Genomic DNA, 115,343 nt, shown 5'->3' with positions numbered 1-115,343 from the left:
GCCATCATCGCAGTGGAATTGTCGTCGGTAATGAAGAATGACGCGACCACGACCAGAAATCCGGCGAGAGGACCGACCGAAAGATCGATCCCGCCCATCAGCAGCGCCACTGTCTGGCCCATGGCAATAAAGCCGAGCGCGGTCGCCAGAAGCAAGATGTTGTAGATGTTGTAGACGGAGAAGAAGTTCTCGTTCTGGCCATAGACATAGAGCCCAAGGAGCACGGTCACGATGGCAAGCGGGACCGCCGGAGCATTGTCCGACCGCAGCAGGTCGCGCCATCGGCTGCCGGTACTCGGCTGTGCCACCGTCGAACTGCTGTCGCCATGCGTCTCCGCTCCAACGGCCGCAGCGACTATGCGTTCTTCGGTGACGTCGTCACCTTCGAGGATCTCGACCACATGCCCGCGCGACAGCACGACGACCTTGTCGCACAGCCCTTCGAGCTCCACGGCATCGGAGGAGTTCACCACAACCGGCGTCCCCGCCTCCGAGACTTCGCGCAGAATTCGGTAGATTTCAAACCGGGCTCCGACATCCACACCTTGCGTCGGTTCGTCGGCAATGATCAGCCCCGGCTCGGACAAAAGTGCGCGGGCCATGACCACTTTTTGCTGGTTGCCGCCCGACAGCGCAAAAATCGGCGCTTCGATCCCCGGCGTCTTGACCGCCAGCTCACTGAAGATCGCACCGACCTGCGCCAGTTCCTTCTTGCGGCTCATCACGCCACCGACCGCGAACTTCTCAAGCGCGGAATAAGTTGCGTTTTCCCGAACGGTCAAACTGCCGGCGACACCTTCGACGTGGCGATCCGACGGCATGAAGGCCGCCTCATGGAGGAGTTCCGGTTGGGCGAGTGCGCGCCCGCGTAAGACGATCTGCCCCTCGGCAGGCCTCAGCCCTGCAAGAACCCGCATCAGTTCCGGCTGACCGTTGCCGGCGACACCGGCGATCCCAACGATCTGCCCGCGCGGCACGTCGAAGCTGATGTTCTTCAGGTCCCTGTTGGTGATGCCCACCACGGACAGACCGGTCTCCGTATCGGCCGATGACGCTTTCGGCGGGAATGCCGATTCCAGAGTACGCCCGACGATCAACCCGACCAGGTCGGAATCGCTGATCTCGCCGATGACGGCGGAGCCGCGCACGCGACCATCCCGAAGCACGGTGACCCGATCGGCGATCTGGCGAAGTTCGGCTAGTCGATGGGTGATGTAGATGACGGATGTGCCAGCGGCCGCCACCTCGCGGATGCGGGCAAACAGCATGTCGGTCGAATCCTGGTCGAGCGAGGCGGTGGGTTCGTCCAGGATCAGCACCTTCGGCTCGAGCGCCAGCGCCTTGGCGATCTCAAGCAAATGCTTCTGCGCAACCGTCAGACCGTCGGCGCGCATGCCAAGAGGGAGATGCAGGCCGACCTTGGCAAGCACGCGCCGGCCCACATCGTCGGGCTTTGCGCCCGCAAACAACGAGGCTGGCAAGGCCACGCGCAGGTTTTCCAGGATCGACAGATCGTCCAGAATGGCAGGATGCTGGAAGCAGATGCCAATCCCGTGGGACTTGGCGATTTCCGGGGTCATTTGCTGTACGGCGCGGCCTTCGAAGTGAATCTCTCCCTCGGTCGGCTGCAGCGTTCCGGAAATGATGTTCATCAGGGTCGATTTGCCGGCGCCGTTCTCGCCGAGAAGGGCATGCACTTCGCCGGCGCGGAATTCCACACTGACATCGGCCAGTGCCGCGACAACCGAGAAATATTTCGAGATGCCCGAAAGGCGGATCACCACATCCCGAGCGTCCAGCGCCACGTCTTGACTGTTTCTTGCCAACATTATTTGCAATCCGTCCTGGTGACAGAGCCCCGGAAGGTAAACCCTCCGGGGTCAGCGATGCCTAAGTTTCAGTTACTGGCCGACGGCCTTTGCCTGGTCTTCCGGCTTCAGCGCCGAGGACATATAGATGGCGCCCGGCAGATCCTTGCGGCACTGAACGGCATTGGGCTTGCCCGATACGGAATCCTCGTAGGCAGGCGCCTCGAAGATCTGCTCCTTCGGCTTTTCGCCGCCGGTTGCAAGCGCGACGGCCCACTGCACGGCCAGCCGGACATTGTCGTTACCGGTGGCGACGGTGAACAGCTTGAAGTCCGGGTTGCTGGCATGATTGTCCTGCCAGAAGCAGCCGAGCGAGTTGCCGTCCGACGTGGCAAGCGCCGGGATGGACTTGCCCTGCTTGGTGAAGGCCGGCAGAGCACCGACCAGCGACGGGCCGAAATCGGACACGATGACGTCGATCTTGGCGTTCTTGGCGATTTCGGCGGTCAGCACCTTTTGCGTCAGCGCCGGATCCCAGTTGGTGACGGCAAAGGGCGCCTGATTGACGAAGACATACTCAGGCCCGAGCACGCTCTTCAGGCCTTTCAGCTCATCCAGGCCCTGGCTGTTGCCGGCAGGTCCGCTGAGGAACAGGACATTGCCACCCTTGGGAAGCACACCCTTGATCCACTTGCCCCAAGTGACGCCGTCGTTTTCGAAGGACGAGCCGATGAACTTCGAATAATTCATGCCTTCCTTGCCGCCAACAGCGACGCGGTAGGGCACAATGATCTTTCCGGCCTTGAAGACGCTGGTGATGGCCGGCAGCATGGCCGGGCCGGCGTCGCCAAAGACGACCAGCGCATCGACGCCCTTGGCGGCCATACCCTTGATGTCGGAGATTGCCTTCTGGGTGTCGCCCTGGCCGTCGGCATACTCATACTTGGTGATACTGGGGCACAGTTCGACGGTCTGCTTGCCGGATGCCGTCGTCACCTGACGCCAGCTGTTGCCGCCGTAGCCGTCGAGAAGGGCGAGCGTCGCCTTCTTGGGCCCGCACCAGGACGGTGTCTCCGCCTTTGCCAGACCCGCACCTCCCAGTGCGATGACCGCAGTCGCAACCGAGACTGCCAGGCCCTTCTTCAAATTTGCGTAGTTCATGTCTGCTCCTCCACTTGTTATTGTTAGGTTGTTTTTCTGACTTTCCCGCTCCACCGGAGCGAGTAGACGCCGATGCCGAAACCGAGGGCCAGGGCCTGGATGATGGTTTGCGCCGAATAGGGCACACCGACCGACAGCGCGAACTGGCTCAGCTGGTTGAGGAAGAAGGCCGCCAGCACCGTCGAGATGGGAAAACCGCGCCCGCCGAGCAGCGACGTGCCTCCCAGCACGACGACGGCAACCGACGGCAGCAGCAAGCTATCGCCTTGGAAGGCCGTGGGTTCGCGGGTGATGCCGGCAATCAGGACGCCGGCCAGGCAATAGAACAGCTGGGCATAGACATAGGCCATCATCTGATAGGAGCGCACGCGCAGGCCTGCGGCCTCTCCGGCAGCAGGGCTTGCGCCGATCGCCTCGAACCGGCGGCCGCCCACGGTCTTTTTCAGCATGAAGGAGACCAGCGCGGTGGCGCCTAACGCGAAGTAGACGGCATTGGGCAGGCCGAAGGTTTCACCGCCGGCAATATTGGCGAGCAGGCCCGTCGTAACAGACGGCACCCCGCCCGACATGGCAAAGACGGTCGCATATAAAAGTGCGTTGGTGCCGATCGTCGCGATGATCGAGTTCAAACGGAAGATGCTGACCAGGATGCCATTGAGAAAGCCGATCGACAGGTTAAAGACCAGCGCCAGCAGCACCGCCTGATACAGCAATCCGTCATTTTGCTGCGGGTAATGGGTCGAGACCACGACGGCGAGAGAGACGGCACCGGGAAGCGAAAGGTCGAAACCACCCTGCTGAACCACCATCAACTGGCCAAGGCCGACAATGGCAATGATCGCCGCAAACGGAAGACTGCCTGACAGGGCACCCCAGGATACGCTTGAGGGCGCAAAGACCAGGCAGGCGACCAGAAGAATAATTGTCGAGAAGATCACGGTTACGAAACTGCGCGTCAGCTGCATCCGGCCTGGGGCATAGCTGTCCGCCCGTGTGGGGATTGTTGAGACTGCACTCACCGGTCGGCTCCTTTTGATGATCGCACCTCACCCGAGGCGATGGCCGGGCGGCGCAAGCCGATCTCTTCGGCGGCGTTGGACGCCGCCTTGAAGTCTGCAAAGAGACACGTCGGTTTGTCAGCAAAATCAGGCATCGCGTCCTCCTCCCAGAGCCGGTTATGGTTCATACCTGGAGGAAGCAATCTGCTGGACAGATCCTTGGCATCGTCGGCCTCAGCCTCAAGCTTCGGCAAGCCTGTAGCTGGCTCCGAACCGCTGCGCGGTCAGAACTTCACAAGGCACGATGATTTGCGGATTGCCCAAATTCTTGCTCCTCCAAGAATTTGTCACTCTGACCGGTCAGCATCTCTTGCTAGAACAAGTACGCAATCCGGCGCTTCAAATACGTCAGGAAATTCTCTCCTCCGAACTCCTTCCGATCAACTGTATGTATTTTGAAGACTACGAAAACCATGAAAATATCCGCTTTGGATAAGTGTATTCGAGACGGGAAACATATCAGTGCACCTTCAGCCCGCCGGGATGCTGGCCGCATAGGTTTCGATCAGCAAAGCGGCGTTTTCTGGTTTCGCCTCAAGCGTGTTCGCCTCGATCTCATAGGCGAGGTCTACGACCCGCTGATTGATCGGGGCCGTCCGACCATGCGCTTTCAGCGTGTCGATGACCCAGCCGTTGACCTCCTGGATCTCGGCCCGCCGGCCCTTCCGCCAGTCCTGCAGCGAGGTCGTGAGCGTATCGGCTTGCGAGAAGACGGTGAGCACCTCCTCGAAGATCTGGTCGACGTAGCGCTCCGGATGGTTTGTGGTGACCGGTGGCATGCCGATGATCGGGACGATCTTTGCGCCATCGGCAATCGCCGCCTGCATGGCCTCATAGCCGGCCGCCCGCATCACCTCTAGCATTCCCGTGCTGCGGGCTGCATCGCCGAGCGGCAGGTTGACGATGGCAGACGGAATAAGTTCGGCGGCGTTGACGACGAGCTTCATCCATTTGGCGGAGCGGATATCATCCGTCACCTCGACGGTCCCTGTGCAGCGCAGAAGTTCGGCGACCGACTCCACCCTCTCCTGGGTCTGGGGATCGAGGGCGCCGAGCGCAAACCAGGATGTGTCGTGATCGTTCTGCCGGTTGGTGACGCCGGGTACGAACATGTTGGAAGCGATCTCTATGACGGCGCCGATAGTCCGCTCCCGCCCGACGATGGCCGCGATGTCCTCGTGCGTCATGCCGTTCTGGAGGCCGATGACCAAGCCGTCCGTGGCCAGCACCGGCTCGATCAGTTGGGTCGCCCATTTCGTGTCGTAGGCTTTGACCACCAGGAAGACGAGATCGAACGGCTCCTTGATCTCCGCGACTTCGCAGAGATGCAAGGCCTTGACCCTGGCGTTGATCGTCCGGGTCGGTAGATTGACGGTGATCCCATTTTCCCGGATCGCGTTCACATGGTCGGGCCATTGCTCGATGAAGGTCACGTCATGACCGGCGAGCACGAAGTCCGCTCCGATCGATGCACCCTGTGCGCCGGTTCCGAGAAAAGCAATTTTCGGCGTCTTGCTGAAATGGGAGGTCATGCGATGGTCTCCTAGAAGGGCATGAAGGCGGGGCCGCGCCGCGCTTATCGCGCGGTCAGGCGACACGTGTGGTCAGCAGATATAATCGACCTGATGGCGGGCGATCCGGATGCCCTCGAGCTCTGCCCGCACCTTCGCGTGCGCCGGATGGTCCGCGTAAAGCTTGAGAGCGGCTTCGTCGTCGAACTCGGAGTAGAGAACTACGTCGCAGGCATAGGAAATGCGGCTGATGTCCAACCCCACCTCAATTGTAATCAAACCAGGGATCTGTCCTTTGAGGCCTTCGAATTTGGTCTTGATCAGACGCGCAGAGGCGAGTTTTTCCTCGGGCGTCTCGCCGCGCACGTTCCACATGACGATGTGCCTGATCATGGCTTGTCTTTTCGCTCGGATGAGCCGTCGTCCACGACGTGGGCCGCGCCCAGTTCACGAAGCCAATCCGAAATCACCTGCCAGTATTCACTAAGCCACTTGCTCATCGCTACCCCCTCCCAAGGGCCGTTCATTATAGGACGTTATTCTGGTCGCTGGCCCTCGTAAGCCCCGGCTAGGAGCTGGTGCAAACCATCCTTTTCCAGCACTCGCGGGTTCCAGTAGGCATTGGCCATGGCCTGCTCGACGGCAGGATCGATGCCGTCGTCCGGCATGCCCATAGTTTTAAGAGCCATCGAAGCCCCCAGTCCTTGAGCCAGATCAAACAGCCCCGTTGCCGCATCCTTTGCACCGAGCGCCTGCGCAATACGCGCCATGGCTTCCGGCGCGGCCGGTGCGTTATAAGCGACCGCATGCGGCAGAAGGGCCGTATGCATGGGTGCGTGCGGCAGGTTGAACATGCCGCCGAGCGTGTGGCAAAGCTTGTGGTGCAGCGCCATGCCGACGGATCCAAGGCACACGCCACAGAGCCAGGCCCCATAGAGCGCGTCCGCCCTGGCGTCCGGATCATTCGGTCGACGGGCAATGATGGGAAGCGCGCGGGCAATCGCGGCAATCCCCTGCTCCGCCATCAGCGAAACAATCGGGTTGGCCTCGCGGGCATAAAGCGCTTCCACCGCGTGGGCGATCGCGTTGATGCCGCTCGTGACCGACATGGCAACCGGAAGGGTCAGAGTGAGGTCGACGTCGTAGACGATCACCTCGGGCAGGATGCGCGGATCGGATTTCGTGACCTTTCGTCCGTTCTCGGTCTCACCCAGAATGGGCGTCGCCTCCGAGCCCGCATAGGTCGTTGGCACCACGATCTGCGGCAGGTCGGTGCGAAATGCGATGGCTTTGCCAAGGCCTGTCGTCGAGCCGCCACCGATCGACAGCACGGCATCGGCGGAGAGGCTCTCGACCGTTCGCATCGCATCCTGCGTCACCTCGACGGGCGTGTGCATCTGCGCGTTCGAATACAGCCCGGCAAAGCGCGATCCCAGAACCTCTGCAATCCCTTGCGCCTGGTCTTCCTGTTCGGGCGTTGAAAGCACCAGCACCCGGTCGGCCGACAATCGCTCGGCCTCTTCCGCCAGGCGAGAGATCGTTCCACGCCCGAAAATCACGCGGGCCGGATTTCCATTATAGATGAAATTGTCCAAGCCTGGCTCCTATCTTGACTGGTCAGGTCGCACGAGGGTGAAATCGAACTCCGAACGCCACAGCGTGTCGCCGTCTTCAAGGCGGTCGAACGGTGCGACGAGGGTCGATTTGACGCCAAACACCGCGTCGGATTCGAGATACGCATCACCACCGACAAACGTATGCGTCACCAGCTTCTGATAGCCTTCGGCTCGCACCATGTAGTGCATGTGAGCCGGGCGATATGGGTGCCGTCCCAGATGCGCGAGCATGTCGCCCACAGGACCGTCGTCGGGAATGGGGTAGGACACCGGCTTGATGCCGATGAAGCTGTAATGTCCGTCGGCCCCGGTGACGAATACGCCGCGATTGTTCCATTTCGGCTGAATGTCGGGCTGCTGGACGTCATAGTAGCCGTCGGCATTGTCGGACCACACGTCGATCCGCGCCCCCTCGATCGGCTTGCCCTCGAGATCGAGCACACGGCCGAGGAACAGGCAGCTCTCGCCCTTCCCGTCCAGACAGATCTGCGCGCCCATCTCCCTCACCGGGGCGCCTTCGACATGGAACGGCCCAAACACGGTGTTTTCCGTTGCACCCTCGGGCCGACGGTTGTTAATCGCATCCACCAGCATCGACAGACCGAGCGTATCGGACAAAAGAATGAACTCCTGCCGCTCCTGCGTGCAGATCTGGCCGGTGCGGGTGAGAAACCCGATCGCCGTCTCCCACTCGTCCTGCGTCAGTTGGACCTCCCGGGCGAAGTCATGCAAATGCTTCACAAGGCTCGCCATCACTTGCGAAAGACGCGGATCAACGTCAGCGCCCATGCGCGCATTGACGGTGTCGACCGAGTTCGTCTCCGTAAAGTAACCGATGTCAGCCATGGCCTGTCGATCTCCTTGCTGGTCGCGTGGTCCTGTCATCACGGAATGATCCGGTCGGCGCGCAGGCGATCGAAGGCGTCCGTGAAGGATTCCGTCGTGTCCTGGTAGGCAAGGAAACCGGCCTTGCGGCTGCGGGCCATGTCGTTGAAAGTCTCCACCTGCCGGCCAAGGTCGGCGTCCGTGTGCCAGAAAGAGGCGACGCGCGCGAGCGCATTTTCCTTGAGGCCGTGCTTCTTCACGAGCGCATCCCAGATCGGCGCTGCATCGGCCATCTTCGTCTCGAGCGGCTGCGGAGAGCCCGGATAGTCCGCGGCTTCGATGCCGAAATAGGCGGCGATGCGCGGCCACAGCCACTTCCAGCGAAACACGTCACCATTGACCACATTGAACGCTGTGTCGGCAGCTGCTGGCGTCGTTGCGGCCCAGGCGAGTTGATTGGCAAGGATGCGGGCATCCGTCACGTCGGTTGCCGCCTGCCACTGCTCGGCAGACCCGGGAAAGACGAAGGACATGCCGGTTTCCTTGCAGATAGAGGCATAAACGCCGAGCGTGGCCGCCATGTTCATCGCGTTGCCGACCGCATAGCCGATCAGCGTGTGAGGCCGATGCACCGACCACGTGAACCCTTCCCGCGCTGCTGCCGCAAAGACCTCGTCTTCCTGCACGTAGTAGAAGTTCTGGTTGGGAAGGCGCTCTTGATCCTCGCGGAACGGCGTCTGCGGCGCGACCTTCGCATAGTTCTCGAAGGGGCCAAGGTAGTGCTTCGTGCCGGTAACGAGCGCGACGTGGTTCACACCTCGGCCACGCAGGGCATCGAGAACGTTGCGGACGATCGCACCATTCACCTTGCAGTTCTCGTCTTCCGTCTCCTGCCGCGACCAGGCGGTGATGAACACATGGGTCGGCCGCACGCCATCCAGTGCCGCGGCGACCGAGGCAGCGTCGGTCAGGTCGCAGGATAGGGTCCGGACGGCAGCAATCGGGCTCTGCGACCGGGACAGACCGGAAATCTCCCAGCCGCCTTGGGCCAGCAGGTAGTCGGCAAGATTGCTGCCGGCAATGCCGGTCGCACCGACAATGAGAGCGTGATGTGTCATGTTCTCATCCATTCAAAAGAGTGATCTTGATGCTCTTGGTCGCGTCCTTGCCAAAGGCAAAGGCTTGCACCGCATCGGTCAGAGCATAGTCATGGGTCTGGATCGGCGAGAGGTCGATTCCCGTTCGCTCCAGGAAGCGGATTGCGGCCGGCCAGACGCCGGGGGAGCCGATGCAGCCTCGGACCGTCAGATTCTTCATCTGGATCTGGCCGATGACAACAGGGACTTTGCGGCCAATGTTGATGCCGACCATCGACATGCGCCCGTCTTCTCTTGCGTAGTCGAACGCCGCCGCAAGCGAGGCATCATGTCCGGAGGCTTCGACCACCAGATCAGCGCCATGACCACCGGTCATCTCGCGGATCAGATCTGCGGCGCCGCCATCGGATGGATCGATCGCAGCATCTGCGCCGAGTTTCAGTGCCACATCGCGACGGGTTGCGAGCGGATCGACCACGATGACGCGCGCACCCATGCCAATCGCAGCAGCCGCCGAGACCAAACCGATCGTTCCGCCACCGGAGACGACGACCGTCTCGCTGGCATTGGTGCCGCCGGACCGCAGCACCGCATAGAAGCCGCAGGTAAACGGCTCGATCAGCGCCGCCTTCTTGTCATCAACCGCGTCCGGCAGCTTATGCAGCCATTCCGAATTGACGGCGAAGAACTCCCGGTCGGCGCCGCTTATCGAAAAACCGAAATGATGAAGCCGCTCGGGCGTGCGCACCACGCATTCGCCGACGACACGGTCTCCCGCCTTGAAGCCCGTGACGTTGCGACCGACCTCGACGATCTCGCCGCTCCACTCGTGGCCGGGCGTCACCGGATAGGAGATCGGAATGATGTAGCGACCGGCCAGAAGTTCGTAATCCGAATGACAGATGCCGACGGCACGGGTGCGGACGAGGACCTCGTTGGCAGAGATTTCCGGCATGGCCAGATCGGCAATGACAGGCTTGTCCGGTGCTTCGAATACCAAGGCTTTCATGATGCTCCTCCCAAAGCCAATCTCAAAGTTGCTCGACTGCGCCCGAGCGGGCCGACCGAATGATCGCTTCGAGCAGCGCAATATTGTCGATCATTTCTTCGCCGCTGATCGGATAGGTCTCTCTGCCGCGGACAGCGCGCGCAAAAGCCCGCAGGTTGTCCCGGACCGGCTCGGCCGGTGACACTTCGCGGGTCGTGATCGGCTGGTCCTTCCAGCCCTCGGTGACGATCCACCCATCCGGCGATTCCACATGCGCTTTGTCCCGCACCTCGATCCAGCCGAGCGTGCCGAACACCGCAAAGCGCGAGATGAACGGCGTTGCAAGTGTGGCGGACACATAGGCCGACCCGCCGGACTTGAAGCGGATATGCGCACTCATGGTGTCGCCCTGCGGGATTTCCGACGCGAGGTTTTCGCAGATGACGCGGACATCCTTCGCCGGCCCCATCAGCTTGACGGAGAGGTCCGTCAGATGGATGCCGGTGGCGGTCATGCCGCCCGCCGGCGCCTGTTCGGCATTGAGCCGCCAGTTGGACGGATCGAGCCCCAGGAACTTGTCATGGCTGAAATTGGCTTCGATCTGCAGCAGGCGGCCAAGGCGGCCCGTGGCCGCGGCATCAAGGATCTCGGCAATCGGCGGTTCAAAGCGGCGCTCGTGGCCCATGCCAAGCACCAGACCGGCCTTCTCGCACAGCGCGACAGAGGCTTCGGCGTCCTTCCTGGTCATCGCAAGCGGCTTTTCGCAAAAGACATGCTTGCCGGCGGCAACCGCCTGCGCGATCTGGCTCTGGTGCAGCGAATGTGGCGTTGCCAAAATCACGGCCTCGACCTCGGGATCGGCAAGCGCCTCGCCGAGTTCGGAGGAGAAACGCATGCCCCGTTCCGCGGCAAAGCCCTGCTCTGCCGGGTTGGGGTCGACGCCATGCACGAAGTGCATTTCAGCACCTCCGGCATTGACCAGCGTCGCCATTTTCTTGCCCCACCAGCCAAGGCCGACAATGGCCGCCTGGACGGGTTTTCCCTCGTAGCCGCTCATCGGTTGTCCACCCGCTTGGCAAAGGGATGGATGTTTACCGACGCCCAGACGCCGGCAGCATTGAACGGGTCTGCCTGATTGAAGGCCACCACCTCGTCCTTCGTGTCGGCCTCGAGCAGGAACAGCGAGCCGATCATCGTCTCGTTATCGTCGGCAAGAAGAGGACCGGAGATTACGGTCTTTGTCTTGGCAGATGCCAGATAGGCCTTATGGGCATCGTAATGGGCGAGGCGCTTGTCAACGGCGCCGGGATGATCGAGGCAATGAACGATGTAATGCATGATAACCCTCTTGGATCAGGCTGTTTCAAGTGCTGCAGACCGCCCGCAAATCACCTTTGGTCGGACGGATCTGCGTGGCGGCCGCGCTTGTCACGGTCCGCGGCAAGCGCAGGGTGTCAGCCCTGCATGTTGACCAAAATCTTCATGTGTGACGCATTGGGATCGAGCAGAGCCTCGAAACCCTTCTCGACCACATCCTCCGGCGAGATCTGCGCGGTCACAATCTGCTCAACCGGAAAGATGCCGGCGCCGATCATCTGGGCGATGCGTGGCCAGATCGTCACCGGATAGCACCACGTCGCCTCCACTGTGATATCCTTCAAGGCCCAGAGCATGGCGTCGATCGAGGCAGGTTTGACATGCAGGCCGACCTGGACGACCGTGCCTCGGCGCTTGACGGCCTTGACGCAGAGATTGAGAGAGGCTTCCGCGCCGACGCATTCGAGCGCCACATCGACGCCGACGCCGTCTTCGGTATGCTGCCGGAAAAGGCTTTCCGTATCCGTTTCGCGCGGGTCGAAGACGATCGCCTCCGGGACCAGCTTCTGAGCCAGCGCGCGGCGGTTTGGATTGAGTTCGGAAACGAAGATCGTCGTCGCACCGGCTGCGCGGGTCGCCAGAAGGACCAGCGCTCCGATCGGCCCGACACCGGACACGAGGACCGTGCTTCCGGCCTCGACACCGCCGCGATCGACGCCATAGAGCGCGACCGCCGCCGGTTCGATCATCGCCGCCTGAACGTCGCTGACGCTGTCAGGGACCGGAAAGACGTTGTAGCTGTTGACGACAGCGCGCTCTCCCATGCCGCCCCAGTCCCAGGACAGGCCGACGCAGGCCATTTTCTCGCTGAGATGATACTGACCGCGGCGCCCGTAGTAGTCGTCGCGTGGGGAGATGAGCGGCTGCACCGACACGCGGGTTCCGGGCGAAACATGCGTGACGTTGCGCCCGACTTCGAGGACGCGCGCCGAGAATTCGTGGCCGAGAATCTGTGGCAGTGTTGCGCCCGAATAGACATGAGGCGTGCTCGGCGTGACGATCGGTCCGGCAATGTATTCATGCAGGTCGGTCCCGCAAATGCCACAGACCAGCGGCTCGATCAGCACCATGTCGTCCCCGAGCGGACCCGAAGGCGCCGGGACATCCTCCACCCGGATGTCTTTCTGTGTGTAGTAGCGAACGGCTTTCATCTGACTGTCCTTCCCGAAATAACTGCATCTGCCTGCGCTGCCAGCCGCGCCCCGCCAATCTCCGATGTCACGAGGCGACATGGCGGCAGTGGCCTCACCAACGCATTGCCGAGGTTTGCTAGCGGCGAATATCCAAATTTCTGAAATGATCGTCTTGCATGGCGGATCCTCCTCCGATCCTCGACATATCCTGCGAAACACACGGCACAGGGGAACGACGCTCGACAGCGCGCACACCATGATCCTTGCTGTCAGCTAAGTTCCTCCCACGGAACGCTGAACGGTCCGACTTCAGGCTAGTAGATAACGGAACCTGTCACAGCCCCCCTTTTGTCCAGAATGGATATTTTGCAGAGAGCATTCGGTAGGCTGTCGCCCTAGTGTTTTGGAGGGAGGAAATGTCTGGTCCGCGCTGATCGATGCGCGCGCTGGGCGTATGGATCCCCAGGCGATGGCCAGATCGGTGGTCCGTCACAGCCTGTTGTCGATTGGGACGGGAGGACGCAATGAACGAAGAAATTTCAGTCGGCTGGGCTGGCATAGGCAAGATGGGCGCTCCAATGAGCCGCCGGGTGCTGGAAGCCGGTTACCGGCTTCACGTCTATGAACCCTTGCCCGAAAATCGGGCGACGATCGTTGCGGAAGGCGCCAATGTCGCCCACACGCTTGAGGATCTGGCCGCAAAATCCGACGTCGTGATCCTGACTATTCCCAACGACGCCGTTTTGCGGGACCTCATCTTCGGCAAGGGCGGCCTTGCGAGCGTCATGACATCAGGCCAGACGCTGGTGGAAATGAGCACTGTGTCGCCCGCGATCTCCGCCGAAGTGAATGAAGCCATGAGCGCATGCGGCGTCCATTACCTGCGCGCACCGGTCTCGGGCAGCACGGCGACCGCGTCTGCGGGAACCCTTTCGGTTATGGCGTCAGGTCCGGAAGACGCCTACAAACGCCTCGATCCTATCTTCGGTTGCTTTGCCTCGCGTCGCTTCTATGTCGGCCAGGCGGAGGAGGCCCGCTATCTGAAGCTCGTCCTCAACGCCCTGGTGGGCGCCACATCGGCTCTGCTGGGCGAAGCGCTGACGCTCGGCCTCAAGGGAAACCTCTCGGTTGAGACCATGCTCAATGTCATTTGCGAAAGTGCAGTCGCGTCGCCTTTGATCGCCTATAAGCGTGACCTTCTGGTCCAGCGCAATTTCGATCCGGCTTTTTCGGTGTCGCAGATGATGAAGGACTTCGACCTGATCCTCGACGCGGCCCGGGCAGACCATATCCCGATGTACATGGCATCGATGATCCGTCAGCAATACGAGACCGCCTTTACGGAAGGGCTGGCTGAAAAGGACTTCTTTGTGCTGTTCGAGCAGTCCGAACGCCGCGCGGGTCTGCTGCCGCCGGCGGAAAAATAATCACCACATTCGCGTCAGCACCTGGAGCGCCTAGCCAAGAGGCGCTGCAATGGCTACGAACATCGTCTAGTGACGCGACGGACGGGGGGCCGACGTGAACGACTACGAAATGCTGCGGGTGATTGAGTTCCTGGACAAGACCCGGCGGCCCTTCGGCGACGTGATCGGCGGATTCGACGAAGACCCCGGCTGGAAAATCGTGGTCTTTCTGATCAAGGCCCATATCCACAGCCAGACTGTCGCCATCTCAACGCTCGGCCAGGAATCCGGTCTGCCCTACGCAACCTCCATGCGGCTGATCAATCGCATGGTGGACAGCGGCTACATTTTGAAAGTCCCCAAAGGGCCCGGCGCCAAGACCTTTTCCCTGCAACCGAGCGAAAAGCTCCTGCAGTCCTTCCAGGCTTATGCCGGAAAGACGAAGTCCCTGCTTGCCCAGACGCTCGGCCTGCGCGGCGGCGAGCAGGAGGAAGACTATTACTTTGGCGGGACCCCGTTGGGCTCGCAGATCATCCCGCCCATGCGACTGGTGCAGAAGCGGGTCGAGTCGCATATCGAACTGCGCTTCCTCCTCAACCACGACAACTACTTTTCGTCCATGCGCAACATGTGGGCCGACTTCCGCAACAACCTCGCATCGAAGAAGAACTTCGATCTTCTGCCCCTGCCGGATCTCTATCGCCGCATCCTGGACAATCGGAACAAACCGGTCTCCGACTACGATGTTCTCGCCATCAACATGCCCTGGCTTGGCGAGTTTGCCGAAAAGGACATCATCCGCCCCTTTGATGCCCTGATTCAGAAAACCGGTATTAACCCGCTCGACTTCCATCCTTCCATCTGGTCGACGGCCCGTTGGGATGGCCAGGACTATGGCGTTCCGGGCTACTGCACGATTGAGATCCTCGCCGCCCGGCGGGACCTGTTTGCCGATGCCGGGCTGGATTTCCCGCGAAAGTTCGAGGACGTGCTTGCCGCAGGCCGGCATTTCCACGCCCCGCAGCACGGCATGTATGGCGCAGTCTGGGACGGTGCCCGCGGCATGCCGATAGCGTCGAGCTTCATGTTCTTTCTCGGCGCTTGCGGCCAGCCGACCATTTCACTGCGCAAGTCCCGGGCGGGCTTTACGCTGGAGGGTGTGAACCTCGAAGAACTGCACTGTACCATCCAGTCGGATGCCGCCCTATCCGCGCTGGACTTCATGCGCCGCCTAATCGAGATCTCGCCGCCCGGAATTCTCAACATGGCGTGGGACAAGACGCTTGACGTGTTCATGAAGGGAAAGGCCAGTCTCGGCTATTTCTGGACGATGCGCGCGGCAAGGTTCGAGTACGACGTCCAGTCCGTGGTCAAGCGGCGGGTCGAGTACCTGCCACAGCCCTCCGGGCCTGGCGGCACCCGCGCCTCGCCGATCGGCGGTTTCCTTTTCTGCATTCCGTCCAATCTGCCCGAAGCCCGGGTGGAACTCGCCGCAGACGCAATCGCCTGGATGGCGTCGCGCGAGGCCATGAAGGCCCATGTCAAGAACGGCTTTCCGATCGCCCCGCGCTTCTCGGTGAGTGCGGACCCGGAAGCTGCGGCGAGTTCGCCGATCGTGCGTTTTGTCGATCAGCTCGCGAAGAAGAACCTGCTGCACACCTGGCAGCGCCCCAATATTCCGCAATATTCAGCGATCGAAAGGATCCTTGGCGAGGAAGTGCATGACGCAATGTCGGGGGCAAAGTCAGACAGGACAGCATTGGCGGATGCGGCCGATCGGATCAACCGGGAGCTTAAAACCTCAGGGAAATGACGCACCGGGCCTGCGAGCTAGAAAAGGACGGAAGCCGTCTTGAGACGGCCACCGGCAGTGTGCCATCGAGATACCTGCGGCTTCGCCAACCTATCGAGTTGATGACGCTTGAGAGCGCAGTTTCTGCCACCCGTTCAAAAGGCGTAGCGGAAAAGCATGAAGCCATAGGCAAGCGCGACAAGCGCAGTGATCCGGATCCGCAGTTTCCAATACCACTGCCGTGAAGGATCCGTAGAAAGGGTCCTGTGGTCGGCGATCAGCAGAAGCGCAAACAGCAACACCTGTACCAGCAGGGCTATCGGCAAAGGACTGGCAACCAGTGTCGCAAAGGCAATGAGAGCCAGCACGTTACTGGCGACAATGATCACCAGGTCGCCCCTGCCGGTTTGAGCGCTTCCCCAGAGGGCTCCGGCCATAAAGGATGCGATGACTGCCCCGTAGGACAGGAATGCGGGTGCCGTTTCAAAACCGAGAACGGTCGAGGGGGCAATTGCCAGCAGCCAGAACGGCAGGGCCCCGCAATAGGTCAGAAGCGTGGAGATGGTCCGCGGGGTCATTGTCATGGCGCTACCTTTACGATCTGTTTGAGCGCATCGCCAAGGGCCGCGGCGCTGAGGAACGCTGCCTCGACCCGCCCTGCGATGCACCAGTCTCCGCAAGCCGCCAATTGGGACACATCATCGAGAAGGAAAGCCTGTCCGGCCGGCTGATCGACATTGGCATAGCGCCAACGATGGATGGTTGCAGCCTCAGCCTCACTTGGGGAGATCGGAATATAGCGCTGGAGCGCCTCCAGCATCGTCCGACGAACGTCTTCCAGTGGCTCCTCCAAATGATCGTCCGACCACTTGGCCGTCGCGTTCACCACTAGACAGGGCTCGTCAGGCCGTTCCGGCTTGGAATTGTTGCGGGAGATCCAGCCGATGACCGAATCATCGACACGGGCGGCAGCAAAGGGAAGCTTTGCATCCTCGGTCTGGCGGATCATCAGCGTGAAGCAGGCATTCATCCGGGTTTTTGCCAGCGCCCCGTGATGCGTAAACTCGTCAGGAAGAAGCAATGCCGACTGCGGGGCTGGCGCCGCTAAAACCAGCCAGTCGAACGGGCCCTCGCGGCGATCGCCGATTTTCAAGAACCACTTACCCGCCGTGCCGCTGATCGCCTCCACAGGCGCGTCGGTCTGGATATCAAGGCCTGCCGCCATCGCTTTCGCAAGCGCGTTCATCGAAGGGCTCCCGACATAACGCGTGGTGTCGCCCCCCGACAAAGCCGCGAGATTGCCGTCGGGCAGCGTTGCAAGCGCACCGGTCCAGGGCTGAACCACTCCGTCGGCCTGCGCCGTCTCCAGCGCTGCACGGAAACGTCCGTCCCTGATGGTGAAATACTGCGCTCCATGATCAAAAGTCACGGCATCGGTTCGCCGTGTCGCCATCCGTCCGCCGACGCCTCTGCTTTTCTCGAAAATCCTGACATCGGCACAGTCGGCCATGGCTCTGGCCAGAGTCAGGCCGGCGATCCCTGCACCGACAATGCCCAGTCGTATTCGTCTTGCCATGTCTGTCGATCTCCGGCGGTGGCTGAGGCCATCAATGCCCCATAGGTTCCGCCGCCGCAAGCCGATCAGGCTGCGTCTCTGGTTTCCATCTTGGATGCGGCCTTGGTTGAATACGTGGGCGCTCGTGGGCGCAAGGTGCCCTATATCGGGGATAGAGGGCACCGATCCAGCAGGTAGGCTGTGATGTAACCTATGCTTGCGGAACATCTGTGCAGATGGGATGGTTTGGCATTCTTCGCACTCGAGGTATTAGCCATGCTCATCAACACTACGAAGCACACGTCATGATGGAGCAAGTCACCGTCTGGTTTGACAGCGGCTGCCCGCTTTGCCGGCGCGAGATCGCGATCATCCGGAGGCTGGACCGCCGCAATGCAATCCGCTTCATCGACGCCTGCGATCCCATGGCATCGTGTCCTGTCGATCGTGTGGAGATCCTGTCGCGGTTTCATGCCGAAGAAGGAGGCAAGCTTTTGTCGGGGGCGGCAGCCTTTGCCGCCATGTGGCGTGCGATACCCCTTTTGCGCCCGCTCGGTCTCATCGCAGGCTGGCCTCCCGTCACGCCATTCTTCGAGATGGCCTATCGGGGGTTCCTGCGACTGAGGCCGTCTCTGCAGAAGTTTTTCCGGTGAGAGATACCGTGGTCACGGCGCTGTTTGAACGCGGCTCGCTGCCGACCGTCCCGAAATTTGCCGATTAGCGCGGGGGAAGCCAGGCACGCCTTCATCAAGAGCGTGCCTGGCTATGAAACCGGGTTGTTAGGCCAGCCAGAAGATGATCCCGGAAAGCGCAAAGCCAACGAGGCCCACCAACGTCTGCATCGCGGTCCAGGTCTTGAACGTGGTCTTGATGTCCATGTTGAAGAAGCGACCGACCAGCCAAAAGCCGGAATCATTGACATGCGACAGCATGACAGAACCGGATGCGACCGCGATGACGATCGCTGACAGCTGAATACCCTGATAACCGGCAGCCTGCACCGCAGGCTGCACCAAGCCAGCAGCCGTGATGAGTGCAACCGTCGCGGAGCCCTGTGCAACGCGCAGCGCGGTCGAGATCAGGAAGCCTGCCACCAGTATGGGCATACCGATATCGGCAAGCACATCCGACAAAGCATTGCCGATCCCCGAAGCACGCAGAACGCCGCCAAACATGCCGCCCGCGCCGGTGATCAGGATAACAGAGCAGACAGGTCCAAGAGCAGAGTCAACGATGCGCTCCACCTTGATCGGATCGCGACCGCGCATTGGCCCAAGAACGTAGCCGGCGACGAGAACCGAAATCAGAAGTGCGATTGGAGTAGAGCCTACGGTGCGGGCAAGCTGGAACCAGCTGGCATCCTTGCTGACCCATTCCTGTGCGCGCGCGAAATCGAGGCCGGTATTCATGAAGATGAGAACGAGCGGCAAAAGAAGAAGTGCAACGACGAGGCCAGGGCTCGGCAGGGAGATTCTCTCGTCGTCGGAGGATTGCTCATCAGTGACGTTGTCGGGCACCGGCAGGTAGATGCGTTTGCCGATCCAGCTTCCGAAAAAATGGCCCGCAACGACCCAGGTCGGGATGGCGACCAACAGACCGACGATGATCAGGAGTCCGACGTCAGCGCCCAGCAGTTCGGCTGCGGCGACGGGCCCGGGATGCGGCGGCACGAAAACGTGCATGCACGAGAAGGCGGTCGCGACCGGGATGCCGTAGAGAAGAAGGCTTCCGCCAAGGCGACGCCCTACCGTGAACATCACCGGAAGCATGACGACGAGGCCTGCATCGAAGAAGATCGGGAAGCCGAAGAACAGCGACGCGATGCCCAACGCCAGCGGTGCACGTTTTTCGCCAAATCGGCGGACGAGGTCATCCGCAAGAGCCTGCGCACCACCCGATACTTCCAGCAAGCGACCCAGCATGGCGCCAAGGCCGACAAGCAGAGCAACGCCCCCGAGGGTCGAGCCAAACGCGGACGTGAGGGTGGTAAGGATATTCCCCGCCGGAATTCCCGTCACGAGCGCGGTCAGGAAACTGACGAGAATGAGCGAGACAAAAGCGTGGATGCGAAACTGGATGATAAGAACCAGCAGCAGCGCAACGGCGCCAGCCGCAATGGATATGAGCGTACCCGCTCCCAGGGTCTGTTCGAACTCCGGCAAAATTATACTCCTACAGGGCTTAGCGGTTGTGTCTGCGCGATGTACGGAGGTATCGCCCAGAATGCAAACTCAACCTCAATCGACGTGCACGACCACGTTAGGGCCGCTGCTCAGCGCGGCTTGCAGGAATTGCCTGCGAAGGCTCTATTCAACTTGAAATCGGACGTTCAACCAGAACGGCTGGTCATCACGCAGTGTCAGTCGCGTCGCGCATTTGCCTGCATCCTGCGGCGAAACGCGGATGGCCGGTCGGCGAAGCGGTCGGTGAAAGCTTCGTAGAAGCGCGAGACCGAGCCGAAGCCGGATTCGAAGGCGACATTCGTGATCGACATGTCTGTCGAGATCAAAAGCGAGCGAGCCGTGTCCAGCCGGTGGCGGGCAATCGCCTGGTTCATCGTCTGGCCGACCGCCCGCTTGAACAGGCTCATGGCATAATTTGGATGAAGTCCCACATCCCGCGCCACGTGATCGACGGAAATATCGCCGAGGGCGTGTTCGGCAATGAAGCGCAACATCTGCTCCACATGACCGGCGCGCCCGCTGTCACTGGATGAGAGGCCGGCAATGGCAGGGGCGTGTTCGCGCAGATCCCGCCAACCTTCCCGTTCGATCCTCAAAACCCGGGCCGTGAGCTCGGTTCGGACGATCTCTGCCAGTCCCTCGTCACCCTGCAAGAGTTCCTCGCGCCATCTGAGAAAGACGTCCTCATCGAAAGGCCTGATAACGGTCGCTTCGATGACCGCACCACGGAAGACGGCATCCCGGAACCGGCTGAGAGTGGCAAGACCAAGAAAAACGGACATGGGAACATAGAGACAGACAAACCGCGTACCTTTTTCGATCTCCGTCACCTGATGCGGTACCATGCCCCAGAAAAGGCAGAGACGACCCGCGCCGATCGTCAGTTCCCGCCCGTCGAACCAGTAGGTCATCTGGCCCTGGGTAAGAAAATTCAGTTCGATCTGACTGTGCATATGCGGGCCAGCCATCCGCTGCACGACAAGAGTTTCGCCCGCGCAGAACCGATGGTCGCCGAACACGACAAGCGGGTGCCGCGGATCGAGATCGGGATGTGCCGGAACCGATCCGTCCTTTAAAATGGTTGATGCGGCCTTATCCATCTTAGGATCCCGGAAAACATTCCCTGAAATACAGTGGAACTCTACGGGTTTGTGGCGGAACATCAAGACGGGCTGGAGGAGCTCGATCGGTAAGGCTGAAATCTAGGACTTCATCCGGTTACCGATGGTCACAAGGGAGGAACACATGACCGTTCTAAGAAAGAGGCTGCTTGGCCTCGTATTGTCGACTTTTCTAATTGCGCCATCGGTTTTCGCGGGCGAAATCACAGTCAATTCAGACCATTCGGATCCCGTCCCGAAAAAGGCGATGGGCGATCTGATTGCGGCCTTCGAGAAGGCCAACCCCGACATCAAGGTCAAGTGGAACAACTTTGACCACGAAGGCTACAAGGCCGCGATCCGCAACTTCCTGACCGCCGACGCGCCTGATGTCGTCGCCTGGTATGCCGGCAATCGCATGGAGCCCTTCGTCAAGGCGGGACTGTTTGCCGATGTGAGCGATGTCTGGGCGGCCAATGGCTACGATCAGCAGATGAAGGCTGCCGTACCGTCAATGACGATCGACGGCAAGAAGTGGGGCATGCCCTATACCTATTACCAGTGGGGCATCTACTACCGTAAGGACATCTTCGCCGAAAAGGGGATCACCCCGCCAAAGAACTGGGCCGAGCTGATCGCCGCGAGCGCCAAGCTCAAGGCTGCAGGGATCACGCCCTTCACGATCGGCACCAAGGCACTCTGGCCGACCGGCGGCTGGTTCGACTATCTCAATCTTCGCGTCAACGGCTACCAGTTCCACATGGATCTGACGGCCGGCAAGGTTCCTTACACCGATCCCAAGGTAAAGGCCGTGTTCGAGAAATGGGCCGAGCTCGTCAAGCCCGGCTACTTCATCGATAACCATGCGGCGATCGACTGGCAGGACGCAGTCCCGCAGCTCGTCCAGGGCAAGGCCGCCATGTATCTGATGGGCAATTTCGCCGTCGCCACCATGAAGGACGGCGGTTTGAAGGAGGAGCAGATCGGCTTCCTTCCCTTCCCTGAAATCACCCCCGGCCTGCCGAGGGCTGAAGAAGCGCCGACGGATACGTTCCACATTCCGGCCAAGGCGAAGAACAAGGAAGACGCCAAAAAATTTCTCGCTTACGTCGGCTCGGCCCAGGCACAGTCGACGATGAACGCCACGCTTGGCCAGCTGCCCGTCAACAATCAGGCCGAAAAGCCGAAGGACGTCTTCCTCGAGGCCGGCTTCACGATGCTATCGGGCGCCCAGGGCCTCGCGCAGTTCTACGACCGCGATGCCAATGCCGAAATGGCAAAGGCCGGCATGGAAGGCTTCCAGGAATTCATGGTCAAGCCGGACAAGATCGACGCCATCCTGGCACGGCTCGAGAAGGTCCGCACCCGCGTCTACAAGTAGCGCTTCCTCCCAGGAGACCGGGCGCAGCGACCGAGAGGTCCTGCGTCCGGGCGCAACTCTTACAATCTGCAGGGGTATCGTCGTGAGCTATTCCGCAACGCCGCAGTCGCGCCGCTCGAAGAACAACAGGGAATGGCTCACGCCATGGCTGTTTCTCGCCCCCGGCCTTTTCATGTTCATCGTCTATGTTCTTTTGCCGATCTTCCAGTCGATCTGGATCAGCTTTCATGACTGGGACGGGCTTGGCGAAAAGGTCTGGATCGGGCTTGGCAATTACCGCGAACTTCTGGATGACGATTCCTTCTACGTTTCCCTGAAGAACAACGTCATCTGGCTTCTGCTCTATCTTCTGGCGATCCCTGCAGGCCTTGCCGTAGCACTTTTCCTCAACCAGTCGGTCACCGGGATCCGGCTCTACAAGTCGCTGTTCTTTTTCCCGTTCGTCATAAGCCAGGTCGTGGTCGGCCTGATCTTTACCTGGTTCTACGCGCCGGATTTCGGGCCGTTTTCGAAACTGCTGGAGTGGCTGACGGGAGAGCAGCTGGCGGTTCTGGCGGATGAGCGCTACGTCACCTACGGCATCATCATCGCCGGCCTGTGGCCGCAGACGGCCTATTGCATGATCCTCTACCTGACAGGTCTCAACAACATCAATCCGGAACAGGTCGAGGCCGCGCGGATGGATGGCGCCAAGCGGTTCAAACTTCTCTGGTACGTTGTCCTGCCGCAGCTTGCGCCGGCCACATTCATCGCCATGGTCGTCACGGTCATCGGCTCGCTGCGCTCCTTCGACCTTGTCTCGATCATGACCGCCGGTGGTCCCTACGGATCAAGCCAGGTTCTCTCCTATTTCATGTTCGAACAGGCATTGTCGGAATACGGTTTCCGCATGGGCTATGGCGCCGCGATCGCAGTCGTACTGTTCCTGATCATGATGGTGTTCATCTCGCTCTTCATCGTGCGGATGCTTGTCCAGGAAAGGAACGCCTGATGTTCCCCTCCCCCATTCAGAACGCATCGCCTTGGATGCGGACCAGCTACAAGGTGCTCTTGCCTGTGTCGCTCGTCCTCTGGCTGCTGCCGCTGATCGGCGTCGCCATCACCTCGGTGCGGCCGGCGGGCGATCTGGCAGCCGGCAACTACTTCGGCATGCCCTCCGGTTTCGCCGGTGTCGAGAACTACACGGCCGTCTTCCAGGATTCTCCGATCGGTCTCTACATCCTGAATTCGTTCAAGGTGACGATCCCGACGGTCATCGGCGCGGTCGGTATTTCATGCCTGACCGGCTTTGCGCTGGCGGTCTATCGCTTCAAGGGCAATCTCGTCCTGTTCTTCATGTTCGTCGCGGGCAATTTCATTCCCTTCCAGATCCTGATGGTTCCGGTTCGCGACCTGACGCTGAAACTCGGTCTCTACGACACCGTGACGGGACTGGTGCTTTTCCATGCGGCCTTCCAGACCGGTTTCTGCACGCTCTTCATGCGCAACTTCATCAAGGGCCTGCCCTTTGCCCTGATCGAATCCGCGCGCGTCGAAGGCGTGTCCGAATGGAAGATCTTCCGCCATATCGTGCTGCCGCTGATGCGGCCGGCGATTGCGGCGCTGTCCGTCCTGATCTTCACTTTCGTCTGGAACGACTACTTCTGGGCAACAGTCCTCGTGCAGGGCCAGCACGCCATGCCTGTCACCGCCGGCCTCTATTCGCTGAACGGCCAATGGGTTGCCGCCTGGCATCTGGTGTCCGCCGGATCGATCATCGCGGCTCTGCCGCCGGTCGCCATGTTTTTCCTGATGCAACGGCATTTCATTGCCGGCCTGACACTTGGAGCCACTAAGGGATGAGTGACATCGTAACTGTCGAATCCGGCGATTTCGCGCTGAGCCTCCGCCTGCCCGAAACGGGGATGCCCGAAATCCTGGCCTTCGGCCGCCCGCCGGTTGCCGCCGATCCGCTGTTTGAGATCGAACGATCGAGCCGAATCAACGGCATGGACGTCGCCGTCCCCTCCGCCGTCCTGCTGCCATCTGGCGGAATGGGCTTTTTCGGCTGGCCGGCGATTGCAGGCCACCGCGCCGGCCGCGATTTCATTCTCGCGTTCAGCGGCTGGTCGGCAGCACGGGACGGAGCACAGACCGTGCTTTCGGCGAACGACCCGGTCGCACGGATCGGGATCTCCATCACGCTTACGGACCATGCGTCCGGCGTGCTCTCGATCGCAACCCGGCTCTCCAATGCGGGCGATAGCGACTACCAACTCGATCGCTGCATGGCCGCGAGCTTCCTCGCGCCCTCAGGTGAGACAACCATCACCAGTTTTACCGGCTCGTGGGGCCGTGAATTCCAGACGCGTCGCGAGACGCTCGGCAATGGCCTATGGATGCAGGAAAACCGCCGCGGCCGCACCTCGCACGACCGTCTTCCAATGCTGTTCGTCGAGACCGGTGACCAGCGTTTCGGCGTCACGCTCGGCTGGAGCGGCAATCACCAGATCGCCATCGACCGTACCGATGACGGCCAGCGCCTCGTCCATCTTGGCGAACTTTTCGAGCCCGGCGAGATCATTCTCGCGCCCGGCGAGAGTTACCAGAGCCCGGTCGCCTATGCCGGGCCGCACAGCGAGGCATTTCATGCCTTCGTCCGCACCGAGCTTGTCCAGTGGCCGGGCGGTTCCATGAGCCCAAGGCCGGTGACGCTCAACACCTGGGAAGGCAACTATTTCGACCACCAGCTCGACTCGCTTCAGGCGCAGGCTTCTGCGGCTGAAGCACTCGGCATCGAGCGTTTCGTTCTGGACGACGGATGGTTCGGCAAACGCGACGACGACACGACGAGCCTTGGCGACTGGGATATCGACCCGCGCAAATATCCGGACGGACTGAAACAGCTCGTCGATCACGTGACAAGCCTTGGCATGCAGTTCGGCATCTGGTTCGAACCGGAAATGGTCAATCCCTTGTCCGATCTGTTTACCGCCCACCCGGACTGGGCGCTGCAGGTCGAAGGGCGGCCTCTGCTCGCGTCCCGCAACCAGCTTGTGCTCGATCTTACCCGGCGGGACGTCTCCGACTATCTGTTTTCGAAGATTGATGCGGTGCTTGGCGGCCACGCGGTTTCTTATGTCAAATGGGACATGAACCGCGACCTGACCCATAGCGGCGGTCGCGACGGCAAGGCAAAGACCGCCGCCCAGACACGCGCCGTCTACGCCCTGATGGATCGCGTTCGCGCCGCTCACCCCGATGTCGAGATCGAAAGCTGCGCGTCGGGCGGTGGCCGGATCGATTATGGCGCTCTCGCCCGCACCCATCGCGTCTGGACATCGGACTGCACCGATGCGCTGGAGCGGCTGGAAATCCAGCGCGGCGCCTCGCTTTTCGTGCCGCCGGAAATTCTCGGCAGTCACATTTCCGCAGACCCCAACCACCAGACCAACCGTCGCCATTCCCTGAGCTTCCGGGCGCTGGTGGCGATGGCCTACCATTTCGGCGTCGAACTCAACCCGCTGGAACTCTCAGTCAAAGAGCGCGGCGAGCTGGCGCTCTATATCGAAACCCACAAGCGGCTTCGCCCGCTTCTGCATGCGCCCGGCGCCAACTTCCGGCTTGAGCCAATCGATGGCCGTTATGTCTGGGGTGCCGCAAGCGCTGAAAAGATCGTCGTCATCGTTGCGCAGGGACCGCAGATGGTGGGCGAACAACCCGCAACCCTGCGGTTGCCTGAACAGATCATACGCTTCGGGGGAACCTGGCGCATCGAAACTGTTCTTCCCACAGAGCCTGATTTCATCCGCATATCGGACGGTCAGAAGCGACTGCTTTCCGGCGAGATCGCTTTCGATCTGGCAAATTCCGGGCTTGCAGGCCTGCCCTTGCCGATGCTTCGGCCCGAAAGTGCCCTGCTTCTCGAACTAACACCTCACAATGGGAGACAGACGCGATGAGCGACGTCAGCCTGCGCGCCGTCAAGAAAAGCTTTGGCGCCGTCAATGTCATCAAGGGTGTCGATCTCGATATTGCCGATGGCGAGTTCTGCGTTTTCGTCGGCCCGTCCGGCTGCGGCAAGTCCACGCTGTTGCGGATGATCGCCGGCCTTGAGAGGATTTCCGAGGGCACGCTGTCGATCGGCGGCCAGGAGATGACCGATGTCGGCCCGTCGGAGCGCGGCGTCGCCATGGTCTTCCAGTCCTATGCGCTCTATCCGCACATGACTGTTGCGGAGAATATCGGTTTTGGCCTGAAGATGACGGGCCATCCGAAAGCACTAGTCGCGGAGCGGACGGCCTATGCGGCCAAGATGCTGCAACTGGAGCCGCTGCTGCAGCGCAAGCCGGGGCAATTGTCGGGCGGCCAGCGCCAGCGCGTCGCGATCGGCCGCGCGATCGTCCGCAATCCGGATGTCTTTCTATTCGACGAGCCGCTCTCCAATCTGGATGCGGCGCTGCGCGTGCAGATGCGCTCGGAGCTGTCGAACCTGCATCAGGATCTGAAGGCGACGATGATCTACGTCACCCACGATCAGGTCGAGGCGATGACCATGGCCGATAAGATCGTCGTGCTGTCGGCAGGTCGCATTGAGCAGGTCGGTGCGCCGCTCGAGCTCTATCACCGGCCGAAAAACCTGTTCGTCGCCGGTTTCATCGGTTCGCCGAAGATGAATTTCCTCACCGTTCCCGTGACATCAGGGGAGAACGGCCGCGTCACCGCAAGCCTTCCCGGCGGCGCGTCGCTTTCGCTCGACACGCATGGCGCCTCTGTGAAAGGCGCAACGATGACGCTTGGCATTCGCCCCGAACATCTGGATGCGACCGGCGCGGGCGACGTCGTTCTGGACGGCCGCGTGAAACTTGCCGAACATCTCGGCTCCGAGACCCTGTTCTTCGTTTCGCTCGCCGATGGTGCAGAAATTTCGGTAAAGGCCGACGGCCTTGCAAGCCAGCGGGCGGGCGACCCTATCCGCATCGGCATTCCGGCCAGGGCCTGCCATCTGTTCGATACCGACGGCCATGCCGTCGTCAATGGAGATCTCACACGATAATGCTTGGCGTCTGCTACTATCCGGAACACTGGAACGAAGACCGCTGGGAAACCGATGCGCGGCGCATGCGCGAACTCGGCATTTCCTTCGTGCGCATCGGCGAATTCGCCTGGTCACGGCTTCAGCCGAGCCGCGGCAATTTTGACTTCGCATGGCTCGACCGGGCGATGGACGTTCTGACGAAGGCTGGCCTCAAGATCGTGCTGGGTACGCCGACGGCGACACCGCCGAAATGGCTGATCGACGAATATCCCGAGATTCTCCCCTATGACGAACAGGGGCGTCCGCGTGGTTTCGGCTCGCGGCGTCACTACACCTTCTCCTCGGAAACCTGGTGGCGGGAGAGCGCCCGCATCGTCGAGGCGCTCGCGAAACGGTATGGCGACCATCCGGGCCTTGCCGGCTGGCAGACTGACAACGAATACGGCTGCCACGACACGACGCTGTCCTTTGGACCTGAAGACCTGAAGGCATTCCGCCGCTGGCTGCGGTTGCGCTACCAGTCTACCGAGCAGCTCAACGAAGCCTGGGGCTCGGTGTTCTGGTCGATGGAAGTCGCGAGCTTCGACGACGTCGCGCTGCCGAACCTGACCGTGACCGAAAGCAATCCGGCGACGCGGCTCGATTTCTGGCGTTTTCACTCGGAGCAGGTCGCAGCCTATGACGCAATGCAGTGCGAGATCATCCGCCGGCATTCGCCGGATCGCTGGATCACCCATAACTTCATGGGCTTCGTTCTCGATTTCGACCATTTCCAGGTGGCTGACAATCTCGACCTCGCCTCCTGGGACAGCTACCCGATCGGCTTCGTCGAAAAGTTTCCGTTCTCGGAGGCGGAGCGCAATCGCTGGGCCGAGACGTCGCATCCGGATATCGCGCCGTTTCACCACGATCTCTATCGCGCGGTGGGCCGTGGCCGGTTCTGGGTGATGGAACAGCAACCCGGCCCGGTAAACTGGGCGCCCTGGAACCCGATCCCGAAGCCCGGCATGGTGCGCCTCTGGACCTGGGAAGCGCTGGCCCATGGCGCAGAAGTCGTCAGCTATTTCCGCTGGCGGCAGGCACCCTTCGCTCAGGAGCAGATGCACGCGGGTCTGAACCTTCCCGGCCTAGACGAACTTTCGCCCGGCGGCCGCGAAGCTGGACAGGTAGCGAGCGAGCTCGCCACTTTCGGAACTCTGCCGGAAACACAGACGGCTAAAGTTGCTGTTGTCTTCGATTACCAGAGCTACTGGACGACGGTGATCCAGCCGCAGGGCAAGGACTTCCGTTACGAAGAACTGACCTTCCGCTGGTATGAAAGCCTTCGGCGCCTCGGCGTCGATATCGACTTCGTGCGCCCCGGCGCGCCGCTGGATGGCTACGCGCTGGTTATTTTGCCCTGCGTCACGGAAATATCCGCGGATCTGGAGAGGGAACTCCGCCAATTCGACGGTGTAGTCCTGATCGGCCCCCGGACCGGATCGCGCACGCGCAATTTCACCATTCCCGACAATCTGCCGCCCGGTCCGCTCTCCGATCTCACCGGCCACCGCGTGTTGCAGGTCGCCACGCTGCGGCCGGGCCTTGCCCACCCGGTGACCGGCCAGGTCTCGGGAGAGGCGATCCGCTGGCGCGAAGATATAGAAGCGACCGGCGATGTTCTTGCCCGCTTCGGCGATGGCATGCCGGCCCTCACCCGCAAGGAGAAGATCCATTACCTGGCCTGCTGGCCGGATGAGTCACTCCTTGCCGCAACGATGAGCCTGGTTCTGGACGCTGCGGACATCCCCACGTTCGAGCTGCCGGAACATGTTCGTATGCGGCGACGCGGCGAGCTCGTCTTCGCGTTTAACTACGGTGCGGAGGACTGGACGGTTCCAACCGGGATCCGCATCGTGCTCGGCGAGCGCACTCTTCGCCCGTATGAGGTTGCTGTCTGGCGGGCGTGAGCGAGCCAGACAGCAACCAAACACGCGCCTGCCAAACGGTTGCTCGGGAGCTGAACGGGCCCTATGGAACGGTGCGGAACTGACCGAAATGATGCGAGCGGATCTCCACTACGACAGTCGCTGAGCTGTATCAGGATTCCGGCTTAGGCCGGTTCGCGGCAGGGTGTCGACCCGACATCCTGTTTCGATCTTCAGGAATGCCAGATGGCCCGCATCAACGGATGCTGAAGGGGAAATATTTCGCGTTGATGCTGTCATAGACTTCGCCAGCCTGAAGCTCCGCCAGGGCCGCATTGATCTTTGCCGTCAACGCAGCATCGTCCTTGCGGAAAGCGATGCCCGCACCTTCGCCGAAGATCGATGTGTCCTTGACGTCGGTGCCAACGAACTTGCAGCAACGTCCTTCATTCGTGTTCGTGAGCCAGTCGTACACGGCAAGCTTGTCTTCAAGCATGACGTCAACGTCCTCGTTTGCCAGCGCCTTGTAAAGCTCCGGCGAGGAGCGAAACACCGTTGTCTCGGCGCTTGGGAAAAACTTCTTGATGTATGCCTGCTGTGAGGTCTCCGCCGCGATGCCGACGCGCAGGCCCTTGAGGCTTTCGTCCGATATGGTGGTCAAGACCGAGTCCTTGCGTGCGATAAAGACGGAGGGACTGTCGTAGTATTTGTCCGAGAATGTCACGAGTTTGCGTCTCTCTGCACTCATCGACATGGACGATACGATCATGTCGTATTTGTTCGAAAGCAGATTGGGGATCATGTCGGTCCATTCCTGGACGACCAGTTCGCAGGAAAGCCGTGCCGTCTCACAAAGGGCCTTGGCGATGTCGACGTCGAAACCCTGCAGTTGACCGCTGGAGTCCACGTAGTTGAAGGGAGGAAAGCCTCCCTCAAACGCAACCTTGATCTTCTGATCTCCTGCCCGGTGGGCAGCGACTGCCTCTCTAAGGTTATGTGTGGGCAAAAGGAGCAACGAAGCAGCTATACACAGTGTGATCAGCGCTCTGGGGTTCATTTTCGGCATCTGGCTCTCTTCTTGTCGTCCGGGCTCGATTCCCGTATCGGGAATATTAGAACATACAAGGATTAAGAGCTTCTCTCGCATGCTTGTCAGCAGCCGACCAGAAGCTCATCTTGACCCCGGCCGTCTCCGGCATTGCGTGTTTTCGTCATCAATCGCGAATGCTTCAATTTTGAGACATGCTTTAAAAGCATTTCGTAATTAATCCCCTCTACACTTCCCTGGGCGAGGGGAGATTCCGTGTCTTCAAACTGGGTGTTTTCATTGTTGACGCGACTGTCGGCTCGTTCGTCGTCGCAGTCGGTTTTGATCCTGCTGACCGGAACCGGTCTTGCAATATTAGGGCTCGTTGTTCTCGCAGCCATTTGGGCCGGAAGTGAAAGCGACTCTGCGGCGCGCGACAGGCAACGAGAGCTGGTTGACGGCAGGCTGCAAAATCAGGTCGACCGCGTTGCACAGGATATGCAACTGCTGGCGGAAGGCTATGCTTCATTCTTATCGCCCGGCTCTTCGGACAGCGGCACGGAGATATCCAGAAGCGCGTCGATCCAGACGTTTGGTCGGATCGCCACATCCGTCTTTGGCTACAGCGCCGTTTTTCTGATTTCGCCCGACGGAGAACTCGCACTCCAGCCTGACCCCGATAGCGTGCGTCGTTTCAAATGGGTTCGTCCCGTCCTTTGGCCAATGATCTCGGCCGTAACAAAAGGCCTGGAAACCGATGGGCAGCACGCTCCCGCTCCCCAAAAGAATCAGGTGGAGTTGCTCCGGCTGGAAGGCAGGCCCTCGATTGCGGGCATCGTTCCGGTGGTTCATCAGGTGCAAGATGATCCGGGTAAGGTGAAGGCGGCATACTATCTGATCGCCATCCGATTCCTGGACGGCCCGACGCTCGATATGTTGAGCAGGGAGCAGGGTCTCGCGGGGGCACGTTATGCTCGCACAGCGGATTACGAACCGGGTGAGGTCGCGTTCCAGGTGGCGTCCACCCGCACGGCAGAGCCCATCGGATTTATCGTCTGGAAACCGGATCTGCCTGGTTCTCGCGTTATCGCGCGTCTCCTGCCCTTCCTGTCTGCCGCCGGACTTGTCGTCACCATCTTGTTTTCCGCCCTGCTGCTGCGCCTGCGCTATAGCCTGAAACAACTCGCTGCGAGCGAGACCCATGCGCGGCATCTTTCCCATCACGACGTGCTGACCGGTCTTCCCAACCGCGCTTTGTTTGCGACAAGACTTGAGCAATGTCTTACCGAACTCGGGACACAAGACCGCGAGACTGTCGTCGCGCTGATCGACCTCGACCGGTTTAAGCAGGTCAACGACGTCTACGGCCATCTCGCTGGCGACGAGCTGTTGCGTATCGCCGTAGAGCGGATGAAGTCGCTTCTTCGGCCTGGTGACACGCTTGCGCGTTTCGGCGGCGACGAGTTTGCCCTCCTCATCCCCTCTCTCGGCCACAACCGAAGCATCATCGGTTTGTGCAACGAGATCATGGTGCGCATCAGCGACCCGTTTCATCTTGTGAACGGTACTGTCGTTGTCTCTATCGGCGGCTCCATCGGATACACGGCCCCTGAGGGCGCGTTTACCACTGCCCGGGAACTCCTTCGTCGGGCAGACGTCGCACTCTACGATGCCAAGGAAAGTGGCCGCGGCCGCGCGGCAGAATACAATAGTTCGCTGGACACCCGCGCAAACGAACGCACCGAACTGCGGAACGAACTGCGCATCATGCTCGAAAGAGATGAAGGTCCGGGTGACACGCAAGGGGTGATCCGCGACAACCGGGTAGGTCATCTGGAAGTTTTTGCCCAAGGGGTCCATCAGGCAGACAGGTCAGGTGATGTTACAGGTGCGGAAGCTCTTGTCCGATGGCGCCACCCGACAAGGGGGCTTCTGTCGCCTGACAAGTTTATTCCGATTGCTGAAGAAGCCGGGATGATCAACCAGCTCGGCCGATGGGTCTTGCTCACGGCCGCCGCCGCTGCCGCGTCCTGGCCGGCTCATCTCTCGATTGCCGTCAACGTTTCCCCGTCACAAATCGGACAGCGCAACTTTGCCCAGATGGTTCTGTCGATTCTGAGGGATTGCGGGCTTTCGCCGGATCGCTTGGAGCTTGAAGTTACAGAGGCTGCCATTTTCAACCTCGACGAAGGCGCGGCCGAGAACCTGAACCTACTCAGGTCACGCGGGGTGAGAATTGCGCTCGACGATTTCGGCACCGGCTTTTCGTCGCTGAGCCATTTGATCGACCTCAAAATCGACCGCGTAAAGATCGACAGGTCTTTCGTCCAATTGCTGGGCTGCAAGGCAGAAGGTGCCGCCATCGTCTCCGCTATCGCCAGTCTGAGCCGAACATTGGGCAAGGCAACAACGGCCGAGGGTGTCGAAACCGAGGAGCAGAGGGAGTTCCTGATCGCAGCGGGATGCGACGAGCTGCAAGGTTACCTTTTCTCGCGACCCATGCCGATCGAGGCCTTCGGCCACCATGTGCGGCCGAGCCAAATACGCGTCTCGTTATAAACGGAACACGAACGGTGGCAGAATTCCATCCGTCGTTTCGGATCTGCCACAACTCTCGACAGTCGATGACGTCTTGCCTACAACGGATCAGGTCGTATGTTGTCTTGCTAACGTTACGGCGCGCGAAACAACTCCTGAGGAGGAAAGCTGGAATGAATTTCTTCCCGAGGATGGCTTTGGTGGCCGTCGTCTTGCAGTTGGGTCTCGGTCATGCGCGAGCAGACCGTCCTGATCTGGATCAGTCGGTGATGGTGTTCGCTGGCGCTATGGTCGATGAGAATATGCTCGACGCTGCCAACGTGTTCGGTTCTGACTACGAAGATAACGCGTTGATTGGGCTGGGGTACCAGGTGTTCCCATACCAGTTTGGGACGTTCAGCTTCGGCCTGGAGGCGGGTCTTGCTGGTCGGTTCGGCGAGAGCACGAGCGGCGAGGTGTGGGGCGGTGTCGTAGGTCGACATGACGGCGTCAGGCTCGGCCCTGTGCGTGTCTCGCCATCTTTCACGTTCGGCCTCAGCCATGTCACCAAAAGCCAGAAAGGTCGGGAGCGGGATCACGAGCAGGAACGGGACGGCAACGCCCGCACCCTGTTCTACCTTGGACCCGAGCTGAGCCTTTCGAGCGACAAGCTCCCGAACACGGAGGTGTTCTGGCGGCTCCACCATCGCTCAGGTGCCTGGGGAACGTTAGGCGACATGCACGGCGGCTCGAACGCCAATGTCGTAGGGGTCCGGTACAAGTTCTGACAAAAAAGGCCCGTATCAGGCTCAGCCTGATCGCATAGCCTGACGTTGGAAATGTCGATCAGCAGATGCAGGCTGCAGATCACACTGACTTTGGGAACAGTGGCGTCACATTCGTGGCTGCATTCCCGGTGGCGGGTTGGAGCTTGTTTGCGGTCGCCTTATCGAGGCCGTGCAGAATCTTGGCCAGCCCTTCGGCCTGACGATAGTAGTCCGGTTTTTCAGGAAGGGTCAGGTCGAACTCGCTGCTGATCCGAGCAATCAGATCCATCGCTCTTGCAGCAAGCCGGGCGTAACCCTCAATGCGGCGCTCGAAAAAGCCGTCATGCGCGGGTTTCGACAAATCGAGGCTTTCGAGAGCGTTCTCGTGGTTGCTAACACGGTTTGAAAACCACAATATCTCTTCGCCAAGATCCGCCCCGAAAAGTTGCCAGTCCGCGTCGTCAGGAAGAATCAGCACTGGTTCGGGAAGATGGAACGCGAACTCCTCCTGGTCCATAGGATTGAACTCAGGCCGGTCATGGACGGCTGCATAGGCGGCCCCGACGTAGTCATCGAGCGCCAGCATCGTTCGCATTGCAAGGCTGCGCGCGTTCCGGTTTGTCTGTCCCGGACGGACGAGAACGCCGAGTTTGTGGATGGACCGACTGGCGGATCCCAGAGCAAAGCTACCAGCGCCAATCAGCGCTCCCAACGTCATGAAACCTTGCGTTGTGCCGAAGAAATCAATCACCGAGTACCTCGTTAAGTAAGCCCGTCGTGGAGTCGACTGAAGAGTAAAAACCGGAATCGTTCCAAGTGACAGTCTGCACCGAAGCGTGCAGAAAACAAACGTTACCGTTCCAGTTTGATGAGATTTTCAAGATGGAGCGGACTTTACCGGCAATAGATGTGATGCCGAGCAGCCGTGTTCAAGTCTGCGAGCGATGCCCATCCTTCAGCGCGGGGCATACGTCATAGAGGTTCTCAATGTCTCCTGGACGAGGCATTGTCACGAGAAACAGGCTTCGTCGCCGGCAACAAGAACCGCGTCCATGCGTTATCGTCGCAACGGTCTCATGGTAACTGCGAAGAGATCGATAATGGAGACGACGATGGCGGCGGGTGTATTTGACGTTACGCAACTCAACTTGATCAGAGACGCGCACCTCGACTGGTGCGCCGTTAACACCATTGAGCCGACCAGCGTGTTGGGGGAGGAAGCGGTTGCCTATCTGTTGAGGGCATATGGCGCTGGCTGTGACAGCCCCCAAGAGATGATCGCGTCCCTCGATCGTCACATCAGCGAACGGGCGAGCCACGTACAGCTGGGATCGCCTGCTATACCATCATCCGGCGACGAACGTTGAGACCAGCGGCTGAGGCAACTCTGCCCGGCGACCGACCACGCAATTTCGTTCGTAAGTCTTAGACGATCGTTCGAGCGTCGGTCACAAGGCTTTGCCTTCCAGACGGGCCCGCAGTGTCGCGTTTTCGGCTTCCAGCTGATGCAGTCTTTGACGAAGGGGTGCTACCGCTTCCTCGACCTGCTGCTCGGTGTAGCGCGGGATGATGTGTTGTGGGCAGTTCCAGTCGTAAGCCTCGAGCCGAAGCTTGAATAACCGCTCAGGCCTGCCTTTGTAGGTGGGATCGGAGACCAGATCTGTAAGAGCCTGATCGGCATCGAGCGTTAGCCGGTCGACATGTGCGTAGATTTTGAGCCGGGCTCGTCGGACGTAGTCCATCAGGAACAGGCAGGCCCGGTCATTGGCTGCGAAATTTCCTGCACTGATGTACTGGCGGTTACCTCGATAATCGGCAAATGCCATGGTTCGAGGATCGACGACCTTCAAAAAACCAGCTCTCCCTCCACGGTGTTGAACGTATGGCCACCCGGTTTCAGACACCGATGCCATGTAGAAGCTGTCGCGCGAGGCGATGAAGGCGATTTCGTTTTCCGTGAATGTATCTGAGGGGCGGTCGTGGTTGCCCAACCATATTTGATCCGCACCCATATCCGCCTGTGCGGCTCTGACGCTCGGCGTCACGGCGACTTCCAGGAAATGATACGGCACGTGAACCCCCATATTCAGGCGGGCCCGCATGGTGACCGGACGGTGCGGCGCCGCGGATCGGACTATAGCTCGACCAAATCAAAGATTGGAATGCTCATTCTTCCGGCCGGTGGACATTCCGGCCGCAGTTGATCGGGATCACACTCTTCGGTTCGTCTCTATCGATGCACGCTTTCTCCCGTCAAATTCTTCCTGTCCGATCTCCTACCGCACAACAGTGAAAACCGAGGCTTCCTCGCTCTTGCCTTTGACGAGGATGCGGCCGAGCTCCCTCACACCGCTCGTGTCGGCCAGGCTGGCCGCCGTCCCTGCCCCGATCAATAGGGAGACGCCGAGGTTCTTGGACTCCCCCTCGAGACGTGCTGCCAGATTGACGGCATCGCCGAGCGCGGAATAGTCAAAGCGCCGGGTCGAACCCATGTTGCCCACGACGCAATCACCCGTGTTGATGCCGATGCCGATACGCAGCTCGTGATGCGTTCGACCGGCGATCTCCGCCTCACGCGCGAGCTCGGCGTTCAGGCTCTCCATTGAAGCGAGCATTGAGAGCGCGGCTGAAACCGCGTGATCGGCATGGTGGGGATCGTCGAGCGGCGCATTCCAGAATGCCATCAGGCAGTCGCCGATATATTTGTCGATCGTTCCCCCATGGGAGAGCACGATATCCGACAGCGGCGTCAACAGCCGGTTTATCAGCTCGGTGAGGTGTTGAGGGTCATCCTTTAGCTGCTCGGCGATTGTCGTGAACCCGCGGACATCGCAGAAAAGGACGCTCAGCTTCTTCTTCTCGCCGCCAAGCTTCAAACGGGTCGGATCGCTGGCCAATTGAGAAACAAGGTCAGGCGATAGGTACTGAGCGAACGCTTGCGTGATTTGGCGACGGCCCGCCCGCTCCTTCGCGTAATCGAGCCCCGCCTGCGCAGCGCTCATGCTGAGCATCGCCAAAGCGGGTGAGACCGGAGACACAAACACCCTCCCGAACCGCAACGCCGCGTAAGCTCCACCCAGCATCACGACAAGCGCGACACTGTTGTACAACACGGTTTTCCAACCCGTATCCTTGCGGACCAGCAGCGCCCCGATGACGACCGCACCAAACAGCAGAAGTTGACGCAGTGCCTGGTCAGCTTCTGTAACGGAAGATCCCAGTCTTATGTTGTCGACGATCGTCGCCTGGATTTCAGCGCCGGCCGTCAGGTGACCGGTGTGGACGGTGTAGGGTGTTGCATAAGCGTCCGCTCCGCCCTTCTCCACCGTCGCTGCGGTTTGAAGGCTTAGACCGACCAGAACGATCCTATCCTTGAAAAACCCTTCGGGCAGGAACCGCTCCGGCTCGAGCGCCTGGTAATAGGAAACTGTCGGGTATGTGCGGGCTGGCCCGTAAACCTGAAGCAGTTTGTTCGGCACTCCCACGGAAATTTCGAAACCTGCAGCAGTCGCAACCGTGGCGGCGAAGCCATCGTCGTAGGGTGGCAGACGACGCAGAACGCCGTCGCGATCAAGCGTAATCGAGGCAATGCCCGTCAAAGCATAGGCGTCACTGAACATTTGCAGCGGCAGAACCCGCACAAACTGATCCGCCTGCGCGGACGTCACAAGCGTTTCGTCACCGGCGAGCACGACGTCTGGTCCAAGCGCTGCGGCAAGGGCGGCGTCGTCTTCAGGATTGGACGGCTCCGCGAAGATGATGTCCATGCCGATCGTCCTGGCACCGGCCGCGCGCAACGCCGTGATCAGTCTTGCATGCAGGCCTCGTGGCCACGGCCACTGGCTCTGGATTTCGGCGAGAGAGGGTTCGTCGATCGCAACGACGATCGGGCTGTCCGAGGCAAGCGGCAAAGGGTTCAGGGTCGATAGATAGTCGAACGCACGGTTGTCGAGCAGCGACCAAGCTGGAAGCTGAGCGATCAACGTCAATGCGACGTAGATTATCAGTGACAGCGCCGTGAGCTTTAGCTGCCGAGACCCGAGCATGGGCCCGCCGCGGGCATTCGACCGACTACCTGACATCTAGAAACGAACCTTCAACGTACCCTTGAAGGATCTTCCCCATGCAGGAACGCCGGCGTCGACTTCGAACTCTTCGTCGAGCAGATTGAAAGCCTCCAGTATCAGCGCCATCCGCTTGTCGAGAGGCTCCCAGGTCAGCTTGCTGTCGAGCGTCCAGTAGTCACCAAGGCCAGTCCCGGCACTGCCTATCCGCTCGCCAATGTAGTTGGCGGCCAGCGAAACCTGGACATTGGCCGGATTGACATAGGTGAGCGCCAGCTGGCCCGCCCATTCCGGGATGAACGGCAAGGATGAGCCTGCGGGCAGGCTACCGCCTTTTTCTTCCGAATCCGCGTAGGCGATCGTGGACGAGAGACCGAAGCCGTGCCCTAAGAGAAGATTGCCTGTCAGACTCGCCCTATCGATGCGCCCCTCGCTGGTGGTGAAGGGAACGGCTGTCAGTGGAACTGCGATCTGCATGTCGCGCACGTCCTGGTGCTGGAACTCCGCAGCCGTGAAGAACCTGTCTGTCCACTCGGCATCCCACCGAAGTGCGACCGTATCGGCACGTCCTTCCGGTGCAACGTCGAAAGCATTCGGCTGCAGGCCGACGACAGAAACCGGCGACAGCGTCGGCGTCGACAGATCCGTGCTGCTGCGCATCACGGCAGCGCGGAGCCACTGTCCCTCGGCAGGTGACCAGGCAAGGCCGAGACGCGGCTCTAGGCGAACACCGTCAGATGCGTCGTTGCTGAGGTAGTTACCGAATACGGCGTACTCAGCCTTCAAGTTTGACTGGATCTCGTGGAGCAGATCGACATAAACGCTTGCGACGCTCGTGCGATCCGAGCTGCTGACGGTCCTAGCACCCCCGTTAAGAAGGTCTTCTAACGTCTGTGACTGGGATTCGGAGATCCAGCCTCCTTCAACACCATAGCGCCAGGTCAGATCACCCGCATTGAACGTATGGCTGGCTGCGGCAATATAAGCATTTTCTTCAAACTCATCGCTTTCCCGCGCGAATGGAAGGGTCGGGAACGGAGGTCCAAAGTCGATCTCGCTGTACCGGGTGTCATTGCGCCTCGTCCCGCTGTACAGAATGGCCGCGTTCATGACATTCTCGTAGGCGAATGTGTGGCTCCAGCCTAAGCCGCCGTTGCGGCTTCTCCCGACGATCTCATTCCTCACAAGGGGGAAGGCTCCAGAGCTTGTCACCTCTTGGTCGAAGGTGCTCTTGGCGTCGTTGTAATAGAGAACGATGCGGTCGTAATAGGTCGGACTGGTGGTCAGGAAGACATTGCCGCCGAGCACCTCCAGCTCTGTTCCGATATCCGTGATCAAGCCGGCGTCGCGGGCGTCGAGTGATTTCTGCCATTCGAAATTGGCGTAGTAGCTCGTTGGGTTCGGGAAGTTCGTATAGCCCTGAATCTCTGCCTCGCCCGTCCCACCGGTGCCTCCGCCCGCCGCAGTGAAGCCACCTCCGACAGACGCTTCGAAGAACGGCCGGGTGAGAATATCAAACCCGCGACTGGGAGACGAGATCAGTGTCGGCTCCAGCAGGAGCCCCTGAAGCGTTGATGAAAAAAATTGCCCGTTCGGAGCATTGTTGATGACATCCTCACCATAGAGGTAGCTGTTCGCGAATGGGTTGACGCTGCCACGGATGCTTTCATCGATATAGGCAGCACCGGAAAATGGATCGAAGACGGCATCGCTGTAGAATTCGCCCCAGGCGTTCAGGCCTTGAAAGCGGAACGCACTGTTGAGAATCGAACCCGCCTGCTGGTTTGCGCCAAGCGACGTGTACTCACCGCCGCGCGCTCGCGCACGCAGGACGTAGTCTCGCGCATGTTGGATCGCACCCGGGGCATCATACTCCGAAATGGCCACCGAGGCCCGAACCGCCGAGATGACGGGATCGTTGTTATCCAGTCTATCGGCATTGTCGATCGCCTGTTCTGCAGCGACACGGTCGCCTTTCTGGTAGTAGGCCGCGCCAAGGACAATTTGCCCCTGGGCATCCGCCGGATTGGAAACAGTGCCTGCGAGCAGGTCTTCGACCGCCTTGTCGGGCTCGCCTGTCTGGAGATAGTAGCGACCTCTCGCAATCAGAACCTGATCCAGCGCCGGATCCGCAGCCATGGCGAGATCGATCTCGCGCTTCGCCTCCTTCACCCGGTTTGTGTCCAGATAGAAGATCGCCAGATTCGAGTGCGATATAGGATCGATCGGATCCAACTCGATCGCCTTTCGAAGCGCTGCCTCTGCCTCTCGATTGGCACCTCTGGTCGAGTGGATGTCGGCGATCGCATTCCAGGTGGTGCTGCTTCCAGGCGTTACCTTCAGAACCTCGTACAGATCTGCGAGCGCTCCGTCGTTATCGCCCTGGAACCCTGCCTTGAAATGAGATCGCGCCTCCAGCGCAGTGGGCTCATGCGGATCGAGAGACAGTGAGCGGTTTATCGCCTCCTCCGCCTGCTTGCGGTCATTCAACAACAGTGCGATCCAGCCGCGATAGGCCGGAAGCGAGGGGTCGGAAGGGTACTGTCGCTCCGCTTCGCGAAGAGCCTCGATCGACGCGTTCAGGTCCTTCAGGAAACCGACCGCATAGGCCCGCAGAAATGCGGCTTCCGGTCCTCCATTGCTCGGTGGCAGCGGCTCGACACGGCTCGGATCTGCCAGCGACCGTGCATAATAGCCACCCCAAAGCGCGATCGCTCTCCTGCGCGGATCGAGGCGGTGAGAAACCTGCGCGAAAAGGGCCGCCGCTTCACCGTATCGCGCTTGGTTGGCTGCGATGATGGCCTTGATCAGGATCAGCCGGTCCCGTTGGGTTGATGATAACTGCGTGCGCTCCAGCACACCAAGCATCTCCATTGTCTTTGCCGGGCCTTCAAGCGACAACTGCGCTTCCGCCAGATCGACCAAGTCGGCGGTCGAACGTTTCTCAGGTGGAATCGCCAGAATCCGATCGGCATTTCGGCGCATGTCTGCAAATGGGACCGCTGCTGGCGGCATACGCTCGAACGCTTCTCGCGGCGGAAGGTAGAACAGCATTTGTTCGCGGTCATCGGAGTCGACGATAACCACCTTGCGCGGCGCCTGACCCAAGGTGGCTGCTGCCGCCTCGCCCGCACGCACGTCGACCATGCCTTGTGGATTGGCGAGTTGCACGATCCCGTCGAGAACCGTCAGCGACGTGTCGTTGCCGCTGACCGTCATGGTCCAGTCGGTCCCTCGAATCGCGGCAGCCGCTGCGGCCGTCTGGACCTGTACGCCGGGCCCTTCGCGCTCGGCCCGGGCCCAGATCGTTCCTGACTGAAGCTGCAACACCGTGTCGGAACTCGTCCCGCTGGTGATCTGCTTCACGACCATCGAGGTGTTGCGGCCGAGCCTGACCTGGGTACGGTCCGAGAAAACGATGGCGAGCTGGCCGACCTCGTTCGTGCGCAGGATATCGCCGCTCATCAGGTCTTGTTTGAGATCGACGGACTGCCAGTCGGACACGTCAATAAAGCGGACTTCCTCGCCGGTCTTACGTGCGATGACGGCCCCAGCTGCAGTACCTGAGCGCGGAACAGGCTCCGCACCCGCAGGCTCAAGTGCAGCCGACAACAGAACAGCCGTCGTCAGCGACAGCACTGTTGCTGCTTTAAAAAGTTTCACTCTACAATCCGGCATCCCCCGCCGCTCCAACCTTAAGCAACCAAGTGTCGTAGTCGCCCTAGCAAGACTATTGAATAGCCGCCAGAGTCTTATTAGAGAGGATACTTTGTAAGCGGAGAATTTTCACGTGAGTGACTTTGATAGCGCACCTACGGAGATGCTTGACCTGACCATGGCGAGCGGTGAGGTGACGGAGGAGTACATAAACCACATCCGAAAAATCAACGACGTCTTCTATGACCAGATCAAGATAGCCGACCAAAAGGCCGCCTATATCTTCACGTTCATGCTGGCTTTCTTGATCTCTTCTGCGGAAGGGCGAAGTGTGTTCGACTGGGCGCTCTATGCAAAGGCAGACATTCCGGAGGCATTGCTTCGCGCGATACTGGCCTGCGCGTCAGTCTTTTCAATCATTTGCGCAATCCTGGTTGTCCTCCCCCGCAACATCCCCCGCTCGACGTCTCTCTTCTGGGGCACCTGGCCGCATCATCGCCCGCTGTTCGAGCTCGCTGCGGCGAACCGCGATGTCTCTTACCTGTTCAACGAATATCTCGATAACGCCGACATCCTGTCGCTGATCTCGCGCCGTAAGTACAAGTGCGTGTCGTTCGCCTTCCGCGGACTGGTCCTGACGGTCCTCGCCTATGTCATTCTCCTGCTGGCGACGCAGAACATCCGCTAATCACGCCATCTTGAGGCGATGAGCAGTACTCAACCCCGGTCCTGTTCATCGTCACATCGGCACGGCTGCGGCACCCACCAAGCGACCGCGGGCTCGGTCTTTCGAAAGAGGTCGATCCCTTCCGTTTTTGACGTCGATTTGGATCAGGTGTGATCGCCGCTATGCCACATCGTGTTTGTATCGATCTCGGACCGATGCGAGGGGAATTCTTCTCCGCGGTAGCTGATCAGCAGCTTGAACAGGTCGCTGCGCAGCCTTTTGCGGGGTTCGAGACGGTGCTCGATCTGCCGCGTCAATGCGGCCTGCATGACCGATAAAGCTTCGACGGAGGTTCCTTCGGCGATGATGACAACATTGACCGTATCAGGGTCGGTCGCTTCATCCTGCTCGAAAACCTCGTACACCTGGTTGGGCTCGGCGAGTACGACCTGGAAGCCCGTTATGCGGGTCTGGATCATCAGCTGGCGCAGAATTTCTTCCATTGTCGGTATCGATGCATGGGCCTTTCCGCTTTCGACAGAATAGGCCTGCACGAGTGTTGCGCCTCCGATACCGCTTCCAGCTTTCACAGCGATCTCGCCCGGGATCCGCAGCACGCTCGAAAAATGCTGCCGCATTTTCTGAGACCAGGGCGTCGGATTTCGCACAAGATCGAGATAGGACGGCTGCTCGATCACCGCGAGACTTTCAAGCTCGTAGAGGGTGAAATAGCTCTCTTTTCCGGCTGCCGAAACGTATCGACGGGCGGCACGCATGCCGGGGACCGTGAGGCGCTCGGGCACGTGCTCGAATGTGTGCCAGGCCTCGTATTCTTCGGCCATGGTGGCGGGGTAATCGTTCCAGAGCGCTAGAATGGCGGGGCTCATCAGGGCTCTCCCATGCGCAGGACGACCTTAGACGCGACCCGATCCTGCGCGGCCTGGAAACCCGTTAGCGCGTCCGACAGTGGGAGCGTGTGCGAAATCAGCTGTCGCATCAGCGGCTGATTGGCGTCAAGAAAGGCAATGACGCCGTCCCAGTCGGCAGCAGGTGCCCGGTAGGAGCCGCGGATCTGCTGATGCATGCGCACGACGGATGTGAGGTCAATTTCGGCTGGCCGAGGGTGGATGCCGACAACGGTGAAGATCCCGCGCTTCTTGAGATACGGGAGCGTGGCGCTGACGAGCGCGGGTACGCCGGCCGCCTCGATGATCGCGTCGAACGGCGCAAGGTCCGCCAGGGCGCTCGCCATGTCTGTCTTCGCCGTATCGATCAGTTGCTCGAAACCGGCCGCGCGGAGTGCATCCAGCCGCGGCCCGTCATCGCGGCCGATCACTACGACCTTGGCACCATTCGCCCGTGCCATGATGGCGATGCCCTGTCCGATGAAACCCGGACCGATCACCAGAATGGTTTGCCCCGACTGGACCTCCGCAGTCGCGACCGCCTCGGCGCAGACGGTCATCGGTTCTGTCAAAGCCGCAACATCCATGTCGAGACTGTCGGGAAGGACGTGGCAGTTATCGTAGGGCACGCACACGAACCCTGCGAATGCGCCGTTGCGGCCAATGCCGATCCCTTTGCGCGCCGTGCAATTGTCTTCGTCGCCGCGAAGGCAGGCATCGCAACGGCCGCAGGTGGTAGAGGGTCTTGCGGTCACGCGGGTGCCGATAATCGTTTCCGACAAAGCCTCCCCTACCCGTTCGATCGTGCCCGCAAACTCGTGGCCAAGGGTGACGGGCATGGCGCGCTCCATCGACTCGTAGCCCGGCGTCCACTCCGCGATGTGCAGGTCTGTTCCGCAGATGCCGGCCGAATGGACACGGACCAGAACGTCGCGCGGAGCAAGAGCTTCCGGCACGCCGATCTCGCGAAACTCCACGCCTTTGGCGGGCCGGACCTTTTGCAATGCCAGCATGGTGTCGTTCCCTTCGATAATATTTAGGTGTTTAGCCGCGCCAGCTCAGAAAGCGCTTTTCTACCTGCCCGATTACAAAATTCACGAGCAGTCCCATGACCGAGAGGATGGTGACGCCGGCAAAGAGCTTTTCCAGGTCGTAGAGCGAGCCGGCCTCAAGGATGTAAGAGCCGACGCCGTATTGCGCACCGAGCATCTCTGCGGCAACGAGAAGAATGATCGCGATCGAAATCGAGACGCGCAGACCCGAAAGGATGGCCGGGAATGCCCCGGGCAGGACGATCTTGCGGACGATCGACCACCAATTCAGCCCGAAGCTCTGGCCCATGCGGATCAGCGTGCGATCGACGTTGTCGACGGCTCCATAGGTGGCAACCACGGTTGGCGTAAACGTGCCAAAAGCGATCAGTGCGTATTTCGACATTTCGTCGATGCCGAACCAGATGACGAACAGAGGCAGGAGCGCGATCTTGGGGATCGGAAACAGCGCGGCGACAAGCGGGACCAGTCCGGCGCGGACATAACTGAAAAGACCGATCAGCACGCCGACCGCTATGCCGACGCTGATGCCCATGAACGCACCGACGAAAAGCCGCTGCAGTGAAGGCAGAAGATGCTTCCACAGCAGACCCGTCTGCCAAAGCTGAACAAAGGTATCGAGGACCGCCGAGGGCCGTGGCAGCGTCAGGTTCGAGATGAACCCGCTACGGGTGCCGATTTCGGCGAGCGCGATCAGAACGACAAAGACCGCAATGCCGACGCCCTGCACCGGGATCGGTGCGAAGCCGCCACCGCGGAACGATACGGTCGATATCTTTCCTGTTTCACCCCTGCTTGATGTCTCTACAGGGCTGGAAAACGTTGTGACGTCAGACATTGACCAACTCCTTGTCGGCCGCCATGGCCTCTTCGCGCATCAGGTCCCAGAGCTGCTTCTGTTTTTCTTCCAATACGGGATCGCCGAGATGCCGATCTGACAGTGGAATGTCGATATCGACGATCTCGCGGATCCGGCCTGGTCGGCGGGACAAGACGACGACGCGGTGCCCGAGCCGGACCGCTTCGTTGAGATTGTGGGTTACATAAACCGAGGTGAACGGCTGGCGCGTCCAGAGCGAGATCAGGTCATCCATCAGCAGTTCGCGGGTCTGGCTGTCGAGGGCCGACAGCGGTTCGTCCATCAGCATGACTGCGGGATGGACCGCCAGCGCCCGGCTGATTGCCACGCGCTGGCGCATGCCGCCCGACAGTTGCTTGGGAAGGGCTTTGCGGAATTCGGAAAGGCGGGTGCGATCGAGAACATCCGTCACGATTTCGTCCATCTGACGTCCGCTCAGCCCATGGTCCTCGAGGACCAACCGGATATTGCCCTCGACCGTGCGCCAGGGTAGCAGAGCGAAATGCTGGAAGACGTATGTTAGCGGGTTGAGCGAATCCGCCGGCGGATTGCCGACCTGCAGCACGTTGCCGGAAGTCGGCCGCTCCAGGCCACCCAGGAACCGAAGCAGGGTCGACTTGCCGCAGCCCGACGGTCCGATCAGGCAGATGATCTGCCCTTGCGGAATGTCGAGCGAAATATCCTTCAAAACCTCGACGGCTCCATAGGAGTGGCTGATGTTGTTGAGCTTCAGATCCATGGGTACTCCAGGCAGGCCGCAGTGCTGCCGCGGGTTCGACCGGTCAGATAGTCTTGACGTAGGACGTATCGAACAGCTGCTCGTTGGTGATCGCGTCCTTGACCATGCCTTCGGACTTGAACCATTCGAGCTGTTCGACACAGCTTCCAAGCGACAATGCGAGGCCCTCGTTGACGCGCATGGCGCCTTCGATCAGGTTCTGCTTGGCCGTTTCGAATGGGCTGTCGCTTTCCACATATTTGTGGACGATCTTGGCCAGGGCGTCGCGCTCGGCGTCATCTGCCTTGTTGTCGACGAAGGCAGCGTTGTAGTCGGCGATCGCCCGCGAATAGGCCTTGACGAAAGACGCTGTCATGTCGCGCTCGTTGGCGGCGTTTTTGGTCGAGGTAAAGGCGGTCGTCACCTGGTAATCCGGTGCGTAGTCCGACACGAGGCCGATTTGCTTGGCAGCGCCTTCGCGGATCATCTTCTTGGCGACATTCGGCTGAATGGCCCAGGCATCGATCTGGCCCGTGGTCAGGGCGCCGACGATTGCGCCAAGCTTCTGCAGCGGACGCAGCTGGATGTCGGACAGCTTGATGTTGTTGGCTGTGGCAATCTTGTGCGCCATGAAATGGAAGGAGGATCCGGCCGTTGTGATGCCGAAACTCTTGCCGGACAGTTTCGAAGGGTCGGTGAGACCGGCCTCATAAGCCTTGTTCGACGCCAGGATGATCGCGCCGGTAACGCCCTTCTGTTCGGTCAGCGCGCCGCCGATAACCTTGATGGCGTCCTTTTGCGCGAGGCTGATCAGGCCACCGCTCATCGCGGTAACGCCGAAGTCGGCATCACCTGAAGCGATTGACACGGCCATCGGCTGCGCTGCCTCGAAGAACTTCAGTTCGATGTCCAGCCCTGCGTCCTTGTAGTAACCGCGTTCGAAGGCAATGAAGCTCGGTGCGTGGCTGGCAAGGTGAAGCACGGCGAGGTTACGGGTTGCAGCCCGTGCAGGCAGACCAAAAGCCGCAGCGCTGCCGAGTGCACCCATGCCGATGAGTGCCTGACGGCGATTCATTTGAAACTTCATGATTATCCTCCTCCAAGGACGGCGTTGCGTTACGCCAGTGCCCCTCATTGCCACTCACCGCACCAGAAGACAACAAACAATGATTATGTCTCCCATGCCTTCAGAGCATGTTATCCGGCCTCTCAGGGCAGCGGCGGCAGGGCTGACAGTCGTGCGGCGAGGATCTCGATCAGTTTGCGCAGGTTGGCAGAGTGCGAGCGGCGGCGGTTCCACAGGACGGATATCGAGAACTGGGGTGCGTTGTGGATCGGCCGGATGACAAGATTGCTGCCAACCGGGCCGAGGGTCGTGACGTAGTCGACAAGGACGATACCCATAGCTTCGTTCGCCAGCGCCAAGGCAGTGTCGGAAAAGCGCGCAACGGCACGGGTGTTGACCTTCAGCTTCTCGCGGCTGAGGAAACGATCAACGATTGTCTGATGGGCACCCCCGGCGGCAAAGCTGATGAAATCCACGTCGGCAAGATCCGCTGCATGGATGACGGGACGGGCCGCAAGGCTATGGCTCTTGGGAATGACGGCGACCAGATCGACGCGCCCGACATGTTCCCTTTCGATCAGCGGATGGTCCAGCGATGCAATCGTCACCACCGCTTCACCGCGGCCGGTAATCAGATATTCCTCGATCTGGTCGACCGGCAGCACGTCGAAGAACAACTCGATACCCGGCACTTCGACGGAGAGCGTCCGCAGCGCCTGCGGAACCAGCGCCCGCGCCACGCTGGCCGTCGAGCCGACCCGAAACACGGCGGTTTCGCCGCGCGCGATACGGCCGATCTGCGTTCCAACACCGGTCAGCTGGCGGATCAACGGATCGATTTCCGCGTATATTTCCAGCGCCTCGGACGTCGGCACCAGCCCGTTACGATCACGGGCGAAAAGCGCGATTCCAAGCAGGTCCTCAATCCGGCGGATCGTGCGGCTGAGCGCCGGTTGCGATATGGTGAGAACCTTGGAGGCGCCGGTGATCGAACGCGCCTGCATTACCGCATGGAAAACCTCCATCTGGCGCAGGCTCAGCAATCCGTCGGTGGTGGCCGGCACCCTGTGCTGGTCGTCGTCGTTCTCAGCGGGCATCGGTGATTTTCCCAAGGAAGGCCAGCAACCTCTCGATCATCTGGTCAGCCGCCGTTTCGGGCAGCAGATGTCCGCCTGGAAGACCCTCGCATTCTACCGAGACCGCCCAGTCAGCCCAGATGTCGAGCGGCGTGCGTCCGCCACCGTAGAGCCGGCCTTGTTCGGAAAGCACCAGCACCGGCGCCTGTATCTTTCGACCGGAGTTGCGATCGGCAAGGTCGTCTGCCTCGTCCACCGACGCGCCAGCCCTGTAGTCTTCGCACATCGCATGACGGACCTCGTCACTGTCGAAGGCCATCCGGTAGTCTTCCAGCGCCGCAGGATCGATCAGGCGGATGTCGCCGGCCATCTTGGCGAGCGTCAAGTCGATAAGAAAACGCGGATCGGCCGCCATCAGCGTTTCAGGCAGCGGTGCGGGTTGCGCCAGCATGAACCAGTGCCAGGCGCCAAGCCCGAAAGCCTTGCCTGCCCCTTCCCACATTTCCGGCGTCGGCACGACGGTGACGGAAACCAGTGCGCGCACCTCCTCCTCGAAATCGAGCGCGAGCCGATAGGCAACCCTTCCGCCGCGATCGTGGCCGACGACGACGAAGCGGTCGTGCCCAAGGGCTCGCATCATCTCGTGCAGGCTCTTCGCCATCCGGCGCTTGGACCCCATATCCATGAGCGTCCCGGTGACCCGGCTATCGCCGTAACCCGGCAGGTCGGGCACGACCACGGAATAGGAAGCAGCGAGCACGGGCGCGATCCGGTGCCAGGCCGAACGGGTTTCCGGATAGCCGTGCAGCAGCAGGATGGCAGGGCCGGAGCCTGAGGTGAGGACGGCGAAATCGACATCAGCCGTCTGGACGCGACGGTCCTTGAACCCCGGGAACAGGGCGTTTGCCGGTCTACTCATCGGTTTTTGCTCCTGCTTGCGTGTTTGTCACAGCTGCCGCGATTTCTCGGAGCGCGGTTATTAGGCTGTCGACGCCGTTCTGTCTTGGACGACGGTCGCAGACGTGAACATAGGCGGAAACGCTGGCGCTGTTTTCAATCGGTATTGCCACGAGCCCGTGCACATCGCAGTCGATTGCCGAAAAGGCATCGAGAACGCTGATGCCGATACGTTCGGCGACGAAGGCGAGAGCGGCGTCGACAAAATGGACGTAGACCGCCGTTTTGCGCGTCTCGCCCCAGCGCTGATAGGTCTGATCGATCAGAAGACCGTGCGTCGTGGTTGCGCCAAACGAAATCAGTTGCTCGTCGCCAAGATCCGCTGGCCTGACGGACCGTCTACCTGCCAGCGGATGGCCAGCAGGCACCACGCAGACCAGGCCAGCGGTAGCGATCGGGACAGTCTGGATAACCGGATCGTTAACCTCCGCGATCGTCGCGACGCAGGCCCCCTGGCCGAAGAGGAGGTAGTCCCGCACATCGCGCTGCGACAGGGAATCGCTGTAAAAAGTGCCGGCCGTCCCTTGCTGCTGCAAGCGTTTCAGCGCCTTCGGGATCAACCGGGCGCCAAGGCTTGGCGTGGAGCCGAAGCGGAAGGTGGACGCGTCGCCCCGGGCAATCGAGTAGATGACATCGGACAGTATTTCCGACTGCTGGTGGACATGCTCGACCTCGGCAAGAATGAGTTCGGCCTCCTGTGTCGGGACCAGCCGGCCGGAGATGCGGGCAAACAGCGCGATGCCGAGCTGGTCCTCCAGACGCTTGATCGCGGTCGACAGGCTGGGCTGAGAAACGCCGAGATGTCTTGCGGCAACCGTCAGCGAACCCGTCGCCATGATCGTCCGAAAAATCTCAATCTGCCGTTCCTTGAGCTTGGGGTTCGGCATCCGCCACGGGTCTCCGTCCTATAAATCCGGGTTATACCCTGGTTCGGAAACTGTATTGGCGTCAATACCCGCGGCCGCCTATCGTCGCCTTTATGCTCGCAACCGCAGTGAGCATCATCGATTGAGAACCATAGGATGAGCATTATGCGTGGTGGTCGATATGATGTCGTGGTGGTCGGAGGCGGTGCAGCCGGCATGAGTGCGGCGGTGGCCGCATCCCGGTTTGGCGCACGAGTTCTGCTCGTCGAGCGGTACGGATTTCTCGGCGGCGCAGCCGCAAATTCTCTGGTTCTCGCCTATTGCGGCTTCTTCCAGAAAGGCCCCGAACCGGTCTTTGCCGTGCGCGGCATAGGTGCGGATCTCTTGCACACCCTCCGCACGCTCGGCCAGGAGGTCGCGCCGATCAGGTCGAGCAGCGGCAACTGGATCGTCATGCTGGATCCGGAGGCAATCAAGTTCAGCTTCGACCAGATGACCGACGCTGCCGGTATCGACGTTTTGCTGCACTCTCGCGTGACAGCCGTCGCAACCGGCTCGGACGGTCTGACCGCAATCACCGTGACTGACCACGCCGGTTGCTACGAGATCACTGCCGCCGCATTCGTCGATGCCAGTGGCGAGGCAGCGCTCGCATCGCTCGCCGGGTTCGAAATGACAGTCAACAGCATGGCAGGCGACAAGGTTCAGCCGGCCTCCATGCCGGTTCGCATCGGCGGAGTAGCGCCAGGGGTTTCATTCGACCGGGCGCGGATGGCCGACCTGATTGCAAGGCACAACGAGAGCGGCGATACGCAAATCCACCGTGCAGACGGGGGCGTTATGCTGCGGCTTCCGACATCGAACGACTACTGGTGGATGACGATCGACCTCGACACGGACGGTTTGAGCGGCGCAAGTCTTGGATCAGCGGAACGCCAGGCACGACGAGAAGCGTGGCGAAACCTTCAGTTGCTGCGGCAGCTACCGGGCTTTGAAACAGCCTTCATCGCAGCGACCGGACCGCAGATCGGCATCCGCGAAACGCGCCGGCCACGGTCGCGCGACGATCTGACCGGCGCGGCCCTGGCAAAAGGCGAGCGGCGCGAAGACGGTATCGGCCGCGCGGCCTGGCCGATGGAAGTTCACGAGGCGCCTGGAAAAGTTCGTTTCGCCGATCTTGGGGGAGAAGGATTTGCAGACATCCCGATGGGATCGATCGAGGCTGCCGGAGCATCCAATCTTTTCCTCGCGGGCCGCGTCGCCGGGGCCGATCAGGCAGCCTACGGTTCGCTGCGGGTGATGGGAACCGCTTTCGCAACAGGGCATGCAGCCGGCATTGCCGCAGCATTGCGCGCCTCGAGCACCACAGTTTCGGCCGACGACGTGCGGGCAGCGCTTACGCTCCAGGGCGCGTTGATTTGAAATCCTGCAGGTTCACTGGCGGCCGGAAATCTTCGGGGCAACAATGACTTTGATCACCGCAGTGCCGGGGCCGCGTTGAGTTCAACACGGCCACGGCGTTTATCGTCGCGGAAACAGGAACCGTTTTACCCGCGAGCGCAAAGATCAGGGCTTGCAGGTCTGTACAGCGCCGGGGAGCGTGCACCAGTCGGCATACCAGGTGTCGAACAGCGTCAGCTGGGCTTCCACATAGCCGCGCTGGCTGTCGCTGAGCACGTCCGTTTCGATGAAGTTCAGCGCATATTCTGCGTCGCCCTTCAGGACCATCATGTGCTTGAAGTAGAGAACCAGATCCGGGCCTTCATCGAAGGAGGAAAGCACGCCGAGCGCTTCTTCCAGTTCCTTGGCGCGCAAGCGTGCATCCGCGTTACCCGTGGCCGCGGCTTTCGCGAGGTTGCACAGATGCAGCACTTCCCTGGGAAGAACGTTGCCGATGCCTGTAATGGCGCCGGTTGCGCCGCAATTGACGTAGCCGTGGTAGACGGCCGTATCGACGCCGATCATCAAAGACACGCCGTCATCGCGGCTGGTAATGGTTTCGGCCGCATAGCGCATGTCCGCCGGACCGCCGAATTCCTTGAAACCAACGAGGTTCGGGTGCTCGGCGCGAAGCGCGAAAAACAGATCGGCGCGCGTGGCAAAGCCGTAATAGGGGCTGTTGTAGATGACCGCTGGCAGGTTCGGTGCCGCGGACAGGATTGCCTTGAAATGTGCCTTCTGGGCAGCGATCACGGAGCCGCGCGACAGAACACGCGGGATGACCATGAGACCATTTGCGCCGACCTTCTGGGCGTGTGCGGCAAGCGCGACGGCAGATGCGGAGTTGATCGCGCCAGTGCCGACAATCACGGGGATGCCAGCCTCAACCAGGCGCGAGACGCCTTCCATGCGCTGCGCATCTGTGAGCAGGGGCCAGTCGCCCATGGATCCGCAATAGACCACTGCCGACATGCCCGTTTCGATCAACTGCTGTGCCTTACGGACCAGCGCGTCAAAATCCGGCATGCGGTCTGCGGTGCACGGTGTCATCAGCGCCGGAACGACGCCCGAAAATATGCTTGCAGTCACGGAAAGCTCCTTCGTTTCGGCGCACAGAAACGCGCCCCTGTCCCTATCGACGAGCAGCATAGCGTCTTCTTCAATCTTGTCGACAAGAAAAATACAAAGACCTACAGGAGGATGTCGAGCCTGTCATGGCGGGTCAGCAACCGCTCGATCTGGGCTTCGATCTGCTCACTGTGAGCACGGCCGAGCCTGTCCGCGGCCTCGACGTCTCGCGCTTCGATCGCCGCGATGATTTCCTCGTGTTCGTCCACAAAGCGGGATGGCAGCCGATCATCATAGGATTGGTAGTAGAGACGCAGCATTCTCCGCCCTTCGCCCAGCAGACGCTCGAAGAAGCGCGCATAGTATTCATTGCGGCCAGCCGCAGCGATCGCCGCGTGAAAGTCCGCATTGGTTGCGATCATGGCCAAGGCGTCCTGGGCTTCGACAGCCGCTTTGAATTCTGCCTGATGAGCTCGAATGCTGTCGAGGTCACCTGCCTTGTGGTGCTGCGCGGCGAGCCGCGTCGTGACCCGGTACATCAGACCCAGCGCATCGAAATAGGCGTGCATGCCGAGAAAGTCGATGTTCGACACCATGGTCGACCGGTTCGGCAGGGTCTCGATCAGCCCCTCTCCGGCAAGCCGCACCAGAGCTTCACGAATCGGCGTGCGCGACATGCCGAACCGCGTTGCCAGTTGCACTTCGTCGATCGCACTTCCAGGGGCGAGGCGAAGATCAAGGATTTCATCCCGCAAGAGGTCATAGACCTGCCTCGCGCCGGACCCCCTCTTGCGCTCCAGCGCATGATTTTGATTGCTGTCGTCCATGCCGGCACCCACAAAGTTTTTATCTGTCATTCATGCACTACTGCATCCTCTCCTCGTCGTCAGCCCGTCCGGCAATTCGAACGAAAGTCTTGACGACCGTCGCCAGCAGCATATTCACGCCAAACGCTACCGCTACGCCAACTGCGCACGCTCAAAGATCTCACCCCTCGCGTAGGCCCCGCCCGCCGAACAGCGCTTTCAGGAAAGTCCCAGCATGAGTGCCCCTGCCTACATATCGTTCGAACAGTCGCTTGCCGGTTTTGACAATATTGCTGCCGCGGTTCCGCCGATCTCGAAGGAGGAACTGAACGCGCGCATAGCCAAGCTGCAGGGGCTGATGCGCGACGGAGGCGTCAAGGCGGTCTATCTCGATACATCGACGAGCCTCACCTATTTTACCGCCATGACGCTTGGGGCGAGCGAACGCATGCATGGTGCGATCATCCCTTCGAGCGGCGCTCCGATCTATATCAGCCCCGCCTTCGAGGAGCCGAAGACCCAGACCCTGATCACGATCCCCGGCGAGATCGCGGTCTGGGAGGAGCATGAGGATCCGGCCCGCTTGGTCGCAGACCTGATCTGCAGCCTTGCCGCGGACGGCGACATTCTGGCCTTCGATCCGGCGACGCCGTTCGCATTTTCCAGCACGATCACCACGCATCTCGGAGACCGCCTGACGGTTACCGGCGCCAAGGACTTGATTGCCCAGTGCCGGCAGATCAAGTCGGCGAACGAGATCGCGATCATCCAGGCCGCGATGACCGCGAGCCTTCGTGTTCACAAGGCCGTCTGGGAAGGTCTCTACGAGGGCGTGAAGACAACGGAAGTCACCGATTTCATTGCCGCTGCGCATGCCAAGCTCGGCATGAAACACATCTTTGCCGCCGCGCAGTTCGGCGAAGCGACCGCCTATCCGCACGGCGTTCCCTATGCGCAGACGCTGAAGGCGGGCGACATGGTGCTGATCGATCTCGGCGCGCATATCCACCGCTACTGCTCTGATATCACCCGCACCTACGTCTTCGGAGAGCCGACGGAACGGCAGCGCGAGATCTGGTCGCTCGAACAGAAAGCCCATCGCGCCGCCTTTGACGCGGCAAAGATCGGGATCGCCTGCGAAGAGGTTGATTTTGCCGCCCGCAAGGTGCTGACCGATGCCGGCTACGGTCCCGACTATCAGGTTCCCGGCCTGCCGCACCGGACCGGACACGGGCTCGGCATGGATATGCACGAAGACCCCTACATCGTTCGCGGCAACAAGACACCTCTTGCTCCAGGCATGGTGTTTTCCGACGAACCGATGCTGGCACTCTACGGCGAATGCGGCGTCCGCCTGGAAGACATCATCTACATGACCGAAGAGGGGCCCGCCTTCTTCACGCAGCCGTCGTCCTCTCTCGAGCGGCCGTTTGATTGACGAGGCGAGTCTATCCGAGGGCGTGAGCCGGGGCCGGCGTCACCTGTGTCGGCCGGCGCAGCCTTCTAGCCAGTCGTCATCCTGCGCAGAACATTTGTTTTCCAATAGAACTGGTGGACAAGAGCGCCCAGCACATGGCCGGAGATCAGCACCCATAAGGCGACTTTGAGGACATCGGCATGCAGTTCCCCTGCACTGCCGTAGCCAAGATAGTATGCAGCCATGCCAGTCAGCGGCATTGCGACGAGCAGAATGTAGAGCGCGGCATGCGCGGCTGTGGCAGCCATCCGAAAAATCGGGGGTTCCTGCGGCGGGGATGCCGGAACGCCACGGGTGAAGCGGATGATCAGGCGAAGCACGACGAGAGCCAGAATAGAAATGCCCACATAGGCGTGAATATTGGCACTTGCCACTTGGTCGGCAGAGGCCATCCCGTCTCGCTCCATACTCCGGTTCCAGTCGCTCATGCCATCGGGCAGGACGAGGTTGAAAGTGACGAGCGCAGCGGTAAGCCAGTGCAGGACGCGTTGAGATACGGAAAATGATAGAGGTCTAGACGTTGTCATTGGTGATCCTTCCATCGTGGTTGTCTCAGACGTCGCATGGGGCGATCGGATGGTGAGCGTCGACGGGGCATTGGGTTTGATCATCGAGATCGCTTGGTGCGGGGACTTCAGTCTCACACGCACCGTTTCATTCCTTCGGTTGTCACGATGATCGACTAGAGGCCGAAGCTGACATTGAACTGAAGGCGGTCAGGGTCATTTCCCAACGCCTGCCTCCGCTGCCATGACGCGGTCTCGAAGCGTTTCGTGATTGCACTAGGTAGAGAGACCCAGCCGCCACGACGTCCCGTTCCGGACGGCCCGAACACCGTACCGGTCGCCGTGGAAAGGTTCATCCGCGCGAGCCGTTGCGGTCACGGATAGAGTTACACGGGGTGAAAGACCGATCATTCAAAGCGTATGCGAAAGCAGAAGAAAAACAGACGCCGTGTTCAGGGGAGTCAATCCAAAAGTTCGCGTAAGACGGTCGCGAGCTCCCGAGCAGTATGTGGTTTCCGCAACCATCGTCCTGACTGAGCCAGTTCTTTACCGGCGATGGTTGGCTCGGCGTATCCGGACGTGAACAGAACCTTTATCGTCGGCTTTGCCATCCTCACTTGATCCGCAAGCTCGTTGCCTGTCATGCCGCCTGGCATGACGATGTCGGTAAAGAGGAGCGAGATGTCATCGTGCTTTTGGAGAAGTTCGAGCGCCTGAATTCCAGTTGCTGCTTCGATGATTTGGTAGCCGAGGTCTGCAAGCCGTGCGACCACCACTCGACGCACCCTCGGATCGTCTTCGACGACCAAAAGCTTTTCCCGGCCTCGGGGCAACGGAGCGGTTTCTGCCGTGTCGAAATGCGTGATCTCTTCGTCAGCTTTTGACCGGGCGGAAGGCAGAAAGAGCCGGACGCTCGTTCCCTGCCCGGGCTCGCTGTAGAGCTGGATGTTTCCACCGGATTGCTTGGCAAAACCGTAGACCATACTCAAACCCAGAACTGTCCCGGCACCAAGGCCCTTCGTTGTGAAGAACGGGTCAAAAGCCTTCTCGCGAACCTCGGCCGTCATTCCCGAACCCGTGTCCGTTACTGAGATCAAGACAAAGTCACCAGTCCTTACCGACGGATAGGTTTTCGCGTAGTCAGCATCGAGTTTGACGCTGGAGATATCGATCGTCAGCCTTCCGCCTTTTGGCATAGCGTCGCGCGCATTTATCGCCAAATTCAGGATGGCATTCTGGAGCTGCGATCCGTCGACCGAAGCCTCGATGGCCGCGCCTGATATAACCGTGCGAAGCTCAACGGCTTCTCCAAGGGTTCTGCGTAACAGGTCCGAAAAGCCGCCGACGAGTTGCCCTATATCCACCGTTCTCGGATTGAGGCTTTGACGCCGTCCGAATGCGAGAAGCTGGCTTGTCAGTTTGGCACCGTCATCTGCCGCGCTTTGCGCCTCACGCAGAAGCACTCGAAGCTTTGGATCCTCAAGCTTGTTATCGATCATTTCCAGATTGCCGCTGACCACGGTCAGGAGATTGTTGAAATCATGAGCCAAACCGCCGGTCAGCTGGCCGATGGCCTCCATCTTCTGCGATTGGCGCAGTTCTTCCTCGATCTTGTGTCGGCTCGTCAGGTCCCGGATGAAGCCCGTAAAGATCCGCTTGTTGTGGGTTGCTGCTTCGCCCACCGAAAGCTCCATCGGAAAGGTCGAGCCGTCCTTGCGTCGTCCGGTCACAACCCGGCCATATCCGATAATGCGCCGTTCGCCGGTCGTCAGGTAATTGGAAATGTAGCTATCGTGCGCCGCGCGGTCGGGATCGGGCATCAAAACCTTGACATTCAGTCCGCAGACTTCTGCTGCCTTGTATCCGAACAGCCGTTCCGCAGCCGCGCTGAACGATGAAATGATGCCGGCTTCATCAATGACGACCATCCCGTCAGGAACGGTATCCAGGATAGAAAGCTGGTGGGCCTCGCGCTCGGCGACGGTTTCCTGCATCACTTTCATCGCCGTGACATCGTTGTTTGTCTGGACCACGACCTGCTCGGCCGAGCCCAGCGGCGACAGAAGAACCCAGTGGGTCGCAATGAAGAGAGGGCGGCCATCCTTGTGGTGATGGATGACTTCGCCGCTCCAAGACTGCGCAGCCAAGAACCGGTTTCTTTGCTCTTCAACAGATTCAGGGAACTGCGTGCTAAGAAGCTCGTGAACCTCTTGGCCAACGGCCTCGATGCGTGACCATCCGTAAAGGTTTTCGCATCCTGCAGTCCAGCTGCGGATGATACCATCCGTTCCGTGAACAATGATGTTTGCCGCATCCAGCAAGCCTGTAACAGCAGAAAGCTGTCGTTCGAGCTCATCTCGACTGCCTCTATATGACATAGCTTTCCCATGATCGCACGCTCAGTGGGACCGTCCCCCGCGGACGATCGTTAACCGGGGCTCGCGGGAACGATCATCTTCATCTCCGGCCATCTGCGCAAGCAGAACCGGACGGCAGATCGTTATCGCGTTTCGAGCCGCCACACCGTCGATTTGGATGGCACCCTTGCCGATGAGCTTTGTCATGGTGCGCGAGACTGTCTCGATTGTCAGTCCAAGGTAATCGGCTATGTCCTGCCTCCCCATGGGAAGCTCCAGCGTGGTCCGGTTGCCTGAGGAAGCCGCTTGGCGCCGGAGTGTCGCCAGCAGAAAGGAACAAAGGCGTTCCTTCGCGTTCTTGGACGACAGGAGCACCATCTGATCCTGCGCTGCCGCCATCTCGTCGGAGACCAGAGCGAAGAGCTGTGGGCGCAAGTGATCACTCTCGGTCACCGCTGCATCGAACCGGCGTCGTGACAATCGCCTCAGGGTCACAGACGTCACCGCCTCGGCACTGTAGAGATAACGCCCGCCAAGCGAGATGCCGACGATATCGTTTGGATAGAGGAAGCCGGTAATCACGCGCCGTCCGTCGGCGATGATCCGAAAAATCCTCAAGGTACCTTCGAGAATTTCGAAAACATCGACCGCATCGTCGCTCTCAAAGAAAAGCGCTTTTCCCGCTGTCAAATGTTCAAACGGCTGCTTGCAGAACAGGCTGTGAAGGCTGGTTTGGTGATGGACTGCGTGAAGAGCAGTCGTCCCACTTTCATAATTCTGAGTTGTACTAAGCATAACCGTGCCTCCAATCTCGATGCGCGCAGTTGACTCGCGTGGCGTGACGGGCGGATGCTGTTTCCGTGACAATCTATGGAATTGCGTAACACATTGTAACAGGAGGGGATAATGGCGCGGCAAAATCCTGCGACAGCTCACATCCTCATCGTCGATGATGATGTGAGGATCACTCAAATGTTGAAGCGATATCTCAACGAAGAGGGCTATTTAACCAGCGAGGCCAAGGACGGTGAGGAGATGCGCCTGCAACTTGCGCACACACAGGTCGATCTCATCCTGCTGGACGTCTCTTTGCCCGGAGGAGCCGATGGTTTTGATCTTGTTCGGGAGGTGCGAGCGGCGTCCGATACCCCGATCATCATGCTGACCGGTCGAAATGACGTTGTGGACCGGATCATCGGGCTTGAGATGGGCGCCGACGACTATCTCGCGAAGCCGTTTAACCTCAGGGAGCTGCACGCCAGGCTGAAAGCCATTCTGCGCCGGCGAAACGTGCAACCTTCCGAGCAGCAAGAGACCGACAAGATCGTCCATTTCGACCGCTGGGCTCTGAACCTTACGCGACGCGAGCTGTCATCAGCGGATGGCGAAGGTATCCATCTGACAACAGGCGAATACGACCTCCTTGCTGCCTTTGTGGCCCATCCAGGACGCGTGCTGTCGCGAGATTTCTTGCTAGAGGAAACAAAAGGGCGCCATCTCGATGCCTATGATCGGGCAATCGACGCTCAAATCGTCCGGATCCGGCGCAAGGTGGAGATCGACCCCAAACAGCCGCAAATCATTCGCTCCATCCGGGGCGTCGGCTACATGTTCGCCGCACGCGTCAGCGTGGCGAAGGTTGCTTAGAGGGCGATAGGTCATACGTTAAACCGGCCCGCGGTACCTTGAAAGTCGAGGTGTCGCCCAGAAGCCAGTGGTCGGTTTTGGCGACGGGCCAGACGTGGATGCGATTGCATCCTTCCTCTGCAGCGCGGCGTTTCGCATACTCTAACAAGCGCCCTGCCACGCTGTGCTCATTGAGGAGACTTACGGACGCGAGAACAGGAACTTCCAGCTGTTTGCTCAAGCCACTTTGCGTGCTGACAAATACCAGGGAAATCCCGCGGACAACCCCTGCCGGGTCGATTACAGTAAGCCAATTTCTCCGGAGGTCTTCTGTGGAAGTCGCTGCCTGCCACTCGGCAAGATCAATGTTCGGAAAGAGATGCCGAACGATTGCGTAAGCACGAGCAACGTCCGAGGCTCGAAGCGCACTGACCGTATAGTCCGCGTCCATCTCCATCCCCCCATTGCACCGTTAATCTTTGGTGGACCGGCTGAGCCTGCATTGACGGCGGTCAACGCAACGACTGCAGATGTCGAAGGGTCAGCGCGGGTGAAGAAAGACGCAATATGGACGCTGAAGCGCCTTCTTCAGCGCGTAGCGTGAGGATCGAAGGAGAGCGCAAGGATGTGCTTATCCATTCGCCCGATGAACCTGGAAGGCATGCCTGCTCGGAAATCAGGCGACGGTCTTCAACTGGACCTCTGCCAACATCTGCTGCGCCACAAACGCCTGACCCGCAATGGCTCGACGATCAACGCCCCGTTGCATTGCGCTTTATCAATGAGAGCCGCACCATTCCGGGTGAAAGAGTTACCGGAGGCGAGCCACCGAGAACGACCGTTTTGAACACGCGGCCCCAAAGCCCAGCCATGCGGTCGCAGGACTACTGAATGATTGCCATTACAGCGCCGTGTCGAGCCGCGGGCTGCAAGAGGACGTGAAACAAGGACGCCTTTATGACGGACAAGCTTCTCCTCACCTTCAATGCCGGATCTTCATCCGTGAAAATCGGCATCTTCAGGGTGGACGGTGAAAGGCCTGAGCGGATCGGCAAAGCCGTGGTCGATTTTGCAAGCGACCCCGTGTCGCTGCATCTCAAGGAAGGTCCGGCGCAGTTCGAACTGTCGCTGGAAGGCGCTTCCGGCGACGATCTTGCCGGCCTGATGGACAAGGTGTTCGGGGAACTGAGTGCCCATTTCGATCTCGACGCCGTCACCTCCGCCGGTCACCGCATCGTCCATGGCGGCGACGTCTTCGACGGTCCCGTGGAACTGACGACCGCGACTGTTGCGAAGGTTCGGTCGTTGACGGCACTTGCGCCACTCCATCAGCCCCAGGCGCTGCGGATGATCGAAGCCGTCCGGCACCTGCGCCCTGATCTGTTCCAGACCGGCTCCTTCGATACGACTTTCCATGCGACACAGTCCGACCTCGTGCGGCGTCTCGCAATTCCGCGCGCCTATCATGACGAGGGCATCAAGCGGTACGGCTTCCATGGACTGTCCTATCGCTACGTCGCCGGTGCACTGGCCGCCAAGGCGCCCGGTATTGCGGACGGCAAGGTCATCATCGCCCATCTGGGCAGCGGCGCCAGCCTCTGCGCCATCGAAAACGGTCTCAGCCGCGATTCCAGCATGGGCTTTTCGACGCTGGACGGAATCCCGATGGCAACGCGACCCGGCTGGCTTGATCCCGGTGTGCTGCTGCATTTTCTGGGGCCGATCGGCAAGTCGGTCGAAGACGTGGAGGACATGCTCTACCACAAGTCCGGCCTGCTGGGTGTTTCAGGCCTTAGCGGCGATACGCGCGAGCTCCTGGAGAACGACAGTGAAGAAGCGCGGGAGGCAATCGATCTCTTCACGCTCCGGATCGCCGGCGAGGTCGGGAGGCTTGCATCCACGCTCGGCGGGCTCGACGGCCTCGTCTTCACCGCCGGCATTGGCGAGAACCAACCGGAGATCCGCAGGCGTATTGCAGACCAGCTTTTGTGGCTGGGCGTAGAGCTGGACGGTTCGGCCAATCAAAACAACGCGCCCACGATCAGCACCGCGGCAAGCCGCGTTGCCCTTCATGTCATCGCTACGGATGAAGAACAGATGATCGCAGAGGAGTGCCTGTCCGTTTTTCGCGCGAGGGAACATCCCGCCACCTGACGGCACCGCGGAGGCGTCGCTCCCAGTCACGACAGTAATTTTCGATCACTCGCCCTTTCAAAGGAGCAAGAAGATGCAGCTACGTAACAACCTGCCCGTCACGCCCGAAATCAGCACTGAGGAGCTGACGCTCATCGACCGCTATTGGCGGGCGGCAAACTATCTCTCCGTCGGGCAGATTTATCTTCTCGACAACCCACTGTTGAAGGAGCCCTTGAAGCCGGAGCATATCAAGGCACGGTTGCTCGGCCACTGGGGCACGACGCCCGGCCTCAACTTCATCTATGCGCATCTCAACCGGATGATCCGCAACCGCGATCTCAGCATGATCTATGTCTGCGGACCCGGCCATGGCGGTCCCGGCATGGTGGCGAGCACCTATCTCGAAGGCACCTATAGCGAAATCTATCCGGACATCTCCGAGGATGCCGAAGGTATGCGGAAACTGTTCCGGCAGTTTTCCTTCCCTGGCGGGATTCCGAGCCATGCGGCCCCGGAAACCCCGGGCTCGATCCATGAAGGCGGCGAACTCGGCTACGCTCTGGTGCATGCCTACGGCGCAGCCTTCGACAATCCCAACCTCATCGTCGCCTGCGTCGTCGGCGATGGCGAGGCAGAGACCGGACCGCTTTCCGCAAGCTGGCAGTCGAACAAGTTCCTGAACCCCGCCCGCGACGGTGCGGTGCTGCCGATCCTGCATCTGAACGGCTACAAGATCGCCAACCCAACGCTTCTCGGCCGCATGGCCGACGAAGACATCGAGCACCTTTTCCGCGGACACGGCTACGAACCGTTTTTCGTAGAGGGCCATGAACCGGCCGATATGCACCGGCAGATGGCTGCGGCATTCGAGACGGTTTTCGATCGCATCCGCACGATACAGGCCGAAGCCCGCGACGGTACGGTTTCGGAAGGCCTCCCACGCTGGCCGATGATCGTGTTTCGCAGCCCCAAGGGCTGGACGGGACCAAAGGAAGTCGACGGCAAGAAGGTCGAAGGTTTCTGGCGCGCGCACCAGGTGCCGGTCTCCGGCTGCCGCGAGGACGACGGGCATCGCAAGGTCCTTGAGGACTGGATGCGGAGCTACAATCCGGACGATCTGTTCGACGCCAACGGCCGGCTGAAGGAGGAATTGCGGGCGCTATCGCCCGGCGGCGAACGCCGCATGGGTGCCAACCCCCACGCCAATGGCGGCCTTTTGCGCAAGGAACTCATCGTCCCCGACATCCGCGACTATGCGGTTCCCGTAAGGACGCGGGGCGCCGACATGGTGCAGACGACGGAGATCCTCGGGAAGTATCTGCGCGACGTAATGAAGCGCAACGACGCGAATTCGAACTTCCGCATCTTTGGTCCGGACGAAACGGAATCGAACCGGCTCGGCAATGTCTTTGAGGTCACCGACCGCGTCTGGATGGAGAAGATCGAGCCCTACGACGTGCATCTGTCCCGTGACGGCCGTGTGATGGAGGTGCTTTCAGAGCATCTCTGCCAGGGCTGGCTGGAAGGTTATCTGCTGACCGGCAGGCATGGCCTCTTCTCCTGCTACGAGGCCTTCATCCACATCATCGATTCGATGTTCAACCAGCACGCCAAGTGGCTGAAAGTGTCGAGTGAACTGCCATGGCGCAAGCCCGTCTCCTCGCTCAACTACCTGCTCACCTCGCATGTCTGGCGGCAGGACCATAACGGCTTTTCCCACCAGGACCCGGGCTTCCTCGATCTCGTTGCCAACAAGAAGGCGGATATCGTGCGCATCTACCTGCCGCCGGATGCCAATACTCTGTTGTGGATCGGCGACCACTGCCTGAAGACCTGGGACCGCGTCAACGTGATCGTTGCCGGCAAGCAACCTGAACCGCAATGGCTGACCATGGACGAAGCGATCCGGCATTGCGAGGCCGGCATCGGCATCTGGGACTGGGCTGGCAACGAGGACGGTGCGGTCGAACCCGACGTGGTGATGGCCTGCGCCGGTGACGTGCCGACGCTCGAGACGCTGGCGGCGGTTTGCCTGCTGCGGGACGCGATCCCGGAACTCAGCATACGCGTCGTCAATGTCGTCGACCTGCTCGCCCTGCAATCGCAGGACCAGCATCCCCATGGTCTCTCAGACGAGATGTTCGATCGTCTGTTCACCACCGACAGGCCGGTGATCTTCGCCTATCACGGTTACCCCTACCTCATCCACCGGCTGACCTACAAACGCACCAACCACCAGAACATCCATGTTCGAGGCTTCATCGAAGAAGGCACGACGACAACTCCATTCGACATGACGGTGCTGAACGAACTCGATCGCTTCCATCTCGCGATAGAGGCGATCGAACGCGTACCCGGTTTGAAGGACAAGGCAGGCAGCGTGATCGCGATGCTTGAGGACAAGCTGGCGGAACACACACGCTATGTCCGCGAACATGGCGAGGACATGCCGGAGATTCGCGACTGGAAATGGAAAACCTCCAAGACGGTTGGATAAGAGGCCGGACATCAAACGAAGCAGCCCGACCTATCACGCTCGGGCTGCTTTGAGCGGAAGCACCAAGTCCCCTTGACCACGATCAATGCCCTTTCCTGCGAGTGGAAGAATATCCGGTCTCACACTTAAAACTCGGGGACACGATGACGACATTCTCATTTGAGCAGCGCGAGACGAAGTTCAAGGCGATCCTCCTCCAACGACAGCAGTATCTGCAAACGCGCCTCGAAAAAATCGAGCATGACTTTGAACAACCTCGTAATCGCGACGACGACGATCGTGCGCTCGAACGCAACAACGACGAGGTTCTGGATGAGCTCGGCGAGGCGGGGCAAACGGAGCTGCTGGCGATCGAGGCCGCCCTTCACCGGGTAAAGGAAGGCACTTTCGGTATCTGTGCCAAATGCGGCAATGCCATCAGCGACCAACGTCTCGACGTCGTCCCGCACACGCCGTTCTGCCAATCCTGCGCACACGCGCTTCAGCATCTCTAGACCGGCCTATGGCGGCGTTACGGGCGAAGGCGTGAATTCCGGCAGTGGCTGCGTCTCGGGCGCCTTGCGTTGCGCAAGATCAAAGGTCTCCAGCATCGCATCTGTCAAAGTGAATAAAAGCTGCGAGAGGATTGTTTGATGTTGGTCAGGGACTTCATGACACAGAGGCCGATCTGCGTGTCGGCGAACACGAGTATCAAACATGCGATCCAGCTGATGCTCGATCACAAGGTCAGCGGTCTGCCGGTGATCAGCGACGATGGTCAAGTCGTCGGGATGCTGACGGAAGGCGATCTCTTGAGTCGGAGCGTCTTCAATCTCGGCCCGCAGTCTCCACCGAAAGACCCTGACGATAGTTTCTTCGAAAATTACGTGCGAGCGCACGGCACCACCGTGGCAGATTCCATGACAAAGGACGTTATCTCCGTCTCGCCACAACAATCGCTTGCGGATGTTGCAGCGCTTGTCAGGACGCATGGTATCAAACGGTTGCCCGTTCTTCAGTCGGAAAGGCTCGTGGGGATCATCAGTCGGAGCGATATCATACGGGCCGTGACTGCAAACCGCGATGCGGTGGCAAAAGGAGATGTCGCGTTGCGGCTTGCAGTTTTGACGCGGCTGCGCTCGGAGCTCGGCCTCGAGCCAGAGCGACTTACAGTTGAGGTCAGGAATTCGATCGTCGAGATCTTCGGCCCTGTCCCCTCGCCTGCGCAAGGGCGTGCCATGCAAGTCGTCGCAGAAAGCGTTGCTGGTGTAGCCGGCCTGATTTTCGAAACCAACTGCGTTGAGACACTGGACCACTGACGCGACGTTTGCCTTGTCCAACGCCTTTCGGTTGTCCAAATAGGCAGGCGTAGGCGGCGACCGCCCCTCAAAACGAAGACGACCATGCGCGAGCGATTTCGTACGGTCCGCCTGCGCAGGCACTGTTCGGCTCAAAATCCTGGAGGTGAGACTGGCATCTCCGGTAGTCCGACAACCAGAATCTGATCGATCACCTTGGTGACACCCAGAGTGTTCTCAGCCGCGACCCGCGCAGCCGTCTTCTCGCGTGCATCCAGTACCCTGCCTTCAAGTGTGACCACAGTCGCGTCGACGGCCACCGTGATGGTGTCACCCCACCGTTGCCGGTCATATTCAGCCTCAAGTCCGGCTTTGATATCCGCATCGATCCGATCGACGGCGGACGCTGACATCTGTCGGATCAGGGTGCGCATGATGTCGGCTCGCGTGACGATGCCGACGAGCTTGTTATTTTCGACAACCGGCAGGCGTTTGATGCCGCGATCGCCCATCAGGTTCGCGGCATCCTCGACGGTTATCCATGGCTCTACCGTGATCGCCGGCGAGGACATGACTTCGCTCACCTCTTTCCCGAAAGCTTTCGCGTAATCCTCCGCCAACGCACCGCGTGACGAAAACAGCCTACGCCATATCCCGGGCGAAGCCTGCGACCGAAGCTCCCCGCGTCGCAGGAAATCGCTTTCACTGATCACGCCCAGCACCTGCTCGTCATTATCGATTACCGGCAGACCGCTGAAGCCGCAATCCAACATGGTGTTGGCCGCCTCCCAGATCTTGGCGTCTGGGTGAACAGAAATCGGATCTGCCGTCATGATTGATCGCACGGTCTGCATGGTCTTTTCTCCCTCGTTGTCGGGAGGTTAAACCCGCGGCTCGGGCCGTCCTTGATCTTCATCAACGATCACCGCTTCGAGCGCCCCAGTCCGGGCAACGCGTGTGCGAAGAGGCCGGTCTGAAGATAATGGACCTGTTCGGTCTCCCGAAAGCGCTTTCGTACCCATCGATTGACAAAGATCATCGCCATCTCTTCCGAGGCTTCTAGGCTTGCTTCATCCAAAACCTCTGAAATGGATGGAGCCAACCATGTCGTTCAAAACTATTCTTGCTGTCGTCGGTGAACACGGCGCCAACGCCGATATTGCCAAGGCCATCGAGCTGACAATTGAGTCAGACGCGCATCTTTCGATCATGGTCATCGGCACGGCGTTGCAGCCGATCACGTCCGACTATCCCGTGGGGACCGCCTGGCTTGAGCAACGGCAGGAAGAGATAAAGGCGCTGGTCAACGTCAAGACGGCCGCCGAGGCGCTGTGCAGCCAGAGCGCCATTTCCTTTGATATCGATCACTTTTACGACGACAATTTCATCCTTCAGAGCAATATCGGCGTGCGCGCCATGTATGCCGACCTCGTCATTCTCGGCAACAGCGTCCGGCGCGAAAGAGGGTTGCGACGTCTTGTGGTCTCGGCTGCAGCCTTTGACGCCCGCACGCCGATCCTGCTGATCCCTTCCAAGGGCAACATCACTTTTCCGCCCAAAAATGTTCTTCTCGCCTGGAATTCCAGAGCGGAATCCGCAACAGCCGCCAAGGACGCACTGGATATTCTGAAACGAGCCGATGCCGTGCATGTCGTTCTCGTCGATCCGGATGGTGCCTACTTCAAAAACGGGGGCGAGCCTGGCGGAGACGTTGCCGCATTTCTCTCACGACATGGCATCAAGGTTGTCGTCGAACAGCTGGCGAGCGGCGGCCGAGCAACCGAGGACATTCTCACGCAGCATGCATTGGAAACCGGCTGCGACATGATCGTCATGGGAGCCTACGGCCATTCGCGGCTGCATGAACGTATCTTCGGCGGTGTGACGGCAACCTTGCTGGAATCTTCGGATTTTCCGATATTCATGGCCCGATGAGCGGCTGTCACGCACAGTCTCCGAACCTTAGGGGCATCGGCTGCGGTCGGGCCTCTCGTTCCGTCCGGCGCGTTGACGGCCTCACGGCCGTCAACGCGCCCGATGGTTCTCGTGGTTCAGGGCTTGGTCCGCCCGGCACGTTCCCGCGTCGCTGACCCGGTCGATCCTATGCAAATCGTCTCGGCGGCAACCTGGGTTGGGAATACCGCACTCTTAAGATTGCAATCCTGATCATGCGGTCGGTCCCTGGTAGCGGATCCCGGTGACGGTCCCCTGCCTCAACAGCAAGCGCTTGAAGACGAGGATGACTATGTCCCTGGAACACTGGCTCCGGCCGTTACGGCCCCTTCTCGTCGCGGCCCCGATCTTCGGGCTGACAATAGGATTGATCGCCTGGCACGGCGGATTTCAAGATCTCTATGCCACATCGCTGGCGCTTGCGACCGGCCTCGTCATGGTCGCCCTCGTTGCCCAGATCATCGCGCGGATTGGCGCCGGTGAAATCGGTCTGGATGTCATCGCGCTTCTCTCAATGGGCGGAGCCCTACTTTTTGGCGAATACCTTGCGGCGACGATCGTGGCCTTGATGTATTCCGGCGGTCAATATCTCGAGAATGTCGCCGAGGGCAGAGCCCGCCGCGAGATGACCGCGCTTCTTTCGCGTGCACCTCATGTGGCAACGAGGCGCCGTGAAAGCCAGATGGAGGAAGTGTCGGTCGATTCCATAGCGGTTGGCGACTGCCTTGTTGTTCGGCGTGGCGATCTGGTGCCGGTCGACGGAACCGTGAATGACGGGGAGGCTGTTCTTGACGAGTCCGCACTGACAGGCGAACCGCTGCCTGCCAAGAAACGCCCGGGCGATATCGTCATGAGCGGGGCCGCCAATGTCGGTGACCTCTTTAATATGACCGCCACAAAAGCAGCCTCCGACAGTACCTATGCGGGCATCTTGAAGCTTGTTGAGGCGGCCCAGCAGAGCAAGGCGCCGATGGCCCGCATGGCAGACCGGTATGCGTTGGTCTTCCTGACCGTCACAATCGCAATCGCTTTGCTGGCTTGGTGGATTTCCGGGGATCCCGTCAGGTCCGTCGCTGTCCTCGTGGTCGCAACACCCTGCCCACTCATCCTCGCCGTACCGATCGCTTGGGCTGCTGGTGTCTCAAGGGCGGCAAGCTCCGGTCTTCTGATCAAGGGGGCAAAAATCCTTGAAGAGCTAAGCATGATCCGGACGCTGGTGCTCGACAAGACAGGGACGCTGACCGATGGCAGACCGACCCTGCGAGAAATTTCTACATCTTGGCCAGAGGACGAGTTTCTGCGCCTCGTCGCCTCGCTCGATCAGGCATCGAGTCACGTGGCCGCCAAGGCGCTGGTTGATGCAGCGCATGCCCGGAACTTGAGCCTTGTTTCGCCGGAACAGGTGAGCGAGGAACCCGGCGAAGGAATTGCCGGGACGGTTGGCGACAGAAAGGTTGCCATCGGTGGCATCAACTTCATCGCCTCGGCCTACGGCGTTGAAATCAACGACGCACACACACCAGGAACCATCGCCGCAGCGGTCGCGATCGACGGGAAATTTGCCGGCATCTTGTTGTTTTCGGATCAACTCAGGGCGGGAGCTGCTTCGGCGTTGAACGGTTTCAAGGCAATTGGGGTAACGCGGATCATTCTGGCCACGGGCGACCGCGCGATTGTCGCACGCCAAATCACCGCCGGCCTGCCTTTCGATGAGGTCAGAGCCGACCTCTCGCCAGGCCAAAAGATCGACATCGTCAAGGATGAAAAGACACGCGCGCCGGTGATGATGATCGGCGATGGCGTGAATGACGCGCCTGCCCTTGCTGCAGCGAATATCGGACTTGCCATGGGTGCGCATGGCTCAGCTGCCGCCATCGAGTCGGCCGATGCGGTTCTGTTGGTCGAGAGGCTCGACAGGATTGTGGAGGGCATCGCGATTGCGCACGCCTGTCGACGGATCGCGCTACAGAGTGTTTTTGCGGGCATCGGTCTATCGGTAGGCGCGATGATCCTCGCCGCAGCGGGGTATTTGACGCCGGTGCAAGGAGCACTGTTTCAGGAAATCATCGATATCGCCGTCATCCTCAACGCCCTGCGTGCCCTAAGAATCCGACCTTCCGCCTCGCGTCTGTCATAACGCGATTGGCGTCGCGCCTGTCTATTCTACCGCCACTGCTTGGTTTGGCTTGGATCGACGACCCGATCTACAGAGGCGGCAGTTCTCAGCTGCTCTCACCTTGAATCAGGTCCATGGGCCATACCAAACGTTTGACGGCATCAGGGTAGTGCAGCTTGTATTCCGGCATGACAGATAACAGACCCTCGGCAAGGCTTATGCCGAGATCGCGAAGAGAAAGACTGAAGCAGGTCAGGCTTGGTTTGAGAAACTGGGCCTGCGGGCTCTGCCGCCCGATGATGGCGATGTCCTTGCCGGGCATCAGCCCGACCTCTTCCAGCCCACGGTAGAGCCCGGTCACCAACGTCTCGTTGACAAGGACAACAGCCGTCGGACGGGTTTCGCAGTCCATGATCTGACGAGCCACGCCATAGCCACCCGTTTCGCTCGGCGTGGCACGAAAAATGTGCTCCGGCGAAAGCGACAGATTGTGCCGGGCAAGAACCTCCTGGGATCGGTGAACGAACAGATGGCCGAGGTTCAGATCACCATTCGGCCAGATCAGGCCGATGTGCCGGTGACCGCTTTTCACAAGCCGCTCGATGGCGACCTCCGCCATGCCCTCGAAATCCAGATCGATCCAAGGCTGGCCGACATCGGTCTGGCTTCGCCCCAAGGTGATGAAGGGAATATTGTGGCGAGCGAGCAGTTCGAAACGCGCATCGTGGAGACGGGTGGCAGAGAGAATGACAGCATCCGCGAAGCCACGCGCGACGACGCGCTGAAGATAGGTGTCCGGGTCTTGGTCGGATGAACACAGCAGTGCGACGAGATCAAGCTTGTGACGGGCAAGGACGGTTTGCACGCCGTCGAAGACACTCATAAAGAACGTGTCGCCCTGGCCTGTAATTTCGGGTCCCGTCTGCATCATGAAGCCGATGACGCCTGTCGACCCCTTGCGCAGAGAACGCCCCGACTGGTTGGCGACATAGCCCAGTCTGGTGGCCGCTTCGAGAACCCGGCGCCGAGTCTCTTCATTCACGTCCGCCTTTCCGTTCAAGGCGCGGGACACAGTTCCTATTGATATATCTAGATAATTTGCCAGCTGGCGAATGCCCTTCATGAACTGCCTTTCCGCGGACCCGAATGCGTCGCCCAAAACAATATTGACAAATTCTGGCTCCTGTCCATACTACCGTAAACGTTTACGGAAAATCGGAAGAGGAGTTTTGATTTCCGTAAGGAGGAGGATACCAGTGACATACAATGCTGTTTTGTGTGGATGCGGAGCTATGGCCAAAGGCTGGCTCCGGGCGGTGCGGGACACGCCCCACATCAAAGATGCCATAGAAATCGTGGGCCTCGTTGATCTCGACCGAGCGACAGCTGAGGCGCTTGCAACCGAATTCAGTCTTCAACAAGCGGTTATCGGGACGGATCTGGAAGTTGTTCTCGCGGAGACCAGGCCAGACATCCTGTTGGATGTCGTCATCCCCAACGCTCGCCATTCGGTGGTCAGCGCCGGCCTCGCCCATGGCTGCCACGTCTTAAGCGAAAAGCCGATGGCAACCTCCATGGAGGAAGCGCAGGATCTGCGCCGTGCCGCCAGCGCAGCGAGTCGTATTCATGCCGTCGTTCAGAACCGACGTTTCATTGCAGGCGTCCGCCGCATGCGTCGTCTGGTCGAAAGCGGTGCGATCGGCGAGGTCACGGGCATTCATTCCGATTTCTTCCTCGGCCCACATTTCGGTGGCTTTCGAGAAGAGATGGAGAATGTCCTGCTCCTCGACATGGCGATCCATACGTTTGATGCAGCGCGTTTCGTGTCCGGCAAGGCGCCCCTCTCGGTCTATTGCGTTGAAACCAATCCGGCCGGCTCATGGTACGCCCATGGCGCCGCGGCCAATGCGATTTTCCGTTTCTCGGACGATGTGGTCTTTACCTATCGAGGTTCCTGGTGTGCCGAAGGCGAGCGCACCAGCTGGGAAAGCGCGTGGCGCATTGTCGGCTCGAAAGGCATGCTGACCTGGGATGGCGAAGACACATTTAGGGCTGCCGTTGCCGGGAACGATCCCGGCCTCCTCCCGGGCTTTACGTCAATTGACGTGCCTGCCCCTGCCAGAGACGAGGAAACCCATGGCCACGCCAGCGTGATCGCCGATTTCCTCGATGCCATCAGCACCGGGCGCGAACCCGAAACAGTCAACCACGACAATATCAAAAGCCTGGCCATGGTGCTTGGCGCCATCGAAAGCGCCAAGTCGGGTCAATCCGTCGACATTTCAGCATAGGGACCGTGACATTGATCAACCAGCAGGAAAAATCCATTCGCATCGGCACCATGGTCAGCGCCTCGAAGGGGCAGGCTGCAGAACGCATTGCGCAGATCGCCTACATGGGGTTTGAAAGTTTCGAGCCCTTTTTCTGGCAGACGACCAATGGTCAGGACATTGCCGAGCTCGGCAAGCGCTGCCGCGAGGCGATTGGAGATCGCGACATTACGATGTCGACACTTGGCATGTTCGGTAACCCGCTCGAAGAGACCGACATGGACCTTCAGACGTTGCAGGGTTGGAAGGATTGCATCGACAACGCCCACCATTTTGGAGCGACGTGCGTTGCCGGCTTTACCGGCCGCATCCGCAACAAGCCCCTGCCCGACAGCCTTCCACGTTACAAGCAGATTTGGAGTGAGCTCGCCAAGCGGGCGGCGGACAAGGGTGTGAAAATCGCTTTTGAGAACTGCGCCATGGACGGCAACTGGGCGACGGGCGACTGGAATATCGCTCACAATCCGGATGCCTGGGAGCTGATGTTCAACGAGACCCCCGATGACAATATCGGGCTTGAATGGGAGCCCTGCCATCAGATGGTCTACCTCATCGACCCACTGCCGCAGATCCGCAAATGGGCTTCGAAGATCTTTCACGTCCACGGCAAGGATGCGACCATTCGGTGGGACGTCATTCGCGAACATGGCATTTTCGGCAAACATCCGTTCGTCTTGATGCGCACACCCGGTTTCGGCGACAGCAACTGGACGGACATCATCTCCGAGCTGCGACTGGCGGGCTGGTCCGGCTCCATCGACATCGAAGGCTGGCACGACCCGGTCTATCGGGATGGACTGGAGATGACCGGACAGGTTCACGGTCTCAATCACCTGAAACAGGCGCGCGGCGGCGATTTCGTCGTCGACCCGGTTTAGATCGTTCAATGTTGGCGCGGCAAGGAGGAGGCCGCGCCGCGCGAAAGTGCATTCCGGAGAACCACAAAGGAGGACAATATGGGTATCCGAACATATACGATCGCCATCGCTACGGCGTTTGCAGCAACTGCATCGCTCTTTGCGCTCAGCGCTCAGGCAGAAGACGTCAAGCTGACGCTATGGTCGCTCGACCGCGACATTCAGCCCGCCCCCAATCTCATCAAGGAATTCAACGCCCAGAAGAACGGCATCCAGATCGAATATCGCCAGATTCAGTTCGACGATGTGGTCAGCGAGGCGATGCGAGCCTATTCGACCGGTAAAGCACCTGACATTATCGCAATCGACAACCCAAATCATGCCATGTTTGCGTCCCGCAAGGCATTTCTGGACCTTACCGACATGATTGCCGGTTCAAGCACGATCAAGCCGGAAAACTACTTCCCCGGCCCGCTCGCCTCCGCCACCTGGGACGGAAAATATTACGGCGTGCCGAAAGCGACGAATACGATCGCGCTTTACTACAACAAGGATCTGTTCAAAGCCGCGGGCCTCGATCCGGAAAAGCCGCCGCAGACCTGGGACGAGTTGCTCGAGACCGCCAAGAAGCTGACCGACCCATCCAAGAATGTTTACGGCATCACCTTCTCGGCCAAAGCCAATGAGGAAGGCACGTTCCAGTTCCTGCCCTGGGCACAGATGGGCGGCGCCACCTACAAGTCCATCAACAGTGATGGGGCTGTCCGGGCGCTGACGATCTGGAAGCAATTGCTCGACGGCAAAATGACATCTCCCGACACATTGACGCGCAGCCAGTGGGATTCCACGTCAACCTTCAATGCGGGCAATGCGGCGATGGCGATATCCGGACCTTGGGAAATCGACCGCATGGTGACCGATGCCAAGTTTGACTGGGGAACCGCGCTCTTGCCGGTGCCGCAGGAAGGTGCCGAGCGCTCTTCCGCTATGGGCGACTACAACTGGGCGATTTTCTCCAACACCAAACATCCGGAAGAGGCGTTCAAGGCGCTTGAGTTCTTCGCCTCCAAAGACGTCACCATGTACAAGGATTTCGGCCAGATCCCTGCCCGTTCCGACCTGCCGATCCCGCCGACCGGAAATGCGCTCAAGGATGCGGCCCTCAAGACCTTCGTGGAACAGCTGAAATATGCCAAGCCACGCGGCCCTTCGCCAGAATGGCCGAAGATTTCCAAGGCAATTCAGGATGCCGTCCAGGCGGCGCTGACCGGACAGATGGAGCCTAAGGCCGCGCTCGATCAGGCTGCAGAGAAGATCAAGCTTATCGAAGGCTGAGGCAGGACTGCCTTTCTCAGGAGCCGATGGCACTCGTGCCATCCACCTTTTCCTCCCGGAAGGAGCTGTCTCGTTCGTCAAGAGCGGACAGCTCCACACCGGATCTTATGGGGTTTCCATGAAAAGGATACTTTCCAGCATCACGGACGGCCGCGGCTTCGACATTGGCCTGGTCGGAGTTCCCTTTGCCTTCCTGTTCATTCTTGCGGGCTTGCCCCTGCTCTACAATATCCTGATGAGCTTTCAGGAAGTGGACATGTTCAGCCTGGGAAGCATCATCAGGCCATTCGTCGGCTTCAAGAACTACATCGATCTGTTCAAGCAGCCCGAAACCCTGCCCATTCTCTTCAACACCATCATTTTCGTGGTCGGCTCGATCGCTGGCCAGTTTCTCATCGGGTTTGGCCTTGCGCTGTTTTTCTGGGTCAACTTTCCGGGATCATCGTGGCTTCGTGGATTGTTTCTGGTCTCTTGGGTCATGCCGGGTCTGGTCGTCGGTGCGATCTGGAACTGGATACTCTCGGGGGACTTTGGCGTCCTGAACTTCTTTCTGCGTGAAAGCGGCCTGATCGACAGCAATATCTTCTGGCGCTCAGACCCCAATTTCTCGCTCTGGGCGGTCGTGCTCGCCAATATCTGGCTTGGCACATCGTTCAATATGATCCTTCTGTCCGTCGGTCTTTCCGCCATACCCGGTGATCTCTATGAAGCAGCCGAGCTGGACGGTGCAAACGCCTGGCAGCGCTTCTGGACCATCACATTGCCCATGATGCGCTCCACCATCGGCGCGATCATTTCGCTCGGGCTTATCTTCACACTGCAACAGTTCGATCTGTTCGCGGCAATCACGGATGGCGGGCCGAACAACTCATCCAATGTCGCCCAATACTGGGCCTGGGACCTCTCCTTCCGGCAATACGACTTTGGCAAAGGTGCCACGATCTCGGTCATCATGACTGTGTTCGTGATGTTTGCGGCTATCGTCTATGTGCGCTCGACCCGTCATGAGGTGCGCGGATGACTGAAACCAACCGAAACCGCCTGATGCTCGCCATCGCCATCATCATGGCGGCGATCTACCTGTTTCCGCTCTACTGGATGTACGTCACGGCTCTGAAAACGGGCTCGGAGATGTTTGCCACCCCGCCCAGCTTCTGGCCATCGACAGCGCAGTGGAGCACCTTCGCGTATGTCTGGGAAAGCCGGAACATGGGCCGTTACCTGTGGAACTCAACGCTGATCGCCTTTGGGTCGGTGGCGCTCATCGCCGTTCTCGGTACCGGCTGTGCCTATGTACTGGCGCGGTACCGTAACCGCTGGGTGGATGTGGGCCTGTTCCTCATTCTGATGCTGCAGGTTCTGCCCGCATCGCTGATGATCACCCCGATCTTCGTCGGGTTCTCTCAAGTCGGTTTGCTGGACTACCCGCGCTTTGCCGTCATCCTGGCGATAGCGGCAAAGAGCATGCCGTTCTTCGTGGTTCTCGTGCGGGCGACATTCATGGCTGTGCCGATGGAGCTTGAGGAGGCCGCATTGGTCGATGGCAACTCGCGCATCGGTGCCTTCTTCAACATCGTGCTCCCGCTTGCCCGCAACGGTATTCTTGTCAGCGCCATCCTCATCTTCATGCAGGCATTCGGCGAGTTCGTCTATTCGAAGTCGATGATCCAGAACATCGAATTGCAGCCCGCAAGTGTCGGTCTCAACTCGTTCATGGGCCCAAACACCAGCGAATGGAACAACATCATGGCGTACGCAACGATGTACGTAACCCCGATCCTTGCCATCTTCGTCCTTCTGCAGCGCCGCATCGTTTCCGGCCTCACATCGGGAGCTCTCAAATGACCAATCAAATCGAATTGTCGGGCGTCAACAAATATTACGGTGCCTATCACGCGCTGAAGAACATCGACCTCACCATTCGCAAAGGCGCTTTCGTCGCCCTGGTGGGACCGTCCGGATGTGGCAAATCAACGCTTCTGCGCGCCCTCGCAGGGCTTGAATCGATCTCCGAAGGTAACCTTGTTATTGCCGGCGACCGCATGAACAATGTACCGCCCCGCAAGCGGGATCTCGCCATGGTGTTCCAGTCCTATGCGCTCTACCCGCATATGACGGTTGAGGAAAACCTCACCTATAGCCTGCGCATTCGCGGCACCAAGAAGGCGGAGGCGAAGAAGGCGGCAGAGGACGTGGCCGCCATTACCGGCCTGTCGGACCTGCTGCATCGCTATCCCCGCGAACTCTCCGGCGGACAGCGACAGCGTGTCGCGATGAGCCGGGCCATTATCCGCAATCCCAAAGCCTTTCTGTTCGATGAGCCACTGTCCAACCTCGACGCCGCCCTGCGTGTCCATATGCGCAAGGAAATCAGGGCACTGCATGACCGGCTTGGCGCGACCTCGGTCTATGTCACGCACGACCAGATCGAAGCGATGACAATGGCTGATCACGTCGTGGTCATGCGCCAGGGCGTGATCGAGCAACAGGGCCAGCCGCTTGAACTCTATGACCGACCGGTCAACCGTTTCGTTGCCGGATTTATAGGATCGCCGGCCATGAATTTCATTCCGGCAACGACAGGACCGGATGGAAGAAGCCTCATCCTGGATCTTGGCCGGCCACAGACGATCGGTCTCGACAGAACCATTCCGGCCAATCGAAATCTTGTCGTCGGTCTGCGGCCCGAACATCTTACCATCGCCGAAGACGGCAAGGGTTTGTTGGAAGCACCAGTGGCCTTGGTCGAGTCGACAGGGTCAACGACCTTCGTCACAACGGCAACGACGCCCGAATGTGTCGTCGTCGTAAATGGGCGGGTTCCAATAACCGGCGGTCAAACCGTCGGATTAAATTTTCAGCAGGAACACATTCATCTGTTCGATGCGGAAACGGACAGTCGGATTGAATGATTGATGCCTATGGCGACAAGCGTAACCACGCTCTTGAGCCGGGTGGCCGCGTCCGACGGCTTGCAGAAATCGTTCTGGCCGGTTTTGGTGAGCGCAGCTGGCACCGTTGTTTTTCCGCTGCGGCTTTCTTCTCTGCATTTTCCCCTTGCGGTCCGCCAATTCTGACCCGCCACACCCCCATGTTCATGGCTGGCGCGGTTTGGGGATTTGCTCAATAATCCTTTCTGGCCAAGCCGAGGCCTGAAAGCGAGTGTTATCTTGAACACCCAAACGGAGAGAGCCGGACCTATATCCGTTGTCATCGTCGAGGACGATGGACCAACACGTCGGCGTATCGCTGACGGCCTGTCCGACGCTTCCGCATTTTCGGTTCTTCAGGCGGGAACGCTCTCGGAGGCGCGCCAAGTGCTGGAGTCTGGTTATCCTGATGTGCTTCTGACTGACCTCCAGCTACCCGATGGCCATGGCATGGACCTGATCCGCGACGTCCGGCAGCATAGCCAGACCACCGAGATCTTGGTCATCTCCATCCTGGGCGATGAAGAAAGCGTCATTTCGGCTATTTTACTCGGCGCCAACGGCTATCTGCTGAAGGACGCTCTGCTGACCGACATCGCCGACACGGTGCGCGATCTTATGCGGGGCCACTCGCCAATCTCGGCCTCGATAGCCCGTTTCATCGTCAAACGGACCCAAGGCGTCAAGGATCCCGTCGTCGGGACGGACTTGAATACCGCCAAGCTGACAGCGCGCGAAATCGACATTCTGTGGGGCATCGCCAAGGGTTTCAGCTACGCCGACATCGCGGATTATCTGGGTATTTCACGCCAGACCGTTCCCGGCTATATAAAGAACATCTATCGCAAGCTCGAGGTGAATACCCGCGGTGAGGCCGTATTCGAAGCCTTGCAGCAGGGCTTGATAAAGCTTTAGGATGAAAGCTGCCGCTCACCAAGTTGGAAGGATGGCTCGACCGCGTGGCAGGATCGGCTGGCTGCTGCTGTACCTGGCGCTGCAACCTGTCATCATCGTCCTTTGCATCCTGGCCCGCCAGATCGGCCCGCCCCTGCCTCCCGCGGTCTATGAACTGAGCGGCGTTGAGCTTCAAGACGCGACAGGCCAATTCCGTTCTGTGGACCTCCCGGACTTTCGCCCCGTCTCCGAAGATGCGACCTCCTCTGCGATTTATCGCGTCTCACTCGAACGACCGACCACGCAGAAAGATGTGGCATGGAGCATTTTCGTGCCGCGCTTTACCACGGGCGTACAATTCGAGGTCAACGGCTCAATGATCCACGATACGCACCGGAATGTTATGAGCCGCAGACCCGACCGCAATACGTCCGCCATAGCGACGATTCCGGAAAGCCTGCTGCATGAGGGGCGCAATGAGCTGATCATTCACCTCGTCACATGGGGGCCGGTCGGCGGCTATCTGGACAGCGTTTATGCCGGTCCGGACAAGGTCCTGAGACCGGTTCACGATCAGCGGTCGATCATGTTCGAGACCCTGCCCCTCATCCTTGTTGCCGGACAGGCGACATTGGGAGCGATCCTCGGCCTGATCTGGATCAACCGCCGGAACGATCGCAGCTATGGGCTGCTTGCGCTCGCCATGCTGATCGGTTTTTTTCAGTATTTCGTCTCGATGCCAGCATCGCCACAGACGCTCGGCCTCGTCGGCGCTGCCGTTGTTACGCAAGCGCCGCTGGTTCTGCACTTCATCGTACGCTTCATCGACATGCCGCCACCGCGTTGGCTTCATCTCACATTCGTACCCGGCATTATCATTGCCTTTGCGGGCCTTACGGGACAGCATGATTTACTTCACGCAATCTTCCTGCCGCTAGGGCCACCAACGATTGCTCTCTGCGCCGCCGTTGCTTGCGTGCTCTTGGGCAACGCAGCTCTGCGCGGAAACCGAAAGGCGCTGATAATGGCGCCTGTAGTCTCAGTAATGCTGGGATGCGCCCTGAACGATATCCTGACGGTCAGCCGGCTCCTTCCGGGTGAACGGATCTTTATCGGCTGGTTCGGTTATTCGATCGTCCTGATCGTCATCGGAGTCTGGCTGACCTGGCGTTTCGTCCAAGCTTTGAATGATGCCGACAGTTTCGCCGACCGGTTGGTGAAGCAAGTGTCGGAGGCCGAGGTCAAGCTCAGGGCAAGTTTTTCCCGCGAAGAAGAACGCGCAAGGGCGGCGGCTTTGGCCTCGGAGCGGACGCGATTGATGCGGGACCTGCATGACGGGTTGGGCGGGCAACTCGTCAGCATCGTCGCTCTTGCCGAACAGCCGAGAGATACAACGAATACAATCGGAGATGCCGCTCGCGCTGCGCTGCGCGATCTTCGTCTGGTCATCAACGCAATGGAAGAGATCGATGGCGACCTCATGCTTGCCCTTGGCTCCTGGAGGGAGCGGATATCAGGCCAGTTGCGCGCCCACGACATGCAGCTGGTTTGGAGCGTGCAGTCGCCACACGGACTTCCCGTCTATCCGGGCCTTCGTCCAAGGCACGTTATCCAGGTTATCAGGCTGCTTGACGAAGCTGTCACCAATGCGATCAAACACTCGGGCGCATCGATGGTGACGATCATGATCGAGACCATAGCTGGCCCCGACGGCGACGCGAGGGGCCAGATCTCCGTCAGGGACAACGGTTGCGGCTTTGCGGTCGATGCGGTGAATGGGGCGGGAACGGTGCAGGGCCGGGGCTTGCTCAACATGAAAAAGCGCGCAGCCCTCTGCGATGTGACCTTGTCCGTCACAAGCGCACCGCTCGGCACGACGGTCTCGCTGCTGCTACCCCCCGACTTCCCCGAAGCCACCCAAGGGGGCTGATGCCAGCGGGGAGCGCGCGTATAAGGTCATAGGAACCGAGCGCGGAGACACTTCCATCGCCTGGACTATCTGATGCCGAGACGGTTCCTCGGGCCACCACGATTGACCGGCGCGACACCGAGACCGGGTGCGCGAACGCCCGGCCTGCGGACACAGCCAACCGGCAAGCCCGGAGCAGTACAATAGATCGCGGTCCTTGCCACGGGACGCGCCACGCAACCAAGCGGAACCCCCGGCGCCGTGCAGTAGACGACCACCGCGGCCGGGGGGCGCACCACGCAGCCTTTTGGGACGCCGACGGCGTTGCAATACACGACGGCCGCCGCCGGCGCGGCCGTGAAAATTGGCGCTGCCAGCACGGCAAGATAGGTAAGGGCCAATGCGGCCTTGAAACCATTTGGGCGATGTTTCATGGCGAATGTCTCCCGGATTCTAAACTGCGCCGACGGATACCGGCTTGACCCCATCATGCCCGTTTCCGGTGCCGCGAATACGCCATGAACATGGGGTGGATGCGCATCTTAAACGCACCTAATGGTTGAAACTATCGGTTGCTCGCCAGGCCGGTTTGCCCGGCGAGCCGTAGTTTCTCTGCAAGTGCGAACGGGACTGGCACGATGGACGTCTCCGCGACTGCAACAGGCCCGTCCCCGGCCCCCGATCAGTCTGTCGTCAACGTCGCGGACTGGATCGTCAGTGCAGAGCAGGTCGTCGATCGTCTCGAGACGGCGTTGGTGGACACGGCGCTCGCCCTGCCACATCTTGATCGGGAACTGTTATGGGCGGGCACGGTGTCCATGACCTCGGCGCCCAGGGTTCTCGCCCTCAGCCTTGGCGCCGGCGGTGTCGTCATGCTGATTTTTCTGCTGAGCAGTTACGGGCTGAGAGGCCGACGCGAGGCTGCCGCGCGAGAACGCGTCCCATTCCTCGCCGTCTTGAAACGGACGGCCTGGAGCCTTGTGCCGTTGCTGGCCGCCATCGCGGTGGGGCGCGCAATAGCCGTTCGACTGCTGAGCGCCGATCCGCTCGGGGATGGTTTTGCCAGGGAGTTTCTCGTTTCCGTCATCTACTGGCTGTCTGCCATTACCTTTCTCGGCATTGTCTTTTCGCCCCGCACTCCTCAATTGCGGCTTCTGCCGCTGGACGAGAGCGGCGCGGAAAAAGGACTTAGGCGAAGCGCCGTGATCCTGGCGTGCGGATACCTGATGGTGTGCCTTCTGGCAGCAGCCGCCCGCGTCGGCATGCCGCCGAACTCGGTGCGGCTGCTGGCGATACTCGGCGCGTTTGCCATGACGGCGGCGGCTTTGAGATTACTGCATCTTCTGCGCCGTCACGGGCTGACGCCGCTGCTACACATGGTCGCCGCCTGGATGATCCTGCTGGTGTCAGGCTTGTGGATATGGGGCTGGCTGATGCAGCAGTTTGACCTGTACCAGGGCATCAAGGGAACAACGATCGCCCTTATGCTGGCGCTGGCCTTCGATCGCTCGATCGCCCTCTCGATCCAGCTGTCGCGCAAGCCCGAGGTGATGCGTCGACTGTTCGTGGTGCGGGTGGTGATCGATGCCTTGGCGGCAGCTGTCATCCTCAGGCTGATCGTCGAGTACTGGCTGGTCGGCACGCTTGCGGTCATCCCGCAACAGGATTGGCCGCAATACTCGCGGCAGATCAATTTTTCGCTTTTGGTGTTGGTGCTCGCTGCCGTGCTCGCCGCGGTTACCCACGCATGGGTAGAGTCGCGCATGATGCCGAAGGAGGCTCTCACCTCGCTGGAAGACGCGGGGTTGCACCTTGCGCGTATGACAACGGTTCTGCCGATCCTTCGTGTGGTCTTGCTGGGGCTCATCGGATCGATTTTCTCGCTCGTGACCCTGTCGGTTCTGGGGGTCGACACCACTCCCATCATAGCCGGCGCCGGCATTCTCGGTCTGGCGGTCAGTCTCGGGTCCCAGGCGTTGGTGAAGGACGTAATATCGGGCATTTTCTGGATGCTGGACGATGCGTTCCGGCTCGGCGAAGAGATTGAGATCGACTCCACTCCCGGCAGGGTGGAGCAGATACTGATCCGCAGTCTCAGACTGCGCGGCTTGGATGACAGGCTGCATACAATTCCCTACGGCCAGATCGAGACCGTTGTCAGCCGCAGTCGCGGACTCGTCCTCGCTCGGGTTAGCCTGAGACTGGAGAACGACACGGACGCCGTCGGGCACGAGCGGTTACTGCGGTTGGCGGCGTCGACCCTTCGAAGCGAAACCAGGCTTCAGGCCGATATCGTCGGCAAGATCGCCATCAGCCCGCCTGAAGCCCATGTGCAGACCAGGGAGCTGGTGTTGAGCTTCAATTTGGCGCGTGCCGCAGCGGTGACCGCCCTTCCCCTGATCCGCTCTCTGCTGCTTGAAGTGCTCGAAGCCTCCGGCTTCGATCTCGCGCCAGATGGCGTCCACGTCTCTCTTGCTGAAAGGCGCGCCACGGCAGCCCCGGTGGCTGGCACACTGGACGAGGTGCAGACCCCATGAACATGGGATGGCTTCACTGCAGCCTTTGGTTGATCGTGCCGTCCAGCATCGTAGGGACATTGACCAGTCCCTTGGAGCAGGTCCTGCGGCCTCGTCGCGAAGAATTGGTCCGGATTAGCTGATGCTGGCAGTTCCGCAACTGAAGAATGGACTGCTGACCGCGTCCGCCCGGCAGGAGGCTCCCGACACAGGGATCAACCTGGCGGATATCGCAACACTCAAAGGAGATCGAAATGGCAAACGTTAAGCTGATCACCCCTGTTCTGATCGTCTTCGGGGGGCTGGCCGTCGCTTCGAGCGGCTATGCGCAACAGGAGGCCTTCATGACCGCAGACAAGAACGCCGACACGATGCTGGACCAACCCGAATTCAAGGTTTTCATCGACACGATGGCCGCGTCCGGAAAGCCGATAGCCCTCAAGGTCAAACAGGCCGGTCGCTACAACCTGGCGTTTGGCCGGATCGACAAGGACAAGAACGGACTCCTGACGCCGAACGAGTTGCAGTCGCTGAAATAGCTGCCGCTCCCTGAGCAGGCCTGCCACGACATGCGCAAGGGAAGGATCTTTCCATGAAACATGCACTGTTGCCCCTGGTGGCCGCAGCTCTGCTGATTGGCTGGGTCGGGCAGGCCTGCGCCCAGGCCGAGAAGCGGAAAGTCGTGGTTGAGGCACCTACCCTCATCGAGGTGACGCTGTACCTGGAGACGACGGGAACGTTCCGCGCGGTCAACCAGGTTGACCTCGTCGCCCGAGTCTCCGGTACGCTCGAGAAAGTGAACTTCAATGAAGGCGACACCGTGCGAAAAGGTGACGTCGTCTTTCTCATAGAGCCCGAACCCTATCGCATCAGCCTCGCAGCTGCCGAAGCAGAACTGCGTCAGCAACAGGCCAACCTGCAACAGGCGGTCTCAAACGCGGCCCGGCAGGAAGGACTTTCTGCCAAGCAGGTCGTATCGCTAAGCGCAAATGAATCGGCGGTGGCACAGCGACTGGCAGCCGAGGCACAGGTCGAGGCCGCCAAGACCAAGGTGCGAAGTGCTGACATCAACCTCAGCTACACGGAAGTGAAGGCGCCGTTCGACGGTATCCTATCCGCACGCGCGGCCGATCTCGGCGCCTTTATCAATGCCGCATCGGCTCCGAAGCTCGCCTCGCTGGTCGAACCGGACCCGCTCCACGTACTCTTCTCGGCCGATGAGCGGCAGGTAATCGCCATTCGCCGCGCGATGGCTGAGCGCCATATAGACCTGAGGAGCCTCGGGGCGATCCGAGTTGAAGCCGGTCTTCAGGGTGATGCGACCTACCCTTACAGTGGATATCTCGACTACATCGCGCCAGAGCTGGATAGCGCGAGTGGGACCATGACCCTTCGCGGCGTTATTGCCAACACGCACCGCTTGCTATCGCCGGGCATGTTTGCCCGCGTCCGAGTCCCGATCGTCACGCGCAAGGCACTGACCGTGCCGGAGGCCGCGATCGGCAATTCCCAGTTGGGCCGAACGCTTCAAATCGTCGATGCCGAAGGCAAGGTCGCAGCCGTCAAAGTCGCGCTCGGAGAAAAAGCCGCCGGCGGCCGACGGGAGGTTGTCAATGGCGTGAGAGAGGGCGACCGCGTGATCGTCAAGGGCGGGGCTGGGTTGCGTGCCAGAGAAGTCGTCGAAGTCGTGACGGCACTCGATTGATCTGCTTACAGAAACAGGGAATGCCCCAGGATGGCCAGGTTCTTTATCGATAGACCGGTGCTTGCGAACGTGATCGCGCTCCTGACCGTCATACTCGGTCTGGTGACGCTGGTCGGCCTGCCTGTCGCACAATATCCGAATGTCGTACCGCCCTCGGTGCAGGTGACGGCACGCTATCCCGGTGCCAACGCCGAGACGATCGTCCATGATGTGGCATTGCCGATCGAGCAAAAGGTCAATGGGGTCGAGGGCATGCTCTACATGCAATCGACCTCCACCAGTGACGGCACCTACGCACTCACCGTGACCTTTGCCATCGGCACCGATCCCGACGCGGCGCAGATCCTTGTGCAGAACCGTGTGGCGAGTGCGACGCCTTCCCTTCCGGATGCCGTACAGGCACAAGGCGTGCAGACGGCCAAGCGCTCGACGGCTATTCTGGCGATTGTAGCACTCACCTCCGACAACCCGGATCATGACAGCCTGTTCATGACCAATTATGCAACCATCAACCTGATCGATCAGATCGCTCGCATCCCCGGCGTCGGTAGTGTTTCGGTTTTCGGCGCCGGCAACTATGCGGTGCGCATCTGGATGGATCCGGACCTGATGGCGGCACGCGGTCTCATGCCGTCAGATGTGAACAACGCGATCCGTCAGCAAAGCCGCACATCGTCCGCCGGCCAGCTTGGCCTTCCACCGGTGCCGGAGGGGCGCGATTTCCAATACACGCTGAAGCTCGACTCCAAGCTCGCCGATGTGGCGGCCTTCGAAGACATCGTCCTGCGCGCAAATGACAATGGTGATCTTGTGCGCCTGCGCGACGTGGCACGGGTAGAGCTGGGTGCTCAGCAATACAGCCAGGATTTCAGTCTCGATGGAAAGCCGGCGGCAGGCCTCGCACTGTTTCTGTTGCCCGAGGCCAATGCGCTTGACGTCGTAGCGGCGGTCAAGGCGAAACTGGAGGTCATGTCGACCGACTTTCCCGAAGGGCTTCGCCACTCCGTGCCGTTCGACACGACGCTGTTCGTCAAGGCCGCCATCGATGATGTCTACCACACCCTGGTGGAAGCCGCGTTCCTCGTGCTGGTTGTCATCCTCATCTTCCTGCAGGATTGGCGCGCGATGCTGGTGCCTGCCACTACGGTGCCTGTCACCATCATCGGCGCCTTCGGCGCATTGGCATTGTTCGGTTTCTCCATCAATCTTTCCACCCTGTTCGCCATCATCCTTGCCATCGGCATCGTGGTTGACGATGCAATCATCGTGGTCGAGGCCGCTGCTCGCCATCTCGATGACGGAAAAACGCCAACGGAGGCTGCGGCGCTTGCCATGGACGAGTTGATGGGCCCGATCATCGGCATCACACTTGTGCTGCTTGCCGTGTTCCTCCCGGCCTCCTTTCTGCCTGGCCTCAGTGGCGAAATGTATCGCCAGTTCTCGCTGGTCATTGCCGCCACGGCCCTGATCAGCGCGGTCAACGCCGTGACCCTGAAGCCGACCCAATGCGCCCTATGGCTGAAACCACATGCCCTGAAGCCGCGCAAGAACGTCGTCTACCGCGGTTTCAACGCAAGTTACGATGCCGTCGAACGGGTCTATGCAGGGCTGGTGAGGGTCATGACCCGTTTCAGTGTGACGGTCTCGCTGGTGGCACTGCTGTTGGTCGCGCTCTCGCTCTCCCTGCTGGCGCAGGTGCCGACGGCCTTCCTGCCGATCGAGGACCAGGGGTATTTTCTGGTATCGGTCCAGTTGCCCGAGGGCGCGTCGCTCGAGCGCACACGCCTCGCAATCGAAAACCTGCGGGGGCGGGTCGAGAAGCTGGATGCCGTTGAAACGGCGGTCGCAATCAGCGGCGTCTCCGCCCTCAACAACAATGCCAGCCTTTCCAACGCGGGTGTCCTCTACGTGATCCTCAAGGACTGGAGCCTTCGCCAACAGGGAGATGACCTGTTGTCGCTCTACACCTACCTGCGGAGGCTGACTGCCGATCTCCCGGACGGACAGGCGCTCGTGCTTCCGCCGCCTCCGATCCAGGGTATCGGCAACGCGGCGGGCTTCACCATGCAGGTAGAGGCCCGTGACGGCGCCTTCGACTATGCGGCTTTGGAAGAAGTGGCGGCCAGCATCGCCCGTGCAGCAGGGTCTGATCCGACATTCCGCGAAGCCTTCAGTCCGTTCCGTGCCGACGCCCCCCAATTTGCCGTCTCGATTGATCGAAGCAAGGCTCAGCGCGCCGAGATCGATGTCGGCGGCGCCTATGACGCTGTCAGCCAGTACATCGGATCGTCCTATTCCGGCCAGATCAACCTCTTCGGCCGCATTTTCCAGGTTTATGTACAGGCAGACGCCTCAAGGCGCGCCGAAGTCGCCGACCTGGAGCGGCTTCGGCTGCGCGGCGCCTCCGGCCAGATGGTGCCGCTGGGCTCGATCGCAGACGTAAAACCGGCCACCGGGCCTGCGCTGATCAGCCTCTACAATCTCTATCCATCCGCTCAAATCATCGGCTCGCAGGCGCAAGGCTATTCGACCGGCCAGGCGCTCGATGCACTCGACGGGATCGCAAAGTCGCTGCTGCCTCACAATTTCGAACGGGAATGGACGGCTGTGTCCTACCAGGAACGAGAACTCAGCGGACAGATTTATCTGGTCTACGGCCTGAGCCTGCTTCTAGTCTATTTCGTTCTGGCTGGCCAATATGAGAGCTGGTACGCACCAATCAGCGTCATCGCGACCGTCCCGCTCGCGCTGATCGGAACGGCTACGACGCTGCTGTCGCTCAATGCCGCCGTCAACCTCTACACGCAGATCGGTCTGGTTTTGCTGGTGGCACTGTCGGCCAAAAACGCGATCCTGATCGTTGAAACCGCGCGGCATCTGCGGCTGCATGACGGCGCAGAGACCGTGGATGCGGCCATAAGGGCTGCGATCACGCGGGTTCGACCGATCCTGATGACGTCGATCGCCTTCATCCTCGGCGTCGTGCCGCTCGTGCTGCAGACCGGGGCGGGAGCGAGCGCGCAAAAGTCGATCGGGCTCGCGGTTCTGACCGGCATGATGGGCTCAACCTGCCTGACCGTCGTTTTCGTACCGTCGCTCTTCGTCGTCATGCAGAGAATGGAAGAGCGCTTCAAACGTCGCGTTCCAGTTTCAAGCTAACTGTGGCCGGCAAGCAGAGAGCCTTGTAAAGTCGTTCGCATGAAACCGAACCTCCACGTAAGCGCTTTCGTTGCGGGGACCTAGAACGACGCCTTCAGCTGGCCGCCGATGCTCCATACAGGATCGGCGTCTTCGCGAAACGTTGCTGCGGCAGAGGTGTTGACCTGCCATTTTTCGGTAACCATCCACCCGATGCGTCCTCCAAGCGCCGCATAATTCTGGTCCTCTGTGCTGCCCTTGACATCGCCGACCCAGTCGACGGAGGCTTCTACGCCCTTCTTGTCTGCGGACGTGCGTCCTACACCCAGTAAAAGCGTCAGGTCGAACCGCTCATCGAGCTTGCGGCTCCAAGCTAATTCGGCGCCGAGACTGTCAGTGATCGTTGAGCCGGATCCCATCCTGGCGGCGAAGAGATTGTCGGTCTTGTCTTCCCCATAGCCATCGAGGTCGAGCCAGGATCGAGCGAAACGGGTCGACAGCGCCAGTTCGTTGGTATCGTCGGGCGCGTAGATGACACCAACCCGAGCGTAGGACGCAAACAACGATCCAGATGTCGCACCCCCGGTCTGGATCATCTCATCGATGTTCATGTAGCTTCGGGTGAGCGACGCGGAAACATCGGGCGATCCCCATGCGCCAGCCTCCCCGAAAGCACGCCATGTTGCCGGCGCAGTCGTGTATCGGATACCTCCGGCAAAGAGCGCAAGGTCGTCCGAGAGAGCGTCCGACGCGCTCGCGCTGACGCGTGTTGCGCCCCCAAGCAGGCTGAAGCCGCTGCCAGCTTCCCAGCGAGCGTTAAAGCCCGCCGCCGCGTCACTGTTGCCCGAGAGAGAGACATAGCTTCCGCTGTCGAAGCGCTCGGATTGGCCTAACAGCGTTAGTGCTGTTTGAGAAAGATCGAGTGCAATGGACTGCCGCTGATGTGCAATCTGGTTCATCGAGTCCACCACGGAGCGGGTTGTGGTGAAGCCGAGGCGAGCGAAATCGATGGTATCGAGGAACAGGATTGCGTCCTGGGCCTCATCGTCCAAGGGCCCGGCGGATGTGAGGAGCACTGTAAGGTCGAGTGTGCTCGATCCCGAGACCCCGACCTTGCCACCAACCGCGACGTCGGCATCCACTGGGCCGGACGCCTCGTATTTCAGTATCTCCATCCGATCCTTGAGAGCTTGAATGGACACGGCCTGAGCTTCCGACGTCGAAACAAAGCCGCGATAGTCCATCGCATAAACTGAGTGACCATCCGGCTGTGTCACCGGTACGCTGAGCGAGCAGCGTGTCGTGGCGCGGCGGATACCGGAGGCACCGCCCGCTGTCGCCGAAAAATCGTCGAACAGATAACTGGTCGCGTTGCCGTCGGGTGATCGGACGCGCGAGTATGTCCCTTCAGCGCATCCGTCTGCTGCGAGCACCAGATCTGGAACAGAGAAATTGACCACAGCAAGCAGCGGGAGGAAACGGCGGATACGCATGACAAAATATTCCCGGCATCGGGGGGGCTGCGACCGTGCTGCCCCGGATTTTCCTTTTTAGCGGCAGTCGCGCCACTGAAGTTGGTAGACGATCGCTGCCTTCACGTCCTGCGTATCAACTGTCGCCATGGCCTCCTGCTTGCGCGTGGTATTGACGCGGATGCTGGAATTGGTGCGCAGGTTTACGTCCTCGCCGCACGCCGACCAGATCAGTGATTCCGCAACGAGCTTGTTTGAAATCAGATAATCCTTCTCGACCGGGCCGTTGAACGTTTTTGTGAATGCCGGACCACTTCTGCCCGCGAAGAAGTACTCCACATTGAACTGCGAGCGCGCGCCGCGTGGGAGCTGGTTAAACCCGCGGTAATCGATCGCGAGGACCGAAACACTGCGACCCTGCGGGACATGGACCGGTATGGCAACGTTGCAGGTCTTGCGGTCCAGGGATTTGCCGGTATCACCGCCGGCTTCAACAATGTAGTTGTCGAACAGCAGGCTGAGAGCCTTTCCATCAGGGCTGATGGTCGCCGATACGCTGTCAGAAGGGCAACCACTTCCGCCATAGCCTGGTGTGCCAAGCGAGATATCGTCTGCTTGGGCGGCCGAGGCCATAAGGAGAGATGCGAGCAAGAGACCTGCGGTTTTCATGGGGTTCCTCAAATTTTGTCGAACGTGGCGTTCGGTAGCGGCATGACGCGAGTGAGCTGAACTTCTCCTGAGTGGGACATTCATGTCGGAGTCATTCGCCTGATGCCAAATGTCAGTAGGAGAGTTAAAAGATTTTTAACTAAAAGTGGCGGTGAAGGTACTTTTCGTAGGTCTAATTAAGGCAATCCAATCACTTTGCGCGAGAAACCGGATCCATCGAAGCAAAAAGCACTGACCGAGGAGATTCAGATGTTCAGGATTGGCACAACTTTGCGTCTTTCAGCTCTGGCGGTCAGCCTCGGCATTGGCCTGTCGAGTTGCGCTGCGACGGCACCATCCATCCGTTCCAGTGAAGCCGGACCATCTCAATCCTCGCGGGCTGCCGAACACCGGCGCGCGCAGAGGCAAAAAGCGATTGATGGCGGTTATCAGCGGCTTTATCGTCCTAAAGGATGCCGCTCCTCGACGGCATCATGCGATGGATTTCCTCGAATGTCGTTCAAGCTGTCCACACCGGGCACGGCGACGACATAGAATTCACACCGAGCGACGCCCGATGGTGATCGTCTCTACCGCTCAAGCCCGCCGTCACATTTGAACAACCAGCCGGATTACTTCGCCTCGGTGCAAGCGGTCGAAACCTTCGTTGATCTCGTCGAGCCGGATCTCGCCGCTGAGAAGCTTGTTCACCGGCAGGCGCCCGGACTTGTAGAGAGCAACGTAGCGCGGAATGTCGCGGACGGGGACGCAGGTGCCGATATAGCTGCCCTTCAGCGTTCGCTCCTCGGCGACGAGACTGACGATGTTGAGGGGAAGCGTCGCGGTGGGTGCCGGCAGTCCGGCTGTCACCGTCGTCCCGCCGCGCCGTGTCATCCTGTAGGCGCTCTCCAGCGCCTTTTCGGAACCGGCAAACTCGAAAGCGAAATCGGCGCCGCCATTGGTGAGCTGCCGAACCTTGTCGACCGCGTCCGCATCGCGGGCATTGAATGTCGCCGTCGCGCCCAGATCTCGGGCGATGGTCAGCTTGTCATCCGAGAGGTCGACGGCGATGACTTGCGCCGCACCCGCCGAAATAGCTCCCAGCAGAGCGGCAAGCCCGACCCCGCCGAGGCCGATGATCACCGTGGTCTGGCCTGCCTGGACCTTCGCCGTATTCACCACCGCGCCGACGCCGGTCAGGACCGCGCAGCCGAAGAGCGCTGCTTCGTTGAACGGCAGGTCCTTGTCGATCTTGACGATCGAGCGGCGCGACACGACCGCGTGTTCGGCAAAAGCCGAGCAACCGATGTGATGATGGACCGGCTCGCCATGCGATTTCAGCCGAATGCTGCCTGTCAGTAGTGTGCCCTTGCCGTTTGCTGCAGCACCCGGTTCGCAGAGCGCCGGTCTTCCTTCCGCACAGGGAAGGCAGTGGCCGCAGCTTGGCACGAAGGCAAGCACGACGTGATCGCCGACCTCAAGATCGTCGACACCTTCACCCAGCTCCACCACTTCGCCCGCGGCCTCGTGACCGATTGCCATCGGCAGCGGTCGCGGCCGGCTTCCGTTGATCACCGAGAGATCCGAGTGGCAGAGCCCTGCGGCACGAATGCGCACAAGCACCTCTCCCTGCCCCGGCGGATCGAGATCCAGCTCGGCGATTTCAAGCGGCTTGCTCTCTGCATAAGGCATGCTCGCGCCTGTCTGGCGAAGCGTTGCGGCTCGGATCTTCATGTCATACCTCTCTGGAATCTGGAATGCGGCGCGTGAAAACTAGCATTGTCTGCACCGCATGCGAAAACTTCCGCCGTCGGTTTCGATCTGCGTGGCGTGCGGCGCCAGGAAATGCCCCGTCATCAGCATAGTCTCGGTGTCGGCGATATCGCCCAGCAATGCTGCCCGCGTAAGCGCGGACTGGGCCTGATTTTCGCAGCCCATGCAACTCAGTTGCGGATATTTGAGCTGGATCGGGTGATGGATGATATCGCCTGAAAACACGCATTCGCGGCCATTGGAATGCAGCCATATCGCGACATGGCCAGGCGTGTGGCCCGGCGCCGGTTTGAACGTGAGGCAGCCATCCAGTTCATACCCATCGTCGACCAGCACGACCTGACCGGTCTCCACGACGGGCAGAACGCTGTCGCTATAGGCTGCAAGATGATGGCCGCCGGGATCGGAGCCGTATTTCTCGGCCCAGTAATCGTACTCTGTGCGGCCAAAGATGTATTTGGCATTCGGGAAGGTCGGAACCCAGCGTCCGTCGATCAGCCTTGTGTTCCAGCCGACATGATCGGCGTGGAGATGGGTGCAACAGACATAATCGATGTCCTCGGGCTCAACGCCTGTTGCGCGAAGACGCTCGAGAAACGGGGTCGAAAGGTTGGACCACTGGGCGCGAGCGTGCCGTTCCTTGTCGTTGCCGACGCAGGTATCGATCAGGATCTTGTGCCGGCCGGTGTCGACCAGCCAGGCATGGATGCTGAGCCTGATCCGATCGCTATCGGCATCGTAGAACGCCGGTGCAAGCCAGGAACGCTCGCGCTCGAGGATCTCGTCCGTAACGAGAGGGAAGAACGTCTTCATCCGGAACGATGTATCTTCCAGCTCCCATATGGCCGAAACCGTGATGTCTCCAATGGCAAAACGGGTCATGAAAATCTCCGAAGTTCGGGCCTGCTCACGCGCTCGCGACAGCTGCCTGTTGCCGGACCGGAGGCCAACCGGAATCAGTCGATGTCGCAAGCCGGTTCAGCAGCTGTTTCAGCACCCAGACCTCGTTTTCGTCGAGAAGCGCAAGGCAGTCGGCTTCGGCAGCCTTCAGCATGGCGACGATCTCCATCATCGCCTTGCGTCCCGCGCCCGTCAGATGCGCACGCCGTGGTCCTGCCCCGTCGATCTCGATCAACCCTTCGGCCTCGAGCTTTGCCATCGTCTCGTCGGTAATCTCGTCTCCGCGGGAGCGACCGATCTCGCTGATGGTGTCGAGTGTCCTGCCATCCTCATGGCCGAGCAGCGTCAGCACGGCATAGTCCGCGCCGCTCCATCCGCGCCGCCGGCGTTCGACCACCGCGTCGTTGCGGATCTGGTAGAAGACCCGTGAGATCTGGTAGATGAAATCATCTGGCGAGAGACTGCTTTCGGTTTTCTCGAACGAGGTGTTTTCGCCGGCGTGGCGAATGAGCCGGCCGTATTGCCCGCCATGGAAGACCAGCGGCGGTGTGCTCGAATGCTCGAACCCGGTGATCTCGCCCACGAAAATGATATGGTCCCCGCCTTCATACTGATGGGCGGTCCGGCATTCGAAACGGGCAGCGCAGTCTTTGAGCAGCGGAATGTCGCCGTCTCCCCTCTCCACGGTCAGCCCCTCGAACTTGTCTTCCTTCTTGCTGGCGAAAAGACCGGAGATGTCGCTCTGTTCGGCTGACAGGATGTGAACTGCGAAATGGCCCGCCTGCCGGAAATCGTCGAAGCTCGAGGATGTCCTGGCAAGGCTCCAGAGGATCATCGGCGGATCGAGCGACACCGAACTGAAGCTGTTTGCTGTGCGTCCGATATCCTGCCCGTCCGCGGATCGGGTGGTGACGACGGTCACGCCGGTCGCGAAGGATCCAAGCGCGTTACGCAGAATGCGGGGGTCGTTGGACATGGTGATTGCTCCCTGTCTTATTGATGGTGATGAATGGTCTTTGCGGATGATGCCGGTTGGGGCAGCGAGCCGCTCTGTTCGTCCTCGAGATCGGCACCGGCCGCCTCGCGCAACGGAATGATCGTGACGACCGACAGGCAGGCGGCGGCGATGATGTAGCAGGCAAGCGGTATCCAGCTCCCTGACCAGGCCCAGAGCGCGGCTGCGATCATCGGCGTCGGTCCGCTCCAGAGCACGGTTGCGAACTGATAGGCGACAGACACGCCGCTATAGCGGACCGACGCCCCATACTGCTCGGCGAAAAGGCTGGGCTGGGTGGATTGCGTCGTGGCCTGCCCGAAGATGATGGACAGGGTCATCGCAGCGGTGATCCAGAATACGCTCGCCGTATCCATGAGAAGAAAGAACGGCACGATGAAGAGGCCGTTGAAGATCATGCCCCCCATGAACACCCGCTTGCGGCCGATCCGGTCGGAAAGTTCGGCAAACAGGGGCTGGGCGATAAAGCAGAAAACGGCTGCGATCATCAGCGAATTGAGCGCCGTCGCCCGGTCGATGCCGACGACCGTCGTCAGATAGACCAGCGAATACACCGCCACGATATAGAAACTGGTGTTTTCCGCGGCCTGACAGGCGACCAGAAGCGCTGTCTTCTTTCCATGCTTGCCCAGCACGTCCACGATCGGCAGGCGCTGGCGTTCGCCACCGGATTTCAGCTTCTGGAAGCTTGGCGATTCCGCGAGGCGTCTGCGGAGGAAGATACCGAAGACGAGAAGGATGCCACTGAACAGGAAGGGCAAGCGCCATCCCCAGGCCATGAACTGCTCGGGCGTCGTCAATCCGCCGACAAGCGCCATCACGCCGGACGAAAGAAGAAGGGCCGCCGGAATGCCCATCTGCGGCCAGCTGCCGAAAAAGCCGCGCGTCTTGTTCGGCGCGTGTTCGACGACCATCAGGGTCGCTCCGCCCCATTCGCCGCCAACCGCAAAGCCCTGCAGGAAGCGAAGCACGGTAAGCAGGATCGGCGCCCCGACGCCGAGGACTGCATAGGTCGGGATAAGACCGATCAGAAATGTGATTCCGCCCATCATGGTGAGGCTGAGGATCAGCATCGCCTTGCGGCCGATCCGGTCACCGAAATGGCCGAACACGATGCCTCCGAGAGGCCGGGCAATGAACCCGATGGCGAAGGTCGCGAAGGCTGCGATCATACCTGTGACCGGGTCGAATTCCGGAAAGAACAGTTTGTTGAAGACGAGTGCCGTGGCGGTACCGAAGATGAAGAAATCGTACCATTCCAGGGTCGATCCGATAAAGCTCGCCAGTGCGACCTTGCGGATGTCGGATGTTTGCGTGGCCATGAAGCTCCTCCCCGAGCTGTTATTGGCAATCGCATGGGTCTCCCTCAAGCCTCCAGCGGAAGACCCATGCGCAGGTCGTGGTTAGTTTTCGAGCGGGATATCGACATCCAGCAGGGGGGCGTGCTGCTGCGCACCGTACACGTCGGTATCGCCGATATCGCCGGCGGGGATCGCTCGCGGGAACGTCGCCTTGAACGCAGCGGCGGTATCGTAGGGCGTAAACAGCACGTCTTCTTCCTTGACGCCGTAGAGCCTGGAGAAAAGGGCCGCATTGAGCGTTCCCGTCGCCTTCACGCGGCGGTAGAGGTCGTGATCCTCGAACAGGACGTCGATCGTGACGTTGAAAGGACCGGCATTCTTGCTCTTGCAGATCTGGGCGATGTCTCTGATGAGGGCCATGTCACACCTTCTCGTATTCGATGGGGAACAGGGCGCAGGGATCGCTGACTTCGACCGTATGGAAGATGCTGAAGCGATACATCGGCCCCATGTCGATATCCGACGGACTGAACGGGAACGCCATGTTGCCTTCCTTGCACAGACGCCCCGGAAAATCCGCATGCAGCATCGAGGTGCGCGCCATGGCGATGACCGCATTGGCGATATCCGCCGTCTTGGCGACAACCTCGATCACGAAGCCAAGTTCGTGGCTCGTGATCTGCTTGACCGGCTCCCAGCCGCCCATGACGCCGTCCTTGCCGTAGCAATGGATGATCATCCGGTAATCGTCGCGCGGAACGCCGAAGGATTCGGCCTTCACGGCAACCTTCTCGCGGTGGGTGGCGAGATAGTCGTCGATCTGCGAGATCAGGATCGGATCGCGCGTGCCGCAGATCGCGATGGACCGGTAACCGGCCATCTCGACGCCTTCGAGCTTGATCGTGTACCGATCGGCCGGCGTCCAGGTCATGCCGTCGATCTTGACGGCACGATCGCTGATCGCCTCGAACCGGCAATCGGTCGTGTCCAAGAGACCACCGGGCTCGACGTGGTGGATCGGGCTCGAATTCTCATGCAGCGCGAAATTCGCGACGGCCAACGGCGTCGAGCGCCGAATCGGGTTCGGCGGCTCGCAGACGACATGGTCGTCGCGAACGCGAAGGAAAATGCAGTCCGGCTCCTTTGGCACGGTCGGCTCGGCGCCGCATTCCAGCATCTTGCCCGCATACCACGACGGTGCCGGCGCCATGCCGGCCCGGATGGCGGGTGCCGCCCACTGCGCCGGATCGCTGCTTCGACCGGCAAGAATGACCTGCGCACCTTCGTCGAGGGCCTTCGCAAACGGCTCCGGCCCCATCATGCCGACGACGCGGGTAGAGTTGTCGATCATCTGCCGGTCGAGCGGCTTCATCTTTGCCAGCGGTTTCGTGAGGCCTTTTTCGGCCCAGCCGGCAAGGTCGCCCTTGCTTTGCTCGGAATGGATCAGCGCCATCTTGAACGACAGCCCCTCCTCCCGCGCAATTTCCCGCACAAGTGCTGCCGTATCCTGCAGATGCGGCTCGCCCCCTGCCCCACCGGACGTGCCGATGATGCAGGGAATACCGGCCGCGATGCTGGCCTGCAGCATCAGCCGCAGGTCACGCTTGACCGAAAGGCGCGAACAGAAGGACGTTCCGGCACCGAGATAGTAGGGCCCGGGATCGGTACTGCCGCCATCGCAACCGATGACATGGGGCTCCCAGGACATTCCGATCTTGAGCGATTCCTCGGCATAACCGTAGCCGAGAATGCCGCTCGTCGAGAGCATTCTGAATTCTTTCATCACTCTTCTCCGACTGCTCGCTTATTCCGCCGCCTGGCGCTGGGCGGGATGGACCGGCATGGGGATGCCGAGGTTTTCGCGCAGCGTCGTGCCGGCATAGTCCTTCTGATAGACGCCGCGACGCTGGAGCTCCGGCACCACGTAGCGGACGAAGTCCTCGTAGGCGCCCGGTGTATGGGTCGCCGCCAGCACGAAACCGTCACAGGCTCCTGATGTGAACCACTCTTCCATCTGGTCGGCGACCATGGTCGGCGTCCCGCAGAAGATCGGAAACTCGCCGATCGTGCCGCGGCCCGAATAGTGCACGAAGTCACGCACGGTCGGATTGGGTTTGCCGCTCAGGGAGATGACGCGCTCCTTGAAGCCCGACCAGGACAGTTTCTTCAGCTCCTCGTCGGTGAATTCGCTATCCATCGGCTTGCTGGCGAAATCGAAGTTGAGCGCTTCCGACAACAGCACGACAGCATCGATCGGCTTGGCGAGCGCACGAATGTACTCGCGCTTCTCCTCGGCGATTTCCTGGCTTTCGCCGACGCAGACGTAGCAGGCCGGGCAGATTGCAACCTCGTCGGGATTACGACCGGCGGCAGCGACCTCCTGCTTCACGGCGGCATACTGTTTCTGCCCTGCCTCAAGGGTCGGGTAGACGACAAAGATCAGATCGCCCCACTTGCCGGCGAACTCGCGACCGCGGCCGCTCTGGCCTGCCTGAATCAGCACCGGGCGCCCCTGCGCCGACGGCGGCACCGGCAGCGGACCCTTCGAGCTGAAATACTTGCCCTTGTGATCGAGCCGATGGACCTTCTTCGGATCGGCAAACTGGCCGGTCTCCTTGTCGACGATCAGCGCATCGGGCTCCCAGCTGTTCCAGAGCCCTGTCACCACGTCCAGGAATTCGTCGGCCCGCTCGTAGCGCAGGTCATGGGCAAGATGCTCGACGCGGCCGAAGTTGGCCGCCTCGGAATTGTTGAGCGAGGTCACGACGTTCCACGCAGCACGGCCCTTGGTCATCAGGTCGAGCGTTGCGAACAGGCGCGCCACATGAAAGGGCTCGTAATAGGTGGTCGAATAGGTGATGCCCAGGCCGATATGGCTGGTCGCCATGCCGATCGCCGTGATGATCGAGACCGGATCCATCTTGACGACGCGAACACCGTTCTCGACCGCTTCCTGGTGATCGTCACCGTAGATGTCGGGCATAGCCAGACGGTCATCGAAAAAGGCGAGATGGAACTTGCCGTCCTCGAGGATGCGTCCGATGCGCTGGAAATATTCGGCGGACAGAAAATCGGTGGCGCCGGCAGGATGCCGCCATGAGCCGGGCGCAATCGAGCAGTTCTGCGCCTGCAGGAAGCCCACCATTTTCATCTGGCGTTTTGAAGTAGACATCGTTCCTCCCGTGTCATCGTCAATCGCAAATAAGTGCGCAAACGTTTGCGCACCCCGATCCAATCGCTTTCTGGAGGAGATGTCAAGTTGGGAGCGAATATTTTGTCATGCAGCCCCTCTTTTTCGCATCGGTGCGGATGCGGAGTGGCGCGACAGGGCGCAGCTGTTTTGTTATGAATCGGTATGAACTCAACACTGCCGCCTTCCACACCGCGCCGAGCGACGGTCGTCACCCTGTCAGCACTGGCAGGAGTCGCGCCATCGACGGTGACCCGCGCGCTCAAAGGTGACACGCGGATTTCTCAAAAGATGCGGGAACTGATCATCGGGCTTGCGAAAGAACACGGCTACATGCCGAACGTTCTGGCGCGCACCCTGTCTTCGGGAAAGAGCGGTCTGTACGGACTTGTCCTCGGACCGGCTGAAAACCCGTTCTATACGGAGCTGTTGCACGAAGCGACGCGACAAGCGGAGAAGCTCGGCTTTCGCCTCCTCATCATTCATGCCGGCGGCGGGCCTATCGAGGATACCACTGCGCAAGCGCTGATTCAGTACCAGGTCGATGGCTGCATCATCTCGTCGGCCATATTGTCCTCAAAGGCCGCCGACATCTGCGCCCAGAACAACGTCCCTCTCGTGATGGTCAACCGCGTCGCACTTTCGCATGGATGCTTCGTCACCTGCGACAATCGTGCCGGCGGTGCTGAGATGGCGAAACTTCTGATGTTGCGAGGATGCCGTCGTTTCGGACTGATCTACACCTCCTCCACCAGTTCGACGTCTCGCGAACGCGAGGAAGGATTTGTCGCCGAACTGGAACAGGCCGGCCTGGCACTCTCGCTTCGAATCGACGGCCACTCCAATTACGACGGCGGTTTCGAGGCCGGTCGCGAGATCGCGGCGATCCCGTCGGCGGAGCGCCCGGATGCGATCTTCGCGTTGAGCGACATCATGGCCATGGGCGTCCTCGACGCACTGCGCCTGGCGTCGATCGATGTGCCCGGCGACATCCTGGTTGCCGGCTTCGATGGCGTTGCGGCGTCCGCCCGGCCGATCTACGACCTCACGACAATCCAGCAGCCCCTGCCCCTGATGATCCAGCGGGCCTTTGAACTGCTGCGGGCGCGCACGGTCGATCCGAGCCTGCCGGACGAACTGATCGCCATGCGCGGCAAGCTGATTGTTCGCGGCTCCACCGGCAGGGCATGAAAAAGGGCGCTAAAAGCGCCCTTCCTCGATCCAAAATTCGTGCAGCCTATCCCCCCGCTTTCGGAATATACATCACGATTGCGGGGAAGAAGTAGATGGCAAGCACGGCGAACAGCATGATGACGACGTATGGCAGAGCCCCGTACATCACCTCCTTCAAACTCGATTTCGCCACCGACTGGATCACGAAGAGGTTCATACCCACCGGCGGCGTAATGAGCGCGATCTCGATCATCAGCACGAAGTAGATGCCGAACCAGATCGGATCGATTCCGTGCACGCCGAGCGACGGGAGGAGAACCGGAAGGACGATCAGGATCATCGCGATCCCCTCCAGGAACAGGCCGAGCAAGAGCAACACCGCGGTGACCGCCAGCATGAACATGCCAGCCGTCTCGATATTGACGGCGATCCACTGGGAGATTTCGTAGGGAATGCGGTAAAGCATGATTGCCTTGCCGAACACGTTTGCTCCGGCAATGATCAGCAGCAGGTTCGCCGTGGTAAGACCTGCGCCGAACACCGCTCCGCGAAAATCTGCAAAAGACACGCCGCGGCGTATGCCGAATACGTAGATCAGGGTCATGACGAGGCCCACAGCTGCCGACTCCGTCGGCGTGAAGACGCCTGCATAGATCCCGACGATCATCGTCAGCGCAATGACCATGGTCGGCAGGGCGCGAAGGCTTGCAGCCATCCGACCACCCGAACCGGATTCATTTTTTTCCGCCTTCGGTGCCGCGCCCATGAACGACTTGACGATGCAGTAGATCAGGAACAGCACGATCAAGAACAGCCCGGGCCCGACGCCGGCAAGGAACATCGAGGCGGTCGACTGCTCCGCGACCGCCGAATAGATGATCAGCGGAATGGACGGCGGGATGAGAATGCCAAGCGTTGCGCCAGCGGCGAGCGTTCCCATGACAAAGCGACGATCATAGCCGCGCTTGGTCATCTCGGGAATTGCCACGGTGCCGATCATGGCCGCAACGGCCACGGACGAGCCCGAGATCGCGGCAAAGATGCCGCAGGAGATGATCGTTGCGATCGCTACACCGCCGCGCACGCCGCCGACCCATCGCTGCACCGCATCGAACAGGTCTTTCGCGACCCCCGCCTTCAGCAGGATATTCGACGTCAAAAGAAACACCGGCACCGCCAGCAGGATGAAATTGTTGACCGAGCCGAGGAATTCCATCGACACGCTGGCGAGCGGCACGTCCTTCATCAGGAGAAGAACGATACCCGTCGCCGAAAGCGCGATACCGACCGGTATGCCCGCAAACAGAAAGACGAAGAGCGCGACTAGTACGATAACGCTTTCCATATCAGATCTCCTCGTGCGCGAGTTCGAGCTTGCGTCGCTGCCCCGTCGCAACAAGCAGGATCAGTTCCAGCGCAGCCTGGACGAAGAAAAGAAAGAACCCGATCGCGACCGGCAGGTAGAAGAGCCAATAGGGGATGCGCAGGACACTCGCCGTAGCGCGGCCGACTGTCGCCGCGTCGATTGCGGCAACAAGTGCCTCGAAGGAGACGACGGCACAGGCGAGCGCAATGATCGCAAAGCTTATGCCTTCGAGAACGACCTTGGCGCGTTCGCCGACCGCATCGGAGAAAAGCGTGATCGAGATCAACTGCCGGCGCCCCATGCAGGCTGGAAACAGCAGGAATGTTGCCCAGACCATGCCGAGACGTGAGGTCTCCTCGACCCAGTCCGTCGGACTGTTGAAGAAGTATCGCGACGCCACTTCATAGGCGACGATGATACCGATGAAGAGGTAGATCCATGAACTGTATTCACCGATCCTCATGATGGTCGACTCGATTGTGCCGACCCATTTCTTTTCTTGCGGGGGCATGGTGCCGTTCCTCCCAGACGTTCGCGTCTGACCCTCTCAGACGCTGCGCGAATGCGCGTTTCGCCGCGACGGTGGCATTGCGCCCCGCCCTTGTTTTTGGTGTCGTGCTTTTACATTGTGCCGACTCTGTGCGAGGCGGCGCGGCTAGCCAATTGCCGCTACTGAAGCTTTTGCGCTTCGTCGAAAACAGATTTCGCAAGGTCGTTTCCGTTGTCGTAGAACGACTTTGCGACAGGTGCCGTTTCCTCTTTCCACCGGACGATTTCATCCGGCGTGAGATCGATGATCTCCATCTTCTTCGCGAGAACCTCGCGCGTATGCTTGGTGGCATCGAAGATGCGATCCATGAGCACCGTCTCGAGTTTCGCGGCCTCCTCCTGGAAGATCGCACGAAGTTCGGTCGGCATTTTTTCGAGAGCTTTTTCGCTCATCAGGGCGAAATGCGTCTCATACATGTGGTCCGTTGCGATGACGTAACGCGAAACCTCGAAAAGGCGGCGCTCCTCGACCGACGGCCATCCCGTCAGCCCGCCATCGACGATACCGCGCTGAAGCGCCAGGAACTGTTCGCTACCGCTGGTGACGACCGGAGCGGCTCCCACGGCCTCGACGAATTCGCTGACGGTGGAGCCGAACGTTCTGATCTTCAGGTTGCGCATATCCGCAGGGACATGAACTTCCTTGTCGCGGGTGATCATCGTGATGAAGCCATAAGGGATCCAGAACATCGCGCGCGACCCGGTCTGGTTGATCCTCTTGTCGAGTATGGTCCTGATCGGGGTTCCGGGCAGCACGGCGCGATCGAGCTTTTCGCGCGTATCGAAAAAGAATGGCACGGCGAACACGTTGAGAGCGGGCACGGTGCCGGCAAGGATGGATGCAGAGGCAATGCCGATATCGATCGTGCCGTTTGCAACCGCCTCGTCCATGTGCTGGTCGCTGACGAGTGAACCCGAGTCATAGAACTCGAAGGTAATTTCGCCGTTGGTCCGCTTCGACACGTTGTCTGCGAACTCCTTGATGACGTTGGTGAGGTAGTGATTGTGCGGAACGCTGGTGGCGACGCGAAGGGCCCGCTCGGCGGCGAAACCCTGTCCCGTTCCCATCACAAGAGCTGCCAGAACGACAGCAAGTGTCTTGAGCTTCATCTTATCCCTCCCGGTCAAAGCTTGCATCCGGTTACTCAGCTGCGACCTCCTTATCGCCGCTGCAGATGCGCAAACGTGTGCATTAACTTTCGCAAATTTGCCCGTCCCGTCAAGTTTTTTTCTGCCGACGCGCGAAATATCCTTCTTTCCCGGTTGCGCAGGATCGTCTTCAGGCACTGCCGCGCACAATCAATTTGCCAGGCAGGATGCTGGTCGTCGTCTCGTCGAGTGGAACGGTATTGCTGGCCTGTATCAGGCCCACGACCTCGGAGATCATGCGGGTAATCGGCTGCCGGATCGTCGTCAGACGATAGGATCTCCAACCGGCCATGGGAATGTCGTCAAATCCAACGATCGAAAGATCCTCAGGTGCGGACAGTCCAAGTTCGCGGGCAGCATCTATGGCGGCGAGCGCCATGATGTCGTTGCAGCAGAACAGCGCATCCGGACGGTTTTTTGCTGTCAGCAGTGATAGCACTGCGCCGTAGCTGCCTCGGTAGGTGAACTCCCCGTTTCCCTCGGCAAGCACGGAATGCCCGCTCTCGCGTAATGCTTCGGAAAAGCCTTCCGCCCGGTCACGGTGGGTAGACGTGTTGGAGATCCCGCCGATGAAGCCTATCCGGCGGCGCCCCCTGCCGAGCAGAAACAGTGCCGCATCACGACCGCCTGCGTGATTGTCGCACGCGACCGCATTAACGCGGACATTGCGCTGGATCCGGTTGAGCAGCACCACCCGGATGCCATGCTGCCGGCAGGCGTTGGCCATTCCAGACGTCAGGCTTGCGGAGGTCACGACAAGTGCGCTGGGGCGAGCGGCAAGGATCTGCGGCGTCAGCTGGTCCATGTCCGCCTGCGGCGGGATGGCATAGACGAGCAATTGTCTCCCGACCGCCTGCAGTGCTTTTGCGAGCGTGTCGAGGACGAGTGGATAGAACGGGTTGGCGAGATCGCCTGCCACCAACGTCACTGTACCGGCGGAGATCACCTCGGCAGTACGGCGCGCCGGACTGCTATAACCCAACTGCGCTGCTACCTGAAGGATACGCTGTCTTTTCAACGGATCGATGGACGACCCCGGCGAAAACGCGCGTGATACCGCGGCGATGGAAACGCCCGCTTCATGAGCGACCTGCTTGGCTGTCGGCTTCAAAACAGACTCCGTGAAATTTTTTCACGCAATGATGAAAACTTGCATTCAGCGTCGCTAGCACATTACGCTCGATGTCAAAAGGGAGGTGAGACATGTCAATTCGCTATATGAAACAGGGGAAGGCGGCCGCCGAACGCGCCGAAGATGACGCCACAGTCAGGACGCTTGTCGAAGCGACGCTCAAGGACATCGAAACCCGAGGCGACGCCGCAGTACGCGACCTGTCGGCGAAATTCGACAACTTCTCTCCGGCCTCGTTTAGACTGACCACGTCCGAGATCGAGGCGGCAATCAACAAGGTGTCGGCTCGCGACATGGACGACATCAGGTTTGCCCAGACTCAGATCCGCAAATTTGCCGAAGCCCAAAGAGCGTCGATGACCGATATCGAAATCGAGACAATGCCGGGGGTCTTCCTCGGCCACCGCAATATTCCGGTCCAGTCGGTCGGTTGCTATGTTCCAGGCGGCAAGTACCCGATGGTCGCGTCGGCGCATATGTCTGTCCTCACGGCCTCGGTGGCGGGCGTTCCCCGCATCGCAGCAGCGGCTCCGGCCCAAAAAGGCGAACCCCACCCCGCCATCGTCGCTGCAATGCATCTCGGCGGGGCTCATGAAATTTATGTCCTCGGCGGCATTCAGGCGATCGGCGCGATGGCGCTCGGGACCGAGACCATTCGCCCCGTCGACATGCTTGTCGGCCCCGGCAACGCGTTTGTTGCGGAAGCAAAGCGCCAGCTCTACGGGCGCGTCGGAATAGATCTCTTTGCCGGCCCGACCGAAACGATGGTCATTGCGGACGAGACTGTGGACGCGGAAATGTGCGCCACAGACCTTCTGGGGCAAGCCGAACATGGCTACAATTCCCCGGCGATTCTCGTGACCAATTCGGAGACGCTGGCGAAAGCGACGATCGCTGAAATCGATCGAATTCTCGGAATCCTGCCAACTGCCGAAACCGCTTCCGTATCCTGGCGGGAGTACGGCGAGATCATCGTCTGCGACACCTACGAGGAGATTCTCAACGTCGCCAACGAGATCGCCTCCGAGCACGTGCAGGTTATGACAGACCGGGACGACTGGTTTCTCGAAAACATGCATTCCTACGGTGCGCTTTTCCTCGGCCCACGCACCAACGTTGCCAATGGCGACAAGGTCATCGGCACCAACCATACTTTGCCGACGAAAAAGGCGGGGCGCTATACCGGCGGTCTCTGGGTCGGCAAGTTTCTCAAGACCCATTCATACCAGCGCGTCACAACGGACCAAGCGGCGGCTGAGATCGGCGCCTATTGCTCGAGGCTCAGCATGCTCGAGGGTTTCGTCGGCCATGCCGAACAGGCGAACTTGCGGGTGAGACGCTATGGCAACCGCGACGTCGCCTATGGCGAAGCAGCCCAATGAGCGGCCTTTTCAATCTTGCCGGCAAGCGGGCGCTCGTCACCGGCGCCAGCCGTGGCATTGGACGCGCGGTCGCCGAAGGCCTTGCCGAGGCGGGTGCCGAGGTAACGCTTTGCGCGCGCTCGCGGACGGAGATCGAGGAGGCCTGCGCTTTGATGTCTACCCGCGGCGGGAGGGCGCGGCCGCTTGTGTGCGATGTCACCGACATTGCCGGCTTCCGCCAGCATGTCGAGGCGCAAGCGCCGTTCGATATCTTTGTCAACAATGCCGGCACCAATCGCCCCAAGCCGCTGACCGAGGTCACGGAAGATGACTACGATGCCGTCTTCGGCCTGAACACGAAGGCTGCAATTTTTGCAGCCCAGGCCGTGACGGCCGTGATGCTGAGGCACGGTAGGCGGGGCACCGTCATCAACATGTCCTCGCAGATGGGCCATGTCGGCGCGGCCAACAGGACGCTCTATTGCGGCTCGAAGTTTGCGATTGAAGGTTTTACCAAGGCGTTGGCGGTCGAACTTGGACCTGCCGGCATCCGCATCAATACCCTTTGCCCCACCTTTATCGAGACACCCATGACCGCCTCGTATTTCGAGGATGAGGAGTTTCGCCGCGAGACGCTGTCCAAGATCAAGCTAGGTCGCCTGGGGCAGCCGGCAGACGTCGTCGGCGCCGCCATTTTCCTTGCCTCCGACGCGTCGTCCCTGATGACCGGCTCGGCGTTGATGATCGACGGCGGCTGGACGGCGCACTAGTCCGCCACCGCCTGCTTCGCCCGGACGATCCGCATCAGCATTTCATCGCGCCAGGAGCGTCTGGCATCGAGATCCTGCTCTGCGAGCAGTTCGCGACGCTCCGCATCCGCCCGTGTCACCGCATCCGGCTCCCAGCTGCGGTCTGCCCTGCGCTGATCGGCAAATCCGGCATACATCGGCCCGAGCCGTTCGGCATAATCTGCAAGCCCCTTTGGCGCGTTGAGATCGATGGTCTCGAACGGTCCCATGAACGACCAGCGCAACCCAAGCCCGTCGCGCACCGTGCGATCGATGTCTTCGGCCGTAGCATAGCCTTCCGCAAACAGTGCAAACGCTTCGTCCAGCAGGGCGCCCTGCAACCTGTTCAGCACGAAGCCGGGAATTTCGCGCGACAGCGACACGGCTGACTGCCCCACATCCTCCATCAGGCGCCGGACACGGCTCGCTGCCTGTGGCGCAGTCCAGGGCGTCGGGACGATTTCGACCAGCGGCACGAGATGCGGAGGATTGACGGGATGCACCACCATCAACCGCTCCCGGTTGCCACACTCCTCATAGAACGCCGACCCGGGAAATCCTGAGGTGGAACTGCCGACGATGGCATGGGCGGGAAGCACCGCATCGATCGCAAGACTGACCTCGCGCTTCACATCGATCCGCTCGAACGCCGACTCCTGTACGTAGTCGCAGCCCGACACAGCCTCGCTGAGGCTCCGCGCAAAACGGATGCGCGACAGGACCAAAGACACGTCGCCGCAAAGCCCCCCGGCCGCAAGATCGCCGACGGCCTTGTCGATCTGCGCGCCGATGACAGCCTCGGCGTTTTCGCGGGCATCATAAACGGTGACGTCCATGCCGGCTCGCGCGAAGACAATCGCCCAGCCCTGCCCCCCCGGACCTGCGCCGACGATGGCAACGTTCCTGATCGCATTCATGTCCTGGATCTCCCCTTGTGAGCTGCAGTCAAAGGCAGCGCCTCCACGCTGGCTGGGTGAGCAAGCAGCAAGGCAGCCCGAGGGTCAATCGCCGATCATTCAAGTGAAAATCTTTCACGAAGGAAGGCGTCCCACCGTCGTCGTATCGGCTTTTGGCAGTGGACGAGGCAGGCGGTTGCTCCCGGACTGATATCCCGAAGCAGCGTCACCGCCCCGGGGTTACTTCATTCCAGAACCGAACTTTTCCGAAGGCATTTCTGCAATCTCGGTGCTAGTGCGTCCTTGACGGCGAAGAGCCTGTCTCGCCGTAAACAGAGAAATCCTTGGACAGCCCACCTCATGCAGAGATGCAATGCCGGAGGACCGCTCCGACGAATTCGCTAGCGTGACGCCGAACAGCATTGAAAGCCTTCCAACCACGCGAGGAATTCGGACGGTTGTGTCAGTGCGCTGAAAGGACAGTGGCCGACATCGCGGTTTGCCTTCGCGGCGAGGGTTCCTTGATGGAAAGCCAACAGAAGTTGCTCCTTATCGACTCCAAGGTTTCCATCCTGTTCTTCGCGGACTGAGAAGTCATCGAAGACACTTTTGCATCGCGTAGCGAGCATGAGTCCATGCCTCCCATTGTTAAGTTGGATGTCAAACTAGTCATCGGGCCTGAATGGTGACTGAATACCAACTCCGGCCATTTCGCACGACAAGCATTTCCAAGAGCGCGCGACCACTGTGTTGGACGCAGTTTGTGTGGCGGTAATTTCCGATTGGAAGCCCGCCAAACGGCGTCGGGCCGCGCGTGAATGGTTGATGGGTGTTGTCCAGGCAAAGGGTGGTAGGCAGTTCGCGCATGCCAGTTAACCCAGCGGATTTGTCTGGAGAATGCCTGCGATAAGGCTTATCCCTCAGCCGCTCTTCGCACTCGTTAGTAGGAGGATGCCTGAGGAAGTCGTGCCGCTGTTTCGCCGTTTAACGCAGACGTAACCACCTTACTTACCCGTGCTTTAATAGCCTCTGTTTTACCATCACGTAAAATAAGAGATGACGGTTGCGGGATGAAGATACAGTTTCAGAGTCAGTGGTTTCTACGATGGTGCCTGCCGGCTCTCGTTTCTTTGGTCGTCTGTGGTCTGCTTTTACTGAGTTTGAGTTGGGCGGCTGCTACAAGCGATGAGGTGGCCGCGGCAAGGCAGCGCGATCTCATGAAACTTACGGTCGCGAAACTGACGGCTGGCATTGCGCATGACCAGGAAAGCGCAACTGTCTGGGACGACGCCGTGAGGCATGCAACCAGTGGCGACCTGAAATGGATCGAGACGAACCTCGGTTCATGGATGCACAGCTATTTTGGGCATGATGGCGCCTTGGTCCTTCGACCGGACCTCTCTGTGCAATATCTGTTTTCATCCGAGAAAGACTATTCCCCTACCCCAGATGATCTCCGCAACGCCTACCTGCCGCTCGCTAAAAAGCTTCAAGCGCGTCTACTTGCCGAAGATACCGAGGGTATCAGCGAACGGACGCTTTCGATTGGCGAAGCTGATCTGAGCTATGTCGGATTTCGACCTGCAATTGTCAGCATAAAGCCGATCGTTTCGGACACCGGTGATCTGGAACAGACGCCTGGCGAGGAAATGCTGCATGTGAGCATACGCTTTCTCGACGGCGATCTTCCTCTGGCCATCGGTACCGAATATGAGTTCGCCAAACTGGAGTTCTCCTCCAAGCGACCTCTGGAACGGAATGTTGCGTACGTACCCTTGGTCGCACGAGACGGGCAAGTTTTTGGATACTTCCGTTGGAACCCATTCCAACCCGGACAATATGTATTCGAAGCCACTGCCCCAGCCCTTTTTTTCGCGTTTATTGCACTTTTCGCTGGGACCAGTTTTTCTGGAGGTGCAATCTGGCGCCGCTCCGAGCGGCTGGCTGCGAGCCGCGCAGAACTGAAACATCAAGCCTCCCACGATGCCCTGACCGGGCTTGCAAACCGCGCTTACTTCAACGAGCAACTCAATCGTCAACTATCGAGCGGGCACGCCGAGGCTCTCCACTGTGTGTTGTTCGTTGATCTTGATCGCTTCAAGGCTGTCAACGATACGTTCGGTCACCCGGTTGGCGACAAGCTGATCTGCTTGGCAGCGAACCGGATGCGCGATCTCCTGCCGCAATCTCTTCTGGCGCGGGTGGGAGGCGACGAATTCACCATTCTGCTGGGAGAAAATGATGCCAGGAATGCTGAAGATCTCGCATCGAAAATTGTGCAGTCACTGCGGGCACCGTTCGAAATCGGAACGACGCATGTCGTCATTGGCGCAAGCGTCGGAGCAGCTCTAGCAACCGGCCCATGTGACCCCATCGAACTGACGCGCCAGGCTGATATCGCGCTTTATCATGCCAAAGCAGCCGGCAGGAACACCCATGCGGTGTTTGGTGAACATATGGACGAACTTTTACGCAGGCGCAGGGCGTTGGAAAGCGATCTCCGTTTTGCAGTCGAGACCAGGACCCAGCTCGAGACTTTTTATCAACCAGTCTTCAATGCGACCGACGGAAGCATTTGTTCTCTCGAAGCGCTTGCTCGGTGGAAGCACCCGACGATGGGCTACATAAGTCCCGACCAGTTCATTCCTCTGGCGGAGGACATCGGGTTGATCAACGACATCGGCGCCCTTGTGCTGGACAATGCATGCAGAACTCTCGCTGATCTTCCCGGCATTTCTATTGCGATCAACGCTTCGCCGCTTGAGCTTAGTTCTCCCGGCTACAGTCTGCGGGTTTTGACGACCCTCGCAAACATGAACTTAAGCCCCGAGAGGCTTGAGATCGAGATGACCGAAACTGCAACTGCGGATAACACGATCGACCTGAAGCGAACCATATCCATGCTGCGAAAAGCAGGCGTCCGGTTTGCCATAGACGACTTTGGAACCGGGTATTCTTCATTCTCGCGCGTGCAGAATATCGAGGTGGATCGCATCAAAATCGATAGGTCGTTTATCGGCGAAATGCACCAAAGCGGCAGCAGAGCCGTTGTTGTTGCGATGATTGGCATGGCCAGAGCGAAAGGGCTGAAGATAACGGCTGAAGGCGTTGAGACAATCGAGCAGCGTGCCGAACTTGAACGGCTTGGATGCGACGATCTGCAGGGCTTTCTGATGTCGCGACCTCTTCCTCGCCAGGACGTTGCAGCATACGTCTCCCGGATGGCTCGAACCTGAAGGGGACAGGTTACGCTGGGGCTTTGCATTCTGATGCCATGCCCCGGCAGGAAGACCCCACGCGCAGACTTAAACGCATGCGTCCACCGCTGCGTCATCGTAACGGAACTTGCTCGGCGTCGTTTCGGAGGCGCTTATGGCCATCACGCGCTTAGCAGTACCGCGCTGCTGCTGCGTTGTCATTTGAGCGTGTAGGGACTGCGCGCCAGTCCCCCCTGGCCGAAGACAAAGGCATCCATTATCTGAAGATATCGGTCAACGCGATGTCGGCACCAAGGAAACGACCCATGTCTGATCTCAGCTTTATCTGGCCGCTGTCCGGCGGCCTTCTGATTGGCCTTTCCGCCGCGATCTACTTGCTGCTGAACGGTCGAATAGCCGGAATTTCCGGTCTGGCCGCATCTGCCGTCGGATGGACAGGCAGTGGAATCAGTCCGCTCGGGGTCGGTTTTCTGGTTGGCATACTCGGTGGAGCTGCCGCCGCCTTTACCTTGTTACGGCACGCAGAGTTCGCGATCACCGCCTCGCCTCCCCTTCTTGTGGTAGGCGGGCTCCTGGTCGGCTTCGGGACGCGGCTTGGTTCCGGCTGCACCAGCGGCCACGGTGTTTGCGGACTAGCACGCCTATCGCCCCGGTCCATCGTCGCGACGGCAACATTCATGATCGTGGCGGCAGCAACCGTCTTCATAACCCGGCATCTGATCGGAGTGGCATGATGACCCAGCGCATTCTCGTCTCCATCGCCTGCGGAATTCTGTTCGGCATTGGCCTTGTCGTGTCCGACATGGTCAATCCCGCCCGTGTTCTGGCGTTCCTCGATGTGACCGGTAACTGGGATCCGTCGCTTGCTTTGGTGATGGGCGGGGCACTGATCCCGTCATCAATTGCCTATGCGATCCGGCGTCGTTGCAGCAGACCGGTCTTCGAAACCCAGTTCCATGTGCCGACGAGCCGCATGATCGACCGTCCACTTGTCGCAGGCGCTGCACTGTTTGGTCTCGGCTGGGGCCTCGTCGGTCTATGCCCGGGTCCCGCAATCGCCTCTCTCGTTACAGGCCGCTGGGAAGCAGCACTGTTCGTCGCGGCCATGCTTGCCGGTATGTTTGTCCATCGCATGGTGTCGTCCCGACAGACTGTGGCAGCGCGGTCCTGATGGGACGGAGAAGGTAACTTCCGCAACCTCGATGGCATTCGAACCACCATCCCATGAACCATTGAGGGCAGTATAAGGGGTTCTTTACTCCCGCATTGTCGAGCATAGCATTTACCAGAAGCCAGTTTAGCTTCGCCCTCTCGTCCGGCCCGCGGCGCGGCCTTTTCCCGCCCACTCCGACAACACAATCATCATGCTCCAGAGACTGACGAGATCTCAGTTAAGCAGTCATTAACCATCTTGAGACGTATATTAGAATTGCTTGAAATGCTTCGGCTTGGGGAGTAGTCGAGCGACGGTGGTTTGTCTTTGCAGGTCCGTCTGGACCTGCGGGCTTGGGGGATACGATGAGCATGCTTTCCCGTGTTGTCCGGACGGCGATATTTGTGCCGCTCGCCTTCAGCGTTGCGTCTTGCGCGCAGACGCAGACGCGGGCGCGGACGACATCGGTCGACAGTATCGCGACCGCATCAGTCCCGAGCTCTCGGCCCGCAGTGAAGGACCGGAACACGAATTTGACCATGCAGGCGGCCGTCCGGCGGGCGGTCGACTATCAGCCATCGATCATGCAGGCGGCGGGCGAACTCAACCAGCAAGGCGCGGCGATCCGAGATGCACGCTCGGGATATTTTCCGTCGATCGGGGGCGGGATCGATGTCGGCAGGCGCAGCGCTTTCGGGAACGGTTTTCAGCCGGCAGCGACTGTGACCGCGTCGCAGATGATCTACGACTTCGGGAAAGTCTCCAGTCAGGTCGCCAGTGCCACGGCGACAGAGGAAACCCGGCGCGCCGAGTTCATTGCCGTGGTCGACAACGTGATCAGGGACACCGCGCTTGCGTCCCTCGAAACCCTGAGAAACCGCAGTCTGGCGGTTGTCGCGTCCGATCAGGTGCGCGACACGAAGGAAATACTCGAGCTCGTCAACGCGCGAACGGAACAGGGAGCCAGCACGAGATCGGACAAGCTTCAGGCCGAAGCGCGGGTGCAGATGGCCCAGACCACGGCACTGGAGATCAGGTCTCAGTCGGAGCGCTGGCAGGGCAGCATGGCGTCGCTGTTGGGTATGTCCGGGAAGATCAATCTCGGAGCGAGTATTCCCTCAGACCTCCCCAATGCCTGCTCTGCCAAAGAGCCCGATTGGGGTACGGTGCCGAGCGTCCGGGCGGCGGCATCGAAGAAGACGGCCGCCGAGGCCAACCTGCGGTTCAGCAAGGCCGATGTCCTGCCCACCCTGGCGCTTGAAGGCGGTAGCAGCATGGATCTGCTCGGAAATTCACCAGGCAGCCCGGACTATACGATCGGTCTGAAACTGACCGGCAAGCTTTACAATGGCGGCTCCTATAAGGCCCGGAGCGAAGCTGGCCAGTTCGCGGTTCAGTCCGCTGAGGCCGGCATCGCCAATGCCAGGACAGGCGCGCAGCGGAGCTGGATGGAATCGCGCACGCAGCTGTCTGGAATGCGCGCTTTGCTCACGACACTCGCCTCGCGCCAGACGCTGATGCGCGAAACCCGAGATCTTTATCAGAGGCAGTTCCTCGACCTGGGAACGCGGACTCTCCTCGATGTCTTGAATGCCGATCAGGAGCTGCATGCCGCACGTTTCGACGCAATCAACATCCAGTTCGATGTCCATAAGCTGAATATCGAGTGTGCCTCCGCAGCGGGGCGCTTGCGGGACATCTTCAAGCTCGAAAAGAAGCCGGGCACGGCCGCGACCGTCCTGAACGGCGGCGCATCCAGGTCGGAGACGCCAATCGAAATGGCGGTCGCGATGCCTGCGCGACAAGCACTGCCGATAGAGGCAGGACCAGCTGCCGCAGAGAATGCCGAACGCGGAGCAGACGTTGAGACCGAGCTAAGCGAGGCGCTTGCCGTTTCGCTTCAAGCCTCCAGTATCGGCGCGGACGTTAAGGACAAGGGAAACCGGTTTGAAGAGCTTGCTTTGCGCGGCGCTCTCTAGCCCGTAGGGGTCAAATTCGTTTTTGTCCGCCTTTCATAAACGCAAATACGCTGACCGGCATTAACCCTGCATCAACCGTCCGATGCGAGAATTAGTTATCGCTAATTGATAACGTTCTAAAATTGAGCAAGTCTTATCCCAGAGTTTCTTGGTAGGATTGACAGCAATCGAGACACTGCCGGACCAGCCAGTTCGGTATTCAACATTTTGCCCGGCGCAGACCTTTGACGGTCCGTGTCATCGCATCTCGCTGCCCATCCGCCAGGTCCGTTCAGTTTCGCTGTGACGCTCACGGCCTTAAGAGGATGTATCCATGGTTGCCGTTGTAACGAATATCGCAAGTGGTGAAAGCATTACCGTCGCATCGGGAAACATCTCTGTCCGTGAACCAAGTGTTATTCAGCTTGAGGTCGGCCCGAAAGACATTGCTGCGACCATCCGTCAGGGCGACGGTCTCGTCATCCGCCTGCAGAACGGTGAGGCGATCCGAGTTGCCGATTTCTACGCCAGCGGCCCTGGTGAAGCATCAAGCAAGCTGGTCCTGGTGGATGAGAACGGGGTCGTCTGGGATGGCAACCACACCGTCGGAGAAGCCGATTTCTCATTCACCGAGTCGGCCGGCGGCGACCAGTTGGTGGGTGGCGCTGAAGGTGGGGGCGATGCATCCATTCTCGGCCTTGCTGCACTCGGCGCGCTTGGAGCTGGAGGAATAGCTCTCGCTTCCGGAGGCGGCGGCGGTGGCGACGACAACGATGACTCGGACGCAGATGCAGACGCGGATGCCGACGCCGACGCCGACGCCGACGCCGATGCAGATGCTGACGCCGATGCGGATGCAGATGCCGATGCGGATGCCGACGCGGATGCGGATGCAGATGCAGACGCCGACGCGGATGCCGATGCGGATGCCGACGCGGATGCGGATGCGGACGCGGATGCTGACGCAGACGCGGATGCGGACGCGGATGCGGACGCAGACGCGGATGCTGACGCGGATGCCGATGCTGACGCAGATGCCGATGCTGACGCAGATGCCGATGCGGATGCAGATGCCGACGCGGATGCTGATGCCGACGCGGATGCGGATGCCGATGCAGACGCGGATGCCGACGCGGATGCGGATGCCGATGCAGACGCGGATGCAGACGCTGATGCTGACGCAGATGCCGACGCGGATGCGGATGCCGATGCAGACGCGGATGCCGACGCCGATGCGGATGCCGATGCAGACGCGGATGCGGATGCAGATGCAGATGCAGATGCTGATGCTGACGCGGATGCGGATGCAGATGCAGATGCAGATGCAGATGCAGACGCCGATGCCGACGCGGATGCCGATGCCGATGCCGATGCCGATGCCGATGCAGACACAACCGCCTACGACAATACCGCCGTCGCGTCGATCAACCTTTCCCCCGTGGTGACCAACGTTGATATAGGTACCCAGACTTACGGCGTTGCCGTCAGCCTTGGTGGCTTGGATCTCCAGGTGCTTCCGAACGTCGAAACGATCGATTTCAACGTCGAGGAGCGCCATACGCTCGATGCACGTTTTGAACTCGACGAGGGCCTAAGTCTCGGCGTTCTGTCCGATTATCAGGTGGTCATCCAACGATTTGACGGTGTCCAGTGGACCAACGTCACAGGCACCGGCACCGGCAATGCCACACTGCTGGACCTGCAGTTGCTGGATGGTGCACCGACAGTGAGCCTGGAGGATCTTGGACCGGGCCAGTACCGCGCCTTTATCGCCTATGACGGCTTGCTGGGTGCGGGCCTCGGAAGCGAGCTGACGATCACCGGGACGGATACCGACACAACCAGTATCGGCGCCATCGCCGTAGTTGCTGCCAGCGGCAACGTGATCACCGACGCAGGTATCGGCGGCGAAATCGACGCGGTCAATCCCGGCACCATCATTCAGAGCATCAATGCCACACCGGTGACCGCTGCAGGCGCAACCATCCAGGGAGATCACGGTACACTGGTCATCGGCCAGGATGGCAGCTACACCTACACCCCGAACCCCGATGCAGCCGGCATCGGACGGGTAAACTCCTTCGAATACACGATCTTCGATCCGCAAACCCAGGCGACTTCGACTGCGGAACTGCATGTCCAGATCGACAGCGAGGGACAAAACCTCACCTTCTCGACGATTGATCCAACGGCGGATGCGAGCCTTGGAATTGTCGCCACGGACGACGCTGGGGCGGCGACCGTCGTGACCACTCACCCGGTGACGGAGGCCGTGAACGCCGACTTCCTCGATGTCTCGTTGGGACTGTTTGGGGGAAGTGAAACGGGAACGTTCACGGTGGCCGCCGGATCCTTGGCAACGGTTCAGATCGGCGCGGACACAGACCAGCTCCTGGGTCTCCTCGGGACAACGACGATCACCGTCGAAATGCAGCAGGCTGACCTCAGTTGGACGGTCGTCGAAACCAGCACAGGTGCCAATCTGGCCGAGCTTGCCGGTTTGCTTGGCGGCTCCACAGGCCTGGAACTGCAGGACCTGGAAGCGGGCAACTACCGAGTTACGGTATCGCAGGATGGCGTGAACATCGGTGGCAACATCGACGTGCAGCTCGCCACGTCGACGAGTGACCTCGGAACGGTCATTTCCGATGGCGTAGTCGCGGCAGTCGGCAACGTTCTGGACGGTGATACGCTCGGCTCCAACTTCACCAACTTCCAGGTGTCCAATGGGACAGTGTTTGTCGATCCGGCCGCCGCAGGTACCGTCATCATGGGTGATCACGGCACGCTCAGAGTCTCTGCCGATGGCAGCTATTCCTATGAGCCGAACGACACACTCGGCCTCGATGGAATGACCGACAGCTTCACCTACCGTCTCGTTCATCCCAATGGAGAGGTCGTTGAAGCAGAGTTGACGATCCTCATCGACCAGGCAGAGCCCGTCGCCGGAACGTCGGTGATGATGGCGGCCGATACAGGCTCTGAAGCTTTGCAGCCGAGCATGCTGACGTCCGCGTTCGCAGACTTCGACCTCCTGGATCTCGATACCGGAAGTCACGGCCGGTTTGGCGATCTGACAGACGTCATCTCGCTGGATGGTGTGAGCACCGATCTCGGTGAGTTCATCGATCTCGGGAGCGTCAGCGCACTGCCGATCGACGTTGGCCTCCACGAACTTCTAAGCGGAGACACGGGCCTTGTCGTGGACGGTGACCTTGATATCGGCGGGCTCGCCGTGGCTGACGGTGTTGCCGACCTGCCCGAGTTTGCCGGCAACCTCGTCCCCACGATCTTGGACGATACGACCGTGGACCTGCTGGACGGTTCGGCCGCAGACAGTGTGCTGCATGGCGGCTTGCTGGGGGGAACTGTGGGCAGCCTGCTCGACGACGACGCTCTGCACCATGCCGGTACCTCAGTGATCTAGCCCTCAGTCGTGCTGCTGCCGGTTCTGCGGCAGCGGCACGACACCCGCTCGCCCGTCGTTTGCAGACGCTTGAAAGGCACGGCATTGACCCAAGCAACACCTCAGTTCGACGTCGTGCAGCAGAACCAGGCGGACGGCTGGATCGAAATGTTTGAGCAGGTTGCCCGGATTTACGGACTGGGCTTCTCGATCGAAGCGGCCCGCAAGGCTGCGGCGGCTTATTTGCTGGAAGACCAGGCGAAATACGTCCAGCGGCTCGCGCAAAAATTCGGGCTTCGTGTGAAGCTGGCTCAACCCAGTCTGGACATGATGACCAGCTGGAGGCTTCCCGTCATCGTGCAGCTCAAGGACGGGTCCGTTGCAACGGTTGTCGCCATCGATGCGCAACGCAATGGCGCCGTCGTCTTTGCCGGCGACAACGGTCTGAAAACGACGCTGGCGATCGATGTGCTGTGTGCCGAGGCAACGCTTGCGGCCATTCCCAGGCCGGCACGCTCCACACCTGACTCGAGGGTAGACACCTATATCGCCCCGCATGACGAAAGCTGGTTCAGACGGTTCGCGCTCGGTGACCTGCGCCCCTATGGCTATGTTCTGGTGGCATCACTGATCGCCAACGCGCTGTCACTCGCCGGCGTCATCTTCTCGATGCAGGTCTATGACCGCGTTGTCCCCGCCAACTCCATGAGCACCCTTTATGTGCTGTTTGCAGGCGTCATGCTCGCCGTGCTGTTCGACTTTGTCGTTCGCAAGATTAGAGGTTCGATCATCGATATCCTCGGCAAGCGCTGTGATCTGCGACTGTCCGACCTGATCTTCGGCCACGCGCTGCGTGTGAAAAACAGCGTCCGCCCAAGATCGACCGGAACATTCATTGCTCAGTTGCGA

At 60.0% G+C, this 115,343-nt stretch carries 98 protein-coding genes and 1 pseudogene (2 of these 99 only partly in view); 46 read left to right on the top strand and 53 right to left on the bottom strand.

What is annotated here, in order from left to right; all coding sequences use genetic code 11:
* The 13 genes from AC0JZ8_RS21545 to AC0JZ8_RS21485 form a co-directional block, all read right to left on the bottom strand.
* Window positions 1-1,829, bottom strand: partial view of an ATP-binding cassette domain-containing protein gene (locus tag AC0JZ8_RS21545; RefSeq protein ID WP_471893519.1) — the 5' portion only. The gene continues 673 nt to the left of window position 1, outside the view; 1,829 of the gene's 2,502 nt are visible here — the first part of the coding sequence; the start codon lies at window positions 1,827-1,829; the stop codon falls past the left edge of the window.
* 72 nt (window positions 1,830-1,901) lie between these two features.
* Window positions 1,902-2,969, bottom strand: coding sequence for a substrate-binding domain-containing protein (locus AC0JZ8_RS21540; RefSeq protein ID WP_062459847.1), 1,068 nt, complete (start codon window positions 2,967-2,969; stop codon window positions 1,902-1,904).
* A 23-nt stretch (window positions 2,970-2,992) separates the two neighbouring features.
* Complete coding sequence (locus tag AC0JZ8_RS21535; RefSeq protein WP_471893518.1) at window positions 2,993-3,988, bottom strand: ABC transporter permease; 996 nt, start codon at window positions 3,986-3,988, stop codon at window positions 2,993-2,995.
* A complete protein-coding gene (locus tag AC0JZ8_RS21530) occupies window positions 3,985-4,221 on the bottom strand; it encodes a hypothetical protein (protein ID WP_062577932.1) in 237 nt (78 codons plus the stop codon). The genes AC0JZ8_RS21535 and AC0JZ8_RS21530 overlap by 4 nt, the downstream gene beginning before the upstream one ends.
* Before the next feature lie 276 nt (window positions 4,222-4,497).
* Window positions 4,498-5,559, bottom strand: coding sequence for a ketopantoate reductase family protein (locus tag AC0JZ8_RS21525; RefSeq protein WP_430260239.1), 1,062 nt, complete (start codon window positions 5,557-5,559; stop codon window positions 4,498-4,500).
* Window positions 5,560-5,631: 72 nt separating this feature from the next.
* Complete coding sequence (locus AC0JZ8_RS21520; RefSeq protein WP_192087365.1) at window positions 5,632-5,931, bottom strand: Dabb family protein; 300 nt, start codon at window positions 5,929-5,931, stop codon at window positions 5,632-5,634.
* A gap of 143 nt (window positions 5,932-6,074) precedes the next feature.
* Window positions 6,075-7,133, bottom strand: a complete 1,059-nt coding sequence (locus tag AC0JZ8_RS21515; RefSeq protein WP_471893517.1) for a maleylacetate reductase — start codon at window positions 7,131-7,133, stop codon at window positions 6,075-6,077.
* Between the two features lie 9 nt (window positions 7,134-7,142).
* Window positions 7,143-8,000 (bottom strand): intradiol ring-cleavage dioxygenase, encoded by an 858-nt coding sequence (locus AC0JZ8_RS21510; protein WP_471893516.1) that lies wholly within the window; start codon window positions 7,998-8,000, stop codon window positions 7,143-7,145.
* 38 nt (window positions 8,001-8,038) lie between these two features.
* Window positions 8,039-9,097, bottom strand: coding sequence for an SDR family oxidoreductase (locus AC0JZ8_RS21505; protein ID WP_471893515.1), 1,059 nt, complete (start codon window positions 9,095-9,097; stop codon window positions 8,039-8,041).
* 4 nt (window positions 9,098-9,101) lie between these two features.
* Window positions 9,102-10,085 carry a zinc-dependent alcohol dehydrogenase gene (locus AC0JZ8_RS21500; protein ID WP_471893514.1) on the bottom strand — a complete coding sequence of 328 codons (984 nt, stop codon included), beginning with the start codon at window positions 10,083-10,085 and terminating at the stop codon, window positions 9,102-9,104.
* 22 nt (window positions 10,086-10,107) lie between these two features.
* Window positions 10,108-11,121, bottom strand: coding sequence for a Gfo/Idh/MocA family protein (locus AC0JZ8_RS21495; protein WP_471893513.1), 1,014 nt, complete (start codon window positions 11,119-11,121; stop codon window positions 10,108-10,110).
* Window positions 11,118-11,402: a YciI family protein gene (locus tag AC0JZ8_RS21490; RefSeq protein WP_062459867.1), complete on the bottom strand. Its 285-nt coding sequence runs from the start codon at window positions 11,400-11,402 to the stop codon at window positions 11,118-11,120. The genes AC0JZ8_RS21495 and AC0JZ8_RS21490 overlap by 4 nt, the downstream gene beginning before the upstream one ends.
* A gap of 116 nt (window positions 11,403-11,518) precedes the next feature.
* On the bottom strand, window positions 11,519-12,592 hold the full coding sequence (locus AC0JZ8_RS21485; RefSeq protein WP_062459869.1) for a 2,3-butanediol dehydrogenase: 1,074 nt from the start codon (window positions 12,590-12,592) through the stop codon (window positions 11,519-11,521).
* A gap of 506 nt (window positions 12,593-13,098) precedes the next feature.
* On the opposite strand from AC0JZ8_RS21485, the gene AC0JZ8_RS21480 reads away from it, so the two are divergent.
* Together AC0JZ8_RS21480 and AC0JZ8_RS21475 are read left to right on the top strand one after the other, a co-directional pair.
* Window positions 13,099-14,001, top strand: coding sequence for an NAD(P)-dependent oxidoreductase (locus tag AC0JZ8_RS21480; protein ID WP_062577915.1), 903 nt, complete (start codon window positions 13,099-13,101; stop codon window positions 13,999-14,001).
* A gap of 94 nt (window positions 14,002-14,095) precedes the next feature.
* Window positions 14,096-15,793 (top strand): extracellular solute-binding protein, encoded by a 1,698-nt coding sequence (locus tag AC0JZ8_RS21475; protein ID WP_471893512.1) that lies wholly within the window; start codon window positions 14,096-14,098, stop codon window positions 15,791-15,793.
* Between the two features lie 134 nt (window positions 15,794-15,927).
* Here AC0JZ8_RS21475 and AC0JZ8_RS21470 read toward each other — a convergent pair whose 3' ends face one another.
* Window positions 15,928-16,356, bottom strand: coding sequence for a DUF3429 domain-containing protein (locus AC0JZ8_RS21470; protein WP_082476376.1), 429 nt, complete (start codon window positions 16,354-16,356; stop codon window positions 15,928-15,930).
* Window positions 16,353-17,348: an NAD(P)/FAD-dependent oxidoreductase gene (locus AC0JZ8_RS21465; RefSeq protein WP_471893511.1), complete on the bottom strand. Its 996-nt coding sequence runs from the start codon at window positions 17,346-17,348 to the stop codon at window positions 16,353-16,355. The genes AC0JZ8_RS21470 and AC0JZ8_RS21465 overlap by 4 nt, the downstream gene beginning before the upstream one ends.
* 284 nt (window positions 17,349-17,632) lie before the next feature.
* Between AC0JZ8_RS21465 and AC0JZ8_RS21460 the strand changes: the two genes are divergently transcribed.
* Window positions 17,633-17,980, top strand: coding sequence for a thiol-disulfide oxidoreductase DCC family protein (locus tag AC0JZ8_RS21460; RefSeq protein ID WP_471893510.1), 348 nt, complete (start codon window positions 17,633-17,635; stop codon window positions 17,978-17,980).
* A gap of 126 nt (window positions 17,981-18,106) precedes the next feature.
* On the opposite strand, the gene AC0JZ8_RS21455 is transcribed toward AC0JZ8_RS21460, so the two are convergent.
* Together AC0JZ8_RS21455 and AC0JZ8_RS21450 are read right to left on the bottom strand one after the other, a co-directional pair.
* Window positions 18,107-19,489: a GntP family permease gene (locus AC0JZ8_RS21455; RefSeq protein WP_062459880.1), complete on the bottom strand. Its 1,383-nt coding sequence runs from the start codon at window positions 19,487-19,489 to the stop codon at window positions 18,107-18,109.
* A 197-nt stretch (window positions 19,490-19,686) separates the two neighbouring features.
* Entirely contained in the window at window positions 19,687-20,610 is a 924-nt protein-coding gene (locus AC0JZ8_RS21450; RefSeq protein WP_062459882.1) for a helix-turn-helix domain-containing protein, read from the bottom strand.
* 145 nt (window positions 20,611-20,755) lie between these two features.
* Between AC0JZ8_RS21450 and AC0JZ8_RS21445 the strand changes: the two genes are divergently transcribed.
* The 6 genes from AC0JZ8_RS21445 (at window position 20,756) to AC0JZ8_RS21420 (ending at window position 28,957) form a co-directional block, all read left to right on the top strand.
* Window positions 20,756-21,991 (top strand): ABC transporter substrate-binding protein, encoded by a 1,236-nt coding sequence (locus AC0JZ8_RS21445; RefSeq protein WP_471893509.1) that lies wholly within the window; start codon window positions 20,756-20,758, stop codon window positions 21,989-21,991.
* Window positions 21,992-22,073: 82 nt separating this feature from the next.
* Window positions 22,074-22,982 carry a carbohydrate ABC transporter permease gene (locus AC0JZ8_RS21440; protein ID WP_471893508.1) on the top strand — a complete coding sequence of 303 codons (909 nt, stop codon included), beginning with the start codon at window positions 22,074-22,076 and terminating at the stop codon, window positions 22,980-22,982.
* Window positions 22,982-23,833 carry a carbohydrate ABC transporter permease gene (locus tag AC0JZ8_RS21435; RefSeq protein ID WP_184655817.1) on the top strand — a complete coding sequence of 284 codons (852 nt, stop codon included), beginning with the start codon at window positions 22,982-22,984 and terminating at the stop codon, window positions 23,831-23,833. The genes AC0JZ8_RS21440 and AC0JZ8_RS21435 overlap by 1 nt, the downstream gene beginning before the upstream one ends.
* Entirely contained in the window at window positions 23,830-25,932 is a 2,103-nt protein-coding gene (locus tag AC0JZ8_RS21430) for an alpha-galactosidase (RefSeq protein WP_471893507.1), read from the top strand. The genes AC0JZ8_RS21435 and AC0JZ8_RS21430 overlap by 4 nt, the downstream gene beginning before the upstream one ends.
* Window positions 25,929-27,026 (top strand): ABC transporter ATP-binding protein, encoded by a 1,098-nt coding sequence (locus AC0JZ8_RS21425; RefSeq protein ID WP_113111417.1) that lies wholly within the window; start codon window positions 25,929-25,931, stop codon window positions 27,024-27,026. The genes AC0JZ8_RS21430 and AC0JZ8_RS21425 overlap by 4 nt, the downstream gene beginning before the upstream one ends.
* Window positions 27,026-28,957 (top strand): beta-galactosidase, encoded by a 1,932-nt coding sequence (locus tag AC0JZ8_RS21420; RefSeq protein ID WP_471893506.1) that lies wholly within the window; start codon window positions 27,026-27,028, stop codon window positions 28,955-28,957. Before AC0JZ8_RS21425 ends, AC0JZ8_RS21420 begins: the two co-directional genes overlap by 1 nt.
* Before the next feature lie 214 nt (window positions 28,958-29,171).
* On the opposite strand, the gene AC0JZ8_RS21415 is transcribed toward AC0JZ8_RS21420, so the two are convergent.
* A complete protein-coding gene (locus AC0JZ8_RS21415; protein ID WP_471893505.1) occupies window positions 29,172-29,981 on the bottom strand; it encodes a transporter substrate-binding domain-containing protein in 810 nt (269 codons plus the stop codon).
* Between the two features lie 753 nt (window positions 29,982-30,734).
* On the opposite strand from AC0JZ8_RS21415, the gene AC0JZ8_RS21410 reads away from it, so the two are divergent.
* Entirely contained in the window at window positions 30,735-32,501 is a 1,767-nt protein-coding gene (locus tag AC0JZ8_RS21410; protein WP_471893504.1) for a putative bifunctional diguanylate cyclase/phosphodiesterase, read from the top strand.
* A gap of 152 nt (window positions 32,502-32,653) precedes the next feature.
* The gene (locus tag AC0JZ8_RS21405) at window positions 32,654-33,247 is read left to right on the top strand and encodes a hypothetical protein (RefSeq protein WP_471893503.1); all 594 of its coding nucleotides are present in this window, start codon (window positions 32,654-32,656) and stop codon (window positions 33,245-33,247) included.
* A 79-nt stretch (window positions 33,248-33,326) separates the two neighbouring features.
* Here the strand turns inward: AC0JZ8_RS21405 and AC0JZ8_RS21400 are convergent, their stop codons facing one another.
* The gene (locus AC0JZ8_RS21400; protein WP_192087379.1) at window positions 33,327-33,977 is read right to left on the bottom strand and encodes a hypothetical protein; all 651 of its coding nucleotides are present in this window, start codon (window positions 33,975-33,977) and stop codon (window positions 33,327-33,329) included.
* A gap of 349 nt (window positions 33,978-34,326) precedes the next feature.
* On the opposite strand from AC0JZ8_RS21400, the gene AC0JZ8_RS21395 reads away from it, so the two are divergent.
* The gene (locus AC0JZ8_RS21395) at window positions 34,327-34,593 is read left to right on the top strand and encodes a hypothetical protein (RefSeq protein WP_471893502.1); all 267 of its coding nucleotides are present in this window, start codon (window positions 34,327-34,329) and stop codon (window positions 34,591-34,593) included.
* Between the two features lie 81 nt (window positions 34,594-34,674).
* Here AC0JZ8_RS21395 and AC0JZ8_RS21390 read toward each other — a convergent pair whose 3' ends face one another.
* The 3 genes from AC0JZ8_RS21390 to AC0JZ8_RS21380 all read right to left on the bottom strand — a co-directional run bounded on the left by AC0JZ8_RS21390 (window position 34,675) and on the right by AC0JZ8_RS21380 (window position 40,953).
* A complete protein-coding gene (locus tag AC0JZ8_RS21390) occupies window positions 34,675-35,298 on the bottom strand; it encodes a pyridoxamine 5'-phosphate oxidase family protein (protein WP_471893501.1) in 624 nt (207 codons plus the stop codon).
* Window positions 35,299-35,502: 204 nt separating this feature from the next.
* Window positions 35,503-37,272, bottom strand: coding sequence for a CHASE2 domain-containing protein (locus AC0JZ8_RS21385; protein ID WP_471893500.1), 1,770 nt, complete (start codon window positions 37,270-37,272; stop codon window positions 35,503-35,505).
* Between the two features lie 36 nt (window positions 37,273-37,308).
* Complete coding sequence (locus AC0JZ8_RS21380; RefSeq protein WP_471893499.1) at window positions 37,309-40,953, bottom strand: FecR domain-containing protein; 3,645 nt, start codon at window positions 40,951-40,953, stop codon at window positions 37,309-37,311.
* 127 nt (window positions 40,954-41,080) lie between these two features.
* On the opposite strand from AC0JZ8_RS21380, the gene AC0JZ8_RS21375 reads away from it, so the two are divergent.
* Complete coding sequence (locus AC0JZ8_RS21375; RefSeq protein ID WP_062459905.1) at window positions 41,081-41,635, top strand: Pycsar system effector family protein; 555 nt, start codon at window positions 41,081-41,083, stop codon at window positions 41,633-41,635.
* A 143-nt stretch (window positions 41,636-41,778) separates the two neighbouring features.
* On the opposite strand, the gene AC0JZ8_RS21370 is transcribed toward AC0JZ8_RS21375, so the two are convergent.
* The 8 genes from AC0JZ8_RS21370 to AC0JZ8_RS21335 form a co-directional block, all read right to left on the bottom strand.
* Window positions 41,779-42,501, bottom strand: a complete 723-nt coding sequence (locus tag AC0JZ8_RS21370) for a hypothetical protein (protein ID WP_471893498.1) — start codon at window positions 42,499-42,501, stop codon at window positions 41,779-41,781.
* Complete coding sequence (locus AC0JZ8_RS21365; RefSeq protein ID WP_471893497.1) at window positions 42,501-43,532, bottom strand: zinc-dependent alcohol dehydrogenase; 1,032 nt, start codon at window positions 43,530-43,532, stop codon at window positions 42,501-42,503. The genes AC0JZ8_RS21370 and AC0JZ8_RS21365 overlap by 1 nt, the downstream gene beginning before the upstream one ends.
* A 31-nt stretch (window positions 43,533-43,563) precedes the next feature.
* Window positions 43,564-44,409 carry an ABC transporter permease gene (locus AC0JZ8_RS21360; protein WP_062459911.1) on the bottom strand — a complete coding sequence of 282 codons (846 nt, stop codon included), beginning with the start codon at window positions 44,407-44,409 and terminating at the stop codon, window positions 43,564-43,566.
* Window positions 44,402-45,169, bottom strand: coding sequence for an ABC transporter ATP-binding protein (locus tag AC0JZ8_RS21355; RefSeq protein WP_192078396.1), 768 nt, complete (start codon window positions 45,167-45,169; stop codon window positions 44,402-44,404). Before AC0JZ8_RS21355 ends, AC0JZ8_RS21360 begins: the two co-directional genes overlap by 8 nt.
* A 43-nt stretch (window positions 45,170-45,212) precedes the next feature.
* The gene (locus AC0JZ8_RS21350) at window positions 45,213-46,235 is read right to left on the bottom strand and encodes an ABC transporter substrate-binding protein (RefSeq protein ID WP_062459915.1); all 1,023 of its coding nucleotides are present in this window, start codon (window positions 46,233-46,235) and stop codon (window positions 45,213-45,215) included.
* A gap of 122 nt (window positions 46,236-46,357) precedes the next feature.
* Entirely contained in the window at window positions 46,358-47,311 is a 954-nt protein-coding gene (locus AC0JZ8_RS21345) for a LysR family transcriptional regulator (RefSeq protein ID WP_471893496.1), read from the bottom strand.
* Window positions 47,301-48,209 carry an alpha/beta fold hydrolase gene (locus tag AC0JZ8_RS21340; protein ID WP_062459919.1) on the bottom strand — a complete coding sequence of 303 codons (909 nt, stop codon included), beginning with the start codon at window positions 48,207-48,209 and terminating at the stop codon, window positions 47,301-47,303. Before AC0JZ8_RS21340 ends, AC0JZ8_RS21345 begins: the two co-directional genes overlap by 11 nt.
* On the bottom strand, window positions 48,202-49,134 hold the full coding sequence (locus AC0JZ8_RS21335; protein ID WP_471893495.1) for a LysR substrate-binding domain-containing protein: 933 nt from the start codon (window positions 49,132-49,134) through the stop codon (window positions 48,202-48,204). Before AC0JZ8_RS21335 ends, AC0JZ8_RS21340 begins: the two co-directional genes overlap by 8 nt.
* 144 nt (window positions 49,135-49,278) lie before the next feature.
* Here AC0JZ8_RS21335 and AC0JZ8_RS21330 point away from each other — a divergent pair, with 144 nt between their 5' ends.
* Complete coding sequence (locus AC0JZ8_RS21330) at window positions 49,279-50,535, top strand: FAD-dependent oxidoreductase (RefSeq protein ID WP_471893494.1); 1,257 nt, start codon at window positions 49,279-49,281, stop codon at window positions 50,533-50,535.
* Between the two features lie 144 nt (window positions 50,536-50,679).
* Here the strand turns inward: AC0JZ8_RS21330 and AC0JZ8_RS21325 are convergent, their stop codons facing one another.
* Window positions 50,680-51,642, bottom strand: a complete 963-nt coding sequence (locus AC0JZ8_RS21325) for a dihydrodipicolinate synthase family protein (protein ID WP_471893493.1) — start codon at window positions 51,640-51,642, stop codon at window positions 50,680-50,682.
* 101 nt (window positions 51,643-51,743) lie between these two features.
* Window positions 51,744-52,448, bottom strand: a complete 705-nt coding sequence (locus AC0JZ8_RS21320) for a GntR family transcriptional regulator (RefSeq protein ID WP_192078562.1) — start codon at window positions 52,446-52,448, stop codon at window positions 51,744-51,746.
* A gap of 214 nt (window positions 52,449-52,662) precedes the next feature.
* On the opposite strand from AC0JZ8_RS21320, the gene AC0JZ8_RS21315 reads away from it, so the two are divergent.
* Window positions 52,663-53,865: a M24 family metallopeptidase gene (locus AC0JZ8_RS21315; RefSeq protein ID WP_192087391.1), complete on the top strand. Its 1,203-nt coding sequence runs from the start codon at window positions 52,663-52,665 to the stop codon at window positions 53,863-53,865.
* A gap of 65 nt (window positions 53,866-53,930) precedes the next feature.
* Here the strand turns inward: AC0JZ8_RS21315 and AC0JZ8_RS21310 are convergent, their stop codons facing one another.
* The 3 genes from AC0JZ8_RS21310 to AC0JZ8_RS21300 all read right to left on the bottom strand — a co-directional run bounded on the left by AC0JZ8_RS21310 (window position 53,931) and on the right by AC0JZ8_RS21300 (window position 57,457).
* Window positions 53,931-54,431 carry a cytochrome b gene (locus AC0JZ8_RS21310; RefSeq protein ID WP_062578392.1) on the bottom strand — a complete coding sequence of 167 codons (501 nt, stop codon included), beginning with the start codon at window positions 54,429-54,431 and terminating at the stop codon, window positions 53,931-53,933.
* Window positions 54,432-54,871: 440 nt separating this feature from the next.
* Window positions 54,872-56,788, bottom strand: coding sequence for a hybrid sensor histidine kinase/response regulator (locus tag AC0JZ8_RS21305; protein ID WP_471893492.1), 1,917 nt, complete (start codon window positions 56,786-56,788; stop codon window positions 54,872-54,874).
* A 21-nt stretch (window positions 56,789-56,809) separates the two neighbouring features.
* Entirely contained in the window at window positions 56,810-57,457 is a 648-nt protein-coding gene (locus AC0JZ8_RS21300; RefSeq protein ID WP_471893491.1) for a helix-turn-helix domain-containing protein, read from the bottom strand.
* A 216-nt stretch (window positions 57,458-57,673) separates the two neighbouring features.
* On the opposite strand from AC0JZ8_RS21300, the gene AC0JZ8_RS21295 reads away from it, so the two are divergent.
* The 5 genes from AC0JZ8_RS21295 to AC0JZ8_RS21275 all read left to right on the top strand — a co-directional run bounded on the left by AC0JZ8_RS21295 (window position 57,674) and on the right by AC0JZ8_RS21275 (window position 64,324).
* A complete protein-coding gene (locus AC0JZ8_RS21295; RefSeq protein WP_209899513.1) occupies window positions 57,674-58,414 on the top strand; it encodes a response regulator in 741 nt (246 codons plus the stop codon).
* Between the two features lie 936 nt (window positions 58,415-59,350).
* Window positions 59,351-60,547 carry an acetate/propionate family kinase gene (locus AC0JZ8_RS21290; protein WP_209899516.1) on the top strand — a complete coding sequence of 399 codons (1,197 nt, stop codon included), beginning with the start codon at window positions 59,351-59,353 and terminating at the stop codon, window positions 60,545-60,547.
* A gap of 73 nt (window positions 60,548-60,620) precedes the next feature.
* Entirely contained in the window at window positions 60,621-63,026 is a 2,406-nt protein-coding gene (locus tag AC0JZ8_RS21285; protein ID WP_471893490.1) for a phosphoketolase family protein, read from the top strand.
* 143 nt (window positions 63,027-63,169) lie between these two features.
* Window positions 63,170-63,520 (top strand): TraR/DksA family transcriptional regulator, encoded by a 351-nt coding sequence (locus tag AC0JZ8_RS21280; RefSeq protein WP_471893489.1) that lies wholly within the window; start codon window positions 63,170-63,172, stop codon window positions 63,518-63,520.
* 138 nt (window positions 63,521-63,658) lie between these two features.
* Window positions 63,659-64,324: a CBS domain-containing protein gene (locus tag AC0JZ8_RS21275; protein ID WP_471893488.1), complete on the top strand. Its 666-nt coding sequence runs from the start codon at window positions 63,659-63,661 to the stop codon at window positions 64,322-64,324.
* A 131-nt stretch (window positions 64,325-64,455) separates the two neighbouring features.
* Here the strand turns inward: AC0JZ8_RS21275 and AC0JZ8_RS21270 are convergent, their stop codons facing one another.
* Window positions 64,456-65,157 (bottom strand): CBS domain-containing protein, encoded by a 702-nt coding sequence (locus AC0JZ8_RS21270; protein WP_471893487.1) that lies wholly within the window; start codon window positions 65,155-65,157, stop codon window positions 64,456-64,458.
* A gap of 250 nt (window positions 65,158-65,407) precedes the next feature.
* Between AC0JZ8_RS21270 and AC0JZ8_RS21265 the strand changes: the two genes are divergently transcribed.
* Both AC0JZ8_RS21265 and AC0JZ8_RS21260 read left to right on the top strand, forming a co-directional pair.
* Window positions 65,408-66,238, top strand: a complete 831-nt coding sequence (locus tag AC0JZ8_RS21265) for a universal stress protein (RefSeq protein WP_471893486.1) — start codon at window positions 65,408-65,410, stop codon at window positions 66,236-66,238.
* Between the two features lie 304 nt (window positions 66,239-66,542).
* Entirely contained in the window at window positions 66,543-68,393 is a 1,851-nt protein-coding gene (locus tag AC0JZ8_RS21260; RefSeq protein ID WP_471893485.1) for a heavy metal translocating P-type ATPase, read from the top strand.
* 85 nt (window positions 68,394-68,478) lie between these two features.
* On the opposite strand, the gene AC0JZ8_RS21255 is transcribed toward AC0JZ8_RS21260, so the two are convergent.
* A complete protein-coding gene (locus AC0JZ8_RS21255; protein ID WP_471893484.1) occupies window positions 68,479-69,495 on the bottom strand; it encodes a LacI family DNA-binding transcriptional regulator in 1,017 nt (338 codons plus the stop codon).
* 133 nt (window positions 69,496-69,628) lie between these two features.
* Between AC0JZ8_RS21255 and AC0JZ8_RS21250 the strand changes: the two genes are divergently transcribed.
* The 9 genes from AC0JZ8_RS21250 (at window position 69,629) to AC0JZ8_RS21210 (ending at window position 78,648) form a co-directional block, all read left to right on the top strand.
* Complete coding sequence (locus AC0JZ8_RS21250) at window positions 69,629-70,663, top strand: Gfo/Idh/MocA family protein (protein WP_471893858.1); 1,035 nt, start codon at window positions 69,629-69,631, stop codon at window positions 70,661-70,663.
* Window positions 70,664-70,713: 50 nt separating this feature from the next.
* Window positions 70,714-71,580 carry a sugar phosphate isomerase/epimerase family protein gene (locus AC0JZ8_RS21245; protein ID WP_471893857.1) on the top strand — a complete coding sequence of 289 codons (867 nt, stop codon included), beginning with the start codon at window positions 70,714-70,716 and terminating at the stop codon, window positions 71,578-71,580.
* A 78-nt stretch (window positions 71,581-71,658) separates the two neighbouring features.
* Window positions 71,659-72,894 (top strand): ABC transporter substrate-binding protein, encoded by a 1,236-nt coding sequence (locus tag AC0JZ8_RS21240; RefSeq protein WP_471893483.1) that lies wholly within the window; start codon window positions 71,659-71,661, stop codon window positions 72,892-72,894.
* Window positions 72,895-73,012: 118 nt separating this feature from the next.
* Window positions 73,013-73,915 (top strand): carbohydrate ABC transporter permease, encoded by a 903-nt coding sequence (locus AC0JZ8_RS21235; RefSeq protein ID WP_471893482.1) that lies wholly within the window; start codon window positions 73,013-73,015, stop codon window positions 73,913-73,915.
* Window positions 73,912-74,739 (top strand): carbohydrate ABC transporter permease, encoded by an 828-nt coding sequence (locus AC0JZ8_RS21230; RefSeq protein ID WP_062577842.1) that lies wholly within the window; start codon window positions 73,912-73,914, stop codon window positions 74,737-74,739. Before AC0JZ8_RS21235 ends, AC0JZ8_RS21230 begins: the two co-directional genes overlap by 4 nt.
* A complete protein-coding gene (locus tag AC0JZ8_RS21225) occupies window positions 74,736-75,806 on the top strand; it encodes an ABC transporter ATP-binding protein (protein ID WP_062577840.1) in 1,071 nt (356 codons plus the stop codon). Before AC0JZ8_RS21230 ends, AC0JZ8_RS21225 begins: the two co-directional genes overlap by 4 nt.
* Window positions 75,803-76,024, top strand: coding sequence for a hypothetical protein (locus tag AC0JZ8_RS21220; protein WP_139283875.1), 222 nt, complete (start codon window positions 75,803-75,805; stop codon window positions 76,022-76,024). Before AC0JZ8_RS21225 ends, AC0JZ8_RS21220 begins: the two co-directional genes overlap by 4 nt.
* Window positions 76,025-76,064: 40 nt before the next feature.
* Entirely contained in the window at window positions 76,065-76,739 is a 675-nt protein-coding gene (locus AC0JZ8_RS21215; RefSeq protein ID WP_092662887.1) for a response regulator, read from the top strand.
* Between the two features lie 31 nt (window positions 76,740-76,770).
* Entirely contained in the window at window positions 76,771-78,648 is a 1,878-nt protein-coding gene (locus AC0JZ8_RS21210) for a sensor histidine kinase (protein ID WP_471893481.1), read from the top strand.
* A 65-nt stretch (window positions 78,649-78,713) separates the two neighbouring features.
* Here the strand turns inward: AC0JZ8_RS21210 and AC0JZ8_RS21205 are convergent, their stop codons facing one another.
* Window positions 78,714-79,061 (bottom strand): hypothetical protein, encoded by a 348-nt coding sequence (locus AC0JZ8_RS21205; RefSeq protein WP_082476433.1) that lies wholly within the window; start codon window positions 79,059-79,061, stop codon window positions 78,714-78,716.
* Between the two features lie 204 nt (window positions 79,062-79,265).
* Between AC0JZ8_RS21205 and AC0JZ8_RS21200 the strand changes: the two genes are divergently transcribed.
* From AC0JZ8_RS21200 to AC0JZ8_RS21185, 4 genes are all read left to right on the top strand, one after another.
* Window positions 79,266-81,164, top strand: a complete 1,899-nt coding sequence (locus AC0JZ8_RS21200; RefSeq protein WP_471893480.1) for a mechanosensitive ion channel family protein — start codon at window positions 79,266-79,268, stop codon at window positions 81,162-81,164.
* A gap of 233 nt (window positions 81,165-81,397) precedes the next feature.
* Window positions 81,398-81,682, top strand: coding sequence for an EF-hand domain-containing protein (locus AC0JZ8_RS21195; protein WP_113111390.1), 285 nt, complete (start codon window positions 81,398-81,400; stop codon window positions 81,680-81,682).
* Window positions 81,683-81,735: 53 nt separating this feature from the next.
* The gene (locus tag AC0JZ8_RS21190; RefSeq protein WP_471893479.1) at window positions 81,736-82,848 is read left to right on the top strand and encodes an efflux RND transporter periplasmic adaptor subunit; all 1,113 of its coding nucleotides are present in this window, start codon (window positions 81,736-81,738) and stop codon (window positions 82,846-82,848) included.
* A 30-nt stretch (window positions 82,849-82,878) separates the two neighbouring features.
* The gene (locus tag AC0JZ8_RS21185) at window positions 82,879-86,007 is read left to right on the top strand and encodes an efflux RND transporter permease subunit (RefSeq protein WP_471893478.1); all 3,129 of its coding nucleotides are present in this window, start codon (window positions 82,879-82,881) and stop codon (window positions 86,005-86,007) included.
* A gap of 80 nt (window positions 86,008-86,087) precedes the next feature.
* On the opposite strand, the gene AC0JZ8_RS21180 is transcribed toward AC0JZ8_RS21185, so the two are convergent.
* Window positions 86,088-87,479, bottom strand: coding sequence for a DUF4360 domain-containing protein (locus AC0JZ8_RS21180; protein WP_471893477.1), 1,392 nt, complete (start codon window positions 87,477-87,479; stop codon window positions 86,088-86,090).
* Between the two features lie 57 nt (window positions 87,480-87,536).
* The gene (locus AC0JZ8_RS21175; protein ID WP_062577828.1) at window positions 87,537-88,127 is read right to left on the bottom strand and encodes a DUF4360 domain-containing protein; all 591 of its coding nucleotides are present in this window, start codon (window positions 88,125-88,127) and stop codon (window positions 87,537-87,539) included.
* Window positions 88,128-88,376: 249 nt separating this feature from the next.
* Between AC0JZ8_RS21175 and AC0JZ8_RS21170 the strand changes: the two genes are divergently transcribed.
* On the top strand, window positions 88,377-88,661 hold the full coding sequence (locus tag AC0JZ8_RS21170; protein WP_162759480.1) for a hypothetical protein: 285 nt from the start codon (window positions 88,377-88,379) through the stop codon (window positions 88,659-88,661).
* Between the two features lie 54 nt (window positions 88,662-88,715).
* Here the strand turns inward: AC0JZ8_RS21170 and AC0JZ8_RS21165 are convergent, their stop codons facing one another.
* From AC0JZ8_RS21165 to AC0JZ8_RS21135, 7 genes are all read right to left on the bottom strand, one after another.
* A complete protein-coding gene (locus AC0JZ8_RS21165; RefSeq protein WP_471893476.1) occupies window positions 88,716-89,840 on the bottom strand; it encodes a zinc-dependent alcohol dehydrogenase family protein in 1,125 nt (374 codons plus the stop codon).
* A 39-nt stretch (window positions 89,841-89,879) separates the two neighbouring features.
* Entirely contained in the window at window positions 89,880-90,761 is an 882-nt protein-coding gene (locus AC0JZ8_RS21160; protein WP_471893475.1) for an MBL fold metallo-hydrolase, read from the bottom strand.
* Between the two features lie 25 nt (window positions 90,762-90,786).
* A complete protein-coding gene (locus AC0JZ8_RS21155; RefSeq protein WP_471893474.1) occupies window positions 90,787-91,755 on the bottom strand; it encodes a flavin reductase in 969 nt (322 codons plus the stop codon).
* Between the two features lie 17 nt (window positions 91,756-91,772).
* A complete protein-coding gene (locus AC0JZ8_RS21150) occupies window positions 91,773-93,116 on the bottom strand; it encodes an MFS transporter (RefSeq protein ID WP_471893473.1) in 1,344 nt (447 codons plus the stop codon).
* Between the two features lie 81 nt (window positions 93,117-93,197).
* A complete protein-coding gene (locus AC0JZ8_RS21145; RefSeq protein ID WP_062459166.1) occupies window positions 93,198-93,515 on the bottom strand; it encodes a DUF4387 domain-containing protein in 318 nt (105 codons plus the stop codon).
* A 1-nt stretch (window position 93,516) separates the two neighbouring features.
* Entirely contained in the window at window positions 93,517-94,878 is a 1,362-nt protein-coding gene (locus AC0JZ8_RS21140) for an acyclic terpene utilization AtuA family protein (RefSeq protein ID WP_197978123.1), read from the bottom strand.
* Window positions 94,879-94,899: 21 nt separating this feature from the next.
* On the bottom strand, window positions 94,900-96,267 hold the full coding sequence (locus tag AC0JZ8_RS21135; RefSeq protein WP_082476357.1) for an LLM class flavin-dependent oxidoreductase: 1,368 nt from the start codon (window positions 96,265-96,267) through the stop codon (window positions 94,900-94,902).
* 183 nt (window positions 96,268-96,450) lie between these two features.
* On the opposite strand from AC0JZ8_RS21135, the gene AC0JZ8_RS21130 reads away from it, so the two are divergent.
* Window positions 96,451-97,476: a LacI family DNA-binding transcriptional regulator gene (locus tag AC0JZ8_RS21130; protein WP_471893472.1), complete on the top strand. Its 1,026-nt coding sequence runs from the start codon at window positions 96,451-96,453 to the stop codon at window positions 97,474-97,476.
* Between the two features lie 46 nt (window positions 97,477-97,522).
* Here the strand turns inward: AC0JZ8_RS21130 and AC0JZ8_RS21125 are convergent, their stop codons facing one another.
* The 4 genes from AC0JZ8_RS21125 to AC0JZ8_RS21110 all read right to left on the bottom strand — a co-directional run bounded on the left by AC0JZ8_RS21125 (window position 97,523) and on the right by AC0JZ8_RS21110 (window position 101,633).
* Complete coding sequence (locus tag AC0JZ8_RS21125) at window positions 97,523-98,803, bottom strand: TRAP transporter large permease (protein ID WP_471893471.1); 1,281 nt, start codon at window positions 98,801-98,803, stop codon at window positions 97,523-97,525.
* A gap of 1 nt (window position 98,804) precedes the next feature.
* A complete protein-coding gene (locus AC0JZ8_RS21120) occupies window positions 98,805-99,335 on the bottom strand; it encodes a TRAP transporter small permease (RefSeq protein ID WP_062459152.1) in 531 nt (176 codons plus the stop codon).
* A 158-nt stretch (window positions 99,336-99,493) separates the two neighbouring features.
* The gene (locus AC0JZ8_RS21115) at window positions 99,494-100,483 is read right to left on the bottom strand and encodes a TRAP transporter substrate-binding protein (RefSeq protein WP_062459149.1); all 990 of its coding nucleotides are present in this window, start codon (window positions 100,481-100,483) and stop codon (window positions 99,494-99,496) included.
* Window positions 100,484-100,652: 169 nt separating this feature from the next.
* On the bottom strand, window positions 100,653-101,633 hold the full coding sequence (locus AC0JZ8_RS21110) for a LacI family DNA-binding transcriptional regulator (protein ID WP_062460418.1): 981 nt from the start codon (window positions 101,631-101,633) through the stop codon (window positions 100,653-100,655).
* A 92-nt stretch (window positions 101,634-101,725) separates the two neighbouring features.
* Here AC0JZ8_RS21110 and hisD point away from each other — a divergent pair, with 92 nt between their 5' ends.
* Both hisD and AC0JZ8_RS21100 read left to right on the top strand, forming a co-directional pair.
* Entirely contained in the window at window positions 101,726-103,036 is a 1,311-nt protein-coding gene (gene hisD / locus AC0JZ8_RS21105; protein ID WP_471893470.1) for a histidinol dehydrogenase, read from the top strand.
* Window positions 103,033-103,785 carry an SDR family NAD(P)-dependent oxidoreductase gene (locus AC0JZ8_RS21100; RefSeq protein WP_471893469.1) on the top strand — a complete coding sequence of 251 codons (753 nt, stop codon included), beginning with the start codon at window positions 103,033-103,035 and terminating at the stop codon, window positions 103,783-103,785. The genes hisD and AC0JZ8_RS21100 overlap by 4 nt, the downstream gene beginning before the upstream one ends.
* Here the strand turns inward: AC0JZ8_RS21100 and AC0JZ8_RS21095 are convergent.
* Window positions 103,782-104,720, bottom strand: a complete 939-nt coding sequence (locus AC0JZ8_RS21095) for a 3-hydroxyacyl-CoA dehydrogenase (protein WP_471893468.1) — start codon at window positions 104,718-104,720, stop codon at window positions 103,782-103,784. The two genes, AC0JZ8_RS21100 and AC0JZ8_RS21095, sit on opposite strands and share 4 nt — an antisense overlap.
* Window positions 104,721-105,916: 1,196 nt before the next feature.
* On the opposite strand from AC0JZ8_RS21095, the gene AC0JZ8_RS21090 reads away from it, so the two are divergent.
* The 5 genes and pseudogenes from AC0JZ8_RS21090 to AC0JZ8_RS21070 form a co-directional block, all read left to right on the top strand.
* On the top strand, window positions 105,917-107,935 hold the full coding sequence (locus tag AC0JZ8_RS21090; RefSeq protein WP_471893467.1) for a bifunctional diguanylate cyclase/phosphodiesterase: 2,019 nt from the start codon (window positions 105,917-105,919) through the stop codon (window positions 107,933-107,935).
* Window positions 107,936-108,222: 287 nt separating this feature from the next.
* Complete coding sequence (locus tag AC0JZ8_RS21085; protein WP_062577803.1) at window positions 108,223-108,651, top strand: YeeE/YedE family protein; 429 nt, start codon at window positions 108,223-108,225, stop codon at window positions 108,649-108,651.
* Window positions 108,651-109,088 (top strand): YeeE/YedE family protein, encoded by a 438-nt coding sequence (locus AC0JZ8_RS21080; protein WP_092662845.1) that lies wholly within the window; start codon window positions 108,651-108,653, stop codon window positions 109,086-109,088. The genes AC0JZ8_RS21085 and AC0JZ8_RS21080 overlap by 1 nt, the downstream gene beginning before the upstream one ends.
* Window positions 109,089-109,435: 347 nt before the next feature.
* Window positions 109,436-111,049 carry a TolC family protein gene (locus tag AC0JZ8_RS21075; RefSeq protein ID WP_471893466.1) on the top strand — a complete coding sequence of 538 codons (1,614 nt, stop codon included), beginning with the start codon at window positions 109,436-109,438 and terminating at the stop codon, window positions 111,047-111,049.
* Window positions 111,050-111,362: 313 nt separating this feature from the next.
* Window positions 111,363-111,644, top strand: a pseudogene (locus AC0JZ8_RS21070) (BapA/Bap/LapF family prefix-like domain-containing protein); the annotation flags it as partial.
* 6 nt (window positions 111,645-111,650) lie between these two features.
* Here AC0JZ8_RS21070 and AC0JZ8_RS21065 read toward each other — a convergent pair.
* The gene (locus tag AC0JZ8_RS21065) at window positions 111,651-112,586 is read right to left on the bottom strand and encodes a hypothetical protein (protein ID WP_471893882.1); all 936 of its coding nucleotides are present in this window, start codon (window positions 112,584-112,586) and stop codon (window positions 111,651-111,653) included.
* Between AC0JZ8_RS21065 and AC0JZ8_RS21060 the strand changes: the two genes are divergently transcribed.
* The gene (locus AC0JZ8_RS21060; RefSeq protein WP_471893856.1) at window positions 112,539-114,455 is read left to right on the top strand and encodes a BapA/Bap/LapF family large adhesin; all 1,917 of its coding nucleotides are present in this window, start codon (window positions 112,539-112,541) and stop codon (window positions 114,453-114,455) included. The two genes, AC0JZ8_RS21065 and AC0JZ8_RS21060, sit on opposite strands and share 48 nt — an antisense overlap.
* An 84-nt stretch (window positions 114,456-114,539) precedes the next feature.
* Window positions 114,540-115,343 carry the start of a type I secretion system permease/ATPase gene (locus AC0JZ8_RS21055; protein WP_471893465.1) on the top strand. The gene runs 1,404 nt beyond the window's last position, so the window shows 804 of its 2,208 coding nt (coding positions 1-804); its start codon is at window positions 114,540-114,542; its stop codon lies off the right edge, out of view.

It is taken from the genome of Velazquezella soli (genome assembly GCF_977018685.1).
The sequence above is the reverse complement of the archived record's forward strand: the minus strand, read 5'-3'. Positions and strand labels throughout refer to the sequence as shown.

Coding starts and splice junctions, on each gene's coding strand:
- AC0JZ8_RS21540 (WP_062459847.1), bottom strand. CDS start 2,969: ATGAACTACGCAAATTTGAAGAAGGGCCTGGCAGTCTCGGTTGCGACT.
- AC0JZ8_RS21525 (WP_430260239.1), bottom strand. CDS start 5,559: ATGACCTCCCATTTCAGCAAGACGCCGAAAATTGCTTTTCTCGGAACC.
- AC0JZ8_RS21520 (WP_192087365.1), bottom strand. CDS start 5,931: ATGATCAGGCACATCGTCATGTGGAACGTGCGCGGCGAGACGCCCGAG.
- AC0JZ8_RS21510 (WP_471893516.1), bottom strand. CDS start 8,000: ATGGCTGACATCGGTTACTTTACGGAGACGAACTCGGTCGACACCGTC.
- AC0JZ8_RS21505 (WP_471893515.1), bottom strand. CDS start 9,097: ATGACACATCACGCTCTCATTGTCGGTGCGACCGGCATTGCCGGCAGC.
- AC0JZ8_RS21500 (WP_471893514.1), bottom strand. CDS start 10,085: ATGAAAGCCTTGGTATTCGAAGCACCGGACAAGCCTGTCATTGCCGAT.
- AC0JZ8_RS21495 (WP_471893513.1), bottom strand. CDS start 11,121: ATGAGCGGCTACGAGGGAAAACCCGTCCAGGCGGCCATTGTCGGCCTT.
- AC0JZ8_RS21490 (WP_062459867.1), bottom strand. CDS start 11,402: ATGCATTACATCGTTCATTGCCTCGATCATCCCGGCGCCGTTGACAAG.
- AC0JZ8_RS21485 (WP_062459869.1), bottom strand. CDS start 12,592: ATGAAAGCCGTTCGCTACTACACACAGAAAGACATCCGGGTGGAGGAT.
- AC0JZ8_RS21480 (WP_062577915.1), top strand. CDS start 13,099: ATGAACGAAGAAATTTCAGTCGGCTGGGCTGGCATAGGCAAGATGGGC.
- AC0JZ8_RS21470 (WP_082476376.1), bottom strand. CDS start 16,356: ATGACAATGACCCCGCGGACCATCTCCACGCTTCTGACCTATTGCGGG.
- AC0JZ8_RS21465 (WP_471893511.1), bottom strand. CDS start 17,348: ATGGCAAGACGAATACGACTGGGCATTGTCGGTGCAGGGATCGCCGGC.
- AC0JZ8_RS21460 (WP_471893510.1), top strand. CDS start 17,633: ATGATGGAGCAAGTCACCGTCTGGTTTGACAGCGGCTGCCCGCTTTGC.
- AC0JZ8_RS21450 (WP_062459882.1), bottom strand. CDS start 20,610: ATGGATAAGGCCGCATCAACCATTTTAAAGGACGGATCGGTTCCGGCA.
- AC0JZ8_RS21445 (WP_471893509.1), top strand. CDS start 20,756: ATGACCGTTCTAAGAAAGAGGCTGCTTGGCCTCGTATTGTCGACTTTT.
- AC0JZ8_RS21435 (WP_184655817.1), top strand. CDS start 22,982: ATGTTCCCCTCCCCCATTCAGAACGCATCGCCTTGGATGCGGACCAGC.
- AC0JZ8_RS21430 (WP_471893507.1), top strand. CDS start 23,830: ATGAGTGACATCGTAACTGTCGAATCCGGCGATTTCGCGCTGAGCCTC.
- AC0JZ8_RS21425 (WP_113111417.1), top strand. CDS start 25,929: ATGAGCGACGTCAGCCTGCGCGCCGTCAAGAAAAGCTTTGGCGCCGTC.
- AC0JZ8_RS21420 (WP_471893506.1), top strand. CDS start 27,026: ATGCTTGGCGTCTGCTACTATCCGGAACACTGGAACGAAGACCGCTGG.
- AC0JZ8_RS21415 (WP_471893505.1), bottom strand. CDS start 29,981: ATGCCGAAAATGAACCCCAGAGCGCTGATCACACTGTGTATAGCTGCT.
- AC0JZ8_RS21405 (WP_471893503.1), top strand. CDS start 32,654: ATGAATTTCTTCCCGAGGATGGCTTTGGTGGCCGTCGTCTTGCAGTTG.
- AC0JZ8_RS21395 (WP_471893502.1), top strand. CDS start 34,327: ATGGAGACGACGATGGCGGCGGGTGTATTTGACGTTACGCAACTCAAC.
- AC0JZ8_RS21385 (WP_471893500.1), bottom strand. CDS start 37,272: ATGCTCGGGTCTCGGCAGCTAAAGCTCACGGCGCTGTCACTGATAATC.
- AC0JZ8_RS21370 (WP_471893498.1), bottom strand. CDS start 42,501: ATGAGCCCCGCCATTCTAGCGCTCTGGAACGATTACCCCGCCACCATG.
- AC0JZ8_RS21365 (WP_471893497.1), bottom strand. CDS start 43,532: ATGCTGGCATTGCAAAAGGTCCGGCCCGCCAAAGGCGTGGAGTTTCGC.
- AC0JZ8_RS21360 (WP_062459911.1), bottom strand. CDS start 44,409: ATGTCTGACGTCACAACGTTTTCCAGCCCTGTAGAGACATCAAGCAGG.
- AC0JZ8_RS21355 (WP_192078396.1), bottom strand. CDS start 45,169: ATGGATCTGAAGCTCAACAACATCAGCCACTCCTATGGAGCCGTCGAG.
- AC0JZ8_RS21350 (WP_062459915.1), bottom strand. CDS start 46,235: ATGAAGTTTCAAATGAATCGCCGTCAGGCACTCATCGGCATGGGTGCA.
- AC0JZ8_RS21345 (WP_471893496.1), bottom strand. CDS start 47,311: ATGCCCGCTGAGAACGACGACGACCAGCACAGGGTGCCGGCCACCACC.
- AC0JZ8_RS21340 (WP_062459919.1), bottom strand. CDS start 48,209: ATGAGTAGACCGGCAAACGCCCTGTTCCCGGGGTTCAAGGACCGTCGC.
- AC0JZ8_RS21335 (WP_471893495.1), bottom strand. CDS start 49,134: ATGCCGAACCCCAAGCTCAAGGAACGGCAGATTGAGATTTTTCGGACG.
- AC0JZ8_RS21330 (WP_471893494.1), top strand. CDS start 49,279: ATGCGTGGTGGTCGATATGATGTCGTGGTGGTCGGAGGCGGTGCAGCC.
- AC0JZ8_RS21320 (WP_192078562.1), bottom strand. CDS start 52,448: ATGGACGACAGCAATCAAAATCATGCGCTGGAGCGCAAGAGGGGGTCC.
- AC0JZ8_RS21315 (WP_192087391.1), top strand. CDS start 52,663: ATGAGTGCCCCTGCCTACATATCGTTCGAACAGTCGCTTGCCGGTTTT.
- AC0JZ8_RS21310 (WP_062578392.1), bottom strand. CDS start 54,431: ATGACAACGTCTAGACCTCTATCATTTTCCGTATCTCAACGCGTCCTG.
- AC0JZ8_RS21305 (WP_471893492.1), bottom strand. CDS start 56,788: ATGTCATATAGAGGCAGTCGAGATGAGCTCGAACGACAGCTTTCTGCT.
- AC0JZ8_RS21295 (WP_209899513.1), top strand. CDS start 57,674: ATGGCGCGGCAAAATCCTGCGACAGCTCACATCCTCATCGTCGATGAT.
- AC0JZ8_RS21290 (WP_209899516.1), top strand. CDS start 59,351: ATGACGGACAAGCTTCTCCTCACCTTCAATGCCGGATCTTCATCCGTG.
- AC0JZ8_RS21285 (WP_471893490.1), top strand. CDS start 60,621: ATGCAGCTACGTAACAACCTGCCCGTCACGCCCGAAATCAGCACTGAG.
- AC0JZ8_RS21280 (WP_471893489.1), top strand. CDS start 63,170: ATGACGACATTCTCATTTGAGCAGCGCGAGACGAAGTTCAAGGCGATC.
- AC0JZ8_RS21275 (WP_471893488.1), top strand. CDS start 63,659: ATGTTGGTCAGGGACTTCATGACACAGAGGCCGATCTGCGTGTCGGCG.
- AC0JZ8_RS21270 (WP_471893487.1), bottom strand. CDS start 65,157: ATGCAGACCGTGCGATCAATCATGACGGCAGATCCGATTTCTGTTCAC.
- AC0JZ8_RS21265 (WP_471893486.1), top strand. CDS start 65,408: ATGTCGTTCAAAACTATTCTTGCTGTCGTCGGTGAACACGGCGCCAAC.
- AC0JZ8_RS21260 (WP_471893485.1), top strand. CDS start 66,543: ATGACTATGTCCCTGGAACACTGGCTCCGGCCGTTACGGCCCCTTCTC.
- AC0JZ8_RS21255 (WP_471893484.1), bottom strand. CDS start 69,495: ATGAAGGGCATTCGCCAGCTGGCAAATTATCTAGATATATCAATAGGA.
- AC0JZ8_RS21245 (WP_471893857.1), top strand. CDS start 70,714: ATGGTCAGCGCCTCGAAGGGGCAGGCTGCAGAACGCATTGCGCAGATC.
- AC0JZ8_RS21240 (WP_471893483.1), top strand. CDS start 71,659: ATGGGTATCCGAACATATACGATCGCCATCGCTACGGCGTTTGCAGCA.
- AC0JZ8_RS21235 (WP_471893482.1), top strand. CDS start 73,013: ATGAAAAGGATACTTTCCAGCATCACGGACGGCCGCGGCTTCGACATT.
- AC0JZ8_RS21230 (WP_062577842.1), top strand. CDS start 73,912: ATGACTGAAACCAACCGAAACCGCCTGATGCTCGCCATCGCCATCATC.
- AC0JZ8_RS21225 (WP_062577840.1), top strand. CDS start 74,736: ATGACCAATCAAATCGAATTGTCGGGCGTCAACAAATATTACGGTGCC.
- AC0JZ8_RS21220 (WP_139283875.1), top strand. CDS start 75,803: ATGATTGATGCCTATGGCGACAAGCGTAACCACGCTCTTGAGCCGGGT.
- AC0JZ8_RS21210 (WP_471893481.1), top strand. CDS start 76,771: ATGGCTCGACCGCGTGGCAGGATCGGCTGGCTGCTGCTGTACCTGGCG.
- AC0JZ8_RS21205 (WP_082476433.1), bottom strand. CDS start 79,061: ATGAAACATCGCCCAAATGGTTTCAAGGCCGCATTGGCCCTTACCTAT.
- AC0JZ8_RS21200 (WP_471893480.1), top strand. CDS start 79,266: ATGGACGTCTCCGCGACTGCAACAGGCCCGTCCCCGGCCCCCGATCAG.
- AC0JZ8_RS21195 (WP_113111390.1), top strand. CDS start 81,398: ATGGCAAACGTTAAGCTGATCACCCCTGTTCTGATCGTCTTCGGGGGG.
- AC0JZ8_RS21190 (WP_471893479.1), top strand. CDS start 81,736: ATGAAACATGCACTGTTGCCCCTGGTGGCCGCAGCTCTGCTGATTGGC.
- AC0JZ8_RS21185 (WP_471893478.1), top strand. CDS start 82,879: ATGGCCAGGTTCTTTATCGATAGACCGGTGCTTGCGAACGTGATCGCG.
- AC0JZ8_RS21180 (WP_471893477.1), bottom strand. CDS start 87,479: ATGCGTATCCGCCGTTTCCTCCCGCTGCTTGCTGTGGTCAATTTCTCT.
- AC0JZ8_RS21175 (WP_062577828.1), bottom strand. CDS start 88,127: ATGAAAACCGCAGGTCTCTTGCTCGCATCTCTCCTTATGGCCTCGGCC.
- AC0JZ8_RS21170 (WP_162759480.1), top strand. CDS start 88,377: ATGTTCAGGATTGGCACAACTTTGCGTCTTTCAGCTCTGGCGGTCAGC.
- AC0JZ8_RS21165 (WP_471893476.1), bottom strand. CDS start 89,840: ATGAAGATCCGAGCCGCAACGCTTCGCCAGACAGGCGCGAGCATGCCT.
- AC0JZ8_RS21160 (WP_471893475.1), bottom strand. CDS start 90,761: ATGACCCGTTTTGCCATTGGAGACATCACGGTTTCGGCCATATGGGAG.
- AC0JZ8_RS21155 (WP_471893474.1), bottom strand. CDS start 91,755: ATGTCCAACGACCCCCGCATTCTGCGTAACGCGCTTGGATCCTTCGCG.
- AC0JZ8_RS21150 (WP_471893473.1), bottom strand. CDS start 93,116: ATGGCCACGCAAACATCCGACATCCGCAAGGTCGCACTGGCGAGCTTT.
- AC0JZ8_RS21145 (WP_062459166.1), bottom strand. CDS start 93,515: ATGGCCCTCATCAGAGACATCGCCCAGATCTGCAAGAGCAAGAATGCC.
- AC0JZ8_RS21140 (WP_197978123.1), bottom strand. CDS start 94,878: ATGAAAGAATTCAGAATGCTCTCGACGAGCGGCATTCTCGGCTACGGT.
- AC0JZ8_RS21135 (WP_082476357.1), bottom strand. CDS start 96,267: ATGTCTACTTCAAAACGCCAGATGAAAATGGTGGGCTTCCTGCAGGCG.
- AC0JZ8_RS21130 (WP_471893472.1), top strand. CDS start 96,451: ATGAACTCAACACTGCCGCCTTCCACACCGCGCCGAGCGACGGTCGTC.
- AC0JZ8_RS21125 (WP_471893471.1), bottom strand. CDS start 98,803: ATGGAAAGCGTTATCGTACTAGTCGCGCTCTTCGTCTTTCTGTTTGCG.
- AC0JZ8_RS21120 (WP_062459152.1), bottom strand. CDS start 99,335: ATGCCCCCGCAAGAAAAGAAATGGGTCGGCACAATCGAGTCGACCATC.
- AC0JZ8_RS21115 (WP_062459149.1), bottom strand. CDS start 100,483: ATGAAGCTCAAGACACTTGCTGTCGTTCTGGCAGCTCTTGTGATGGGA.
- hisD (WP_471893470.1), top strand. CDS start 101,726: ATGTCAATTCGCTATATGAAACAGGGGAAGGCGGCCGCCGAACGCGCC.
- AC0JZ8_RS21100 (WP_471893469.1), top strand. CDS start 103,033: ATGAGCGGCCTTTTCAATCTTGCCGGCAAGCGGGCGCTCGTCACCGGC.
- AC0JZ8_RS21095 (WP_471893468.1), bottom strand. CDS start 104,720: ATGAATGCGATCAGGAACGTTGCCATCGTCGGCGCAGGTCCGGGGGGG.
- AC0JZ8_RS21090 (WP_471893467.1), top strand. CDS start 105,917: ATGAAACTTACGGTCGCGAAACTGACGGCTGGCATTGCGCATGACCAG.
- AC0JZ8_RS21085 (WP_062577803.1), top strand. CDS start 108,223: ATGTCTGATCTCAGCTTTATCTGGCCGCTGTCCGGCGGCCTTCTGATT.
- AC0JZ8_RS21080 (WP_092662845.1), top strand. CDS start 108,651: ATGACCCAGCGCATTCTCGTCTCCATCGCCTGCGGAATTCTGTTCGGC.
- AC0JZ8_RS21075 (WP_471893466.1), top strand. CDS start 109,436: ATGAGCATGCTTTCCCGTGTTGTCCGGACGGCGATATTTGTGCCGCTC.
- AC0JZ8_RS21065 (WP_471893882.1), bottom strand. CDS start 112,586: ATGGCGCTCCTCGACGTTGAAATCGATCGTTTCGACGTTCGGAAGCAC.